The 114,422-nt window shown below is 70.8% G+C and carries 101 protein-coding genes (1 of these 101 cut by a window edge); 42 read left to right on the forward strand and 59 right to left on the reverse strand.

Annotated features, from left to right (window positions below):
* Window positions 1-657, reverse strand: the 5' end (the start) of a protein-coding gene (locus tag JOD54_RS32350; RefSeq protein ID WP_204455721.1) for an APC family permease. The gene continues 1,347 nt to the left of window position 1, outside the view; 657 of the gene's 2,004 nt are visible here — the first part of the coding sequence; its start codon is at window positions 655-657; its stop codon lies beyond the left edge, outside the window.
* Window positions 658-781: 124 nt separating this feature from the next.
* Here JOD54_RS32350 and JOD54_RS32355 point away from each other — a divergent pair, with 124 nt between their 5' ends.
* Window positions 782-1,444 carry a potassium channel family protein gene (locus JOD54_RS32355; protein WP_204456935.1) on the forward strand — a complete coding sequence of 221 codons (663 nt, stop codon included), beginning with the start codon at window positions 782-784 and terminating at the stop codon, window positions 1,442-1,444.
* Window positions 1,444-2,100 carry a potassium channel family protein gene (locus tag JOD54_RS32360; RefSeq protein WP_204455722.1) on the forward strand — a complete coding sequence of 219 codons (657 nt, stop codon included), beginning with the start codon at window positions 1,444-1,446 and terminating at the stop codon, window positions 2,098-2,100. Before JOD54_RS32355 ends, JOD54_RS32360 begins: the two co-directional genes overlap by 1 nt.
* A gap of 42 nt (window positions 2,101-2,142) precedes the next feature.
* On the opposite strand, the gene JOD54_RS32365 is transcribed toward JOD54_RS32360, so the two are convergent.
* A complete protein-coding gene (locus tag JOD54_RS32365; protein ID WP_204455723.1) occupies window positions 2,143-2,910 on the reverse strand; it encodes a DUF3159 domain-containing protein in 768 nt (255 codons plus the stop codon).
* 13 nt (window positions 2,911-2,923) lie between these two features.
* On the reverse strand, window positions 2,924-3,304 hold the full coding sequence (locus JOD54_RS32370; RefSeq protein ID WP_204455724.1) for an OB-fold nucleic acid binding domain-containing protein: 381 nt from the start codon (window positions 3,302-3,304) through the stop codon (window positions 2,924-2,926).
* Between the two features lie 98 nt (window positions 3,305-3,402).
* Here JOD54_RS32370 and JOD54_RS32375 point away from each other — a divergent pair, with 98 nt between their 5' ends.
* Window positions 3,403-4,107: an alpha/beta fold hydrolase gene (locus tag JOD54_RS32375; RefSeq protein WP_204455725.1), complete on the forward strand. Its 705-nt coding sequence runs from the start codon at window positions 3,403-3,405 to the stop codon at window positions 4,105-4,107.
* Between the two features lie 325 nt (window positions 4,108-4,432).
* On the opposite strand, the gene JOD54_RS32380 is transcribed toward JOD54_RS32375, so the two are convergent.
* Window positions 4,433-5,068, reverse strand: a complete 636-nt coding sequence (locus JOD54_RS32380; protein WP_204455726.1) for a DUF3710 domain-containing protein — start codon at window positions 5,066-5,068, stop codon at window positions 4,433-4,435.
* Window positions 5,068-5,556, reverse strand: coding sequence for a dUTP diphosphatase (gene dut, locus JOD54_RS32385; RefSeq protein ID WP_204455727.1), 489 nt, complete (start codon window positions 5,554-5,556; stop codon window positions 5,068-5,070). Before dut ends, JOD54_RS32380 begins: the two co-directional genes overlap by 1 nt.
* A 24-nt stretch (window positions 5,557-5,580) precedes the next feature.
* On the opposite strand from dut, the gene JOD54_RS32390 reads away from it, so the two are divergent.
* The gene (locus JOD54_RS32390) at window positions 5,581-6,102 is read left to right on the forward strand and encodes a DUF3093 domain-containing protein (RefSeq protein WP_204455728.1); all 522 of its coding nucleotides are present in this window, start codon (window positions 5,581-5,583) and stop codon (window positions 6,100-6,102) included.
* A gap of 108 nt (window positions 6,103-6,210) precedes the next feature.
* Here JOD54_RS32390 and JOD54_RS32395 read toward each other — a convergent pair whose 3' ends face one another.
* On the reverse strand, window positions 6,211-6,519 hold the full coding sequence (locus JOD54_RS32395; RefSeq protein WP_204455729.1) for a DUF4193 domain-containing protein: 309 nt from the start codon (window positions 6,517-6,519) through the stop codon (window positions 6,211-6,213).
* 486 nt (window positions 6,520-7,005) lie between these two features.
* Here JOD54_RS32395 and cei point away from each other — a divergent pair, with 486 nt between their 5' ends.
* Window positions 7,006-7,695 (forward strand): envelope integrity protein Cei, encoded by a 690-nt coding sequence (gene cei, locus JOD54_RS32400; protein WP_307860457.1) that lies wholly within the window; start codon window positions 7,006-7,008, stop codon window positions 7,693-7,695.
* Between the two features lie 495 nt (window positions 7,696-8,190).
* Here the strand turns inward: cei and JOD54_RS32405 are convergent, their stop codons facing one another.
* Complete coding sequence (locus JOD54_RS32405) at window positions 8,191-8,994, reverse strand: inositol monophosphatase family protein (RefSeq protein ID WP_204455730.1); 804 nt, start codon at window positions 8,992-8,994, stop codon at window positions 8,191-8,193.
* Between the two features lie 56 nt (window positions 8,995-9,050).
* On the opposite strand from JOD54_RS32405, the gene ppgK reads away from it, so the two are divergent.
* The 3 genes from ppgK (at window position 9,051) to JOD54_RS32420 (ending at window position 11,905) form a co-directional block, all read left to right on the forward strand.
* Complete coding sequence (ppgK, locus tag JOD54_RS32410; protein WP_204455731.1) at window positions 9,051-9,812, forward strand: polyphosphate--glucose phosphotransferase; 762 nt, start codon at window positions 9,051-9,053, stop codon at window positions 9,810-9,812.
* Window positions 9,813-9,971: 159 nt separating this feature from the next.
* A complete protein-coding gene (locus tag JOD54_RS32415; protein ID WP_204455732.1) occupies window positions 9,972-11,291 on the forward strand; it encodes an RNA polymerase sigma factor in 1,320 nt (439 codons plus the stop codon).
* Window positions 11,292-11,722: 431 nt separating this feature from the next.
* Complete coding sequence (locus JOD54_RS32420) at window positions 11,723-11,905, forward strand: DUF7455 domain-containing protein (RefSeq protein WP_204455733.1); 183 nt, start codon at window positions 11,723-11,725, stop codon at window positions 11,903-11,905.
* A gap of 78 nt (window positions 11,906-11,983) precedes the next feature.
* Here JOD54_RS32420 and JOD54_RS32425 read toward each other — a convergent pair whose 3' ends face one another.
* The 5 genes from JOD54_RS32425 to JOD54_RS32445 form a co-directional block, all read right to left on the reverse strand.
* Window positions 11,984-13,159, reverse strand: a complete 1,176-nt coding sequence (locus JOD54_RS32425) for an ROK family protein (protein WP_307860458.1) — start codon at window positions 13,157-13,159, stop codon at window positions 11,984-11,986.
* Window positions 13,160-13,172: 13 nt separating this feature from the next.
* Complete coding sequence (locus JOD54_RS32430) at window positions 13,173-14,588, reverse strand: sugar ABC transporter permease (protein ID WP_204455734.1); 1,416 nt, start codon at window positions 14,586-14,588, stop codon at window positions 13,173-13,175.
* Window positions 14,589-14,625: 37 nt separating this feature from the next.
* The gene (locus JOD54_RS32435) at window positions 14,626-15,399 is read right to left on the reverse strand and encodes an ATP-binding cassette domain-containing protein (protein ID WP_204455735.1); all 774 of its coding nucleotides are present in this window, start codon (window positions 15,397-15,399) and stop codon (window positions 14,626-14,628) included.
* 66 nt (window positions 15,400-15,465) lie between these two features.
* Window positions 15,466-16,587, reverse strand: a complete 1,122-nt coding sequence (locus JOD54_RS32440) for a sugar ABC transporter substrate-binding protein (protein ID WP_204455736.1) — start codon at window positions 16,585-16,587, stop codon at window positions 15,466-15,468.
* Window positions 16,588-16,864: 277 nt separating this feature from the next.
* A complete protein-coding gene (locus JOD54_RS32445) occupies window positions 16,865-17,644 on the reverse strand; it encodes a sporulation protein (RefSeq protein WP_204455737.1) in 780 nt (259 codons plus the stop codon).
* A gap of 71 nt (window positions 17,645-17,715) precedes the next feature.
* Here JOD54_RS32445 and JOD54_RS32450 point away from each other — a divergent pair, with 71 nt between their 5' ends.
* Window positions 17,716-17,958, forward strand: coding sequence for a DUF3039 domain-containing protein (locus JOD54_RS32450; protein WP_204455738.1), 243 nt, complete (start codon window positions 17,716-17,718; stop codon window positions 17,956-17,958).
* Between the two features lie 200 nt (window positions 17,959-18,158).
* On the opposite strand, the gene JOD54_RS32455 is transcribed toward JOD54_RS32450, so the two are convergent.
* Window positions 18,159-21,263 (reverse strand): efflux RND transporter permease subunit, encoded by a 3,105-nt coding sequence (locus JOD54_RS32455; RefSeq protein ID WP_204455739.1) that lies wholly within the window; start codon window positions 21,261-21,263, stop codon window positions 18,159-18,161.
* Between the two features lie 148 nt (window positions 21,264-21,411).
* Window positions 21,412-22,470, reverse strand: coding sequence for a YihY/virulence factor BrkB family protein (locus JOD54_RS32460; RefSeq protein ID WP_204455740.1), 1,059 nt, complete (start codon window positions 22,468-22,470; stop codon window positions 21,412-21,414).
* 193 nt (window positions 22,471-22,663) lie between these two features.
* Here JOD54_RS32460 and JOD54_RS32465 point away from each other — a divergent pair, with 193 nt between their 5' ends.
* Entirely contained in the window at window positions 22,664-24,400 is a 1,737-nt protein-coding gene (locus tag JOD54_RS32465; protein WP_204455741.1) for a DEAD/DEAH box helicase, read from the forward strand.
* 26 nt (window positions 24,401-24,426) lie between these two features.
* The gene (locus JOD54_RS32470) at window positions 24,427-25,335 is read left to right on the forward strand and encodes a pseudouridine-5'-phosphate glycosidase (protein WP_307860461.1); all 909 of its coding nucleotides are present in this window, start codon (window positions 24,427-24,429) and stop codon (window positions 25,333-25,335) included.
* On the opposite strand, the gene JOD54_RS32475 is transcribed toward JOD54_RS32470, so the two are convergent.
* From JOD54_RS32475 to JOD54_RS32485, 3 genes are read right to left on the reverse strand one after another with little or no spacing between them, the layout of a single operon-like run.
* Window positions 25,317-26,273 carry an ABC transporter ATP-binding protein gene (locus JOD54_RS32475; protein ID WP_204455742.1) on the reverse strand — a complete coding sequence of 319 codons (957 nt, stop codon included), beginning with the start codon at window positions 26,271-26,273 and terminating at the stop codon, window positions 25,317-25,319. The two genes, JOD54_RS32470 and JOD54_RS32475, sit on opposite strands and share 19 nt — an antisense overlap.
* Entirely contained in the window at window positions 26,270-27,082 is an 813-nt protein-coding gene (locus tag JOD54_RS32480; protein ID WP_307860462.1) for an ABC transporter permease, read from the reverse strand. Before JOD54_RS32480 ends, JOD54_RS32475 begins: the two co-directional genes overlap by 4 nt.
* The gene (locus tag JOD54_RS32485) at window positions 27,075-27,875 is read right to left on the reverse strand and encodes an ABC transporter permease (RefSeq protein ID WP_204455743.1); all 801 of its coding nucleotides are present in this window, start codon (window positions 27,873-27,875) and stop codon (window positions 27,075-27,077) included. The genes JOD54_RS32480 and JOD54_RS32485 overlap by 8 nt, the downstream gene beginning before the upstream one ends.
* 94 nt (window positions 27,876-27,969) lie before the next feature.
* Here JOD54_RS32485 and JOD54_RS32490 point away from each other — a divergent pair, with 94 nt between their 5' ends.
* A complete protein-coding gene (locus JOD54_RS32490) occupies window positions 27,970-28,815 on the forward strand; it encodes a carbohydrate kinase family protein (protein ID WP_204455744.1) in 846 nt (281 codons plus the stop codon).
* Here JOD54_RS32490 and JOD54_RS32495 read toward each other — a convergent pair.
* A complete protein-coding gene (locus JOD54_RS32495) occupies window positions 28,802-29,137 on the reverse strand; it encodes a DUF3099 domain-containing protein (protein ID WP_204455745.1) in 336 nt (111 codons plus the stop codon). The two genes, JOD54_RS32490 and JOD54_RS32495, sit on opposite strands and share 14 nt — an antisense overlap.
* Before the next feature lie 81 nt (window positions 29,138-29,218).
* Here JOD54_RS32495 and JOD54_RS32500 point away from each other — a divergent pair, with 81 nt between their 5' ends.
* The 4 genes from JOD54_RS32500 to JOD54_RS32515 all read left to right on the forward strand — a co-directional run bounded on the left by JOD54_RS32500 (window position 29,219) and on the right by JOD54_RS32515 (window position 33,459).
* Window positions 29,219-29,722, forward strand: a complete 504-nt coding sequence (locus JOD54_RS32500) for a class I SAM-dependent methyltransferase (protein WP_204455746.1) — start codon at window positions 29,219-29,221, stop codon at window positions 29,720-29,722.
* A gap of 531 nt (window positions 29,723-30,253) precedes the next feature.
* Complete coding sequence (locus tag JOD54_RS32505) at window positions 30,254-31,750, forward strand: DUF7782 domain-containing protein (protein ID WP_204455747.1); 1,497 nt, start codon at window positions 30,254-30,256, stop codon at window positions 31,748-31,750.
* 40 nt (window positions 31,751-31,790) lie between these two features.
* On the forward strand, window positions 31,791-32,216 hold the full coding sequence (gene dtd / locus JOD54_RS32510) for a D-aminoacyl-tRNA deacylase (protein ID WP_204455748.1): 426 nt from the start codon (window positions 31,791-31,793) through the stop codon (window positions 32,214-32,216).
* 268 nt (window positions 32,217-32,484) lie between these two features.
* A complete protein-coding gene (locus JOD54_RS32515) occupies window positions 32,485-33,459 on the forward strand; it encodes a sigma-70 family RNA polymerase sigma factor (protein ID WP_204455749.1) in 975 nt (324 codons plus the stop codon).
* Window positions 33,460-33,667: 208 nt separating this feature from the next.
* Here the strand turns inward: JOD54_RS32515 and JOD54_RS32520 are convergent, their stop codons facing one another.
* Window positions 33,668-34,081, reverse strand: coding sequence for a helix-turn-helix domain-containing protein (locus tag JOD54_RS32520; RefSeq protein WP_204455750.1), 414 nt, complete (start codon window positions 34,079-34,081; stop codon window positions 33,668-33,670).
* A gap of 270 nt (window positions 34,082-34,351) precedes the next feature.
* Between JOD54_RS32520 and JOD54_RS32525 the strand changes: the two genes are divergently transcribed.
* Window positions 34,352-36,013, forward strand: coding sequence for a fumarate hydratase (locus JOD54_RS32525; protein ID WP_204455751.1), 1,662 nt, complete (start codon window positions 34,352-34,354; stop codon window positions 36,011-36,013).
* A gap of 110 nt (window positions 36,014-36,123) precedes the next feature.
* Here JOD54_RS32525 and JOD54_RS32530 read toward each other — a convergent pair whose 3' ends face one another.
* From JOD54_RS32530 to JOD54_RS32540, 3 genes are all read right to left on the reverse strand, one after another.
* Window positions 36,124-36,675, reverse strand: a complete 552-nt coding sequence (locus tag JOD54_RS32530; RefSeq protein ID WP_204455752.1) for a hypothetical protein — start codon at window positions 36,673-36,675, stop codon at window positions 36,124-36,126.
* A gap of 128 nt (window positions 36,676-36,803) precedes the next feature.
* Window positions 36,804-37,310: a hypothetical protein gene (locus tag JOD54_RS32535; protein WP_204455753.1), complete on the reverse strand. Its 507-nt coding sequence runs from the start codon at window positions 37,308-37,310 to the stop codon at window positions 36,804-36,806.
* 47 nt (window positions 37,311-37,357) lie between these two features.
* Window positions 37,358-38,293 carry a winged helix-turn-helix transcriptional regulator gene (locus JOD54_RS32540; protein ID WP_204455754.1) on the reverse strand — a complete coding sequence of 312 codons (936 nt, stop codon included), beginning with the start codon at window positions 38,291-38,293 and terminating at the stop codon, window positions 37,358-37,360.
* A 250-nt stretch (window positions 38,294-38,543) separates the two neighbouring features.
* Here JOD54_RS32540 and JOD54_RS32545 point away from each other — a divergent pair, with 250 nt between their 5' ends.
* The 4 genes from JOD54_RS32545 (at window position 38,544) to JOD54_RS32560 (ending at window position 42,011) form a co-directional block, all read left to right on the forward strand.
* The gene (locus JOD54_RS32545) at window positions 38,544-39,728 is read left to right on the forward strand and encodes an acetyl-CoA C-acyltransferase (protein WP_204455755.1); all 1,185 of its coding nucleotides are present in this window, start codon (window positions 38,544-38,546) and stop codon (window positions 39,726-39,728) included.
* A gap of 115 nt (window positions 39,729-39,843) precedes the next feature.
* Window positions 39,844-40,680, forward strand: coding sequence for a DUF1996 domain-containing protein (locus JOD54_RS32550; protein ID WP_204455756.1), 837 nt, complete (start codon window positions 39,844-39,846; stop codon window positions 40,678-40,680).
* Window positions 40,681-40,764: 84 nt separating this feature from the next.
* The gene (locus JOD54_RS32555) at window positions 40,765-41,313 is read left to right on the forward strand and encodes a sigma-70 family RNA polymerase sigma factor (RefSeq protein WP_204455757.1); all 549 of its coding nucleotides are present in this window, start codon (window positions 40,765-40,767) and stop codon (window positions 41,311-41,313) included.
* Window positions 41,310-42,011, forward strand: coding sequence for an anti-sigma factor family protein (locus JOD54_RS32560; protein ID WP_204455758.1), 702 nt, complete (start codon window positions 41,310-41,312; stop codon window positions 42,009-42,011). The genes JOD54_RS32555 and JOD54_RS32560 overlap by 4 nt, the downstream gene beginning before the upstream one ends.
* 35 nt (window positions 42,012-42,046) lie before the next feature.
* On the opposite strand, the gene JOD54_RS32565 is transcribed toward JOD54_RS32560, so the two are convergent.
* The 3 genes from JOD54_RS32565 to JOD54_RS32575 all read right to left on the reverse strand — a co-directional run bounded on the left by JOD54_RS32565 (window position 42,047) and on the right by JOD54_RS32575 (window position 46,836).
* Entirely contained in the window at window positions 42,047-44,593 is a 2,547-nt protein-coding gene (locus JOD54_RS32565) for a bifunctional acetate--CoA ligase family protein/GNAT family N-acetyltransferase (RefSeq protein ID WP_239573580.1), read from the reverse strand.
* Window positions 44,577-45,758: an acetoin utilization protein AcuC gene (locus tag JOD54_RS32570; protein ID WP_204455759.1), complete on the reverse strand. Its 1,182-nt coding sequence runs from the start codon at window positions 45,756-45,758 to the stop codon at window positions 44,577-44,579. The genes JOD54_RS32565 and JOD54_RS32570 overlap by 17 nt, the downstream gene beginning before the upstream one ends.
* Before the next feature lie 223 nt (window positions 45,759-45,981).
* On the reverse strand, window positions 45,982-46,836 hold the full coding sequence (locus JOD54_RS32575) for a sulfurtransferase (RefSeq protein WP_307860463.1): 855 nt from the start codon (window positions 46,834-46,836) through the stop codon (window positions 45,982-45,984).
* Window positions 46,837-46,937: 101 nt separating this feature from the next.
* Between JOD54_RS32575 and JOD54_RS32580 the strand changes: the two genes are divergently transcribed.
* The 3 genes from JOD54_RS32580 to galE all read left to right on the forward strand — a co-directional run bounded on the left by JOD54_RS32580 (window position 46,938) and on the right by galE (window position 49,799).
* Window positions 46,938-47,633: an iron-dependent transcriptional repressor DtxR gene (locus tag JOD54_RS32580; protein ID WP_204455761.1), complete on the forward strand. Its 696-nt coding sequence runs from the start codon at window positions 46,938-46,940 to the stop codon at window positions 47,631-47,633.
* The gene (gene galK, locus JOD54_RS32585) at window positions 47,630-48,772 is read left to right on the forward strand and encodes a galactokinase (RefSeq protein WP_204455762.1); all 1,143 of its coding nucleotides are present in this window, start codon (window positions 47,630-47,632) and stop codon (window positions 48,770-48,772) included. The genes JOD54_RS32580 and galK overlap by 4 nt, the downstream gene beginning before the upstream one ends.
* Before the next feature lie 70 nt (window positions 48,773-48,842).
* A complete protein-coding gene (gene galE / locus JOD54_RS32590; RefSeq protein WP_204455763.1) occupies window positions 48,843-49,799 on the forward strand; it encodes a UDP-glucose 4-epimerase GalE in 957 nt (318 codons plus the stop codon).
* Between the two features lie 172 nt (window positions 49,800-49,971).
* Here galE and JOD54_RS32595 read toward each other — a convergent pair whose 3' ends face one another.
* Together JOD54_RS32595 and JOD54_RS32600 are read right to left on the reverse strand one after the other, a co-directional pair.
* Window positions 49,972-51,024, reverse strand: a complete 1,053-nt coding sequence (locus JOD54_RS32595; protein ID WP_204455764.1) for a DUF4192 domain-containing protein — start codon at window positions 51,022-51,024, stop codon at window positions 49,972-49,974.
* Between the two features lie 249 nt (window positions 51,025-51,273).
* Window positions 51,274-53,079, reverse strand: coding sequence for a Xaa-Pro dipeptidyl-peptidase (locus JOD54_RS32600; RefSeq protein WP_204455765.1), 1,806 nt, complete (start codon window positions 53,077-53,079; stop codon window positions 51,274-51,276).
* Between the two features lie 264 nt (window positions 53,080-53,343).
* Between JOD54_RS32600 and add the strand changes: the two genes are divergently transcribed.
* Together add and JOD54_RS32610 are read left to right on the forward strand one after the other, a co-directional pair.
* Window positions 53,344-54,354, forward strand: coding sequence for an adenosine deaminase (gene add, locus JOD54_RS32605; RefSeq protein ID WP_204455766.1), 1,011 nt, complete (start codon window positions 53,344-53,346; stop codon window positions 54,352-54,354).
* Window positions 54,355-54,363: 9 nt separating this feature from the next.
* Entirely contained in the window at window positions 54,364-55,959 is a 1,596-nt protein-coding gene (locus JOD54_RS32610; protein WP_204455767.1) for a mucoidy inhibitor MuiA family protein, read from the forward strand.
* On the opposite strand, the gene JOD54_RS32615 is transcribed toward JOD54_RS32610, so the two are convergent.
* Entirely contained in the window at window positions 55,956-56,864 is a 909-nt protein-coding gene (locus JOD54_RS32615) for a TIGR03619 family F420-dependent LLM class oxidoreductase (RefSeq protein WP_204455768.1), read from the reverse strand. The genes JOD54_RS32610 and JOD54_RS32615 overlap by 4 nt on opposite strands.
* A gap of 39 nt (window positions 56,865-56,903) precedes the next feature.
* On the opposite strand from JOD54_RS32615, the gene JOD54_RS32620 reads away from it, so the two are divergent.
* The 4 genes from JOD54_RS32620 to JOD54_RS32635 are packed head-to-tail and all read left to right on the forward strand — an operon-like array spanning window position 56,904 to window position 63,873.
* Entirely contained in the window at window positions 56,904-58,916 is a 2,013-nt protein-coding gene (locus JOD54_RS32620) for a prolyl oligopeptidase family serine peptidase (protein WP_204455769.1), read from the forward strand.
* A gap of 53 nt (window positions 58,917-58,969) precedes the next feature.
* On the forward strand, window positions 58,970-62,014 hold the full coding sequence (locus JOD54_RS32625) for an SNF2-related protein (protein WP_307860464.1): 3,045 nt from the start codon (window positions 58,970-58,972) through the stop codon (window positions 62,012-62,014).
* Entirely contained in the window at window positions 62,007-62,813 is an 807-nt protein-coding gene (locus JOD54_RS32630; protein WP_204455770.1) for an SWIM zinc finger family protein, read from the forward strand. Before JOD54_RS32625 ends, JOD54_RS32630 begins: the two co-directional genes overlap by 8 nt.
* A 13-nt stretch (window positions 62,814-62,826) precedes the next feature.
* Window positions 62,827-63,873 (forward strand): DUF2293 domain-containing protein, encoded by a 1,047-nt coding sequence (locus tag JOD54_RS32635; RefSeq protein ID WP_204455771.1) that lies wholly within the window; start codon window positions 62,827-62,829, stop codon window positions 63,871-63,873.
* A gap of 7 nt (window positions 63,874-63,880) precedes the next feature.
* Here the strand turns inward: JOD54_RS32635 and JOD54_RS32640 are convergent, their stop codons facing one another.
* The 4 genes from JOD54_RS32640 to JOD54_RS32655 all read right to left on the reverse strand — a co-directional run bounded on the left by JOD54_RS32640 (window position 63,881) and on the right by JOD54_RS32655 (window position 67,257).
* Window positions 63,881-64,783, reverse strand: a complete 903-nt coding sequence (locus JOD54_RS32640; RefSeq protein ID WP_204455772.1) for a neutral zinc metallopeptidase — start codon at window positions 64,781-64,783, stop codon at window positions 63,881-63,883.
* Window positions 64,784-64,862: 79 nt separating this feature from the next.
* Window positions 64,863-65,786, reverse strand: a complete 924-nt coding sequence (locus tag JOD54_RS32645) for an NADP-dependent oxidoreductase (protein WP_307860465.1) — start codon at window positions 65,784-65,786, stop codon at window positions 64,863-64,865.
* Between the two features lie 45 nt (window positions 65,787-65,831).
* Window positions 65,832-66,542 (reverse strand): SDR family oxidoreductase, encoded by a 711-nt coding sequence (locus JOD54_RS32650; protein ID WP_204455773.1) that lies wholly within the window; start codon window positions 66,540-66,542, stop codon window positions 65,832-65,834.
* Between the two features lie 25 nt (window positions 66,543-66,567).
* Window positions 66,568-67,257: a ferritin-like domain-containing protein gene (locus tag JOD54_RS32655; RefSeq protein WP_204455774.1), complete on the reverse strand. Its 690-nt coding sequence runs from the start codon at window positions 67,255-67,257 to the stop codon at window positions 66,568-66,570.
* 155 nt (window positions 67,258-67,412) lie between these two features.
* Between JOD54_RS32655 and JOD54_RS32660 the strand changes: the two genes are divergently transcribed.
* The gene (locus JOD54_RS32660; RefSeq protein WP_204455775.1) at window positions 67,413-69,371 is read left to right on the forward strand and encodes a Shedu anti-phage system protein SduA domain-containing protein; all 1,959 of its coding nucleotides are present in this window, start codon (window positions 67,413-67,415) and stop codon (window positions 69,369-69,371) included.
* A 29-nt stretch (window positions 69,372-69,400) separates the two neighbouring features.
* Here JOD54_RS32660 and JOD54_RS32665 read toward each other — a convergent pair whose 3' ends face one another.
* The 3 genes from JOD54_RS32665 to JOD54_RS34900 all read right to left on the reverse strand — a co-directional run bounded on the left by JOD54_RS32665 (window position 69,401) and on the right by JOD54_RS34900 (window position 73,756).
* Window positions 69,401-72,208 carry a vitamin B12-dependent ribonucleotide reductase gene (locus tag JOD54_RS32665; RefSeq protein ID WP_204455776.1) on the reverse strand — a complete coding sequence of 936 codons (2,808 nt, stop codon included), beginning with the start codon at window positions 72,206-72,208 and terminating at the stop codon, window positions 69,401-69,403.
* 124 nt (window positions 72,209-72,332) lie between these two features.
* Complete coding sequence (gene nrdR / locus JOD54_RS32670) at window positions 72,333-72,809, reverse strand: transcriptional regulator NrdR (protein WP_204455777.1); 477 nt, start codon at window positions 72,807-72,809, stop codon at window positions 72,333-72,335.
* A 446-nt stretch (window positions 72,810-73,255) separates the two neighbouring features.
* Window positions 73,256-73,756 (reverse strand): LysM peptidoglycan-binding domain-containing protein, encoded by a 501-nt coding sequence (locus JOD54_RS34900; RefSeq protein ID WP_239573582.1) that lies wholly within the window; start codon window positions 73,754-73,756, stop codon window positions 73,256-73,258.
* A 329-nt stretch (window positions 73,757-74,085) separates the two neighbouring features.
* Here JOD54_RS34900 and lexA point away from each other — a divergent pair, with 329 nt between their 5' ends.
* The gene (gene lexA, locus JOD54_RS32680) at window positions 74,086-74,772 is read left to right on the forward strand and encodes a transcriptional repressor LexA (RefSeq protein WP_307860571.1); all 687 of its coding nucleotides are present in this window, start codon (window positions 74,086-74,088) and stop codon (window positions 74,770-74,772) included.
* A gap of 4 nt (window positions 74,773-74,776) precedes the next feature.
* Here lexA and JOD54_RS32685 read toward each other — a convergent pair whose 3' ends face one another.
* From JOD54_RS32685 to JOD54_RS32695, 3 genes are all read right to left on the reverse strand, one after another.
* Window positions 74,777-75,829 (reverse strand): hypothetical protein, encoded by a 1,053-nt coding sequence (locus JOD54_RS32685; protein ID WP_239573583.1) that lies wholly within the window; start codon window positions 75,827-75,829, stop codon window positions 74,777-74,779.
* Between the two features lie 113 nt (window positions 75,830-75,942).
* On the reverse strand, window positions 75,943-77,388 hold the full coding sequence (gene hflX, locus JOD54_RS32690) for a GTPase HflX (protein WP_372440375.1): 1,446 nt from the start codon (window positions 77,386-77,388) through the stop codon (window positions 75,943-75,945).
* A gap of 97 nt (window positions 77,389-77,485) precedes the next feature.
* Window positions 77,486-77,956: an ArsR/SmtB family transcription factor gene (locus tag JOD54_RS32695; protein ID WP_204456962.1), complete on the reverse strand. Its 471-nt coding sequence runs from the start codon at window positions 77,954-77,956 to the stop codon at window positions 77,486-77,488.
* Window positions 77,957-78,071: 115 nt separating this feature from the next.
* Here JOD54_RS32695 and JOD54_RS32700 point away from each other — a divergent pair, with 115 nt between their 5' ends.
* Window positions 78,072-79,298 (forward strand): MFS transporter, encoded by a 1,227-nt coding sequence (locus JOD54_RS32700; RefSeq protein ID WP_204455779.1) that lies wholly within the window; start codon window positions 78,072-78,074, stop codon window positions 79,296-79,298.
* A gap of 429 nt (window positions 79,299-79,727) precedes the next feature.
* On the opposite strand, the gene dapF is transcribed toward JOD54_RS32700, so the two are convergent.
* Both dapF and JOD54_RS32710 read right to left on the reverse strand, forming a co-directional pair.
* Complete coding sequence (dapF, locus tag JOD54_RS32705; protein ID WP_204455780.1) at window positions 79,728-80,558, reverse strand: diaminopimelate epimerase; 831 nt, start codon at window positions 80,556-80,558, stop codon at window positions 79,728-79,730.
* Window positions 80,559-80,838: 280 nt separating this feature from the next.
* Window positions 80,839-82,395, reverse strand: coding sequence for a DUF349 domain-containing protein (locus JOD54_RS32710; protein ID WP_239573584.1), 1,557 nt, complete (start codon window positions 82,393-82,395; stop codon window positions 80,839-80,841).
* 239 nt (window positions 82,396-82,634) lie between these two features.
* On the opposite strand from JOD54_RS32710, the gene JOD54_RS32715 reads away from it, so the two are divergent.
* Window positions 82,635-83,357 carry a class III extradiol ring-cleavage dioxygenase family protein gene (locus tag JOD54_RS32715; RefSeq protein WP_204455781.1) on the forward strand — a complete coding sequence of 241 codons (723 nt, stop codon included), beginning with the start codon at window positions 82,635-82,637 and terminating at the stop codon, window positions 83,355-83,357.
* The gene (miaA, locus tag JOD54_RS32720; protein ID WP_204455782.1) at window positions 83,354-84,265 is read left to right on the forward strand and encodes a tRNA (adenosine(37)-N6)-dimethylallyltransferase MiaA; all 912 of its coding nucleotides are present in this window, start codon (window positions 83,354-83,356) and stop codon (window positions 84,263-84,265) included. Before JOD54_RS32715 ends, miaA begins: the two co-directional genes overlap by 4 nt.
* A gap of 725 nt (window positions 84,266-84,990) precedes the next feature.
* Here the strand turns inward: miaA and JOD54_RS32725 are convergent.
* Together JOD54_RS32725 and miaB are read right to left on the reverse strand one after the other, a co-directional pair.
* Entirely contained in the window at window positions 84,991-85,479 is a 489-nt protein-coding gene (locus JOD54_RS32725) for an Rv2732c family membrane protein (protein WP_204455783.1), read from the reverse strand.
* Window positions 85,476-86,939, reverse strand: coding sequence for a tRNA (N6-isopentenyl adenosine(37)-C2)-methylthiotransferase MiaB (gene miaB, locus JOD54_RS32730; RefSeq protein WP_204455784.1), 1,464 nt, complete (start codon window positions 86,937-86,939; stop codon window positions 85,476-85,478). The genes JOD54_RS32725 and miaB overlap by 4 nt, the downstream gene beginning before the upstream one ends.
* 95 nt (window positions 86,940-87,034) lie before the next feature.
* Here miaB and JOD54_RS32735 point away from each other — a divergent pair, with 95 nt between their 5' ends.
* Window positions 87,035-87,973, forward strand: coding sequence for a TAXI family TRAP transporter solute-binding subunit (locus JOD54_RS32735; protein ID WP_204455785.1), 939 nt, complete (start codon window positions 87,035-87,037; stop codon window positions 87,971-87,973).
* Here the strand turns inward: JOD54_RS32735 and JOD54_RS32740 are convergent.
* Window positions 87,970-89,370, reverse strand: a complete 1,401-nt coding sequence (locus tag JOD54_RS32740) for a sensor histidine kinase (RefSeq protein ID WP_204455786.1) — start codon at window positions 89,368-89,370, stop codon at window positions 87,970-87,972. The genes JOD54_RS32735 and JOD54_RS32740 overlap by 4 nt on opposite strands.
* Before the next feature lie 21 nt (window positions 89,371-89,391).
* Window positions 89,392-90,069 (reverse strand): response regulator transcription factor, encoded by a 678-nt coding sequence (locus JOD54_RS32745; RefSeq protein ID WP_204455787.1) that lies wholly within the window; start codon window positions 90,067-90,069, stop codon window positions 89,392-89,394.
* Between the two features lie 185 nt (window positions 90,070-90,254).
* Here JOD54_RS32745 and JOD54_RS32750 point away from each other — a divergent pair, with 185 nt between their 5' ends.
* The 4 genes from JOD54_RS32750 (at window position 90,255) to JOD54_RS32765 (ending at window position 93,537) form a co-directional block, all read left to right on the forward strand.
* Window positions 90,255-90,983 (forward strand): amino acid ABC transporter ATP-binding protein, encoded by a 729-nt coding sequence (locus JOD54_RS32750; RefSeq protein ID WP_204456966.1) that lies wholly within the window; start codon window positions 90,255-90,257, stop codon window positions 90,981-90,983.
* 69 nt (window positions 90,984-91,052) lie between these two features.
* A complete protein-coding gene (locus JOD54_RS32755; protein ID WP_204455788.1) occupies window positions 91,053-91,940 on the forward strand; it encodes a glutamate ABC transporter substrate-binding protein in 888 nt (295 codons plus the stop codon).
* A gap of 71 nt (window positions 91,941-92,011) precedes the next feature.
* Entirely contained in the window at window positions 92,012-92,662 is a 651-nt protein-coding gene (locus JOD54_RS32760; RefSeq protein ID WP_204455789.1) for an amino acid ABC transporter permease, read from the forward strand.
* A complete protein-coding gene (locus JOD54_RS32765) occupies window positions 92,659-93,537 on the forward strand; it encodes an amino acid ABC transporter permease (protein ID WP_204455790.1) in 879 nt (292 codons plus the stop codon). Before JOD54_RS32760 ends, JOD54_RS32765 begins: the two co-directional genes overlap by 4 nt.
* A gap of 54 nt (window positions 93,538-93,591) precedes the next feature.
* Here JOD54_RS32765 and JOD54_RS32770 read toward each other — a convergent pair whose 3' ends face one another.
* The 9 genes from JOD54_RS32770 to JOD54_RS32810 form a co-directional block, all read right to left on the reverse strand.
* A complete protein-coding gene (locus JOD54_RS32770; protein WP_204455791.1) occupies window positions 93,592-94,347 on the reverse strand; it encodes a succinate dehydrogenase/fumarate reductase iron-sulfur subunit in 756 nt (251 codons plus the stop codon).
* Between the two features lies 1 nt (window position 94,348).
* Complete coding sequence (locus JOD54_RS32775; protein WP_204455792.1) at window positions 94,349-96,259, reverse strand: fumarate reductase/succinate dehydrogenase flavoprotein subunit; 1,911 nt, start codon at window positions 96,257-96,259, stop codon at window positions 94,349-94,351.
* Window positions 96,260-96,293: 34 nt separating this feature from the next.
* Window positions 96,294-97,076 (reverse strand): succinate dehydrogenase subunit SdhC, encoded by a 783-nt coding sequence (sdhC, locus tag JOD54_RS32780; RefSeq protein ID WP_204455793.1) that lies wholly within the window; start codon window positions 97,074-97,076, stop codon window positions 96,294-96,296.
* 30 nt (window positions 97,077-97,106) lie between these two features.
* On the reverse strand, window positions 97,107-97,388 hold the full coding sequence (locus JOD54_RS32785) for an Rv0250c family protein (protein WP_204455794.1): 282 nt from the start codon (window positions 97,386-97,388) through the stop codon (window positions 97,107-97,109).
* A gap of 369 nt (window positions 97,389-97,757) precedes the next feature.
* Complete coding sequence (locus JOD54_RS34905; protein WP_307860572.1) at window positions 97,758-98,228, reverse strand: regulatory protein RecX; 471 nt, start codon at window positions 98,226-98,228, stop codon at window positions 97,758-97,760.
* Between the two features lie 689 nt (window positions 98,229-98,917).
* On the reverse strand, window positions 98,918-99,958 hold the full coding sequence (gene recA / locus JOD54_RS32795; protein WP_204455796.1) for a recombinase RecA: 1,041 nt from the start codon (window positions 99,956-99,958) through the stop codon (window positions 98,918-98,920).
* Between the two features lie 169 nt (window positions 99,959-100,127).
* The gene (locus JOD54_RS32800; RefSeq protein WP_204455797.1) at window positions 100,128-100,322 is read right to left on the reverse strand and encodes a DUF3046 domain-containing protein; all 195 of its coding nucleotides are present in this window, start codon (window positions 100,320-100,322) and stop codon (window positions 100,128-100,130) included.
* Between the two features lie 168 nt (window positions 100,323-100,490).
* Window positions 100,491-102,194, reverse strand: a complete 1,704-nt coding sequence (locus tag JOD54_RS32805) for an Hsp70 family protein (protein WP_204455798.1) — start codon at window positions 102,192-102,194, stop codon at window positions 100,491-100,493.
* A 6-nt stretch (window positions 102,195-102,200) separates the two neighbouring features.
* The gene (locus JOD54_RS32810; protein ID WP_204455799.1) at window positions 102,201-104,111 is read right to left on the reverse strand and encodes an Hsp70 family protein; all 1,911 of its coding nucleotides are present in this window, start codon (window positions 104,109-104,111) and stop codon (window positions 102,201-102,203) included.
* A 274-nt stretch (window positions 104,112-104,385) separates the two neighbouring features.
* On the opposite strand from JOD54_RS32810, the gene JOD54_RS32815 reads away from it, so the two are divergent.
* Both JOD54_RS32815 and JOD54_RS32820 read left to right on the forward strand, forming a co-directional pair.
* Window positions 104,386-109,023, forward strand: coding sequence for an ATP-dependent helicase (locus JOD54_RS32815; protein ID WP_204455800.1), 4,638 nt, complete (start codon window positions 104,386-104,388; stop codon window positions 109,021-109,023).
* Between the two features lie 163 nt (window positions 109,024-109,186).
* Window positions 109,187-110,302 (forward strand): MerR family transcriptional regulator, encoded by a 1,116-nt coding sequence (locus JOD54_RS32820; protein WP_204455801.1) that lies wholly within the window; start codon window positions 109,187-109,189, stop codon window positions 110,300-110,302.
* Between the two features lie 109 nt (window positions 110,303-110,411).
* On the opposite strand, the gene JOD54_RS32825 is transcribed toward JOD54_RS32820, so the two are convergent.
* The 6 genes from JOD54_RS32825 to JOD54_RS32850 all read right to left on the reverse strand — a co-directional run bounded on the left by JOD54_RS32825 (window position 110,412) and on the right by JOD54_RS32850 (window position 114,340).
* A complete protein-coding gene (locus JOD54_RS32825) occupies window positions 110,412-111,140 on the reverse strand; it encodes a VOC family protein (RefSeq protein ID WP_204455802.1) in 729 nt (242 codons plus the stop codon).
* Between the two features lie 49 nt (window positions 111,141-111,189).
* Entirely contained in the window at window positions 111,190-111,765 is a 576-nt protein-coding gene (locus tag JOD54_RS32830; RefSeq protein ID WP_204455803.1) for an META domain-containing protein, read from the reverse strand.
* Window positions 111,758-112,255, reverse strand: a complete 498-nt coding sequence (locus tag JOD54_RS32835) for a SigE family RNA polymerase sigma factor (RefSeq protein ID WP_204455804.1) — start codon at window positions 112,253-112,255, stop codon at window positions 111,758-111,760. The genes JOD54_RS32830 and JOD54_RS32835 overlap by 8 nt, the downstream gene beginning before the upstream one ends.
* Before the next feature lie 63 nt (window positions 112,256-112,318).
* Window positions 112,319-113,026: a VOC family protein gene (locus tag JOD54_RS32840; protein WP_204455805.1), complete on the reverse strand. Its 708-nt coding sequence runs from the start codon at window positions 113,024-113,026 to the stop codon at window positions 112,319-112,321.
* Window positions 113,027-113,168: 142 nt separating this feature from the next.
* Complete coding sequence (locus tag JOD54_RS32845; RefSeq protein WP_204455806.1) at window positions 113,169-113,933, reverse strand: maleylpyruvate isomerase family mycothiol-dependent enzyme; 765 nt, start codon at window positions 113,931-113,933, stop codon at window positions 113,169-113,171.
* On the reverse strand, window positions 113,930-114,340 hold the full coding sequence (locus tag JOD54_RS32850; RefSeq protein ID WP_204455807.1) for an SAV_6107 family HEPN domain-containing protein: 411 nt from the start codon (window positions 114,338-114,340) through the stop codon (window positions 113,930-113,932). Before JOD54_RS32850 ends, JOD54_RS32845 begins: the two co-directional genes overlap by 4 nt.
* Window positions 114,341-114,422: the final 82 nt, after the last annotated feature.

Genomic DNA, 114,422 nt, shown 5'->3' on the forward strand with positions numbered 1-114,422 from the left:
CGCGAGCTCGCCGTGCTCGGCGTTGATCTGCAGGTCGGCGCTCTCGGCGCGCATGTCGTCGCCCAGGATCAACCCGCGGAACAGGCCGAACCCGATCATCAGCACGATGCCGACCATGAACGCGTAGGTCGGGACGGCGAAGGCGGCACCGGACTCGCGGATGCCGCGCAGGTTGATCGCGGTGAGCACCACGATCGCCACCACCGAGAACTCCACCTTGTGGGTGGCCACGAACGGGATCGCCGACCCGATGTTGGCCGCGGCGGAGGCGATGGACACGGCCACGGTGAGCACGTAGTCCACCAGCAGGGCGCTGGCCACCGTCAGCCCGGCCTGCTTGCCCAGGTTGACCGTGGCGACCTCGTAGTCACCGCCGCCGGAGGGGTACGCGCGGACGTTCTGCCGGTAGCTGGCGACCACGGTGAGCATGACGATGACGACCACCACGCCCACCCACGGCGCGAAGGCGTAAGCCGACAGGCCTGCCACCGACAGCATCAGGAAGATCTCTTCTGGCGCGTAGGCCACCGACGACATGGCGTCAGAGGCGAAGACCGGGAGCGCGATGCGCTTGGGCAGCAGCGTGTGCGCCAGCCGGTCACTGCGGAACGGCCGCCCGACCACCAGTCGTTTCGCCGCCGTGGAGAACTTGGACACGGACGCACAGCGTAGGCGGTCACGTCCCCGATCCGGCGCGGCCACCGGTAGGTTCGTCCACGATCGGGCACCATCACCCGAGATGGGGCCGGTCGGCCCCGCCCGCAGCGAGGAGGCGTTTGGCGTGCACGTGGTGATCATGGGCTGCGGCCGCGTCGGGGCCATGATGGCCGCGGCGCTGGAGCGGCTCGACCACAGCGTCGCGGTGATCGACAAGGACGCCCAGGCCTTCCGCAGGCTCGGCTCGGACTTCCACGGCCAGCAGGTGGTGGGCACCGGGTTCGACCGGCAGGTGCTGATCGAGGCGGGCATCGAGCGGGCAGGCGCGTTCGCCGCGGTGTCCAGCGGCGACAACTCCAACATCATCTCCGCCAGGGTGGCCAGGGAGACCTTCGGCGTCGAGCACGTCGTGGCCCGCATCTACGACCCCAAGCGGGCCGAGGTCTACGAGCGGCTGGGCATCCCGACCGTGGCGACCGTGCCGTGGACCACCGACCGGCTGCTGCGCACGCTGCTGCCCGACGGGGTCGCCTCCGCATGGCGCGACCCCACCGGCCGGGTCGCGGTGCTGCAGGTGCCCTACCACGAGGGCTGGATCGGCCGCACCGTGAAGGAGTTCCAGGGCGCCACCGGCTGCCGGGTGGCGTTCGTGATGCGCTTCGGCACCGCGGTGCTGCCGCTGGCCAAGACCGTCATCCAGTCCGACGACCACGTCTACGTCGCCGCCCTCTCCGGCACCCTCAGCGACGTCACAGCGGCAGCCGCCCAGGCACCGGAGGAGAACTGATGCGCGTCGCCATCGCCGGAGCGGGCGCGGTGGGCCGCTCCATCGCCGCGGAGCTGGTGGGCGGTGACCACCAGGTCATGCTCATCGAGCGCGAGGCCGCGCAGTTCGAGCCGCACACCGTCGAGCAGGCCGAGTGGGTGCTGGCCGACGCCTGCGAGCTGGCCTCGCTGGAGGACGCGGGCCTGCAGCTGTGCGACTGCGTCATCGCCGCCACCGGCGACGACAAGGTCAACCTGGTGGTGTCGCTGCTGGCCAAGACGGTGTTCGCGGTCAAGCGGGTGGTGGCCAGGGTCAACGACCCCAGCAACGAGTGGCTGTTCACCGGTGCCTGGGGCGTCGACGTGGCCGTCTCCACGCCCCGGGTCCTGGCCGCGATGGTCGAGGAGGCCGTGAGCGTCGGCGGTCTCGTGCAGCTGCTGACCCTGCGCCAGGGTCAGGCCAACCTGGTGGAGATGACGCTGCCGGACGACACGCCGTGGGCCGGTAAGCCGGTGCGGAACGTGAAGCTGCCCCGCGACGCCGCCCTGGTGACCATCCTGCGGGGTGGCCGGGTGATCGTGCCGCAGCCGGACGACCCCCTGGAAGGCGGCGACGAGCTCCTCTTCGTCGCCTCCGCCAACGTCGAGGGCGAGATCCGCAAGGCCCTAGGGCACTAAACGTAAGAGGGCCCGACCATCCCGGTCGGGCCCTCTTAGGTCCTATTCGCCGCTATATTTCGCGCGCAGCGCGGCCTCTACGGCGTCGTCGTCGACTGTTTCGGCCTCTTCGAGCTCCTTCTGCCGGAGCTGGGCCTTGCGCACCGCCCACACCGTGACGACCAGGGCGATCGCGAACAGCGGGTAGCCCATGGCCAGGCGGGCGAAGGCGAGCCAGCCGGTGAGGTCCTCGTCGTAGAGCCACTTCTGGACGATGAACCGGGCCGCGAAGATCAGCACGAAGGTGGCCGTGGCCAGGTCGTAGGCGAAGACCGACTTCCTGTCCTTGCGCCAGCCCTGCCCGTGCCCGTTCAGCCCGGACCAGATGACGCCGACCAGCGGCCACCGGAACAGGATGGACAGCGCGAACACGCCGCCGTAGACCAGGCTGGTCCAGATCCCGAAGAGGAAGAAGCCCTTCGCGGAGCCGGTCTGGTAGGCGATGAACGCGGCGATGCCGACCCCGAAGAACCCGGAGATCGCGGGCTGCAGCGGCTCCTTGCGGACCACCCGGATGACGGTGATCAGCACGGCGCTGCCCAGCGCGCTCCAGATGCCGACGGTGAGCCCGCCCAGCGCGTTGGCCAGCACGAACACCAGGACCGGCACCGACGAGTAGATCAGGCCGCTGATGCCGCCCATCTGCTCCAGCAGCGTCTGCTCCTGGGGCTCGGGCTGCTGGGGGTCGGTGCCCGACGGGCCTGGCTCGGTGGTCTCGTCACGGCGGTCGGGGTCGCCCGACCCGTTGACATGCGCGGCCGGGTTGGTCATGGCACCGGTTTCGTCAGGGAGCCGTGGTCTGCAGCTCGTAGTACGGGTTGTAGAGCACCTTGCGCCCGTCCCTGACCGCGATCCTGCCCTGGGCCTTGACGGTCCGGCCAGGCTCGATGCCCGGGATACGGCGGCGCCCGAGCCACACTAGTGTCACGCCCTCGGTCCCGTCGAACAGCTCCGCCTCCAGCGTGGCGGCCGCGTCGCGCGGGCACAGCTCCACGGTGCGTAACCTGCCGAAGACCGTGACCTCTTCACCCGACCGGCAGTCACAGGCCCGCCGCGCGCCCTGGGCCTCGGCGTGCGTGGACAGGTCGTCCGCGTCGAGCTGGTCCACGTCGGTCGTGAGCCGCTTGACGAGACGGTGCCAGTAGCCGTCCCCCTTGGTGCCCATAGCGCAGTCTTCTCCCGTGAGGGGGCCGTCCCCGACGACAGCGGCCCATGCCGAATCAGCGTAACCGCGCCGGGTAGGCCCTGGACAAGGATCGAGGCGTGAGTGTGACCGAGCCGCCAACCGCGGTGCTGCTGCCCGGAACCGGGTCCGATGAGGTGTTCGTCCGGTCCGTTTTCGCCGGACCGCTGGCCGCCGTGGGCGTCGCGCTGCGCACCCCCCGCCCGCGACCGGGGAAAGACCTGGTCAAGGCCCACCTGGCGGCGTTGGACGCGACCGAGGGCCCGGTCCTCGTCGGCGGGATCTCGCTAGGCGCCCACCTGGGTGCCCTGTGGGCGGCGGCCAACCCCGACCGGTGCGCGGGCCTACTACTGGCCCTACCCGCCTGGACCGGCGACAGCGCGGGCGCGCCCGCCGCCCTTGCCGCCCGCCACAGCGCCGCTGACGTGCGCTCCAGGGGCCTGGAAGCGGCTTTGAGCACCGCAGTCACAGGCGTCGCGCCGTGGCTGGCCGCGGAACTGACCCGAGCCTGGCGCGGCTACGGCCCGGCTCTCGCCGACTCCCTGGAGGCCGCCGCCGACCACCCGGGACCGGCGCAGGCGGACCTGACCAGCCTCACCGTCCCCGCAGGCGTGGCGAGCTGCACCGACGACCCAATTCACCCGATCGAGACCGCCCAGGCGTGGGCGGAGGCCCTCCCCCGAGCACACCTGGGCACGACGTCCCTGTCCGCCATGAGCACGGACGTCGAGGCCCTTGGCCGGGCCACGGTCCTCGCCTGGCTGCGGGCCCGCTTCGAGCGCTGACCGCCCGAGGCCCGGTCAGACCGGGCCTCTGGGGCGGCTGACACACGCGGCCACGCACCGCCCGGGCGTTGCCAGGCTGTGAGCCCGCCTTGCGCGGTGCCCTGAGGTCGCCGGAGCCCGTGGCTCGCCATTCGGGCTGCTAGGCCGGGATACGGAACGCCGGGTGGCCAGCACGTCCGGCCACTCCGCACCCCGTGTTGAGCAGGCTGCGAGGGCAGCTTCAACGCCCTGCGGCTGGCCCGTCCCGCCCACGCCAGGCGTCCGGGCTGAAGGCCCGCGTCAAGTGGTGAACCCCGGTGGCCGCGCGGCCACCGGGGTTCACCACTCACTGCTCGGGCTGCTGCGAGGCGATGTGTTCGGCGATCGCCTTGGGGAGGTCGATCTGCAGGGGGGTCCGCACCGGCATCGGCTGCGGGCCGCGGACCACCACCGTGTTGCGGACCAGCTCGCGCAGCGCCTCCGCGCTCGTGTCGGCCAGTTCCGGGGGACCCGCCACGACGCCGCGGAGCATCCAGCGGGGGCCGTCGACGCCGACGAAGCGGAGGGTCATCTCGCCGAGGGAGGCGCTCAGTTCCTGGCCCCAGTCACCGGCGTGGCTGCGGACCGTGGCGCCGTCGCCGCGCAGTTGTTCGGCCAGTTCGCCGCACACCTCCCGCCACAGCCCGCCGGAGCGGGGGGCGGCGTAGGCGTTGAGGGTGACCTGGCCGACCGGGGTGAGCACGTGCACCGCGCGCACCGAGCCGGAGGGGTCCATCTCGACCTGCAGCTGGGCGCCGTCGGGCACCGGGATGCGCACCGACCCCAGGTCCAGCCTGGGGAAGTCGTCGTCAGCGGCGTCGGCCTCGTCGTAGGGGCCGTCCGGTGCGTCGACCGGGACCGGTAGGTCGTCGTCATCGCCGGTGATGGCGCCGACCTCGATGTCCTCGTCGCGCCCGCGTCTGCCGCGCCCGAACAGTGCCACTACTCCTCCGTCGCGTTTCCCGACCCCGCCGAACCGGTGAGCACCACGTGCCCCCCGGTCGACCCGTACCCGCCGTCACCGCGCTCGGACCCGCCGAGCTCGGCCACCTCGCGGAACACCGCGTGCTCGACCCGCTGGAGCACCAGCTGCGCGATCCGGTCGCCCCGGCGCAGCGCGATGGTCTCGCGCGGGTCGTGGTTGATCAAACAGACTTTGATCTCGCCGCGGTAGCCCGCGTCGATGGTGCCCGGCGTGTTGACCACGCTCAGCCCCAGCCGGGCGGCCAGGCCGGAGCGCGGGTGCACGAACCCGGCGTACCCGTCCGGGAGCGCGATCGCGATACCGGTCCCGACGAGCACCCGCTCGCCGGGCGGGATGACCACGTCGGACGTGGTCACCAGATCCGCCCCGGCGTCACCCGGCCTGGCGTAGGCCGGGATGGGGACGCCGGGGTCCAACCGGGTGAGCAGGACCTCCACGCTGGGCACGAGCGGCGAGACTACCCTGGGCCCGTGACCGACACCTCAGGCACGGCCGCGCGGGCGCGCGCCACCTACCGCGAGCGCCTGTACGTGACCTGGTACTGGTGGCCGCTGCCGCTGGTCGCGGCCGGGCTGCTGGCCGCGGAGATCCACATGGGGTACCCCGGGGTGCGGGCGTGGCTGCCGTACGTGGTGATCCTGCCGCTGACGCTGCTGCTGGTCCTGCGCGCGGGCGCGACCAGGGTCGCGGTGGTCGACGGGGAGCTGTGGGTGGCCGACGCGCACCTGCCGCTGGAGTTCGCGGGCGAGGTCGAGGTGTTCGGCGCCGACCCCGGCCAGTGGGGCGGGCAGGCCGCGGCCAAGCGCAAGGTGCTCGGCCCGAACCTGGACCCGGCCGCGTTCCTGCTGCACCGCGGCTGGGTGCGCCCGCTGGTGCGCGTCCAGGTGACCGATCCCGACGACCCGACGCCGTACTGGGTGTTCAGCACCCGGCACCCGCACCGGCTCGCCGAGGTCATCGAGAACGCGCGGACCACGGCGGAGCGCGGCTAGAACCGGCTGCGGGTACAGCAACAGCCGGGTGCCCTCGGTTGGGCTACCCGGCTGTTCCCCAGCCCTGGCTCCCCCGGCGTCGCGGCAGGCTCTGCCGGGGGTCGAGCCTCACGCGCAGTCGCGGCAGACGAACACGCCGTTGTTGGCCTCGGCCAACCTGCTGCGGTGGTGCACCAAGAAGCACTTGGAACAGGTGAACTCGTCAGCCTGCTTGGGCACAACGCGCACGGTGAGGTCCTCGCCGGACAGCGCCGAGAGGTCCGCACCGGGCAGTTCGAAGCTCTCCGCGGTGTCGGTCTCGTCGACGTCGACCACCCCGGACTGGTTCTCGTTGCGGCGCGCCTTGAGCTCCTCGAGGGAGTCCTCGGCCAGATCGTCGGCCTCGCTGCGCCGTGGTGCGTCGTAGTCGGTCGCCATCTATTTCACCCCTGCGGTCCTTCAGGATGTGGGTCGTGCCGCTGGACAACGTTCCAGCGCCCCGGTTTGTGCCCGCCACCCGAGTGACGGAGGTCTCGCAGGCCGCGTCAGGTCCGCGGGCCCGTCGGAATCGATTCCGCGGGGTGTCTTCAGCGACTGGAGCGGGCAGAGGGTAGCCCATGGCGCGCCGCGGTGCGCACAGCGTCACCCCCCCTGGGGGTGTCGCCGGAGGTGACGCGGTGCGCCCGGCGTGTCGCGGACCGGGCGAACCGCCTTGCCCAACGCCGTCACGCCGTGGTGCGATGCCCTCGGGTGACGAGGCGCCAGCGGGTGGTGGCGCCCGGTACACCGGCCGCACCGGCGGGTCCGTGCTGCGACCCGCGCCGAAACGAATAGGCTCACAGCGACGACTCACGGCCCAGGTGTGCGACCGGGGTCCGGTGTCCAGGGGGTGGGGGCCATGGGGTCCGTAGGGAGGGTCAGCGCGTGTCGACCGGCGGTCTGAGGACGCAGCGCTACCGCAGGCGGCGGCCACTGCCCGCCGTGGTCCTGATGGCCGTCCTCGGCCTCGTCGCGGGCATCGTGTGGCTCCGCGTCATCCAGACCGACGGCGCCGTCACCACGGCCAAGGCGTGCGACCCGCCACCGGCCACCGTGCCGGTCGAAGGCCAGCCGCAGCCCACCCTGGGCCAGCAGCTGCCCACCGACGCGCTCGACCGCACCGCACCGAGCCCCGCCGCGGGCGGCCTGGTCCGGGTCGTCAACGCCAGCGGCCAGAACCGGTTGGCGGGCGCGGTCACCGAGGCGCTGCGCGACCTGGGATTCACCCAGATCGGCGAACCCGGCAACGACCCGCTCTACCCCAACGGCTCCCTCGGCTGCCGCGCCCAGATCCGCTTCGGCCAACAGGGCATGGGCGTCGCCAGGACGCTGAGCCTGGTCGACCCCTGCGCCGAACTCGTCCGCGACGAACGCCAGGACGCGACGGTGGACCTGGCCCTGGGGAAGAAGTTCGACCACCTGCAGCCGACCCCTGCGGCGCGGCGGGTGTTGGAGGTGCTGGCGGAGTGGGCGCAGACCAACCCGGGCACGGAGGGCGGGCTGCAGAACGACGGGTCCAGCGCGGCGCCGGTGGACCAGTCGCTGGTGGACGCGGCTCGGTCTGAGGGCTGCTGACGCTCAAGCGTCCGGAATTGTCGGGGTGCCTCGATAGGCTTTGTATCGGGGGCTCTTGCGGCGGTTGATCATGCTGGGGCAAGGGACTAGGGCCTCCGCCTTCGGCTTCGGGGAGCGGCTCGCCTGCGGCATTGCACTGGATCCGCGATTTGAGTGCAGGCTCGATGTGGTGGACCTGTTTTGTGCGGGGCCCCTACGACGCCCGTGGCAGGACCGCAAAAGCCGGGGCCGAAAAGCGTGGCCCTGTCCGCGCTGAAACGCTACGGACGCCGCTCCCCCACACAAAACAGGTCCACCCCATCGAGCAGTTGGCACCAGCGACTCCGAGTGTCCAGTGGTCGGGCTGGCGGGGCTGACTCGGCGGGTTGGGTTGGCGGGGCTGACTCGGGTGGGCTGAGTTTGGGTGGGCTGGCTCGGTGGGTTGGGCTGGCACCGGCTGTTCCGAGTGTCCAGTGGTTGGTAGTGCGGCTGGGGCGGGCGGGGCTGGCCGGGGGGCTAGAAGGAACCCATGCCTGCGTCCATGAGGGCCACTCGGAGTGGGGCGGCGATGGTGGGGGTCACGGCGTAGATGGCGTCCACTCCCAGGCCGACGGCTTCGCCGGGCAGTTCGATGTGGGCGCCTGCTTCTGCTGCGATCAGGGCTCCTGCTGCCCAGTCCCAGCGGGATAGGCCGCGTTCGCAATAGGCGTCCACCCAGCCTGCTGCCACCGCGCAGAGGTCTAGGGCCGCTGAGCCGCTGCGGCGGATGTCTCGGACTTTGCCGAGGACTTTGGCTATGGCTGTTGCCTGGGCGCGGCGGCGGGGGGCTGAGTAGGAGAAGCCGGTGGCCAGTAGGGCTACCGAGAGGTCCGCGGGGGTGGAGACGCTGAGGCGGGTGTTGTTGAGCCAGGCTCCTTCGCCTTGGGCTGCCCACCAGGTTCGGCCGGATTCGGGTTCGACGACGGCGCCCGCTACGGACACTCCGTCCACCTGGGCGGCTATCGAGATCGCGTACCAGGGATAGCCGTAGAGGTAGTTCACGGTTCCGTCGATGGGGTCGACGACCCAGGTGATTCCGGGACCGGGGGTGCCGCCCGCTTCCTCGCCCAGTACCGCGTCGCCGGGGCGGAGTTCGGCGAGGCGGTCGCGGATCAGCTCCTCGGCGGCCTTGTCGGCGGCGGTGACCACGTCGGTGCTGGTGGTCTTGGTGTCGACGGCGGTGATGGCGGTGGGGCGGGTGGTGTGGACGAGGTGGGCGGCTTCGGTGGCGATGGACACCGCGATCTCGGCTAGGTCACGCACCCGGCTATCCGACCACATCAGCTGACCGGCGGCTAATGTCTGGGGCCACGGACTGAATCGAGGGAGGACCGGGGATGGGCGCAGCCCGCGGTTTCGGCGTGGACATCGGCGGATCGGGCATCAAGGGGTGCGAGGTCGACCTGGAGGCGGGCGCGCTGGCGGGCGAACGGCTGCGCATCCCCACGCCGTCGCCGTCGAGCCCGGAGGCGGTCGCCGACGTCGTGGCCGAGATCGTGGAGCGGTTCGGGTGGAGCGGGCCGCTGGGGGTGACGCTGCCCGCGGTGGTCAAGCGCGGGGTGGCGCACTCGGCGGCCAACATCGACAAGGCCTGGATCGGGACCGACGCCGCCGCGCTGTTCGCCAAGCGGCTGGGGCGGCCGCAGGGCGATGTCGTGGTCCTCAACGACGCCGATGCGGCCGGGATCGCCGAGATCAACTACGGCAGGACCGACGACCGCGAGGGGGTGGTCGTGCTGCTGACCTTCGGCACCGGGATCGGCAGCGCGCTGTTCCTCGACGGCCAGCTCGTGCCCAACACCGAGTTCGGGCACCTCGAGATCGACGGGCACGACGCCGAGACCAGGGCGGCGGCCTCGGTCAAGGAGGAAGAGGACCTGTCATGGGAGGACTGGGCGCGCCGGGTCAGCCGCTACATCACCGGCCTGGAGAACCTGATCTGGCCCGATCTGATCATCGCGGGTGGCGGGGTCAGCAAGAAGGCCGACAAGTGGCTGCCGCTGCTGGACGTGCGCACCAAGGTGGTGCCCGCGCAGCTGCGCAACGACGCCGGGATCGTGGGCGCCGCGGTGGCCGCGCGCCAGGTCACCGGGGCCTGAACGACCCCGGACGGGTCTGATCCACCCATCGCGACCTTGGCGTTTCCCGGGAACACGCCGTACGTCGCTACAATGGAACACGGCCCACGGCGGAACAAGCCCGAGGGCTCTCCCCCGAACTCCCGGCATCGGCCTGGTCGTACCCAGGCCGCGGCCGTGATGGACTGTTGTGAAAGGGCGTACGTGGCAGCCGCACGAACCGCAACCCGACGCTCCACGGCGTCGGCCAGCGCCGCCAAGACGACCAAGGGCGCCGAGGACGAAGACCTGACCGGCGAGGCGAAGACGACGGCGAAGAAGCCCGCCGCCCGCGCACCGAAGAAGGCCGCCGCGGGCAAGGCCGCGCCGAAGAAGGGCGACGGGCCCGAGGGCGAAGAGCCGGAGGACCTGGAGAACCCCGACCTGTCCGACCTCGAGGAGGTCGAGGTCGAGCCGGTCGAGGAACCGGTCGAGGAGCCCGAGGAGAAGGACCCCAAGGAGTCCAAGGACGGCGACTTCGTCTGGGACGAGGAGGAGTCCGAGGCGCTGCGGCAGGCCCGCAAGGACGCCGAGCTCACCGCCTCCGCCGACTCGGTCCGCGCCTACCTCAAGCAGATCGGCAAGGTCGCCCTGCTCAACGCCGAGGAGGAGGTCGAGCTCGCCAAGCGGATCGAGGCTGGCCTCTACGCCGCGGAGCGGGTGCGCAAGTCCGAGGACGAGAACGAGAAGCTGCAGCCGCAGATGCGCCGCGACCTGCGGTGGATCGTGCGCGACGGTGAGCGGGCCAAGAACCACCTGCTGGAGGCGAACCTGCGCCTGGTGGTGTCACTGGCCAAGCGCTACACCGGCCGCGGCATGGCCTTCCTCGACCTGATCCAGGAGGGGAACCTGGGTCTGATCCGCGCGGTGGAGAAGTTCGACTACACCAAGGGCTACAAGTTCTCCACCTACGCCACGTGGTGGATCCGCCAGGCGATCACCCGCGCGATGGCCGACCAGGCCCGCACCATCCGCATCCCGGTGCACATGGTCGAGGTCATCAACAAGCTGGGTCGCATCCAGCGCGAGCTGCTCCAGGACCTCGGCCGCGAGCCGACCCCGGAGGAGCTGGCCAAGGAGATGGACATCACCCCGGAGAAGGTGCTGGAGATCCAGCAGTACGCCAGGGAACCCATCTCGCTCGACCAGACCATCGGCGACGAGGGCGACAGCCAGCTCGGCGACTTCATCGAGGACTCCGAGGCCGTGGTCGCGGTCGACGCGGTGTCCTTCACGCTGCTGCAGGACCAGCTCCAGTCGGTGCTGGCGACCCTGTCCGAGCGCGAGGCGGGCGTGGTCCGGCTGCGCTTCGGCCTCACCGACGGCCAGCCGCGCACCCTCGACGAGATCGGCCAGGTCTACGGGGTCACCCGCGAGCGGATCCGCCAGATCGAGTCCAAGACCATGTCCAAGCTCCGCCACCCGTCCCGGTCGCAGGTCCTGCGCGACTACCTGGAATAGGCCGAACCACACGGACTCCCCGAGGGGCCGCCAGCACACCGGTGCGGGCGGCCCCTCGGTCTTTCGCGCACTGCGCACGGACCACCACGCGGTGTCGCCGGATCCGCGCAACCGTTCCGCTCCCGAGGCGCCTGCGGCTTTCCCTACGCCGGTCCCCGCGTTCGCCGATGGTGAACGACGTAGGGAACAACATCGGGTAACCACCACCCCACTGCCGGGAGAAGCCCAGCGTGGGGCCCGATTCGGCCAGAACTCTGGGCCATCCGGGTTAATCAGTGGCCACCCGCGCCGAGAACAGGCGCGGGAACACTGCCGGAGCCCCGAGCGTCTGTAAGAGTAGGAAGCGCGACCACGGCGGAGAGTTCGCCTCCGTGACCGCAGCCGATAAGGGCACCGGGAACACACCGGTGCCGGACGGAGGGAGAACTCCCATGACGACGACGACGCTCACCCGCCAGGAGCTGACCGCCGCCGACCGGTGCGACCGGTGTGGCGCGGCCGCCCAGGTTCGCGCCGTGCTTCCCTCCGGAGGCGAGCTGCTCTTCTGCGGCCACCACGCCAGGGCCCACGAGGACCGGCTGCGCGAGATGGCCGCCGAGCTGCAGAAGGGCTGATCTTCCCCAGCCACGGCCACCCCACTGACACCTACTACACGAACGGGCGGGACCCTCGGGTCCCGCCCGTTCGGCGTGTCAGACCATGTCCAGGACGGGCTCGAAGGCCAGTTCGGCGGCGCCGACCAGCTTGACGTCGACGCCCATGGTGGAGGTGATGATCCTGGTGCCGCCGATGGCCCTGCTGACCAGGCTGCGTTCGGCGATGGCGGCGGCGACCTCGGTGACGACGGTCGCGGGGAGCGCGGTGAACAGGTCGCCGAGCACGACGAGTTCGGGGCCGAAGACGTTGACGATGGTGATCAGGCCGGAGGTGAGCCAGCGGGTGAAGTCGCCGAGGGCGGCGCGGACCCGCTCGGGGTGCGCGGACAGGGCGCGCAGTTCGGCGACGACCATGCCGCGTGGGGAGTGTTCTGGCAGGTCGAGGGCGCGGCAGAGGGCGAGCTCGCCGACCTCGGTCTCCCAGCAGCCCCGGCTGCCGCAGTAGCAGGGGCGGCCGTCGGGGTTGACCACCATGTGGCCCAGTTCGCCGACGTAGCCCGCGGTGCCGCGCAGGGTCGCCCCGTCGGAGATCACCCCGCCGCCGACGCCGACGTCGGCCGAGACGTACACCGCGTCCAGGGAGCCTCGGGCGGCGCCGCGCAGGTGTTCGGCGAGGGCGGCGATCTCGGCGTCGTTGGCCACCCGGACCGGGACGCCGAAGGCCGCGGTGAGCCGGTCGCCCAACGGGACCCCGGTCCACTTCAGGTTCGGCGCCTCGTGCACGTACCCGTCGCCGCGGCGGACCACGCCGGGCACCGACACCCCGCCCGCGATCATCGCGACGCCGAGCTCCTCGGCGAGCAGCCGGGTGGACTCGATGATCCGGGTGATGATCTCCGCGGGTTCGGCGGCCCGGCCGCGCAGGTTCCAGCTGTCGCGGCCGAGCATCTGCCCGCCGAGGCCGACCAGGGCGATGGCGACCTGCTCGACCCGGATGTCCACCGCCAGCACCACCGCGGCCAGCGGCTGGGGCAGCACCAGCAGCGACGGGCGGCCTGCCCCCGACCGCGCGCGGGGGACGCGTTCCTCGACGATCCCGGATTCGGCGAGCCCGTCGACCAGGGCCTTGATGGTGCTGCGGTTGAGGCCGAGCTCGGTGGCGAGCGCGGCGCGCGTGCACGGACCGCCGACGTGCAGCCTGCGCAGCAGCGCGGTGCGGTTGTGCCTGCGCACCTCGTCGGGACGCGCGCCCGCCGTGGGTGTGCTGGTCACCTGCTCGCCCCTCCTACGCGCTCACCGCCGCCCGCCGCCGAGACAGCGCGTCGACGGTCGCCGCGAGCAACAGTACGAGGCCGGTGATGATGTTCACCACGGCGGCGGGCTGCTTGAGCAGGCCCAACCCGTTCTCCACGACGGCGAGCACCAGACCGCCGACCACCGCGTGGAAGACCTTGCCGCGCCCGCCGAACAGCGAGGTGCCGCCGATGACCGCCGCCCCCACGGCGAACAGCAGGGTATTGAGGCCACCGGCCTGCGGGTCGACCGACCCCACCTTGGAGGAGTAGACGATCGCGCCGAGGGCGGCGGTCGAGGAGGCCACGACGAACACGCTGGCCCGGATCCTGGCGACGTTGATGCCCGCGCGCCTGGCCGCCTCGGCGTTGCCGCCGACGGCGTAGATGTGCCTGCCGTAGCGGGTGCGGTTGAGCACGTAGGTGCCCGCGACCAGCAGCACCAGCACGATCGGCACCACGTAGGGCACGCCCTGGATGACGATGAAGTCGTTGGGCGAACGGTTGAGGGTGAGCGCGTAGGTGGCCGGGATGGCGAGGACCGCCACGGCGGCGATCTTGGCGACCACGATCGGTGTCGGCGCGGTGACCAGGCCCCGGTTGAGCCTGCTCAGGTGCTCGCCGAGCACGACGAGGGCGTACCCGCCGACCGCGACCCCGCACAGCACCCAGCTGCCCGCGACCGACATGTTGCCGTTGGCCACGGCGAACAGCACCGGCTGGGTGCCGATGCCGAACACGCCGCCGTCGCCGATGAACTGCAGGATCACACCCTGCCAGGTGATGAACAGCGCCAGCGTCACCACGAACGAGGGCATGCCGATCTTGGACACCAGGAAGCCGGTGATCACGCCGATCGCGGCGCCGACGCAGACCGCGAGCAGCATCTCCAGCCACGGGTTGGGGGCGGCCCCCGACAACGCGATGCCCACGGCCACCAGGGCCAGGACCGAGCCTGCCCAGATCCGCATGAGCAGGGCCAGCGCCGCGGCGACGACCAGGCCGCCGACGAAGACGTAGAAGACGGTGTTGCCCATGCCGCCGAGCAGGTTGCCCGCGCGGACGTAGTGCATGGCCATCACCGCCGCGCACACCCCGGAGGCGGTGCCCGCCGACAGGTCGATCTCGCCGAGCAGCAGGACGAACACCAGCCCCATGGCGATGATCATCTTGCCCGCGCCCTGCGCGAGCAGGTTGGCGGTGTTGTCCAGGGTCATGAACCCGTCCGACAGCGCCCAGAACACCACCACCAGGGCGGTGAGGCCGAGCACGGCGGGCAGCGACCCGAGGTCGCCGCCGCGCAGCCGGGCCGCGTAGTCGCGCACGGCCTCGCCGGTGGACTGCGCCGTGGTGTCGATGCCGAAGTCGGCGATGGCCCCCTCGGTTCGGGGGGAGGCGGTACCGGTCATGGTGTCCTCGCTCGGGCTCTGCGATCGGGTGGGGCGCTCAGACGGTGGCGCTCTCGGGGCGGGCCAGGCCGAGGTCGCCGGAGCGGCCCGCGGTGATGAGCTCGACGACCTGGGCGTGGGTGACGTCGCGGGTGGCGACCTCGGCGACCATCCGCCCCAGGTAGAGGGTGGCGATGCGGTCGGCGACGGAGAACACGTCGGCCATGTTGTGGCTGATCAGCACCACCCCGAGGCCCTGCTCGGCCAGCCTGCGCACCAGGTCGAGCACCTGCCTGGTCTGCGCGACGCCCAGCGCGGCGGTGGGTTCGTCGAGCAGCACGACCTTGCTCTCCCACAGCACCGCCTTGGCGATGGCCACGGTCTGCCGCTGCCCGCCCGAGAGCGACGAGACCGGGGTGCGCACCGACTTGACCGTGCGCACCGACAACGACGCCAGGGTTTCCCGCGCCGCCTGCTCCATCGCGGCCTCGTCGAGCAGCCAGCCGCTGCCGCGTTCGCGGCCGAGGAACATGTTCTGCACGATGTCGAGGTTGTCGGCCAGCGCGAGGTCCTGGTAGACGACCTCGATGCCCAGGTCGGCGGCGTCGCGCGGACCGGAGATGGTGACCCGTTCGCCGTTGAAGTGCACGGCTCCCGAGTCCATCGGGTGGATGCCCGCGACGCACTTGACCAAAGTGGACTTACCGGCGCCGTTGTCGCCCACCAGCGCGGTGACCTCGCCCGCGCGGACGGTGAAGTCGACGTCGTGCAACACGTGGACCGGGCCGAAGCTCTTGTTGAGCCCGGTCAGTTCCAGGATCGGTTCGCTCATGGCGGTTCTCCCAGGAGGGGGTCGCGCCCGCCCGCGGTGTCCGAGCCGCGGGCGGGCGGCGAGTCGTCAGCTGATGCCCAGTTGCGAGCAGACCGCGGCGAGGTCGCCCCCGCAGATCTCGCTCGCCTTGACGTAGCCCTGCTCCACCACGGTCTTGACGTTGTCCTTGGTGGTCAGCTGCGGTTCCAGCAGCAGCGACTTGACCTTGCGGTTGCCCTTGGGGTCGTCGCTGGTGCCGTTGGCGATCTGGTCCGCGGCGGCGGTGTCGCCCTTGGCCAGCGCGGCGGCGAGCTTGGCGGTCGCCTCCGCCTCGTCCTTGATCGGCTTGAACACGGTCATGTACTGGTCGCCGCGCAGCACGGCCATCAGCCCGTCGGGGGTGGCGTCCTGGCCGGTGACCGGGACCTTGCCGTTGAGCCCGTTCTTGCGCAGCACGGTGATCACCGCGCCCGCGAGGCCGTCGTTGGCGGCAACGACACCGTCGACCTTGCCGCCGTTGGCGGTGAGGATCTGCTCGAAGGTGACGCCGCCCTTCTGGTTGTCCCAGCCGTCGATCGCCTGGGAGCGCACCAGCTTGAGCGTGCCAGCGTCGTAGAGCGGCTTGAGCACGTTCTGCTGCCCGTTGTGGAACAGCGTGGCGTTGTTGTCGGTCGGCGCGCCCTCGATCTCGATGACCTGGGCGCCCGGCTTGGCCTTCAGCGCGTCGGCCAACCCCTGCCCCTGCAGTTCGCCGACCTTCACGTTGTCGAAGGAGACGTAGTAGTCGGAGCTGCCGCCGAGGTTGAGCCGGTCGTAGTCGATGGTCGGGATGCCGCGGGCCTTGGCCTTCGCCGCGACCGAGGAGCCGACCTCGCTGTTGATGGCGGCGATCACCAGGACCTTGACCCCCTGGCTGATCATGCCGTCGGCCAGGGTGGTGAACTTCTGCACGTCGCCCTGCGCGTTCTGCACGTCGGCGTCGAGGCCCTGGGCCTTCATCGCCGCCTCGATCATGGGCTTGTCGAAGCCCTCCCAGCGCGCCGAGGTGGCCGTCTCCGGGAGGATCACGCCGACCTTGACGCCGCCGCTGGGCGCCTCGGTGGTGGTGCCGGAGGAGCCCCCCGACGCCGGGGGCGTCGCCTGGTTGGCACCGCAGGCCACCAGCGAGAGCGCACAGACGGTAACCGTCGCCAGTTTTGTCAACCGCATCGAAGAGTCCCTTCCGCGATCGTGACGCACCACCTGGGCCCGGGCGGCTTTCGTCCAAGGGGAATGTTGTGCGGCACAACATATGCCCGCGCAGCAGTGAGCGAAAGCACACTGTTTCGATTCAGACCCGCTTGCCTGGACACGATCCGGTAACGGACGTAACCCCTGGGACACCCGTGGGCCATCTGCGGGGTGGGCAGACGCCATCGTCGAACCCGCGAGTAGCAGCGGTTCGACGCTCCAGCGCTCAGATCTCGATCATCACCCTGAGTGCTCGCTAGTCGAAGATCCCGCGCGGCGCGGCGACCTGGCGCAGCCAGCCCTCGAGCTGGCGCTCCCAGGGGGCGTTGATGTCGCGGACCGCGAACGAGCCGAGGAACGACTGGGCGCGGCCGCCGAGGCCGCCGCCCTTGGCGACGCGGACCTGCTTGACCACGTCCAGCACCACCCGCAGCTCCTGCGGTCCGGCGAGGAAGGTCAGCGCGACCGACTGGAGGCCGGAGGCGGCAGGCGCGTCGAAGGTGATCTCCTGGAAGAACGGGAGCTGCTGGTCGACGCCGTCGAGGCGGTCGCGCTCGAGGTTGGCCGAGCGGAAGGTGTAGCCGAGCCTGCTCATCGCGTCGAGCACGCGGTGCTGGGCGGGCAGCGGCTCGATCGCCACCGCGTCCACGTCCTGGGCGTCGACCACCGAGCCCGCCAGGTCCAGGGTGGTCTGCAGGCCGACCGCCATGCCGACCAGGTGCTTGCCCAGCACCGAGGTGATCGGGGTCTCCCACGGCATCCGCACCTCGAACGGCACGGTGACCCGGCTGCCCGCGCGGACCAGCTCCCGGCCCGCCAGGTGCACCTGCTGCACCGGCAGGTCCCGCGGCCCGTCGGGGGTGTCGACCCTGGCCAACAGCGCCACCCCGAGCGCCTCCACCTGCTGGTCGACGCTGCCGCCGAGCAGGTGGACCTCCCCGCGCAGCGCACCCCCCGGGCGAGTCGCCCGGTCGAGGATCTGGGCGTCGACCTTCGCGCCACCGGCGCCGAACCCCGCGAGGACCTTCTGGAACATGCGCGCATCCTGCCAGGACCGACCCGCCAGCGGCAGCGGTTCCCGCCCGCACCAGGTGTCAGAATGGAGCCGTGAGCGCACCCACCCAGACCCGCCCCGACGTCGACACCCGTCCCGAGGGCACCGAGACCACGGGCGACGACACGCCCAAGATGTTCCACTACGTCCGGAAGAACAAGATCGTCGAGAGCGCCGTCATGGGCAACATGGTCGTCGCCCTCTGCGGTGAGGTCTTCCCGGTCACCAAGTCCCCCAAGCCCGGCTCCCCGGTCTGCCCCGACTGCAAGAAGATCTACGACTCCATGAAGGACTGACTTCCCGGACTTGCCCACAACCCCCCAACCCATCCACAGCCCCGCCAAGCCCCCCTTGACAACCCCCTGCCCCCGATAGGCTCGAACGTGGGACCTCAGACCCCGGGTGGGTGGGCCCCACCACGCGAGTCGATCATGGAGCTGCGCGGACGCGAACAGGGCCCGCCTCGGGGTGAGGCGGGCCCTGTCGTCGTCGCGGGTCAGGCGTGTTGGAGTTCTGGTTCGGTGGCCGGGCGTGGGGCGTGCTTGGCCGCCTTCTTGGCGCGGCGGCGCTCCTTGAAGTTCTCGACCATCGTGTAGAGGGTCGGGACGAGCACCAGGGTCAGCAGCGTCGAGCTGATCAGGCCGCCGATCACCACGAGGGCCAGCGGTTTGCCGATGAAGCCGCCCTCCCCCGTGACGCCCGCCGCCATGGGGAGGAGGGCGAAGATGGTGGCCGCCGCGGTCATCAGGATGGGGCGCAGGCGCCTGCGGCCGCCTTCGATCACGGCGTCGCGGACGCTCATGCCGTCGGCCCGGTACTGGTTGATCAGGTCGATGAGCACGATGGCGTTGGTGACCACGATGCCGACCAGCATCAGCATGCCGATCAGCGACGGCAGGCCGAGCGGGGTCCCGGTGAGCAGCAGCAGGCCGATGGCGCCGGTCGCGGCGAACGGGATGGACACCAGCAGGATCAGCGGCTGCACCAGGCTGCGGAAGGTCGCCACCATGATCAGGAAGACGATCGCGATGGCGGCCAGCATGGCCAGCCCGAGGTCGGCGAAGGTGTCGGCCTGGTCGGCGCTGACGCCGCCGACGGTGTAGGCGGCGCCGCCGGCGAGCTGGAGCTTGCCGAGCCGGGCGGTCATGTCCTTGGTGACCGCGCCCAGGTCCGACGAGGTGGACTTGGCGGTGACGGTGGTGCTGCGGTCGCCGTCGGTGCGGGTGACCCGCACCGGGCCGTCGACCGTGGTCACCTGGGCGACCTGCCCCAGGGTGACCGGACCAGCGGGGCTGGGCAGCGGCAGCGCCTTAAGCGCGGCCACGTCCGCAGGGGCGGTGCCGGTGCGCAGCAGCACCTGCTGGCGGGAGTCGCCTATAGGCAGGTCTGCGACCGGGGTGCCGCGCAGCGCCTGGGCGGCGAGCTGGGTGATCGTCTGCGTGCTGAGCCCCTTGGCCGCGGCGGCGACCTGGTCGACGGCGATCTCCACCCGCGGTGAGCTGCGGGCCAGGTCGCTGGTCACCTCGCTGAGCCCGGAGGTGCCCGCGACCGCGTCCTGCACGGTCTTGGTCGCGGCGACGAGCCCGGCCGCGTCGGGCGCGGTGACCAGGACCTCGAGGGAGTTCGACGTGCCGGACCCGGTGTCGCTGCCGGTCTCCAGCTTGCCCGCCGAGGTGCCGAGGCGGTCCTTGATACCCGCGATCACGGCGGAGCGGTCCACATCGGCCTTGAGGGTGGCGAACACGGTGGTGTTGCCGCCGCTGCTGGCGCCGAAGCCCGCGAACAGGTCGTCGGTGCCGACGGTGACCTGGTAGACCTCGATCTCCGGGGTCGCGGCGAGCACGTCCTCGAGCTTCTTGGCCGCGGCGTCGCGGGCGTCGAGGCTGGTGCCGGGCGGCAGTTCCTGGGTGAGCTGGACCGAGGTGCCGCCGTTGTCGTCGATGAAGCTGGTCTCCAGGCGGCTGGCCAGTCCCATGGTGAGCACGAAGATGACGATCGCCACCAGGATCGTGGCCCACCGGCGCTTGGTGGCGAACCGCAGCACCGGGACGTAGGCGCGCTGCAGCGGGCTGCGCCGCTCCTTGTCCAGGGCCTCCTGCAGCGCGCGCTCGGCGGCGGCGGGGTCGGTGGGGACGGCGGGGCGCTTGAGGAACCAGTACGCCAGGACCGGGACGATCGTCAGCGACACCAGCAGCGACGCGACGAGCGCGACGGTGACGGTCAGCGAGAACGGCCCGAACAGCTCGCCCGCGATGCCACCGACGAACGCGATCGGGGCGAACACGGCCACCGTGGTCAGGGTGGAGGCGGTGACCGCGCCCGCGACCTCCTTGGTGCCGTCGAGGATCGCGCGGTGCTTCTCCTCGCCGTACTCCAGATGTCGTTTGATGTTCTCCAGCACGACGATCGAGTCGTCGACCACCCGGCCGATCGCGATGGTCAGCGCGCCGAGGGTGAGCATGTTCAGCGACAGGTCGCCCGTCCACATCACCAGCAGCGCCACCAGGACCGACAGCGGGATCGACACGGCGGTGACGACGGTGGAGCGGATGGACAGCAGGAACAGCAGGATCACCAGCACCGCGAAGGCGAGGCCGAGCATGCCCTCGGTGGTCAGCCCGCTGATCGCCTTCTCCACCTCGGGCCCCTGCGAGAACACGACGGTGAGGTCGGTCTGCGCGGTGCGCTCGAGGTCGGCGAGCTTGTCGTTGACCGCCTTGGAGATCTCGACCGCGTTGCCGTCGCGGGTCATGGTGACCACGACGCCCAGGGTCGCCTTGCCGTCGGTGCGGGTGATCACGGTGGGCGCGGCGAGTCCTGACTCGACGGTCGCGACCTGGCCGAGGGTCACCGGTTTGCCCTGCGCGGGCAGTTGCAGCGCGCGCAGATCGTCCACACTGGTCAGTGGGCCGCCGGTTTGGACGGTCAGCGTCTTGTCCGACTCGGTGATCGTTCCGGCCGGGACGGTGGCGCCCGCCGAGGCCAGCGTCGCGGCCAGCGCGGCCGGGTCGACGCCCGCGGCGCCGAGCTTGGCGTAGTCCACCCGGACGACGACCTGCTGCGTGCGGGCACCGTTGACGGTGGCCTCGCGCACGCCCTTGATCCCCTCCAGGGCGGGCACGACCTCGGAGCGCAACCGCTTCGCCGCGGCCACTTCGTCGTCACCGGTGGTCGCGGCGAGCATCACGACCGGGAAGTCGTCGGTGCTGCCCAGCAGCACGGTCGGCTCAACGCCCTGCGGCAGTTGCGGGCGCAGCCGGTTGACGGCCTGCTGCAACTGCCCGACCGCGGTGTTCATGTCGGTGCCGTAGACGAACTGGACCTGGATGGTCGCCGAGCTCTCCGCGGACTGGGTGGTGATCTTCTCCACACCCGCGATGCCCCTGGCACCGGCGGAGATCGGCTCGGCCACCTGGCTGTCGACCACGTCCGGCGACGCACCCGGGTAGGGCGCGAGCACGACCGCGGCGGGCAGCTGGATGGACGGCAGGAGTTGTTGCTTGAGCGACGGTAGTGCGATGGCGCCGAAGCCGATGATGAGCAGGCTGAGCAAGCCCACCAGGCCCCGATTGCCCAGGCTGAGTCGTGCCAGCACGGACATCTGCGTAGTTCCCCTCCCAGAGCGGACACCGGTGGCCCCAGGCGCGCTCGCGCGCCGTACACCGGTGGAATCGGGGGAAGCCTGGCACAGGATTGCTGAGGACCGACTCAGTCCACAGGGTTAACCAGTGGTCATACAAAAGTATGACTCAGCGGCCGACGTTGTCCTGGTCCCTGGACCGGGTGGCGTCGGGGAGCGGCTCTGGCTCGGCTTCCGCGGGTTCCTCCCGGGGCCGCCGGTTCTTGCCCGCGGCGCGCTCCATCTCCAAGCGCCGCCAGCGCCGCCGCTGCCTCTTGGTCATCTTGGCGGGCCACACCTCTTGGATCGCGGCGTTGAAGTAGGCGCCGATCACCACCGCTAGGCCGATGAAGAAAGCGAACAGCAGGAACGCGATAGGTGTCGCCAAAGCGCCATATGTGTAACCGGTTGTGGTGATCCAGCCTATGTAGAGCCGCAATCCGATGCTGGACAGGACGAACACCGCCATCGCCATGACAGCGCCGGGCAGCCCGCGGTGCCACGGCAATTTGCGCGGCAGGGCGAGCTTGTAGAGCGTTGCCAGGGCGAGCACGGTGAGGATGCCGATCACCGGGTAGTAGGCGATGTTCACCCACGTGGTGATGGTCGGGCGCCAGGACACCGGGAACAGGTTGGGCAGCAGGTCCGGTCCCAGCGCGAGCACCGGGAGGCCGATGATCAGCAGCACCAGGCTGGCCACGTAGAGCAACAACGCGAAGATCCGTTGCCACACCTCGTGCCGGACCCCGTACTGACCGTGTGCGACGGTGATCGCGTCGACGAACGAGGACATGGCCGACGAGCCCGCCCACAGCGAGATGAGGAAGCCGACCGAGACGATCTCGCCGCGCCCGACGGTGAGGATGTCGGCGACGGTCGGTTGGATGATCTGCGTCACCACGCTCTCGCTGAACGCCTTGCGCGAGATGTCGAGGATGTCGGCCTGCACCGCGAGCACCACGTCCGGGCCGAACCACTCGGCGACGAACCCGAGGCTGCCCAGCAGCCCCAGCAGCAGCGGCGGCAGCGACAGCACCTGCCAGAACGCCGCCTCCGCCGCCTCGGAGAAGATGTTGCCCTCCCAGGCCTTGGACAGGGTGCGCTTGAGCAACCGGGACGGGCCCCGCCGCGCGGGCGGGCCGCCGGGGGTGCCGTCGCGGCCGTCCTGGGGTCCGGGCTGCGCGGTCATACGGGGTCAAGCATGGTCCATGGGGGTGCGTTCGGCTTGATCGCGGTCCCCGGCGCTGCCCCGGCGTGTCGCGGGTGCGGGCGATCTTGGGCTGGCGGGCGGTATCCTCACGGACGCCCTCAACCCGGTCCCGTGCCGATCCGCTGAGGGCATCGCCGTGTCCGGAGCAGGTGGAGAGGAGCTGGGGCATCCCGTGACCCGGGCCGAGGTGGAACCGGAGACCCGTGCGCAGCCCCCCGCGGCGCGCCCGCTGCGGGACTGGCAGCGCCGCGCGCTGACGAAGTACCTGACGACCCGCCCGAAGGACTTCCTGGCGGTCGCCACGCCCGGCGCGGGCAAGACCGTGTTCGGCCTGCGGGTGGCCGCGGAGCTGCTGGCGGACCGGACCGTCGAGTCGTTGACCATCGTCGCGCCGACCGAGCACCTCAAGCACCAGTGGGCGGGCGCGGCGAGCGCTGCGGGCATCCCGATCGACCCGAACTTCACCAACTCGATGGGCGCCACCTCGCGCGACTTCCGCGGTGTCGCGGTGACCTACGCGCAGGTGGCCGCGCACCCGAGCCTGCACAGGGTGCGCACCGAGCAGCGCAAGACGCTGGTGATCCTCGACGAGATCCACCACGGCGGCGACGCCAAGAGCTGGGGCGACGCGGTCCGCGAGGCGTTCACCCCGGCGACCCGCAGGCTGGCGCTGACCGGCACCCCGTTCCGCAGCGACGACTCGCCGATCCCGTTCATCGACTACGAGCCGGACGGGCAGGGCTTCCAGCGCAGCCGCGCCGACCACACCTACGGCTACTCCGACGCGCTGCGCGACGGCGTGGTCCGGCCGGTGATCTTCCTGGCGTACTCGGGCGAGGCGAGCTGGCGGACCAGCGCGGGTGAGGAGTTCACCGCGCGCCTGGGCGAGCCGCTGACCGCCGAGCAGACCGCGCGGGCGTGGCGCACCGCGCTCGACCCGTCCGGCGAGTGGGTCCCCTCGGTGCTGGGGGCCGCCGACACCCGGTTGACGCAGGTCCGCCAGCACGTGCCGGACGCCGGTGGCCTGGTCATCGCCTCCGACCACGTCTCGGCCAAGGCGTACGCCCAGATCCTGGAGACCGCGACCGGGCAGGCCCCGACCCTGGTGCTCTCCGACGACCCGAAGGCCTCCGGGCGGATCCAGGAGTTCTCCGACTCGGACTCGCGGTGGCTGGTCGCGGTGCGGATGGTCAGCGAGGGCGTGGACGTGCCGCGGTTGGCGGTGGGGGTCTACGCGACCAGCGCCTCGACGCCGCTGTTCTTCGCGCAGGCGATCGGCCGGTACGTGCGGGTGCGGCGGCAGGGCGAGACGGCGAGCGTGTTCCTGCCGTCGGTGCCGGTGCTGCTGGACCTGGCCAGCCAGCTGGAGGCCGAGCGCGACCACGTCCTGGGCAAGCCGCACCGGGAGAAGGAGGGCTGGGACGACGAGCTCGTCGCCGACGCCAACCGGACCAAGGACGAGCTGGGCGAGGAGGAGAAGGCGTTCACCGCGCTGGGTGCCTCCGCCGAGCTCGACCAGGTGATCTTCGACGGGTCCTCGTTCGGGACCACGGCGATGGCGGGCACGGTCGAGGAGGAGGAGTACCTCGGCCTGCCGGGTCTGCTGGAGCCGGAGCAGGTCAAGGCCCTGTTGCGGCAGCGCCAGGAGCAGCAGCTGGCCGACCGCAGCAAGCGGGCGGCGGCGGTCAAACCCGCCGAGCCGGTGCAGGCGCGGTCGCAGTCGGTGCAGGAGCGGCTGGCCACGCTGCGCAAGGAGTTGAACGCGCTAGTGGGGATGGCCCACCACCGCACCGGCAAGCCGCACGGGATGATCCACGGTGAGCTGCGCCGCTCGTGCGGTGGTCCGCCGACCGCCATGGCCTCGATCGAGCAGCTCGAGGAGCGGATCGCCACATTGCGGTCGTGGTGACCCCGGCCGCTTGCCATGATGTCCGGGTGAGCCTGGTTATCGCTGATGAGGTCGTCGCCGCTCTGTCCGAGGGTCGCGGGGTGGTGGCGCTGGAGAGCACCCTGCTGGCGCACGGGCTGCCCCAGGGGCGCAACCTGGAGGTCGGGGCCCGTCTGGAGCGGATCGTGCGCGAGGCGGGCGCTGTGCCCGCCACGATCGCGGTGCTCGACGGTGTGGCGCACGTCGGGTTGACGCCCGAGCAGCTGGAGCGGGTGTGCTCCCCCGGTCTCGCGAAGCTGTCCCTGCGGGATCTGGGGCCCGCGTACGCCCTTAAGCGCGATGGCGCGACCACTGTGGCGAGCACGGCGGCGTTGGCACACCGCGCGGGTATTGGGGTGTTCGCGACGGGTGGGCTCGGTGGGGTTCACCTGTCGGTTCCCGCCGGTAGTGCCTCTTGGGACGTTTCGGCGGACTTGGACGTCTTGGCGAACACCCCGGTGACGGTTGTCTGTTCGGGGGTCAAGTCGATCCTCGACATCGCCGCGACCGTTGAGGTGCTGGAGACGAAGTCGGTTCCTGTCGTGGGTTACCGCACGGACTACTTCCCCGGCTTCTACCTGCGGGAGTCGGCGCACACCGTGCCGTGGCGGGTGGATGACCCCGCCGAGGCCGCCGCGGTGGTCGCGGCGCACCGCACCGTGACGTCGTCGGGGGTGTTGTTGGTCAACCCGGTTCCGGTCGAGCACGAGTTGGACCGCGACCTGCACGACCGTCTACTGAGCGACGGGATGGCGCTGCTGCAGGAGCGCGGCATCACCGGTAAAGACGTCACCCCGGCGCTGCTCGAGTTCTTCCACAACGGCAGCGGTGGGACGAGTCTTAGTGCCAACACTGAGCTTGTCGCCAACAACGCTCAACTGGCTGCAGAGGTCGCGGTTCAGCTTTCATCGCGGTAAAGCTTGGAGACGACGTCTTCGATGTTCGGCTCTTGCACAGACAAGTCTCGTAGTGACACAGCCTGCGCTAGTGCCGCGACCACTTCCCCTGCCGCGGTGCCATCGAGCGTGAGGGTGACCCGGCGAGCGTCGGCTTCCACTGCGGTAACAACGGCACCGGGCAGCGTAAGGCCGTCCGGCCAGGGGGAGTCCAAGTCGGCGACGATAGTGCGGCGTGACCTATAGCGGGCGTGGAGTTCGTCGAGTGTGCCGTCGTGCACTACGCGCCCGTGGTCGATCACAACAAGCCTGCGGCACAGCTTCTCTATGTCGGCGAGGTCGTGGGTCGTGAGGACAACTGTGGTGTCGCCGCGCCGGTCGAGGTCGGTGAGGAACGACCGCACCGCTTGTTTGCTGAGCACGTCGAGGCCGATGGTGGGTTCGTCGAGGAACAGCACCTCAGGGCCGTGCAAGAGCGCGGCGGTGAGTTCACCGCGCATGCGCTGGCCCAGCGAAAGCTGCCGTACCGGGGTGTGCCGGAACTCGTCGAGGCCAAGCAGGTCCGAACACTGCTTGAGCCGGGCCGCGTGGTCGCCTTCGGGGACGCGGTAGATGTGCCGCAGCAGGGAGAACGAATCCTCCAGCGGCAGGTCCCACCAGAGTTGCGAGCGCTGCCCGAAAACGACGCCGATGCGCCTCGCCAACGTCGTGCGTTTGGCGACGGGCTCCAGGCCGCAGACGCTGACCTCTCCCCCGCTCGGCGCGAGTACACCCGTGAGCATCTTGAGCGTAGTGGACTTGCCCGCGCCGTTGGGCCCGATGTAGCCGAGCAGCTCGCCGCGTTCCACGGTGAGGTCGACACCGTCCACAGCGGACACGACATGGCGTTCCCGACGGATCCGGCCGACTTTGCGGGTCACGGTGAAGTCCTTGCGCAGACCGCGCGCTGAAATGATCATGACCCCGTGCTCCGGTAGTGGCGGACGCCCACGCGCCAGAACACGGCTGCGACGCAAGCGGCGATGACGGCGACCAACGGCGACGCCCAGGCCACCGCGGTCGGTAGGCCAAGAGGATCGGGCTTGCCGAGTAGGACAAGGCCTGGGAAGTAGGCGACGAAACCGAACCCGAGGCCGAGGGTGAACAGGTCGCGGAACCAGCCGCCGTACATGGTGCTCGGGTACGAGGTGAAGTCCCGCCCGCCGTAGGTGAACGCGTTCGCGACCTCACCGGACTCGACCCACCAGAAGGCAACGGTGGCCCCCGCGATGAACAGGCTGGCGAAGAACACGGCTCCGGAGATCGGGACGATCGCGGCGAAGAAGGCGCGTTCCAACGTCCACGGGATGTCGGCCACGCACAAGGCGACGATGTAGAGCACCAGTCCCTGCGCTGCTCGACCGACACGGCGTAAGGCGAAGGTGATGACCGCGAGCTGCACCAGCGCGGACAGAGGACGCACGAGCAGCGAGTCGAACAACCCAGAGCGGACGTACTCGCGTAGTCGATCGGCGCTACCCGCGACCAGATCCCCCACGGTGAAACCGACAGCGGCTAGAGCGGTCATCAGGAGTACTTCAGTGCCGTTGAATCCGCCTAGCGCGCCGGTGACGCTGAACAACACGAAGACCGTGGCGATGTCCAGGCCGTTGACGACCATGCTGCCGAGGATCTCCAACAGCATCGAAGTCCGGTACTGCGCTTGGCTGCGGATCTGCGCGCGCAGCACCCGCCCGTACACCCGAGCCGTTCCGAGGATCTCAGCCACCTTGCACCACCAACTTCCGCACGGCACGCGACTGCGTCCAGTGACACGCGAGGAGCAAGAGCACTACCCAGACGACCTGGCTCAGGCACACCAAGAGCGCGTGCTCAGTGCCACCTCGCTCCACCGCGATGTCCAACGGAGCCTGGAGCAAAGACGGAAAGGGAGTAGCGACCCAGAGAATCGTGCTGAGCCACTCCGGCAGGACCGCCAAGGGGAAGTAGAGGCCGCTGGCGGCGCCGGAGACGAAGACCCAGAACATGGTCACCCCGCGGATGTCGAGCAACCAGAACGCCGACAGCCCGATCAAGTAGCGGCAGGCGAAGCAGACGACAACCGCGAGCACGGTGGAGAGCGCGAACAGGGGGTAGGTCGCGAAGCTCTGCGGGACGTAGAAGTCGAAAGCCACCGCGCCCACCACGAGCGGGACCGCGAACCTCGTCAGCAGGGCGAACCCGGCGCGGCCGATGTCGGTCCACAGGTAGGTCCACAGTGGATCCACGGGGCGCAGCAGATCGGCGACCACGTCACCGGTGCGGACCCGCTCGGCCAGGTCCAGCATGGTCCACGAGTTCACCACCGCGAGCAGCCCCTGCCCCAGCCAGACGTAGCTGACCAACTGCGGCCCGCTGTACCCGGCCATGGCGCCGCCCGCCGCGTCGGCGACGCTGAGCATGATGTAGCAGCGCAGGAACCCGAACACGGTGTTGGTGAACGCCCCGGCGAACGTGGCCTGCCTATAGGTCGCGTGCCTACGGAACCCAGCCGCGACCAGCGCGACTTGGACACGCGCCATCACGAGTCTCCTTAGAGGGCGATTACCGCAGAGTGGCGGGTGTGCTTCTTACCGTATCGTCCGATGGCGGCGCGACTCGGTTTCGGAGGTACCTGTGAGCGTGGTTGTCGTTGGGGACACAGCGCTGGATGTCGTAACCCGGCATTCCACCCCTATCGCCTGGGGAGACGACACCCTCGCCACCACCACGCTGCGCCCGGGAGGTGCGGGTGCCAACGCCGCCGCGTGGCTGGCGCACCTCGGAGAACCGGTGACCCTGGTGTCCCGTGTCGGTGAAGACGCCGCAGCGGCCCAAGTGCGCGACGACCTCACCCGAAGGGGCGTGCGGTGCGTGTTCGCGGTGGACCCGTCGGCAGCGACGGGATGCGTTGTCGTGCTCGTGGACAACACCGGCCAACGGACGATGTTCCCGGATAGAGGCGCGAACGCCCTTATCCGCCGGGCAGACCTGCCGCCGCTAGAGCAAGCGAAGCACCTGCACTTGTCCGGCTACGTGCTCTTGGACGCCGCTACCAGGCAAGCCGGTATCGACATCTTGGCCATAGCGCGCAAGACAGGCCTTACGACTTCGGTGGACCCACAATCGGCCGCGCTGATCGACGACACATTTGTGACAGCGCTTGAAGGAGTGGACGTACTTCTTCCGAACCACGACGAATACCTGGCTCTAGGCGGTCCCAAGGTTCTCGACTACGTAGGCGCCGCCGCGGTGACCCATGGCCAACACGGGGCGTACTGGGTCGACCGCGATGGGGTGGTCGAAGAACCCGCGCTGCCAACGGAGTGCGTCGACACCACCGGCGCCGGGGACGCGTTCAACGCGGGAGCACTACGCGCCTGGCTGGCGGGCGCGACGCCGCGTGATGTGCTGCGCGCCGGGGTGGCGGCAGGCGCGGCGGCGGTCAGCCAGGTGGGGGCACAGCCCGTCAGCCGTCGATGACCCCGCGGTCGGCGGACTCGATGGCCTTCGCGTCGCGCTGGTAGCGGTTGACCTTCTCCACCTTGCGCGGCGGCCGGTCGTTGGCGATGAGCACCGCCATCCACGGCAACGGGATCGACAGCGCCACGAACCCCAGCGCCAGCCACCAGACCTGGTAGGTGAGCCCGGCCAGCAGCAGGCACGGGATGCGCAGACCCATCATGATCATGTACTTGCGCTTGCGCGCGGCGAACTGGTCCTCGTACGACGGCGCGGCCTCGGTGATCAGAACCGGGGTGTCGTCCCGCTCGGAGCCCTTCACGACACCACCTCCGCACACCATCCTCTCACCTCCGACCGCCTGTTGCGCCATCTGGGTAGACCTGGATCGGGAAACCCCGGGTTGCCGGTAAGAAGATGGTTTATGACTGGATTCGCGGTCGAGGGATTCGGGGCGTCGACCCGACACCGCATGGCCGAGGCCAACCTGGTCCGCCACCTCACCGAACCGTGCAGGGTGTTGGACGTGGCTGGCGGCCGCGGCGAGGACGGCGTGCCAATGGCCGCGCTGGGCCACGAGGTGACCATCCTCGACCCGGCGGGCGCGATGCTCGCGGACGCGCTGGCGCACGCTTACGCGCGCGGGGTGACCGTGCGGGTAGCGCAGGCGGGCGCCGAGGACGCGCCAGACCTATTCCACGCGGGCGACTTCGACGTCGTGCTGTGCCACGAGTTGCTGCATTTCGCCGAGGACCCGGTCGCGCTGTTGCGCGCCGTGACCGCCCCACTGCGCCCTGGCGGCCTGCTATCGCTGCTGGGCCCACTGCCGACGGCCGGACAAGCCCGCGACGCGGCGACATCGCTCGGCGCCGAGATCATCGCCCGCTACCGCCTCCCCGGCCACTTCCACCTCATCACCCGCGTCTGAACCACTGATCCCTGTGGACAACTCCGCGCGCGGTGCCCACGAGATCTGAGACCCTGCAGGCAGCAGGTGCCGCTGAAGCGGCTGCGGCTGCGGCGCGCGAGGTGGCGGCGTCGAGCCACTTGACGGGTCTGGACAACGCCGCGCGGGCCGCCGACGCCGTGCTGGAGGGGCCGCGCGACCAACGCGGGTGCAGACCGCGCCGGTCATGCGGTAGGGGACGAGGTGCTGCGGGCCAAACTGCTGCGGACTGGCGCTGCGCTGGGCGAGGGGCACTCCGGTGGTCATCGGTTCGCGCGCGGCCGACCGGGCAGAAGCGGCCGCCGCAGAGCCGACGACCGTCGAGCACGTGGCGAGTCTGGACAACGCCAGGTGTGCCGCACACGCCGACGTCGCGCTGGGGGCTGCGCGACCAGCTCGCAGGCAGGGTCGTCATCGATTGCGCCAACCTGGCCCGGGTCGAGCCCCCTTGCCGGTCATGCGGTGGGGGACGGGGTACGGGGTGGCCGGGCGGTGGCGTGCGAGCATTCGGGGGTGCTTCCCCACTTCTCGGACGAGTTCTGCGCGCGCTTGGCTGAGGCGCTTCAGGCGGTCGGCTACGACGCGGACGGGGTGGTGGCGGCGCTGGGCGACCAGGCGCACGCCGCGCTCGGCCGGGGCGAGCCGGAGCCCGCGCGCCGCCGCGCCGCCGACGGCGGGCCGTTGGCCACGCTCATCCGGATGTTCCTGGTCGGCGACCAGGTCCCGGTCGCGGCGGTCCGGTCCGCGCTGGGCGGGGTCGACCTGGCCGACGCCGTGGCCGCCGGGTTGGTGGAGTGCTCCGGCGACACCGCGCGCGCCGGGCTCGACCTGCGCCCCTACGGCGACGACACCGGCTCGTGGTGGGTGGTGGCCGACCTCGACGCCGAGCAGGCGGGCCGCCCGGTGGGCACCGACCACGTCCTCGGCATCGGGCACGCGTCGCTCAGCCTGGCGCGGGCCACCGTGCGCAGGCCGGTCGGCTCGCTCCTCGACCTGGGCACCGGCTGCGGGGTGCAGGCGCTGCACGCGAGCAGGCACGCCCAGCGGATCACCGCGACCGACCTGTCCGCGCGTTGCCTGGCGCTGGCGTCGGCGACGTTCCGGCTCAACGGGTTGGACGTGGAGACCGCGCGCGGGTCCTGGTTCGAGCCGGTCGCCGGGCGGCGGTTCGACCAGGTGGTGTGCAACCCGCCGTTCGTGGTCGGCCCGCCGAGGGTGGACTACACCTACCGCGACTCGGGGCTCGCCGGTGACGACGCGAGCGCCCTCGTCGTGCGCGGGCTCCCGGACGTGCTCGCGCCCGGCGGCGTCGGGCAGCTGCTGGCGTCGTGGCTGCACCGGCGCGGCGAGGACTGGGCTGAGCGGGTCACCGGCTGGCTGCCCGACGAGGGAATCGACGCCTGGTTCGTCCAGCGGGACGTGGCCGAGCCCGCGATGTACGTGGGCACCTGGCTGCGCGACGCCGGGATCGATCCGCGCTCGGCGGAGGGCTCCGCGAAGGCGGCGGCCTGGCTGGATTGGTTCGAGGACAACGACGTGGTCGGCGTCGGGTTCGGTTTCGTCACGCTGCGCGCGACCGACACCGACACCGAGGTCGCCTGCGAGGACCTGCGGCACGCCTTCGACGACCCGCTGGGGCCGGAGGCAGGCGGCTGGCTGGACCGGGTCGCCTGGCTGCGGGCCAACGCCGACCCCGCGCGGCTGGTCGGCACCCGGTTCACCGTCTCCCCCACCGTCGTACTGGAGCGGGTCGCGGAACCGACCGGGGACGGGTGGCGGGAGCTGGTGCGCAGGCTGCACCGCACCGACGGCCCCGGGTGGCAGCAGGAAACCGACGAACTGGTCACCGCGCTGCTCGCGGGCTGCCAGGGCCACCTGCCGCTGGGGGACCTGCTGAGCCTGGTGGCAGCGGGCAACGGGTTGCCGGCGGACGCGGTCGTCCAGGCGGCGCTGCCCGTCGTGGCCGACCTCGTGACGCACGGAATGCTGCTGCCGGAGGGAATCGCGTGAGGCGACCGGACCGGAGTCCGCTCTCTGCGGGGGCGCGCGGGTGAGGGCCGTGGTCGCCAGGGTCAGCCGGGCGAGGGTGGTCGTCGAGCAGGAGACGGTCGGCGAGATCACCGAGCCCGGGTTGCTGGTGCTGCTCGGGGTGCACGTGGACGACACGGCCGACACCGCGGTGGCGATGGCCCGCAAACTGCACGAACTGCGGGTGCTGCGCGACGAGCAGTCCTGCGCGACCACCGGCTCACCACTACTCGTGGTGAGTCAGTTCACACTCTACGGCGACACCCGGAAGGGGCGACGACCGTCGTGGACCGCGGCCGCCCGACCGGAGCACGCACGACCGCTGGTGGACGCGACGATCGCCGAGTTGCGCGCGCGAGGTGCCGTGGTGGCCACCGGCAGGTTCGGCGCCACCATGGCGGTGGAGAGCGTCAACGAGGGGCCGTTCACCGTTCTGATTGACCTCTGACCCGGGACATACCGCACTGACCGTCGCCGTGAGACGGTCGCGCTAACCCAGACGGTTGACGCGACCTTCCGCCCAAAGGTTGATGTGACACCGGTTCCCGCACTGCCACCGTGGGCCGTGACCGGCACCCGACTTCTCAGCGAAACCTCAGGCAAACCTGAACAACGCGCGAGCACCCGGTGACGTCATCACAGTGGGAGGGCACGGGAACGAATCCACCCCCCGCCACGTTTGACAGGCAGAACCACCTACAGGGGGAGGGAGCACCATGACGGTCCCGCAGCAGCGTGAGCCGGGAGAGCTCACCTATGAGGCCGACCTCGACGCGCAGGGGCCCGCGGCCGACTTGGTGCGCGTCTACCTCAACGGGATCGGGCGCACCGCGCTGCTCACCGCGGCCCAGGAGGTGGAACTGGCCAAGCGCATCGAGGCGGGGGTCTTCGCGCAGCACATGCTGGAAACCTCCCCGGCGCTCTCGCCAGCGCGCCGCGCCGAGCTGCGCGCGCTGATCGCCGACGGGCACGTGGCCAAGAACCACCTGCTGGAGGCGAACCTGCGCCTGGTGGTGTCGCTGGCCAAGCGCTACACCGGCCGCGGCATGCCGCTGCTGGACCTGATCCAGGAGGGGAACCTGGGTCTGATCCGCGCGGTGGAGAAGTTCGACTACACCAAGGGTTTCAAGTTCTCCACGTACGCGACGTGGTGGATCCGCCAGGCGATCACCAGGGGCATGGCCGACCAGGGCCGCACCATCCGGCTGCCGGTCCACCTGGTGGAGCAGGTGAACAAGCTGGCCAGGATCAAGCGCGACCTGCACCAGCAGCTCGGCCGCGAGGCCACCAAGGACGAGCTGGCCAAGGAGGCGGGGCTGACCCCGCAGAAGGTCGCCGACCTGCTCGACCACGCCCGCGACCCGGTGAGCCTGGACATGCCGGTCGGCGCGGAGGAGGACGCCCCGCTCGGCGACTTCATCGAGGACGGCGAGGCCACCGACGCCGAGAGCGCGGTCATCTCCGGGCTGCTGCAGGACGACATGCGCCGCGTGCTGGCCACCCTCGACGAGCGCGAGCAGTCGGTCATCCGGCTGCGCTACGGCCTCGACGACGGGCAGCCGCGCACGCTGGACCAGATCGGCAAGCGCTTCGGCCTCTCCCGCGAGCGGGTCCGCCAGATCGAGCGCGAGGTCATGTCCAAGCTGCGCCAGGGCGAGCGGGCGGAGAAGCTGCGCGCGTACGCCAGCTGAACCCCGCGCGAACCCCGGACCGACCGGATCGAGACATCACACGGATAGCGGCGTTGACATGTGACGCGAGTCACGGCAGCGTTGTCAGCACGCACTCCGCACACCACGCGGCGCCGGAACTCGATACTGGAGTCCTCCGCCGCCCGCGACGGGAGGTCGGGACGGCCGGGGGCCGCCCCGGCCTTCCGGCGTGCGCGCGACCAGCCCGCTAGTCGCGGCCCTCGCGGCGGCGCACGTCCACGGTGGTCACCTCGGCGTCGCCGAGCAGCCCGTCGATGAGCTGGCCGAGCATCTGCTTGATCTCGGCCACCCGGTAGTCCAGCGCGTCGAGCCTGCCCGCGATGTCGGCGTCGGAGCGGATGGCGGGTTCGCCCAGCGGCTGCGGTTCGCGGTTCTGCGCGATGTGCCGCAGGTGTTCCGGGTGCAGCCCCAACGCCTCCGAGAGCGCGCGCAGGACGTGGTCGGACCGGGTGCGCCGCTTCGTGTTGTTCTGCAGTTCGGCGACGACCGCTTTCGAGATGCCGGATTTGTCGATGAGCGCGGCCTGGTTCATTTCCCGCTCGTCCATCCGCCGCTTGATCTCGCGCGACACGGCGTCCCAGTCACCAACAACGCCAGCCACGTGTCTCCTCCGCGCTCGGCACACCGAAAGCAAAGAATAGCCGCTCGGCATTTCCGACAAGCAGGGCAGCAGCGCTGGATAAAAGCATTCCGATCACTCGGATAAAAACATCCTATGAATGTCTGAAAATAGCCGACAACGAAGTCCGCGCCCGGTATCGCGCCGCACCGGGCGCGGCGTGGCCAGGACCACGCGCCGAGCACCCCGCCCGACCCCGCGCCGAGGGGTACGTTCTGCTGATCCGGACGCGTGCAAGGGAGCCCGCTCATCGTGACCACCACCACGAACTTCGACTACACCGACGTCCTGCCCCTCGGCCAGGACAACACCACCGAGTACCGGCTGGTCAGCCCGGACGGGGTGCGCGTCGTCGAGGCCGCCGGTCGGCGGTTCCTCGAGGTCGACCCGGCCGCGCTGACCGCGCTGGCCAAGGAGGCGATCAAGGACATCCAGCACCTGTTGCGGTCATCGCACCTGGCGCAGTTGCGGGCGATCGTCGACGACCCCGAGGCCAGCGGCAACGACCGGTTCGTGGCGATGGACCTGCTGCGCAACGCCTGCATCGCCGCGGGCGGCGTGCTGCCCATGTGCCAGGACACCGGCACCGCGATCGTGATGGGCAAGCGCACCGAGACCGTGCTCACCGGCGGCACCGACGAGCGGGCGCTGGCGCGCGGGATCTACGAGGCCTACCAGGAGCTCAACCTGCGGTACTCGCAGATGGCCCCGGTCACCTTCTGGGACGAGAAGAACACCGGCACCAACCTGCCCGCGCAGATCGACATCCACACCAAGCCGGGCACCGACCCGGTGTACGAGTTCCTGTTCATGGCCAAGGGCGGCGGGTCGGCCAACAAGACGTTCCTGTACCAGGAGACGAAGGCGGTGCTCAACCCCAAGCGGCTCGCCTCGTTCCTCGACGAGAAGCTGCGCTCGCTGGGCACCGCGGCCTGCCCGCCGTACCACCTGGCCGTCGTGGTCGGCGGCCTGTCGGCCGAGCAGAACCTCAAGGTCGCCAAGCTCGCCTCGGCGCGCTACCTCGACACCCTGCCCACCGAGGGCTCCCCGCTGGGCCACGCGTTCCGCGACGTCGACCTCGAGCAGCAGGTGCTGGCGCTGACCCGCGAGTTCGGCATCGGCGCCCAGTTCGGCGGCAAGTACTTCTGCCACGACGTGCGGGTGATCCGCCTGCCCAGGCACGGCGCGTCCTGCCCGGTGGGCATCGCGGTGTCCTGCTCGGCCGACCGGCAGGCCAAGGCCAAGATCACCCCGGACGGCCTGTTCCTGGAGCAGCTCGAGCGCGACCCCGCGCACTTCCTGCCCGAGGTGCACGGCGAGGAGCTCTCCGACGAGGTGGTGCGCATCGACCTGACCCGGCCGATGGCCGAGATCCGGGCGACGCTGGCCGCGCTGCCGGTCAAGACCCGGCTGTCGCTGACCGGCCCGCTGGTGGTGGCCCGCGACATCGCGCACGCCAAGATCAAGGAGCGGCTGGACGCGGGCGAGCCGATGCCCCAGTACCTGCGCGACCACCCGGTCTACTACGCGGGCCCGGCCAAGACCCCCGAGGGCTACGCCTCCGGCTCCTTCGGCCCGACCACCGCCGGTCGCATGGACTCCTACGTCGAGCAGTTCCAGGCGGCTGGCGGGTCGCTGGTGATGCTCGCCAAGGGCAACCGCTCCAAGCAGGTCACCGAGGCGTGCCGCGCGCACGGCGGGTTCTACCTCGGCTCCATCGGCGGCCCGGCGGCGCGCTTGGCGCAGGACTGCATCAAGAAGGTCGACGTGCTGGAGTACGCCGAGCTGGGCATGGAGGCGGTCTGGCGGATCGAGGTGGAGGACTTCCCCGCCTTCGTCGTCGTCGACGACAAGGGCAACGACTTCTTCGCCGGGACCACCACGCCGACGCTGCAGGTGACCTTCCGCAAGTGATCCGGTTCCTGCCGAGGAGCTAGCGGCTTTTGGGGTCGGGGCAGACGACAGGGTGACTGCCCCGACCTCGGGGACGTGCTGTGCGGTGGTGCCGGGACGGGTGGCCGGGGTCAGGGGCCGGTGACGACCTCGACGGTCCGCTCGCCGACGGGCTGGTCGAGCGGGACCTCGACCGGGCGCGGGGTGAGCACCATGGCGCACATCTTGCCGCCCTCGGTGCCGCCCTGCGGCGAGGTCATCGGGGTCAGCGACACCTTCACCACGGCCTCGGTGGACTCCAGGACCTGGGCGTCGACGCCTGCGCAGGAGTCGCTGGCCATGCCGACGAGCTGCAGGGACTTGCCGTCCTCGGAGGCCCACACGCGGCGTTCCTTGTAGTCGGCCGGGAGGGCCTTGGCGTTGACCTGCTTGGCGGGCAGTTCCTTGAAGCCCGCGGGAACGGCCACCTTGCCGTCCGGGGCGATGGTGACCTGCGGGACCTGCGGCTTGGTCGGCGCGGGGCCGGTCTGCGGGGGCTGCGAGCCCTCGGTGCTGGGTGCGGCCGAGGCGGGCTGGGTGGTACCCGACGCGGGCGCCTGGTCGGCCTGGTCGGCCGCGCCGCCGCAGCCCGCGAGCACGAGCAGGGCCAGGGCCGCGACAGCCGTGGACAGAGTGGTCTTCATAGTCCCAGGACGGTAGCGGACACCGTCGCGGTTGCACGCCACGCGCGGCGGCGCCCCGGTCGGCGGGGCAATGCCGACCGGGGCACCCGGGGGAGGATGTTCGGTGTATGTGGTCCGGGTAAAGGGGTTTACCCGACCCGCTGCTCGCTCTTGAGCACGACCTTGCGCTCCCCCAGCGGTTTCTCCAGGTCCACCGACAGCTTCGGGAACCGGAGGTCCATCGTGCACTGCACCGGCTTGGCCGGTTGCGTCTCCACCAGGGTGATCACCACCTGGGTGTCGTCCTGGGCCGCGACCTCGGCGCTGGCCTTGCCGCAGCCGCCTTCCTGGGCGACCACCCCGATGTCGGTGCCGCCGTTCTCGGTCCACACGACCGTCGGGTAGTCCTCGACCACCCCGGTCGCGTCGATCTGTCCGGCTGGGACCTCGGTGCCGCCCGAGGGCGGTGTCCGCGCGGGCTGGCGGTCCGGCTCGCTGGGCTCGGTCGGCGGGACACCCGGCGGCACCGGGGTCGCCGACGAGGTCGGCGGCGCGGGCGTGGTCTCCTGCGGCGGGCTGGCGGTCTCCTGTCCGGCACACGCGGCGAGCACCGTGAGCAGAACGCCTGCGCCAATGACGGTTCCTAGGCGTTTCATGCCTTGAGGACGGACCCCGGTCACGCTGGGGTTGCACGCGACCGCGATCAGTCGACGGGCACCTCCTCGATCGCCCGCCCGGCCAGGGCGTGGTCGCACCCCGAGCACACCAGCACCGGGTCGAACCGGTGCCCGCAGTGGTCGAGGACCACCGCGGGTCCCTCGGGTGCGACGAACCACCGCTGCCCCCAGTCGAGGGCGGTGATCACCACGGGGAACAGGGCGCGCCCCTTGTCGGTGAGGTAGTGGTCCGACCGGGCCGCCCCCTCCGGGCCGCCGGAGGGGGTCAGCACACCGAGCGCGGTGAAGGTGCGCAGCCGCTCGGCCACGACCGTCGCGGGTGCCCCCAGCCTGCGCTGGAAGTCGGCGAACCGCCGCGCGCCGAGGTAGGCGGCCCCGAGCATGGTCGCCGACCACCGGTCGCCCACCAGCGCCCGGCTCTGCGGGAAGATCCCCGGCCCCAGGCTCGTCGACCCGCTCGACCGCCGCCGCATCGTCGCCGTCGGCGTCGACCTGGGCCAGGACCCGCTCGGCCCGAACTCCGCGGCCACGTCCCGCGGCGCGACCGGCACACCGCAGGTGCGGCACACCAGCACCGGGGTGAACACCGCCGCGCAGGTCTTGTGCCGCATCAGGGGCAGGTCCGGCCGCGGCCCACCGGCCCAGGTCAGCTCCCAGGCCCACACCGACAGCAGGAACGGCCACAGCCCGGCCCCGCGCGGGCTCAGCGCGAACTCCCGCCGCCCCCGCTCCCCCTCCGGAACCAGGACGCCGAGGTCGCTCAGGTGCCGCAACCGCGACAGCAGCACGGCGTTGGAGATCGGCAACAACCTCTGCCACTGCGCCACCTGCCGCGTCCCGTCCCGCAGCGCGTACCGCAGCACCAGCAACGTCCACTCGTCCGCCACGGTCCCCACCGCGTAGGCGATGGCGTTGTCGCCGCCCGCCCCCAGCACGCTGGCCCGCTCAGGCGGATGGATCATGACCACCAGCACCCCCCTTCCCCACCGCGAAACCGCGCTCCACCGCCACGTGGCACGCCGCCCACCCCGCCCCGCCAGGCCCCTCGGTGGTGTCACCAGGCCCAGCACCGTATCGGTAGCGCTGGTGCCCCCCGGTGCGCAGGTCGTGTCGGTTGCGATGGCCGGGAATCCGGGACTACAACTGGCACGGTGACCAGGCCAGGCTCCGGGAAGGGGGTCCGGAGGAGGGGGTAGGCGATGGGTGAGCGCGATGGGTGAGCCCTACCTCCTGGACTACGTCCGCACGCCCCGTGGTCGGGGGTCGGCCCGGGGTGCACTGCACCACCTCACCGCTCTAGACCTGCTGGTTCCGCTGTTCAACGCCCTGGTCGCGCGGGGGTTGGACCCGACTGCGGTCGACGATGTGGTGCTGGGCTGCGCCTCGCAGGTCGGTGAGCAGGGCGGCAACCTGGCCCGCACGGCGACGCTGCTGGCCGACTGGGGGCACGGCGTGCCGGGGGTCGTGCTGAACCGCTTCTGCGCCGCCGGGATCGACGCCATCGCGTTGGCCGCGGCCAGGATCCGCTCTGGCGAGGTGGACCTGGTGGTCGCGGGCGGTGTGGAGAGCACCTCTCGGGTCCCACCGTTCACCGACCGCGCTCCACTGTGGACCGACGCGGAGGTGGTGCGGCGCACCGGGGCCGTGCACATGGGGGTCGCCGCCGACCTCAACGCCACCCTGGACGGCTTCTCCCGCGAGGACCTCGACGGCTACGCCCTGGAGTCCCAGCACAAGGCCGCCGCCGCGTGGCGGGCCGGTGCGTTCGCCCGCTCGCTGGTCGAGGTGGGTGGACTGGCGCACGACGAGCTCGTCCGCCCCGACAGCGGCCGCGACGCCTTGGCCGCGCTGCCGCCCGCCTTCGCGGGCTTGGGCGCCGACGGCCAGGACGAGTTGGCGCTGGCCAATCGCGGCCACCCGACCAGGATCGAGCACCGGCACACCGCCGCCACTTCTCCTTCGCTGGCCGACGGGGCGGCACTGGTGCTGATCGGCGACGTGCGGACCGCCCGCGGGCTGGGGCTGACCCCGAGGGCCAGGGTCGCCGCCTCGGCGGTGACCGCCAACGACCCGGTGACCATGCTCACCGCGGGCCAGGACGCGATGCAGCGGGCCATGCGCCGGGCCGCGGTGACCCCGGACGAGGTGGACGTGTTCGAGTTCGCCGAGTCCTTCGCCGCGCTGTGCCTGCGGTTGCGGCGGGCGTTCGACGCGGGCCCGGACCGGCTCAACCCCTCGGGCGGCACGATCGCGATGGGCCACGCCATCGGCGCGACCGGGGCGATCATGGTCGGTGGCTGCCTGGAGGAACTGGAGCGGCGGGCGGGCCGCTTCGGCGTCGCCGGGGTGAGCGCGGCGGCGGGTCTCGGGGTGGGGCTCGTCCTGGAGCGCGGCTGAGCCGCCGAGCCGTCCGTGTGTACTGGGACATTCGGTGCAGCCCATTCACTCGGCCGCCACCCGCAGGCACGATCGTGTTCACTGAGCGGTCGTGGCCCCGCCTCAAAGTGATCATGTGAATCGCCTCTGGGCGCTTGCCCTGGTCGGCGCGCTCGCCGCCGCGTGCGCCGCACCGCCCGACCGGATCGACATCAGGTCAGTGCCCCCGGCCGCCTCGACCGGGAGCTACACGGTCGACTGCGGCCGCAACGAGGAGGGGCACCGCAACTCCGACAACCTCGTGGCCTCGCCCGGGGTCCGCGACGGCGCCCACCACCTGCACGACTACGTCGGCAACCTGGCCACCGACGCGTTCAGCACCGACGAGGTCCTCTCCGCCGCGAAGACCACCTGCCGCGACGGCGACCTGTCGGCCTACTACTGGCCCGTGCTGCGCCTGGGCGGCCACCACAGCGAGGTGCTCCCGCCCGCGTCGGTGACGATCGCGTTCCTCGGCAGCCCGGTCAGCGAGGTGGTGGCCATGCCGCGCTTCCTCCGCACCGTCACCGGTGACGCCAAGGCGGCCTCAGCGGTGCGCGGCACGTGGACCTGCGCCGGGTTCACCGACCGCATCGCGTCCTCTTACCCCAACTGCCCGTCCGGTGCGCGCACCCTGCGCGTCTACGACTTCCCCAGCTGCTGGGACGGCAAGGGCACCGACAGCGCGGACCACAAGACCCACCTGCGCTTCCCCGCGGCCGACGGGTGGTGCCCCCGCGGAACCTTCCCGGTGCCGAAGCTGCGCATAGAGGTCGGCTACGACCTCCCCGAAGACAGCGAGTTCTCGATCGACAGCTTCCCGGAGGTGGTCGACCGCGCAGCCGCTTCCGACCACGCGCACTTCGTCAACGTGCGCTCGGACGAGGCCATGGCCGCGCTCGTGACCTGCGTGAACTCGGGCGAGCGCTGCTAGCCGGGAAATAGTTCGAACCGGCGCGCCCCGGCGGCCGTGTCTGCTGGGAAAGCGCAACCGGACGCCGTTGGACAGGGAGTCGGCATGGCGAGGCTGTTCGCCCGGGCACGGGCGACATCGAGGGACGAGGCGCTGGTCCGCTCGCTCTACGAGGAACACGGCAAGGCCCTGCTGGCCTACGCCGTGCGGCTCACCGGCGATCGGGCAGCGGCCGAGGACGTCGTCCAGGAGACACTGGTCCGCGCGTGGCGGCACGCGGACAACCTGATGAGCAAGGAGGGCTCGGTGCGGGCCTGGCTGTTCACCGTCGCCAGGAACCTCATCGTGGACAAGGTCAGGGCCAAGGCGGCCCGGCCTGCCGAGGTCGCCGAATCGCCGTCGACGGTGCCCGTGAGCCGGGACCACTCGCAGCAGGTGGCGGACTCGATGTCCGTGCTCGCCGCGATCGAGGGCCTGTCCGAGGAACACCGCAAGGTGCTGGTGGAGATCTACTTCCGCGACCGGAGCGTGGCCGAAACCGCCCAGGAGTTGGGCATCGCTCCCGGTACCGTGAAGTCCAGGTCGCACTACGCGCTGCGGGCGCTGCGCGCGGCGATGTCCGGACGAGCCGCGCTGGAAGGGACGCCCGCATGAGCACGCACGAGACCCCGTTGCTCGGCGCCTACGCGCTGGGCGTGCTCGACGATGACGAACGCGGTGAGGTTGAGCGGCACCTGACTGGCTGCCCGGACTGCCGCGCGGAACTACAAGCGCTAGAGGAGGTGCGGGACATGGCGGGTGAACTGCCGCCAGAGGCGTTGCTGGATGGGCCTCCGGATGACGGCGATCTGCTGCTGGCGCGTACCTTGCGCCAAGTCCGCACGGAGGCCAACGCCTCTCGGAACCGCTCTATCGCGATGGCGGGCGTCGCTGCCGCCGTCGTCATCGCCGCGGTGCTCGGGACCGGGATCGTCATCGGCCGGTCCTCGGGCACCCCGCAGGCGCAGACCACGGTGACGGTCAACCCCACCGAGCAGCAGATCGTGGGGACGCGGTTCCTCTCCGGGAGTGACCCGAACACGGGTACCCGGCTGACGGCGAAGGTCGTGCCCGCCACTGGGTGGGTGCGCCTGAACCTGGCGGTGACCGGCATCCCCGCCGGGGAGCGCTGCCGGGTGATCGTGGTCGGCAAGGACGGCTCGCGGGAAGAGGCCGGTAGTTGGCTGGTGTCGACGCGGGGAGCCCAGGAAGGCACCAGTCTGGACGGTGCCGCGCTGGTCGCGCCGGATGATGTCGCGGCCATCGAGATCGTCAACACCGAGGGCAAGCGGTTCGTGTCCGTCAAGGCCTGAGTCACCCGCCTGGCTCCTGGGGGCTGCCCCGGGAGTCAGGCGATCGGCCGCAGCCTGCGCGGCCCGCTGTCGTGCCTCGACGGGGGTGGGCCCACGGTGACCCGACCTCCGGTGACGAACGCGCCCGCGGCGGAGGCGAGGATCGGCTCGATGGCCAAGGCGCGGATCTCCGGCAAGTCTTCCGACATGGCGGAGACGCGGAGGACCAGGTGCTGGAGGGCAGCCAGGTCTGCCGGTTCGCCACCCGCGAAGCCAGCCAACAGCGGTGCGGCTCGAGGCGACCTCACAAGGCTTGCGGCTTCAGTGTCGGTCAGCGGAACAGCCCTATAGGCGCGGTCACCGAGCAGGGTGCTGACCACGCCTGCCAGCCCAAAGGACACGACCGTGCCGAAGGACGGGTCGTCCTGTAGGCCGATGCTGCAGGAGATGCCCTCTGGTGCCATACGCTGGATGTAGTCGGGGACATCCACTACGGCTTTCAGTTCGGCGTTGGCATCGCGCGTGACCTCGATGCCATAGCAGTCCAGGAGAGCGACTACCTCATCGTCAGTCAGCTCTACCTCGGCGCCTCCCGCGCGAGACAAGGCGGCGTCAACCACAGAGTTCGCCCGGTCTGGATCCATGCCTTCCGCGCGAACGAACGTTCCCGGAGGCGATGACCGCCAACGTGCGTAGGCGGTCGCTCTGGCAAGAGCAAGAGTTGCCCGTTCGGGACTCGGGTAAGACGGGATAGATCCGTGCGTAGGCGCCCCATCGGGGCCGAGTACGGCCAACTCTGCAGGGATCCCCTCCGCCGCAAGGAAAGTCGACACGATGGGTTTGCTGTCAGCCTCAGGTAGGCCTTCTGCGGCTTCGCGAAGCGCACGCGCATAGGCAGTGCCTGGGATCGCTATAGGCGGCACGAACACGACGATGAGCGAATCGACGTCGTCCCGTTGAAGCGCATCCGCAACAGCCGCAGCGAACTGGTCCGGCCCAGCCTGAGCACCGACGTCGACCGGGTCGCCCGCCAACACCAGCCCGTGCCCAATCGCCGCATCAGCGGCTAGAACGCCTATAGCAGAAGAATTCCCGACTACCGCAACACGCTCACCTGGCGGCAACGGCTGGTGAGCGAGCAGCAGCGCAGTGTCGAAGAGTTGTGCGATGGACTCGACCCGGATGACACCCGCTTGCTCGAAGAGGGCCTGGACACTGGCCTCGTCCACTGCGACCCCAGTTGCCGCCAACGCGGGCAAGACGGTGTTGCGGCCGGATTTGACCACCACCACCGGCTTGGTGCGCCCAAGCCTTCGCGCGAGTCGGGCGAACTTGCGCGGATTGCCGAAAGACTCCAGGTAGAGCAAGACGACATCGGTGGCAGGATCCGTCTCCCAGTACTGCAAGAGGTCGTTACCGGAGACATCAGCGCGGTTCCCGGCGGAGACGAACGTCGACAGACCCAACCCCCGCGCGGCGGCGTCCGCGAGGATCGCGGTGCCTAGAGCCCCCGACTGGCAGAAGAACCCCGTGCGGCCCGGACCTGGAAGGGTCGGCGCAAGAGTGGCGTTGAGCCGCACGGCAGGATCCAGGTTGACCACGCCGAGCGCGTTAGGCCCCACGACGCGCATCCCGTGCGCTCGCGCCTCGTCGACAAGTCGCCGTTCCGCCCCACGCCCATCAGGACCCGTCTCACCGAAGCCGGCACTAACGACGACGAGCGTCTTGACGCCCTTGACCAAGCACGCGTCCATGACCTCATCGACGCCTGCCGCAGGCACTGCCACAACGGCGAGGTCAACGGCGTCGGGGACGTCAAGCACCGTGGGGTACGCGCGAACCCCGCGAATGGAGCGGTGTTCCGGGTTCACCGGGAAGACCGGCCCCGCGAAGTTGGCCGCCAACAGGTTCCGCAGCACAGCGTTGCCGACTTTCGCCGGATCGGTGGAAGCACCGATCACGGCCACCGACCTCGGGTGTAGCAAGTTGTGCACACTACGCGCCTCAGCCGACTGCTCCCGCGCCCACGCGACAGCCACCGACGCCTCAGTGGGGTCAACAGCGAACTCCAAGTGCAGGACACCTTCGTCGAAGGCCCGGCTGACCTGGTAACCCGCGTCGCGGAACACGCGGACCATCTGGGCGTTCTCCGCCAAGACCTCCGCCTCGAACTGGCCGAGGCCGCGTTCCCTGGCAGCGGCCGCGAGGTGCTCGAGCAGGATCGACCCCAGACCGCGCCCCTGGTGGGCGTCCTCGACGACGAAGGCCACTTCGGCGGAGTCCGTCCCGGGAAGCCGCTCGTACCTGCCAACGGCGACGACGTCGTCCCCCAGCAGGGCGACGAACGCCACCCGGTCGTGGTGGTCGACGGTGCTGAACCGCGTGAGGTCCTTGTCCGGGATCGTCGGGTACGGCCCGAAGTAGCGGAAGTACCTGGTGCGCTCGGACAGCCTGCCGTGGAAGGCGCGGAGAGCAGCCGCGTCGGTGGGGACGATCGGGCGCAAGTGGACGGTGCCGCCGTCCGCGAGCACGACATCAGCCTCCCACCGCGGCGGGTAGGCGAAGGGGTCGCGCTCCTCGGGCATGTCAGTCCCTGGGGTCATCGGGATCCAAGCCGTGCAGCGGGAAGATGGCCCCGCGCACGTCCCGGATCACCGTGTCGACTGGTTGGTCCCGCCCGCCGCCCCACGGCTCGAAGGTGACGTCGGCGCCATCGCCCATCACCGAGGGCAGCACGGCGTTGGGCGCGATCTTCCGCACGCCCGCGGCCCACTCGACCGGGACCGACCGCTCGACGGGGATGTCGCGGTCGAGCACCGTGGCGAGCAGGTGCGTCCACGAACGCGGGACGACCCGCAGCAGTTCGTACCCGCCACCGCCGGTGACCAACCACTTGCCCCCGGTGTGGCGTTCGGCGAGCTCCCGCACGGCCTGGTAGATCCGCCGGTGGCCGTCCACCGACAGGGCCAGGTCCGCCAACGGGTCCTCGACGTGGGTGTCCACTCCGCACTGGGTGACCAGGACCTGGGGTCGGAAAGCGGCCACAAGGGACGGCACGGTCGCGTGGAAGGCGCGCAGCCAAGCGGAATCCCGGGTCCCCGGCGCCAACGGGATGTTGACCGAGGTGCCCTGCGCCCCGGGGCCGCCCAGCTCGCTGACCGCGCCGGTGCCCGGCCACAACGTCGCCGGGTGCTGGTGCAGGGAGATGGTCAGCACGCGGGGGTCGTCGTAGAACACCGCCTGCACGCCGTCACCGTGGTGGACGTCGACGTCGAGGTAGGCGATCCGGTCGAAGCCGTTGTCCAGCAGCCAGGAGATCGCCACCGCGCAGTCGTTGTAGACGCAGAACCCCGCCGCGCGGTCGGGCATCGCGTGGTGCAGCCCGCCCGCCAGGGAGATCGCCCTGTCTGCGCTGCCCTCGGCGATGCGCTTGGCCGCGGCCAGGGTGCCGCCGACCACCAACGCCGAGGCGGCGTGCATCTGGTCGAACACCGGGTTGTCCGAGGTGCCCAGGCCGTGCCCGACGTCCCAGGAGGCCATCGGCGCCTCGCGCACCGCGGCGACGTAGTCCGGCCGGTGCACCCGGCTGATCTCGCTGTCGTCCGCGGGCTCCGGCGCGATCAGGTCGACGCCGTCGAGCACCCCGAGTGCCCCGGCCAACCGCATGGTCAGCTCGAGGCGGATCGGGTTGAACGGGTGGTCGCCGCCGAGGTCGTAGCCCAGCAAGGCGGGGTCCCAGACCACGGCGGCGTCCACTCGATCACCCATGCCCGCACCTTAGTGGCCGTCGGCGGGTCCCGCCGTAACCCGTTGGTGGCCTGCGGGGCGGCTAGTGGTGCGACCCAGAATGTTGGCCGTGTATCGGCCTGTCCACGGTGTGGCTGGCAAGGCGCCGGAACGGCCTCGTACTGGGCGTACTCGGTCGTTTCGGCAACGCCGCCAGGCGCGTCGTGGGCGGGTCGAGACATGGTCGACATTCTGGGTCGTGCCACTAGTTCTCACCGGTCGCGACCGGCCGGGCCGGGTCCTGGCTCCAGTTCGACCACGATCCGGCATACAGCGCGGCGGGCCGCTCCGGCGTGGTGATCCCGGCGACCTCCAGTGCCAGCACCACCGACGACGCGGTGACACCCGAACCGCAGTAGGCGCCGATGGAGTCGCCCCCGACACCCAACTCGGCGAACCGGTCCGCCAGCGCGGCGGGCGCGAGCCAGCGCCCGTCCTGGCCGGTGTGCCCGGCGAACGGCGCGTTGACCGCGCCGGGCACGTGCCCGGCCCTCGGGTCGATCGGCTCGACGTCGCCGCGGTAGCGCTCCGGTGCCCGCGCGTCGAGGAGGACACCGCTCTCGGCGAGCGCGGCGGCCCCGTCCGCGTCGAGCACCGGCATAGCGCCGGGCCGCACCTCCACGTCACCCGGCTCGGGCGCGGGTTCCTCGGTGGTGGACGCACCGCCATCGGCGACCCACGCCGCGTAGCCGCCGTCGAGCACGGCGGCCTCGCTGTGCCCGGCCCACCGCAGCAGCCACCACGCCCGCGCGGCGACCGACCCGTTGTCCGCGTCGTAGACCACGACCGGAACCCCGGTGCGCACACCGGCGGCACGCAACACGGCCCGCAGGTCCGCCGCCTCGGGCAGCGGGTGCCGCCCACCCGCACCGGGCGGCGCGGCGAGATCCCGGTCCAGGTCCAGGAAAACGGCACCGGGGAGGTGCCCGGCCGCGTACTCCTCGCGACCGGGCGGGCCGCCGAGGCGCCAGCGGACATCCAGCAACACCAGGGGGTGGCCACTGTCGAGTAGCGACACCAGCTCGGCGGTTGACACCAGTGCGGAGGGCGATTCGCTCACCTGCCCATCCTGCCGGCCCGGGACTTCGGTCACTGCCCGCTACTACCCCGCTGCTCTGTCGGGGCGAGCGACTAACATGGAGGTGACGAAGGGGAACCGGCGTGAACGATCTCATCGACACCACCGAGATGTACCTCCGCACCATCTACGAACTCGAAGAGGAGGGCGTCGTACCCCTGCGCGCCCGCATCGCCGAACGGTTGGGCCAGAGCGGCCCCACGGTGAGCCAGACGGTGGGCCGGATGGAGCGCGACGGCCTGGTGGTCGTCGCGGGCGACCGGCACCTCGAGCTCACCGACCACGGCCGCTCCCTGGCCGTCGCGGTCATGCGCAAGCACCGGCTGGCCGAGCGGCTGCTGGTCGACGTGATCGGCCTGGAGTGGGAGCACGTGCACAGCGAGGCGTGCCGCTGGGAGCACGTCATGAGCGAGGCCGTCGAGCGCAAGCTGGTCACGCTGCTCGGGCACCCGACCACCTCCCCGTACGGCAACCCCATCCCCGGTCTGGACCAGCTCGGCGACGGCGAACCGGCCCCACCGGTCGAGGCCGGGCTGGTGCGGGTGGACGAGGTGGCCCGCCGCGGCGGCGGCCGGGTCGAGGTGCGCCGCATCGCCGAGCACATCCAGATGGACCCCGACCTGATGACCGAGCTGAAGTCGGTCGGCGCCCTGCCGGGCAACGTGATCGAGATCGGGTCGGTCACCCCGGACGGCAGTGGCATCGCGATCACCGGCGCGGGCACCACGGCCAACCTGAGCCCGACGATGCTGCACGCGGTGCTCGCCCGGCTGCTGTGACCCAGGCCGACCGGGCCGCGCAGCGATACCGGGAGTCGCACGGTCATGCCCCCGTCGGGGTGTGGTCGGCTCCCGGTCGGGTGAACTTGATCGGCGAGCACACCGACTACAACAACGGGCTGGTGCTGCCGTTCGCTCTTCCGCACCGGGTCGCGGTGGCCGCGGCGCCGCGCGCCGACGGCCGGATCTCGGCCACGACGGTCGGCGACGACGGACTGCCCCAACGCGCCCGAGCGGTGCCGATAGCCGAGCTGGCGCCGGGCCGCGTCACCGGGTGGGCCGCCTACGCCTACGGGGTGGCCTGGGTGCTGCGCGAAGCGGGCATCACCTCGGGCGCGGAACTGGTGATCACCGGCGACGTGCCGACCGGCGCGGGCCTGTCGTCCTCGCACGCCCTGCAGTGCGCGGTCGCGCTGGCGCTGCTCGGGCTTGCGGGCACCGTGCCCGGCGACGGCGGCCCGACCCTGGCCGAGATCGCGGAGTGGGTGCGGCGCAGCGAGAACGACTTCGTCGGCGCCCCCACCGGCCTGCTGGACCAGACGGCTTCCCTGCGCTGCGTCGAGGGCCACGCCCTGTTCCTGGACGTCCGATCCGGCGAAGCGGAGCAGATCCCGTTCGACGCGCCGGTGCTGGTGATCGACACCCGGGTGCGGCACGCGCTGGCCGACTCCGCCTACGGCGATCGGCGCCGCGGCTGCGAGCGGGCCGCCGAGCTGCTCGGCCTGCCGTCGCTGCGCGAAGTCGCCCCCGACACGGACCTGGGGCGGCTGCCCGCGGACCTGCTGCCACTGGTGCGGCACGTGGTCACCGAGAACGAGCGGGTCTTGGCGACCGTGGCCGCGCTGCGGGAGGGCACCGCCATCGGGCCGCTGCTGTCCGCCTCGCACGCGAGCCTGCGCGACGACTACCGGGTCTCCTGCCGCGAGCTGGACGTGGCCGTCGAGGCGGCCGAGAGCGCCGGGGCCCTGGGTGCCAGGATGACCGGCGGCGGCTTCGGCGGGTCCGCGATCGCGGTGGTGCCCCCGGCGGCCGAGCAGGCCGTGCGGGCCGCGGTACTGGCCGCGTTCGCCGAGCGGTCGCTCACCGCACCGAGGCTGTTCACCGCGGCGCCGTCGCCGGGCGCGGGCCGCGACCACTAGTACGCGAACCAATAGTGCGCGAACCAATAGTGCGCGAACCAATAGTGCGCGAACCAAGAGGAGGACCACGGTGAAGCTGCTCGTGACGGGCGGAGCGGGGTATGTCGGCAGCGTGTGCGCGGCCAGGCTGGTCGAGTCCGGGCACGAGGTCGTGGTGGTCGACGACCTGTCCACCGGCCACGCCGACGCGGTGCCCGACGGCGCCCGGTTCGTCGAGGCCGACATCGCCGACGCCGCCCCCGACCTGCTGACCGGCGGCTTCGACGGTGTGCTGCACTTCGCGGCGAAGTCACTGGTCGGCGAGTCCATGGTGGACCCGACCAAGTACTGGGCGGGCAACGTGCTCACCTCCCTGCGGTTGCTCGACGCCATGCGCGACAACGGCACGCCACGGCTGGTGTTCTCCTCCACCGCGGCCACCTACGGCGAGCCGGAGCAGGTCCCGATCCTGGAATCGGCACCGACCCGGCCCACCAACACCTACGGCGCGACCAAGCTCGCGATCGACCACGCCATCACCTCCTACGCCAAAGCCCACGGCCTGGCCGCAGTCAGCCTCCGGTACTTCAACGTCGCGGGCGCCTACGGCCGCTTCGGCGAGCGGCACACCACCGAGACGCACCTGATCCCGATCGTGCTGCAGGTGGCGCTGGGCACCCGAGCAGCCATCTCCATCTACGGCGACGACTACCCGACCCCGGACGGCACGTGCGTGCGCGACTACATCCACGTGCTCGACCTCGCCGAGGCGCACCTGCTCGCGCTCGAGCACACCCGGGAGGGCGAGCACCAGATCTACAACCTCGGCACCGGCACGGGGTTCTCCAACCGCGAGGTCGTGCAGACCTGCCGCGAGGTCACCGGCCACCCGATCCCGGCGGACTTCGCCGCCCGCCGCCCAGGCGACCCCGCAGTCCTCGTCGCCTCAGCCGCGGGCGCCGCGACCAACCTCGGCTGGACCCCCAAGCGCACCGACCTCCACACCATCGTCAGCGACGCCTGGGAGTTCACCCGCACCCGCGCCTGACCGCACCGCCCGCCGAGTTCGCGTGGGCCGAGCGGGTGCCACAACACAACCGCGAATCCCACCCGCGCCAGGCAACGGCCTCAACGCGGAAGCCCACCGGCTCCGCACCCGAAGTTCACTGATCCCAACCCGGACGAGCAAACCTGAGACCGGCCCGCCGAGTCCTGCTCGGTCACCCCGGGCTCGCCCGTGCGGACTTGGCCTGCACTTGGGCGATGAGGTCGCGCAGGTCGGTTGGCGGGATGCCGTGGTGGGCGGCGGAGTCGAGGAGGGCGGCGAGGCTGTGTCGGGGGTCGGCTTCGAGTGCGACGCCGAGGGCGACTCTGGCGTAGACGCCGTCGCCGTGGAGGTAGGCGGTTACGGCTAGGTGGAAGGCGGGTTCGGCTCGTTCCGGTGCCGGGAGGGCGCGGGTGAGCCTGGTCCACAGGCGGGCGGCTGGGCGGTCGCGGGCACCGAGCGGGATGGCCAGGCACGCCTCGCGGACCTCAGGGTCGGACAGGGCGATCGCCAGGTGCGCGAGTCGTGTGTCGTCGAGGTCGGGGTCGGTGGGTGCTGGGTCGGTCGGGTGTCCGCGGGGCGGGGGCGCCACTGTGGACATCAAGCGCGAGTCGCGCGTCGGCGGGCTGTCGAACTCCTCGATCACCTGGTGGATCAGGGCGAGCTTGTCGGCGACCGTGGCGTACTCGGTCGCCAGGTCGTCGATCAGCGCCGCGCGCCGGTCGAGGTCGGGTTCCGGGTCGGCGGCGAGGCTGTCGGCCATGGCCTCGCGGGACGGGTAGACCACTACGCCCTCGACGGTGAACTGCGCCGCCAGCGCGGTGGTGTCCGGGTCGGCGACCGTGCCGGTGAACTCGGGGTCGTCGTAGGACAGCCAGGGTTGGCCCGCCTCGACCGACCTGGTCCAGAACGCGTGCTCGACGGTGACACCGGACTCGACCAGGGTCTGCCTGACAGTGGTGACGAAGGGCTTGTCGTGCAGTGGTTCCCGGCCGCCCACCACGATGAGCAGCGCGTCCTCGACGCGGTGGGCGGCCAGGATCTCGGCCAGGTGTTCGGCCATCGGCAGGCGGTCGGGTGGGCGCGGCAGGTCGAGCCGGATGACCGGCCCGATCTCCCTCGTCTCCCGGATGGTCAGCGCGACCAGGGAGTCGGTCGGCGCGAACCCGATGAGGTACGGGAGCGCGGCGATGATCTGGTCGGCGTGGTGCAGGTTGGTGGTCGTCATGCGGCCACTGTGCGCGGATGTCGAGCCGCGGGACAGGGGTTCGGTTGGCCGGTGGATGAATCAGTGCGTTGTGGACAACTTGGCCGCGAGTTGTCCACTCGCGACACCCGACCCGCCGCGCACGCACCAGACCAATGGCCGGATCATTCGCTACCTCCACCAGGGATTCGCGAACGATCCGGCCATGGTCCTCGGGATCAGAGGAACACCCACCAACCCCTAGAGATGTGTGTCAACACCCCACCGCCATCAGCCGACAGCGGCCTTGAGCGCGTCCAGACCGCCGACGATCGGCAGGGTCAGGTTGCTGCCCTTGAGGTCGACCGAGAAGCCCGCCCCGGGGGCCGGGCGCAGGGTGTACTCGTTGTCGCTGGAGAGCACGACGAGGCCGAACTGGTGGCCCGCCTGGAGCACGTAGTCGTCCGGGACGAGGTCGACCCGCAGGTCGTAGGCCTTGCCGGGCTGGATCGCGTCCGTGCGGCTGATGTTCTTGCGGTTCTGCGGGTCGGTCCAGCCGCGGGTGACGACGGTGGACTTGCCGTCAGGGCCGCGGTCGACCAGCAGCGCGGTGACGTTGGCCGCGGGCCGGGTGAACGACAGCCGCAGGTAGACCTCGCCCTTGCCGCTGAAGCGCAGCGGCGTGCTCGACGGGCGGCTCAGGTAGACGAGCCGGTTGGGCGAGCTGGACGCGTTGGCGAGGGTGCTGGCGAGCTTGGTGGCGTCGTCGGTCAGCGACTCGACCACGCGGCGGTCCGGGCGCCAGATGGTCAGCGCACCGGACTCGGCGCCGCCCGCGCCCGGGTAGAGCGTGGCGAGCGAGGCGCTGGGGGCGGGCCACTCGGCCTCTTCGACCCAGGTCTTGTCCTCGCGCTGGATCGTGAGCTTCGGGCCGTTCTGCGCGCCGTTGTCGATGCCGTAGAGGTAGTGGGAGAACCACTGGTTCAGCGTGACCAGCCACGGGTCGCGGCGGAGGCTGTACGGGTCGGCGTGGCCGGACTGGTGCAGCCAGATCTTGTGCTCGACACCCTGCTTCTTGAGGGCCTCGTACCACTGGGCGACGTGCGTCATCTTCACGTTCCAGTCGTTGAGGCCGTGCACGGCGAGCACCGACGCGCGGACCTTGCGCACGTCGTTGAGGTAGTTGCGCTCGTCCCAGAAGTTGCTGTAGTCGCCGGTCACGCGGTCCTGCTCGGCGGTCAGTTCGTCGAGCACCTTCGCGCAGGCCGTGCGGTCGGCCCGCGTGTGGACGTACTTGGCGAGCACGTCGAGGTCTTCGCCCTGGAACGTGCCGGGAGCGACTACGGCACCGTCGGCGCGGTAGTAGTCGTACCAACTGGAGATGGCCGCGATCGGCACGATCGTCTCTAGGCCCTGGACGCCGGTAGTAGCGACGGCGTTGGGCAGGGTGCCGTTGTACGACACGCCCATCATGCCGACCTTGCCCGTAGTCCACCCGGCGGTGACCCGGGTGCCTGCGACGTCTTGCGCGGTGGCGCGGCCATTGAGCCAATCGATGACGGAGCGGGCACCGATGGTCTCGTTGCGGCCGCCGCTGGTGGGGCAGCCGGTGGACAACCCGGATCCGAGCGATTCCGCGTACACCACGGCGAACCCGCGCGCGGTGAAGTACTGCTCGTAACGCCACGTGATAGCGGGGTTGGGTCCGCTAAGACCCGTCGCGGCCGCCTTTGGCCCAGGACGGTTGTCGGGGACGTGCAGCTCGACGTCGACGTTGTGGTTGTCGATGTCGTTGCCACCGGCGTAGTACGGGCTCGCCTGGTAGACGACGGGGACCTTGAGGCCCTGTTCGGTCGCCCTCGGCCGGACGATCTCGACGTGGACCAGGTCGTCCTTGCCGTCGCTGTCGCTGTCGACCGGGGCGTTGACCCACAGCGACTCGCGCACGACGTCGGTCGGGCTGAACACGGGCTGCGCCTGGCCGTCGACGAACACGGGGGCGGGGGGTTCCGGTTGGGCGGACGCCGGGGTGACCACGAGCGGCACGGCCAACAGGGCGGTGATGGCACCGGCGACGGCGGATCTCGCACGTCTCATAGGGTTCTCCAGATCTTCGGCAGGGGACCTGCCCGCACCCTTGCCCGCCACCGGGCGGGTGTCAAGGGGGTTGCTCTCTGTCTACAAGGGATGGTCGCCTTGACGACCCAGAGCGCCTGGGCCAGACTCGGGGGGTGTCCGTGATCCTTGGCTGGCTGGTGCCGCTGCCCCTCTACGGGGAGGATCACGAGCGCGGCGATCTCGCCTGGTGACGCGCGTGCCCCTTACCGCCACGCATCGATCCCACATCCCGAGAGGCCCGCTATGCGCGCGTACGTCCACGCCCTGCCCAAGGTCGAACTGCACCTGCACCTGGTCGGCTCCGCACCGCTGGATTCCGTGCTCGAACTCGCCCGCCGGCACCCCGACGGCGGTGTCCCCGTCGACCGCGACGACCTGGTGCGGTTCTACGAGTTCACGGACTTCACCCACTTCATCACCGTGTACGGCAACGTTTCGGGCCTTGTCCGCACAGGCGCGGACATCACCACGCTGCTCGTAGGCATCGCCCGAGATCTAGCGGCGTCCAACGCGCACTACGCCGAGGTGACCGTCACGGCGTTCGATCACCTCAAGAACGGCATGGACCCCGCGGAGTTGGCCGAAGCTCTGACGCTTGGCCGTAAGAGGGCTCTCGCGGAGCACGGCGTAATTCTGGCCTGGGTGTTCGACATCCCGGCGGGCCTAGAGCGCGCGAGCGACGAGACAAGCATCGATTGGGTTCTTACCTACATGCCTGAGGGTACGGTCGGCTTCGGCGTAGGCGGCCAGGAAGCCGGGATGCCCCGTAGCTCGTTTCGCCGTTCGTTCGACCGTGCACGCGAAGCGGGCCTGCGCTCTGTGCCCCACGCGGGTGAAACCGTAGGGCCGGAAGAGATCTGGGCAGCGATCCGCGACCTGGGCGCCGAACGCATCGGTCACGGGGTGAGCGCGGTGCGCGATCAGAACCTCTTGCGCCATCTGGCCCACGAGGGGATTCCACTCGAGGTGTGCCCGACGTCGAACCTGTGCACCCGCGCGGTCGCTGACATCAACAGTCATCCGCTGCCCCGGCTGCTGGAGGCCGGTGTGCCGGTCACGTTGGCGACCGACGATCCCGGCATGTTCCACACCGACCTCAACCGGGAGTACCTGCTGTGCCACGAGCACTTGGGCCTGACCCGGGGCGAGCTGGCCGACATCGCGCGAACCGGAGTGCGGTCCGCGTTCTGCGCGCCGGAGCTGCGGGACGAGCTGATCGCCAGGATTGATGCCGTCGAGCGTTCCGGTGGGTAGCCTCGCGGCGTGACCAGTCGAGTTGACGCCAGCATCGTGGCCGTGACCGTCTACCCGGGACAGGCGCGGATCACCCGCCGCGGGCGGGTGGACCTTGCCGCGGGTGAGCAGCGGGTGGCCGTAGGCGGCCTACCGCAGTACTTGCACGCGGATTCGGTGCGGGTGGCCGGGCGCGGTCCAGCGACGGTGCTCGGCGTCGACGTGCGCGCCGAACGCAACCCGCGCACCCAGGACGCCGCGTTGGGCGATCTGGAGAGTCGTAGGGACGCGTTGGTGGCGCAGCTGCGTGAGCTGGCCGACCACAACAGCGTGCTCGACGCGCGCGCGGAGCTGATCACCGCGTTGGCCCGGCGCGCGGGTAGCACCTTCGCGCAGGCGCTGGCCAAGGACGAGACCGACACGACCCGCGTGGCCCAGGTGGGGGACGCGCTCGCCGATCAGCTCGCGGGGGTCTACGCGCAGCGGCGGGAGCTGACCGAGTCGATCCAGACCACGCAGGAAGAGTTGGACGAGGTGCACCGGCGCATCGCCGACCGGGACGGCTACCGGCCGCCGGACAGCACGGCGATCGAGGTCGAGCTGGCGGTGTCGGAGCCGGGCGAGGTCGAGCTGGAGGTCTCCTACCTGGTCGACTCCGCCAACTGGGAGTCCCGCTACGACGTCCGGCTGGTGTCCTCGACGCTGCATCTGACGTGGTACGGGCTGGTCACCCAGCACACGGGCGAGGACTGGCCGGAGTGCGACCTGCGCCTGTCCACCGCCCGGCCCGCGACCAGCGTCGACGTGCCGGAGCTGGACCCGTGGTACCTCGACGTCCTGCGGCCGATGCCCCGTGCGTACGGGGGTGGTGGCCCCGGCGAGGACCAGGCGCAGATGCGCGTAGGCGCTCAGGCCATGAGCAGCGCGCCCATGATGCCCGCCGCGGCCGCGCCTGCCGGGTACTCACCGGCACCCATCGCCGAGTCCGTTGCCACCGTGGAGCACGGCGAAGCGGCGACCGTGTACCGGCCCGCCCGCCCGGTGGCCGTGCCCTCGGACGGGAGTGCCCACCGGACAACGGTCGCGAGCATCGAACTGGCCGCCGAGGTCGACCACATCACGGTTCCCCTGGTGGGCCCAGAGGCGTACTTGCGCGCCACTGCGACCAACTCGTCCGAGCACACGCTCCGCCCTGGCCGGGCGTCCCTGTTCCACGATGACGAGTTCGTCGGGGTGACGAACCTGGCGGCGTGGGCGCCGGGCGAAGAGGTCGAGCTCACCCTGGGTATCGATGACCGCATCCGCGTCGAGCGCGACTTGGTCAAGCGTTCGGCGAGCAAGGCGGTGCTGGGCAGCACGCGCCGCCAAGAGGCGACGTGGCGGATCAAGGTGGGTAACTTCGGCCCGCGGCCCGCACAGATCACCGTGGTCGATCAGGTGCCTGTGTCGCGCAGCGAGTCGGTAGTGGTGCGAGACCTGGCTCTTAAGCCGCAGCCCGCCGAGCAGACGGAGATCGGCGAGGTCACCTGGAAGCTGGCGGTGCCGCCGGGGCAGACCAGCGAGATCACCATCGGCTTCCGGGTGGACGTCGCCAAGGGCGTGACTCTGACGGGCTGGCGCGACTAGGGCGACCCGGGCGCGAAATCGGCCAGGACCGACTCGGCGTGTGCCATGGACGCCGCCGGGTCGGCGTCCGGGGTGCCGATGGCCGGGTCGAAGTTGAGGTCGATGAACAGCTCGGTGATGCCCTGTTCGGCGAGGCCGCCGAGGTCGTCGCGGATCTTCTCGACGCTGCCGGTCAGCGGGCGGGTGCCCTGGTCGGGGCGGGCGAGGACGACGCCCCGGCAGATCATGCGCAGCTGCTGCGGGTCCCGTCCCGCCTCGGCGGCGGCGTCGCGGACGAGGCGGACGGAGGCACCGATCGTGGTCAGGTCGGCACGGCTGCTGCTGATCCAACCGTCGGCCAGGCGACCCGCGCGGCGCAGAGCGGGCTCAGCGGCGCCACCGAGCAAGATGGGGGGACCTCCGGCCTGCACCGGCTTGGGGTCCATCCGGCTGGCAGGCACCTCATAGAGCGCGCCTGCGTGCTCAACGACCTCCTCGGTCCAGAGCTTGCGCAGCAGGGGGATGTACTCCTCGGCCCTCTTACCCCGCCCGGCGATGTCAACGCCAACGGCGGCGAACTCCTCGGACGACCAGCCGACGCCTAGGCCCGCGTCGAGCCTGCCGCCGGACAGCACGTCGAGGGTGCCCAACTGCTTCGCGAGGAGCGCGGGTGCGGAGAACGGCATGTTGAGGACCGCTACACCCAACCGTGCGCGGCTGGTGCGGGCGGCCACGTACGACAGGGTCGTGATCGGGTCCAAGACGCTGCGGTAGGCATCGCCCCACGCGCCGTCCGGTGGGGACAAGAGGCGTTGCATCGTCCACAAGGACCGGTAGCCCAGGTCCTCCGCGCGGGTCGCCACGCGCACGAGGTTGTCGACGGTGGCCCACGAGCCCGACACGGGCAAAGCGAATCCCAGCTCCACAACCCCCACGCTAGCCCACCCGCCGGCAGACTGGCGCGCATGACCGACGACGCCGACCCGTACCTCTGGCTCGAAGACGTGACCGGTGAGCGGGCCCTGGACTGGGTCCGGGCCCGCAACGCAGAGACCACCGCGGTGCTCACCGGTGGCGAGCGGTTCGAGACCACCAAGAGCAGGCTGCTGGAGGTGCTCGACGCGGACGACCGCATCCCGTACCCGAGGCGGCGCGGTGCGTACCTCTACAACTTCTGGCAGGACTCGGCCCACCCGCGCGGGTTGTGGCGGCGGACCACGCTCGAGCAGTACCGCACGGCGTCGCCGGAGTGGACCGTGCTGCTGGACGTGGACGCGCTGGCCGAGGCCGAGGGGGAGAACTGGGTCTGGAAGAGCGCGTCGGTGCTCAAGCCCGGTTATGACCTGGCGCTGGTGGAGCTCTCGCGGGGTGGCGCCGACGCGACCGTGGTGCGCGAGTTCGACCTGCGCACCGCCGAGTTCGTCGCAGGCGGGTTCTCCCTCCCAGAGGCGAAGTCCCGGGTGAGTTGGATCGATGAGGACACCGTCTACGTCGGTACCGATTTCGGGGAGGGCTCCCTCACCACGTCCGGCTACGCGCGCGTCGTCAAGAGGTGGCGTCGGGGGACGCCGCTGGAGGACGCCGTCACGGTCTACGAGGGCAAGCCCGAGGACGTGACCGCCTACGCCTACCGCGATCACACGCCTGGCTTCGAGCGCGACCTGGTGGGCCGGTTCCCGGACTTCTTCACCTCGGAGGAGTTCCTGCTCAACGCGGACGGCAGCCTCACCAAGATCGATGTGCCCGAGGACGCGAACGTCGACGTGCACCGTGAATGGCTGCTGGTCACCCTCCGGTCGGACTGGGCCACCGGTGGCACCACCTATAGGACGGGTTCGCTGCTGGCGGCCAACTTCGACAGCTTCTTGGCCGGTGAGCGCGACCTGACCCCGTTGTTCGTGCCGGACGAGCACACCTCGCTCAGTGGCGTCGCGTGGACGCGCAACCACTTGATCCTCATCAAGCTCGCGGACGTGAAGACCCGTCTTGAGGTCCTGACGCCTGGCGCGGACGGGTGGAGCCGGGCGGAGCTACCGGGTGCACCTGAGGTGGGCTCGGCCGACGTGATCGACACCGACCCGGACCACAGCGACGAGTACCTGCTCAACGTGAGTGGTTACTTGCAACCCGCGACGCTCCTGCGTGGAGAGATCGGCGGTGGCTTGGAGGAACTGCGGCAAGCCCCCGCGTTCTTCGACGCCGCCGGACTAACGGTGGAGCAGCACTTCGCGACGTCGGACGACGGCACTAAGGTGCCGTACTTCGTCGTGCGCGGCGAGAATGCCAATGGCCCGACCCTGCTCTATGGCTACGGCGGGTTTGAGGTGTCTCTTACCCCCGGCTACAGCGGTGGACTCGGGCGTGGCTGGCTGGAGCACGGCGGTACCTACGTTGTCGCCAACATCCGGGGTGGCGGCGAGTACGGGCCCGCATGGCACCGGGCAGCCCTGCGGGAGAACCGGCCTCGCGCCTACGAGGACTTCGCTGCGGTCGCCAAGGATCTTGTGGCAAGAGGCATCACGACGCCTGAGCGGCTGGGTATGCAGGGGGGCAGCAACGGCGGCCTCTTGGCGGGTGTGATGTTGACCCGCTACCCGGAGTTGTTTGGCGCTGTCGTGAGCCAGGTGCCGTTGTTGGACCTGAGCCGCTACCACCTGCTACTCGCGGGGGCCTCCTGGATGGCCGAGTGGGGCGACCCCGACAACCCCGACGACTGGTCTTACCTCAAGACCTTCTCGCCGTACCACAACGTCCACAGTGGAACGAAGTACCCGCCGGTCTTCTTCGTGACCTCCACCCGCGACGACCGGGTGCACCCCGGTCACGCGCGGAAGATGGCGGCTCGGATGGTCGAGCTGGGTCACTCGCCGTACTACTACGAGAACATCGAGGGTGGGCACGGCGCGGCGGCGGACAACGCACAACGGGCGTACATGTCGGCGATCGTCTACGAGTTCCTGCTGCGCACGCTCAGCTAGCGACCTAGTGGTCTAGCGGCCTAGTGGCTCCCCCACTGGGATCGTCGGTCCCGGTGGGTAGTGTCTACGGGGTGTTGGCGCTGCACTGTCTGGTCACGGCCGCCGGAGAGGTAGCGCTCTGGGCGGAGGACTCGACGCTGCCCAGCCGCCGCCCCGGCAGGGCGACCAAGGCGGTCGTCGCGCACCCGTTCGCGGTACCGGCTCGGACGTTGACGGCGCTGGTCGCGGGGCTGTCCGACGAGGTACCTGTCCTACTGCCGTCCTACCCGTCCGGCCCAGTCGCGTCCCCTGAACTGGTGCTCGACCCGCTGGCGAACCGGGCGACCCCACGCGGGCAGGTCCGCCTGACGCCCTGGCGGGTGCCGGTGGCGAAGATGTCACCGGCCGTGTTCGCCCGCCATGGCGTCCCCCGGCTCGGTGATGTCCGCACGGGAGCCAGCGTGCGGTTCCTGAGCACCGTGGTCGCCTTCGCCGAGGACTTGGTCGACCGCGGTCGGGTGCTGCCCACGATCGTGAGCGAGGAAGACGGCCTGGTGGCCCGGTGGCGCCCAGCGCTGTCGGGCACCGACTCGGCGCGGTACGCGCGCCTGCGCGACGCGGTGCCGCCGGTCCTGCGCGCAGCCCAGGTCGAGGGTTCGACGGGCAGGCGGGCCGAGGACGTACTGCGGCCCGCACTGGACGCGTTCGTGGATTCGCTGACCCGCGCCCGGTTGGCCGGGATCCGGCTGGGGCCTGTCGGCTCCGCCACCACCTCGGTGTCCAGGGCACTGCTGGTGGCGCTGACCGGGGACCCCTTGTTGGACGCCGCCCCGGACGAGGCCGCTCGGCTGGCGGACACCCTGCGCACATGGCGGTCCGCGGTCGAGTTCGATGGCCCCGTCCGCGCCTGCTTCCGGCTGCGCGCGCCCGAAGACGACGCGGATAGCAGCGCCGACCCTACGTGGACGGTGGAGTTGCTGCTGCGCGCCGTAGACGATCCGAGCGTGATGGTGGCCGCCGACCAGGTGTGGCGCGGGGATGGCGGGACGGTGTTGCGCCGCTGGGTGAGCCGCCCCGACGAGTTGCTGCTGGCCGAGCTGGGGCGCGCGACGCGGCTGTTCTCAGACTTGGATCGCTGCCTACACGAACGCGCCCCAGTAGGGCTGAGTTTGGACACTGAGGGAGCCCACCGGTTCCTGACCGCGGCAGCAGCGCTCGATCAGGCCGGTTTCGGGGTCTTACTGCCATCGGGCTGGCGTCCGTCTTCTGGTGTTGGGCTGCGGCTGACAACTACGAGTCGCGGCACGGCAGGCACGGTTAGTCGTAACTCGGTGCTGGGTAAGAACGAACTGGTCGACTACCGCTGGGATCTCGCGGTTGGAGACCTAACGCTCACCGAGCACGAGTTGAGCGAACTGGCAGCGGCGAAGGTGCCTCTGGTCCGTGTCCGCGGCCGGTGGGTGCAGATCGACCAGCGCGGGTTGGCTGAAGGCCTGGCGTTCTTGGAACGCGCGCGGGCAGGGCAGATGTCCGTCGGTGAAGTCCTCGACCTGGCGGGGATGCCCCCGGACGAGAACAACTTGCCGATCCCGGTGGTCGGCATGAGCGGATCGGGATGGTTGGCCGACCTCTTGAGCGGCACCGTCGAGGCCCACCTAGAGCCAGTCGTGACCCCTGAGGGCTTCACCGCGGAACTACGGCCATACCAACAGCGTGGTGTGGCGTGGCTGGCCTTCCTCGACAGCGTCGGCTTGGGCGCGTGTCTCGCCGACGACATGGGCCTGGGCAAGACCGTTCAACTCTTGGCCCTAGAGGCGGTTTCTCGGCAAGCGGAGAAGAAGCCGCCGACGTTGTTGGTGTGCCCGATGTCGTTGGTCGGCAACTGGCAGCGAGAAGCCGAGCGCTTCACGCCAGGGCTGCGCGTCCACGTCCACCACGGCGCGGACCGGCTCGCCGGAGCGGATCTGGCCGATGCCCTCGACGGCGCCGACCTGGTCCTCACCACCTACGCCCTAGCGGCCCGTGATGCCGACCTGCTGGCAACCCTGCAGTGGGACCGCATCGTGCTCGACGAGGCCCAGAACATCAAGAACAGCGCGGCGAAGCAGTCGCAGGCCGTGCGGTCCTTGCCCGCCCGCCACCGGGTTGCGCTGACGGGCACCCCGGTCGAAAACCGGCTGGCCGAACTGTGGTCGGTGATGGACTTCGCCAACCCCGGCCTGCTCGGCCCGCTGTCCCGCTTCCGCGCGCGGTTCGCGGTTCCCGTGGAGCGGCACGGGGACGAAGAGGCGGCGACCCGGCTGCGCCGGATCACCGCGCCGTTCGTGCTGCGGCGGGTCAAGACCGACCCGGCGATCGTCGACGACCTGCCGGACAAGCTGGAGATGCGCCAGCTGTGCACCCTCACCGCCGAGCAGGCTTCGCTCTACCGCGCGGTGGTCGACGACATGATCGTCAAGGTCGAGGAGGCGGAGGGGGTTCAGCGCAAGGGGCTGGTGCTGGCCACGATGACGAAGCTGAAGCAGGTGTGCAACCACCCCGCGCACCTGCTCGGCGACGGCTCGCCGATCGCGGGGCGCTCCGGCAAGCTCGCCCGGCTGGAGGAGACGCTGGAGCAGGTCCTCGCCGAGGGTGAGCGGGCCCTGTGCTTCACCCAGTACGCCGAGTTCGGCGCGATGCTGGTGCCCTACCTGGCCGCGCGCTTCGACACCGAGGTGCTGTTCCTGCACGGTGGAACGCCCCGGGCGCAGCGCGATGCCATGGTCAGCCGGTTCCAGTCCGGCGCGGGTCCGGCGATCTTCCTGCTGTCGCTCAAGGCGGGCGGCACCGGGCTCACCTTGACCGAGGCCAACCACGTGATCCACCTGGACCGCTGGTGGAACCCGGCGGTGGAGGACCAGGCGACCGACCGGGCGTTCCGCATCGGGCAGCGCAAGGACGTGCAGGTGCGCAAGTTCGTCTGCATCGGCACGCTCGAGGAGCGGATCGACAAGATGATCGAGGACAAGCGGGCGCTGTCGAAGCTGGTGGTGGGCACCGGGGAGAGCTGGCTGACCGAGTTGTCCAACGGCGAACTGCGCGAGCTGGTCGCGCTGTCCGGGGAGGCCGTCGGTGAGTGACGACGAGTGGTGGCGCTCATCGGGCCCACCGATCCCGGTGGCGGACGGCCTGCGCATCACCGGTGACCGCAAGAACATCGGCAGGACGTGGTGGTCTCGGCGGTTCGTGGAGTCGTTGGAGGCGCTCGGGCTCGGTGGCCGGTTCGAGCGTGGTCGGCGTTATGCGCGTGCGGGCCAGGTGTTGAGCATGTCGTTGTCCACGAGCATTGTGGTCGCGCAGGTGCAGGGGTCGCGGCCAGAGCCCTATAGGGTGCGGATCGGGATCAAGGCGTTCACCGATGCCGAGTGGGCCGACGTGGAGAAAGCGCTTGCGGGACAGGCGCTGTTCCTCGCTAAGCTGCTCGCGGGTGAACTACCGCACGAGATCGAGGCAGTGTTCGAGACCGTGGGCCTACAGTTGTTTCCCGTTAGCGCAAGAGAGCTGTCGATGGACTGCTCTTGCCCGGACTGGGAAGTGCCGTGCAAGCACCTAGCCGCCATCAGCTACCTCTTGGCGGAGTCCTTCGATTCCGACCCCTTCGAGTACCTCGCTTGGCGCGGGCGCAGCAGACAGCAGTTGCTCGACGGCCTACGCGGACCTCGTGAGCAGCCCGCCGAAGCCGGTGACGAAGCACTAGTAGACGTGCTGGACAACTTCTGGGGTGCCCCGGTGACGGTGCCCGCGGTCGCCGCGGTGCGGGCAGCGCCAGACGCGGTACTGGACCAGGTTGGCCCGTTACCGCTGACGGTCGGCGGACGGCCTCTGGTGGAATGGCTCCGGCCCGCGTACCGAGCGCTGGCCGAGGCTGACGACCAGTGAGCGGAGGACCCCGGTGAGCGGACGACTCGACCGCAGGGTGACGGCCGTGGCGGAAGAGCTGCTGCAGCGCAAGAAGGTCGTGGCGCCGCTGGAAGTGCTGTCCGGCCTCGGGTGGCTCGGCAGCCGGTCGGTGCAGTCCTGGGAGCTGGGACGCGAACCGCACCTGGACAGCCTCGCGTCGGTGGCGCCGGACCGCCTGGCCGAAGCCGTGGCGTTCCTGCACCAGTGGGCGGCGGGCAAGGGGTTGCGCAAGTCCGAAGTGGACTACGTCGCGGCCACCAGGGATCGCAGGCCGCTGCGGTTCAGCCGGGCAGGCGACGCCGAGGTCGAGCAGGCTTTCCGAACCCAGTGGACCGATCCGGGGCTGTCGGGGGCACGGCTGGCCAAGGTCACGCAGCGGCAGACCAAGGCGCCGGACCTGGTCGTGATCAGCCCGGACAAGCGGTGGCACTGCGCGCAGTGCGGCGAGACCGGGGAGTTCCACTTCCTGGAGGACGAGAAGCCGCTGTGCCTCGACTGCGCCGACATGGGCCACCTGGTGTTCCTGCCCTCCGGTGACGCGGCGCTGACGAGACGGGCCCGCAAGGCCAGCGGGCTCGCCGCCGTGGTCGTCCGGTGGAGCAAGTCGCGCAAGCGCTTCGACCGCCGGGGAATCCTGGTGGAGCGCGCGGCCCTCGACAGCGCCGAAGAGCAGTGCTTGGCCGACGAAGACCTGCGCGAGCGGCGCAAGGCCCGTGACCGGTCCCGCCGGGCAGCCCAAGACCTGGTGTTCCAGGCCGCCTTCGCCGAACGCATCAGCGAGTTGTTCCCCGGTCTCGCGGCTGATCGCGCGCAGGCCATAGCCGAGCACGCCGGTACGCGCAGCAGCGGGCGGGTCGGCCGATCGGCGGCAGGCCAAGCACTCGACGAACACGCCGTGACACTCGCCGTCGTCGCTGCCATCCGGCACGAGGAAACCGACTACGACGCGATGCTCATGGCGGGTGTGCCTAGAGCGACCGCACGCGAACGCATCCGGGACGACATAGAGCGCTTCCTGGAACTTTGGCGGCGGGTGTAAACCCGACCTACTCGACGTCGAGGTCCGTTGCCGACCAGGTATCACACGACGCCGTACTACCACCGTTCTTGCCACGCTCGGCCCAGGCGGCTTGATTGCGCTGCGAGCCGTGCGAGTCCGAGTTCAAGGTGTCGCCGAAGCTCTCGACAGCTTCAGCGACGAACTCCGCCTTAAGCGATCCGCCACGCGCTGCCGCGTCGAGGAACAAGCCACCGAAGCAGTTGGCTTGCAGCTCTGTGCGCCGCGACACCTTCATGGCCTCAGCGTCCTCCGCGGCGTTCTCCTGCATAGAGGACGCCGACAGGATGCCCGCCAGTGCCTGCATGTGGTGGCCGTACTCGTGCGAGAGCACTGCGAGGTGGAACGGCGCGGAGTCCCCAGCGGAATCCATCAGCCGTTGCCGGGGCATGTAGATGGTCCGGTCCCGGTTGCAGTAGAAGGCGAGCGCCTCGTCCGCGGAGGGCACGAACCCGCACTTGGACTTGGGGTTGTCGGCGATAGAGAGCTTGGCGGTGACTACGGGCTTCCCCGCTGCCTCTAGTGCCGGTTTCCACGCCCTGTCCAGGCAGGCCAGCCCCTCCTTGTAGAACACCTCAAGCTCGGCCGCGGTAGTTCCCAGTGCCGGGAGGGGACAAGGGGTGGCGGCGAGTTCACGCCCTGGGACGAGCAGCGGGTTCTGCGAGATCGCGCCAGGGGTGCCCGGTTCCGAGAGCTCTTGCTGCTCGCCGACCGCGTAGGCGGTCCCCGCGATCTCGCGGGAGCCGCTCGAGGTCACCTTGCCGATGATCGCGATCCACAGGACTCCGACGAGGAGGCCACCGAGCACGGTGAACAGCACCAGCGGCCGGTTGCGTGGAGGGACCCCGGTGTCGTCCACCGGGGTCCCGAAGTACGGCTGTTGCCCGACCACACATCCCCCATAACCCACGATGACCACAGCAGGGCGAACGGCTCCCCCCGAGCCCGCGTGTACGGCCATCATAGAGCGGCTAGGGGATGACCAGCACCACCCTTCCCCTGCCGTGACCGGTCTCTACGTCTCGGTGCGCGTCAGCGGCCTCCGCCAGCGGGTAGTGCGAGCGGACGTGGGCGCGCAGCAGACCCCGGTCATAGAGGTCGACCAACGCGGCAAGCCGCGCCGCCGAGCGAGTCCCGCTCACCCTGCGCACCCCGAACTCGGCGAACCGGTCCCAGACGACCAGGGTGACTATGCGGTCCCGGTCGACCCCCAGCTCTATAGACGCGGTCAGCGCCTCTATGCCCGCACCGTCAAGAGCAGCATCAACCCCACCTGGCGCTAGTGCCCTCACCCGTTCGACCAACCCCTCGCCGTACTCGACCGGGATGGCACCTAGGTCCCGCAGGTAGTCGTGGTTGGCCTGCCGAGCCGTCGCGATGACGGTCGCTCCGCGCAGCCGGGCCAACTGGACAGCCATCGTGCCCACCGCCCCGGCCCCCGCGTGCACCAGCAGCGTCTCCCCGGCGCGGACCCCCAGGTCCTCGATGGCCATAGCCGCCGTCTGCGCCCCCGCGGTGAACGAACCCGCGACCTCCCAGGGCATGCCCGCAGGCTTGCGGACCAGGTTCTCTACGGGCGCGATCCGGTACTCCGCGTAACTGCCGTACACGGCGAACCCGAGAACCTCGTCACCCACCGCGACCGAGTCGACACCCCCGCCCACGGCGTCCACCACACCGGCGTACTCGTTGCCGATCACCTGGGGCAACACCGCCGCCCGGGCCGGTGGGCCCGTCCCCTGGCGAACGGCGATGTCGAAGGGCTGCACCCCGGCCGCGCGCACCCGGAGCCGGACCTCGCCGGGCCCCGGGTCTGGCAGGGGCAGGGTGATCGGGCGCAGCACGTCGGCCGCGCCGAACTGGGTGACCGCCACCGCGGTCATCGTCTCGGTCATGCCACCAGCTTCGAACCTCCAGCAATGTGGAGGTCAAGGCTCGTGTCAGAGATCACCGGCGAGGAAGTCGGCGAACTCGACCGTGCCCTCCGCGTTACGAGGAGCCAGGTGGTGCCCCGCGCGGTACGCGGCGAACGTCCGACCCGGCAGCCGCACCGGCACCCGGGCGGCCTTGCGCCCCTTCGCCGCCAGGTACTGCCCCGCGAGATCGCGGGCCGTCCACACGGTGGGCCCGCCCAGGTCGGTGGTGCGGCCTTGAGCGGGTCCGGCCGCCAACTCGGCGAGCCGGGCCGCCACCGTGCCCGTGTCGACCGGCTGGAACGACAACGCCGGGTAGAACAGCAGGAGGCGCTGCGGGGCGAACAGCTTGGCGATCAGGTCGTGGAACTGGGTGGCGCGCAAGATCGAGTACGGCAGGCCCGAGTCCTCGACCAACCGCTCGGCGGCGAGCTTGGCCCGGTAGTACGGCAACGGCACCCGGTCCACCCCGACGATGGAGATGTAGACCAGGTGCGGATTCCCGGCCTGCTTGGCGGCGGCGATCAGGTTGGCCGTGATGTCCACGTCCTTGCGTCCCAGTGTCGTCGCGCAGTGCACCACCGCGGTCACCCCCGCGAGGGCGTCGGCCACGCCCGCACCCGTGAGCAGATCACCGCGGTGACCGTCACCCGAGCGGGTCAGCACCCGGGCACCGGGCACCGCCCGCACGACACGCCGCCCCAACACCCCGGTACCACCGGTGACGAGGATGGACATGGAACCTCCCTGGTCGTCGATCACGTCACGCGGTAGACCCCGCGGCCACCCGGTTCGTGACAGCCCCCGCCGCGGTGGCCACTGTGAACTCCGTCATGGCCTCGCGCACGAACCCCCACCGCGTGACCCCCAACACGCGCAACGCCGACCCGTGGTCAACCGCCACGACGAGTACAGCACCGAGGAACAACACCCGCCACGCCGCCCCGGCGAACCGCGAAAGACCACCCAACCGGGACATGTGGAACGGCACGTGCCTGCGCTCATCGGCCAACAACCGCGCCGCGACCTCACTGGTCACCCGATCCGCCGACCCGTCCCGCAAGATCCGGTAATACGCCAACGCGACCACCTCGGCCACCATGAGCACCATCAACTCCAGCGTGAGCCCCAGCGCCCTGCGCAACCACGCGAACACCGAATCACTCCAGTGCGACTCGATGGTGTCCGCTCCCGCGGCCTTCAGCAGTCGCGCCAACATCCGCGCGTGGTTCTGCTCCTCAGCGATGAACAACGCCACCGCGGCCCCGTACGCCCCCTCCCCCGCCTTCTCGATGAGATTCGCCCCATCGCCGTCCTCCCCCACCTGGAACCGCTGAACACTCCGAACGACAAGCGGGTGCATCACGACACCCTCATCCCAATCGGGCTCCTGCCTCAGCATCCGCCGCGCGGCCTCTTCGGTGAACTCTTCCAACCACTCATCATCCGTCATGCCCCCGACAATGCCTTGGCGGACAACAGGAAGGTGCGATCTTCACCGCACCCTCACCAACCCCGGCCCACGCCTCCACCCTTGCCGCCAAACAGGCACCTCTCGCACAAGTGGACGTGTAGAACGGGAGGTGCTCCCCCCGATTGCGAGGCAAAGTGACGCTGACCATCCCGCTAGGACCACTGGCAGGAACCGAACTGACCCTCTGGTGCACCAAACACGGCCGCGTCTGGCACGGCGACTACGACTGCCCCGGCTTAAAGCGCCGGGACCGCGAGACCGTCCAGGTCCAGCCCCGCCGAGGGTCAACCGCAGACTTGCGCTCACCCGGCCCACTGCACTGCCTCCCGCCAGGTCCGCTCGCAAACCATCTGGCCGCAGGTCAGGCACTGATCCAGTTCGACGCCCGCACCGAATCCCTCACCCGGGAACTGGCGAAGGGAAAGGTTGACCTCGCCGCGTTCGATCTCGCCACCATTCGACTGCAGCACCCGAGCGTCACCAAGGCGCCACTGGCCACGGTGTGGCGGCAATGCCACGAGCGCAGAGAAGACCTCCTCGCCGCACTTTCCGCTGAACTCAAGACTCGGTTGCCGATCATCGTGGCCGCCGCGTGGCTGCGGACCAACAAGCAGTCACACCAACACATCAAGGCCGAGAAGTACGCCGCGTTCGAAGGCATCGCCGTCCGCGAGTTCGCGGCAGTAGACCACCTCACCGAGTGGGATGTCACCAGCTTGACTCGACGGCATGTGCTCCCCGCGTTCCTCGACCTCGTCAGAGCAGGCGAACATCCGGATTCCGCCGCCACCTCGGTGGCAGCCGAGCAAGCGGGTTGGGCGCGTCAAGCGGTCCAGCGGCACATGGCCGAGTTCCCGAACCAGTTCGACGCGGACCTGCTGCCTGCCCCCGACCAGGTCCACGAAGCTTGGCGACGGGTGACACGACTGTGGACCGGAGCCCTCAACGGGATCTGCACCGCCCACCACGGCGAGACCTTTGCCCTGTTCCACGAGGACCAAGTGCCCGTACCCCCGTCTGCTGTTCATCACCTCTTCCCTTGTGCGCGGATCAGGACAACCAAGTTCACCTGGATCGCGGGACGAGTTCCAGCGATCTTCCGGTTGGCGCTCCAGCAGCGCGTCCACGGACTGGTCGGGCTGGAGATCGACTCCGCGCACGCGCGCGTGTATGACGAGAACAACGCCGGGTTGTTCCTCAAGAACCTGCTCACCCTGCACGACTTCCCAGCGCTGGCCAAGCACGTCGAGCCAGCACCGTCGGATCCACCCCGTCGCCCCCCGGTGGACACGAGCGACATGGACGACTACTTCACCGGATTCAGCAACGGGCTATTCGGCCGTGGCCTCAACCAGCCGCAGTGCATTTACGCGGCGGAACTGGCGTGGCGTGGCCAACGCCTGCGCCCTGGTAAACGGGTCGAGCCCGATCGCGAGCCAGAGGAGCCCACGATCCCCGTCCGGAACATCCCAACCGAGGTTGTGCGGCTGTTGAAACAGGGGAATCCGGTCGAACTTCTCTCCGCGGTCCAGTTGCACGTCCGGCGCGAGCAGTTGTCCGCAGTGCGCGAAGTCGTTCGCACAGCCGGAAGACTCGAAAGGGACATCCAGACAGCGCTGGGCAACGCGTGGTGGATGTTCGGCGGCGAGTTCGCGGGTGAAGCGGTGCGCCGTCGGATGGTGGACACGATCGAACTCGACATTCCGCTGCTTCGACCCGATGGTGTGCTCCACGTCGTGGAGTTGAAGCGGGCGGATGTGCTGACCGTGCGACGCCACCGCAACGGGCTCATCGTCGCGTCCGCGGTGCATGAGGCAGTCGGTCAGGTGATGAACTACTTGACCCTGCTGGACGAGCAGCGCGGTGCCGTCTTTGAGGAGTTCAGCATCGATACGCGGCGGGCGAGCGCGACCATCGTGGTCGGGCACCCCGACTTCCAGGACGACCTCACCGCTGCGGAGATCCACGAGACTTTGCGGATCTTCAACAGCCATCTCAGCCGGGTTGAGGTCATCAGCTACCAGCAACTGGTCGACCGCGCGGAACGGGTGCTCGACCTGGTGGCGAAGCCGGACGGGGTGCCCACCGCGTAGGTGGGCACCCCGTCCGGATCTTCAGTTAGTCAGCTGCAGCCGGAAGTGGAGCCGCAGCCCTCGCAGACGTAGCAGGAGCCTGCGGGGCGCATCTTCGTGCCGCAGGTCATGCAGAGCGGGGCGTCGGCGGCCTTGCCGAGGTGGAGTTCGAGCAGTTCGGTCGAGCTGTGCGCCTCGACCGGGGTCGCGGGCTCCACCGCGGGCCTCGGGGTGGCCTCGACCGACGACCTCATGCCCTCCAGGTCCACATCCGACTGTCCGCTGTAGTCGGCGTTGACCTGGGCGGTGCGCTCGTCGGCGGTGAAGATGCCGAGCTGGGCGCGCTTGTCGTAGGACAGGTAGTCCAGGGCGAGCCTGCGGAACAGGTAGTCCAGGACGCTGGTGGCGATGCGGACGTCCGGGTCGTCGGTCATGCCCGCGGGTTCGAAGCGTAGGTTCTGGAACTTGGAGACGTAGAACTCCAGGGGGATGCCGTACTGGAGTCCGACCGAGATGGACATGGAGAACGCGTCCATCACGCCCGCGAGCGTCGAGCCCTGCTTGCCCAGCTTGACGAAGATCTCGCCTAGGCCGTCGTCGGGGTAAGAGCCCGCGTGCAGGTACCCCTCCGCGCCGCCGACGGTGAAGGACACCGTCTGCGAGGGGCGCTTCTTGGGCAGGCGCTTGCGCACCGGGCGGTACTCGACGACCTTCTCCGGCTCGGCCTTGGTGTCCACCTTGGCGCTCTTACCGGCCGACAGCGGCTGGCCGACCTTGCAGTTGTCGCGGTAGATCGCCAGCGCCTTGAGGCCCAGCTTCCAGCCCTGGAAGTAGATCTCCTGCACCTCGTCGACGGTCGCCGCCTCGGGCATGTTCACCGTCTTGGAGATGGCGCCGGAGATGAACGGCTGCACCGCGGCCATCATCCGCACGTGGCCCATGGGCGCGATCGAGCGCTCACCCATCGCGCAGTCGAACACCTCGTAGTGCTCGGGGCGCAGGCCGGGGGCGTCCACGACGTGGCCGTGCTCGGCGATGTACTCGACGATCGCCTCGACCTGCTCGGTCGGGTAGCCCAGCGAGGACAGCGCGCGCGGCACGGTCTGGTTGACGATCTGCATGGAGCCGCCGCCGACGAGCTTCTTGAACTTGACCAGCGCCAGGTCCGGCTCGATGCCGGTGGTGTCGCAGTCCATCATCAGGCCGATGGTGCCGGTCGGGGCGAGCACGCTGGCCTGGGCGTTGCGCCAGCCGTTGCGGCCGCCGATCTCCAGCGCGGCCTGCCACTCGCGGGTCGCCACGCGCTGCACGGCGGCGTCGTTGGGGTGGTAGGTGCGCACGAGGTCGTTGGCGGCGGCGTGCTTGCGCATGACCCGCTGGTGCGCCTCGGCGTTGCGCGCGTAGCCCTCGAAGGCGCCGACGATGCCCGCGAGCTCGGCGGAGCGGCGGTAGGCGGTGCCGGTCATCAGCGAGGTGATGGCCGCGGCCAGCGCCCGGCCGCCCTCGGAGTCGTAGGCGTGGCCGGTGGCCATCAGCAGCGCGCCGATGTTGGCGTAGCCGATGCCCAGCTGGCGGAACTTGCGGGTGGTGTCGGCGATCGGCTCGGTCGGGAAGTCGGCGAAGCAGATGGAGATGTCCATCGCGGTGATGACCAGCTCGACGGCCTTGACGAAGGTCTCGGCGGAGAAGGTGCCGTCCGCGGCGAGGAACTTCATCAGGTTCAGCGACGCCAGGTTGCAGCTGGAGTTGTCCAGGTGCATGTACTCGCTGCACGGGTTGGACGCGGTGATCCGGCCCGACTCCGGGCAGGTGTGCCAGGCGTTGATCGTGTCGTCGTACTGGATGCCGGGGTCGGCGCACTCCCAGGCGGCCTTGGCGAGCTTGCCGAACAGCGACTTGGCGTCGACCCGCTCGATGACCTCGCCGGTGGTCCGCGAGCGCAGCCCGAACTGGCCGCCGGACTCGACCGCGTGCATGAACTCGTCGGAGACGCGCACCGAGTTGTTGGCGTTCTGGTACTGCACCGAGGTGATGTCGGACCCGCCGAGGTCCATGTCGAAGCCCGCGTCGCGCAGGACGCGGATCTTCGCCTCCTCGCGCGCCTTGGTCTCGATGAACTCCTCGACGTCGGGGTGGTCGACGTCGAGGACGACCATCTTCGCCGCGCGGCGGGTGGCGCCGCCGGACTTGATGGTGCCCGCGGAGGCGTCGGCGCCGCGCATGAACGACACCGGGCCGGAGGCGGTGCCGCCGGAGGAGAGCAGTTCCTTCGAGGACCGGATGCGGGAGAGGTTGAGGCCCGCCCCGGAGCCGCCCTTGAAGATCAGCCCCTCTTCCTTGTACCAGTTGAGGATCGAGTCCATCGTGTCGTCGACGGCGAGGATGAAGCAGGCGCTGACCTGCTGCGGGGAGGTGGTGCCGACGTTGAACCAGACCGGGGAGTTGAAGCTGAACACCTGGTGCATGAGCATCCAGGTGAGCTCGTGCTCGAAGACGAGGGCGTCGGCGTCGGTGGCGAAGTAGCCGTGCTCGATCCCCGCGGCGACGTAGGAGCGGACCACGCGGTCGATGAGCTGCCGCAGCGAGCTCTCCCGGACTGCGGTGCCCACGGCGCCGCGGAAGTACTTGCTGGTGACGATGTTGGTGGCGTTGACCGACCAGAAGTCGGGGAACTCGACGCCGCGCTGCTCGAAGTTCACCGAGCCGTCGCGCCAGTTGGTCATCACCACGTCGCGGTGCTCCCAGGTGACCTCGTCGTAGGGGTGCACCCCCTCGGTGGTGTAGACGCGCTCCACCCGCAGCCCCCGCCGCGGTGTGCCCGCGACCTGGTCAACCGCGGTCTCGACGGTCTCGGTCATGCCCGGTCCCTCTCCCTCGTCACTAACGCCGTGTGCTGGTCTGGCCACGTCCGGGCTCCCCGTCCGATGCGGCCGAAGTCGTCCTCGGCGCTCCCCACCCCGGGGGCGCCTGCTCTTCTGACGCCTATTGCTCATCCTCTTGCGCCGCCTCCTTGGCGATGGCCGCCCGGAGATCGGCTATCTCCTTCTCGAAGTCCTCGACCGAGGAGAACGACCGGTACACGCTGGCGAACCGCAGGTAGGCGACCCCGTCGAGCTCGCGCAGCGGGCCGAGGATGGCCAGGCCCACCTCGTGGCTGGGCACCTCGGCGCTGCCGGTGGCCCGGATCGCCTCCTCCACCTTCTGCGCCAGCTGCTGCAGCTGGTCCTCGGCGACCGGCCTGCCCTGGCAGGCCCGCCGCACGCCGCGCACGACCTTGTCGCGGCTGAACGGCTCGGTGACCCCGGAGCGCTTGACCACCGCGAGGACCGCCTCCTCGACCGTGGTGAACCGGCGGCTGCACTGCGCGCACGAGCGCCTGCGGCGGATGACCTGCCCGTCGTCGACCTCCCGCGAGTCGACGACCCGCGAGTCGGAGTTCCGGCAGAACGGACAGCGCATGACCTCTCCCCCGCGGCGCGTGCCCACCCCTCCGGCGGAGCGCGACCGGACACGCTTGGTGATCAAACTGTGGATAACGCGTGGATGGACGGTGGACAACCCACCCCGACCTGTGGATTAACTACACCGGTGCAACCACTAGATATTGGGGTCGACCGTATGCCGAGACCCTACATGGGTGCAACTCAGACACGCCCGGCCGGCTCGACAACCACTTGACGACCACGCTGCGCGGTCATCGCCGCACCCAGCGGTTGCGTCAACCAGGTGAACAGCGCACATCACTCGTCCGGCGGAAGCGGTCGGCGCGGTGGCCACGGATCGGGAGTCCCCACGGGCGCGGTCCGGCACACCCGCCCGCGCGCTCCCCCGTCGGATCTCACCCGCCAGAGTGATCATGAACACGACCGGCCCGCCGTCCACGCGGGACGCGGGCCGGGAAGGGGTCAGCCCGAGACCGGGACGGTGAGCGGCTGTCCCGGTCGGACGGTCACCCCGGTCAGGCCGTTGAGCTCGATGATGCGCTCCACCACGGCGGCGGTGTCGCTGCCGGGCGCCGTCCTGGCGGCCACATCGGAGAGCGACTCACCAGCGGCGACGCGCACGACGGTGGTGGTCGAGGGCACCTGGGGCTCGCCAGCGACGGAGTTCGCGGCCACCCCGATCCCGTACACCACGGCGGCGGCCAGCGCGGCGAGGCCCAGCACGACCGCCATCGGCATGGGCGCGCGGCGCGGTCCGCACCCGGGCTCGGCGACCACGTGCGGCGCGCCCGGCGAGCGCCGCCGGGTGGGCGGCCGGAGCCTGCCCCGGCCGACCGACCGGCCGGACCTGCCCGGCGCGGGCACCCGGACCGGCGGGCTGGGCACGAGGGCGAGCCCGGGCCCGCCACCAGCCAGAACGCCGGTCTCCGCTGCTTCCGCCACCGATGTCGCCAGTGCCGCCATCGCTACCTCCCGCGAACCGCGTTCGAACTGCCGTTCGATCGAACGCCCGTGCGAGTGTCTACCACCTGGCACCGACAAAATCGAGACCCGATCGGCGTGTCGCTCGAACAGGTGTTTGATCTGCGCAGGTCGGCGGGCTAACGTCGATCCAGGAGAAGATCGAAGTGGATTCCGCCGTCCCGGCGCGAGTCGGACGTGGTCAGGACGAGGACGAGTTGGGGTAGCGCCGGTGCCGCCGGCGGTAGCCGCAGGGAGGCAGCGCAGTGTCTGGCACGAGTGGTCGCAAGCCCGCGGGGGCGCCGAAGAAGAAGCCCGGGCAGGGGGACAACGTGCGCAGCTTCCCGGAGCAGGTCGACGCGGCGGACCTGCCGCAGCGGCAGCGCCAGGTGCTCGAGGTGATCCGGTCCTGGGTGCAGCGCAACGGGTACCCGCCCAGCGTGCGCGAGATCGGCGAGGCCGTGGGCCTCACCTCGACGTCCTCGGTGGCCTACCAGCTGCGCGCGCTGGAGGAGAAGGGCTACCTGCGGCGAGATCCCAACCGGCCGCGCGCGATCGGCGTGCTGTCCGCGGACGCCTCGGCGGCGCAGCTGCGCGGGGAGCGGGTCAGCCCGGTGCTCATCGAGCAGTCCGACGCGGGCCCGACGCCGACGTACGTGCCCGTGGTGGGTCGGATCGCCGCCGGTGGGCCCATCCTGGCCGAGCAGGCCGTTGAGGACGTGTTCCCGCTGCCGAAGGAACTGGTCGGCGAGGGCGCGCTGTTCATGCTGAAGGTCGCCGGTGACTCGATGATCGACGCGGCGATCGCCAACGACGACTGGGTCGTGGTGCGCCAGCAGCCCACCGCGGACAACGGCGACATCGTCGCGGCGATGATCGACGGCGAGGCGACGGTGAAGACGTTCAAGCGCCGGGACGACCACGTGTGGCTGATGCCGCACAACGACGCCTACGAACCCATCCCGGGTGATGAGGCGACCATCCTGGGCAAGGTCGTCGCGGTACTGCGACGGCTCTGAGGGCCTAACCGCGTTTGGCCGCTCGGCGGTGCATGAGGAAGAGCGTGCCGCCGACGGCCACCGCGGCGATACCGAGCGCGGGCACCGTCGACATCCCGTCGTCAGAGGCCTCGGTGGACCCACCCGCCCCACTGCCGGGCGCGTCGCTCGACGTGCCCGGGGCCGCGGTGGTCGGGGTGGGCAGGAGCCCTGCGGCCCCCTTCACCACGCGAATGGGCGTACCCACGCCTTCGGAACCGGACACCAGCGTGCCGTCCGGTTCGATGGTGATGGCCTCACCCTGCTTCTCGTTGGGCAGCGGCACCCGAGCCGGGGTGCGTTTCAGCGCGGCGACGACGTCCCCGTCCGGCGCCGCGTAGAGGTAGGCGTCGGTGTAGGTGCGCAGCACGACGATCATGCCGTCGAGGCTGACGGACCCGCCGGTGACGACCATGGAGCCGATCGCCGGGTTGACCGGTCCGCCCTTGGTGTCGGTGCTGCTGATCTGGACGTCGCCGACCTTCTCCAACGCCGTCGGTCCCGGCGCGGCCAACTTCCCCTTGGGCCGGTAGATCTCGGACACCCCGAACGGGCTCTTGGTCACCAGGTGGGGGATTCCGCTCTTGTCGAGCAGCAACGCCTCTGTGTCGTGTGGACCGTCCGGATAGGTCAGGCGGTACAACGTCGTCTTACCCGCGGGCGTCAGCTCTATCAACGCGACGGTCTCGCGCTTCTTGTCGTTGTCACCTGTGTCTGCCAACCAGAAGTTGCCATTGGCCGCGCGCGCGAGGTCTTCGACGTCGAACGGATCGGTGGGGCCGTTGATGACTTTTTGAATCTTGCAGTCATGGCCGAGTACGTAGACGGTCGACTTGGTGCCACCGTCGTTGATCGCGTACCAACGCTCCCCGTCCGTGGCCAAGCCCGACAGCTCGCTGAGCCTCTTGTCGGACTGCACGCAGGCATCCGTGGGTGCCGCTGGTTGCGCTAACGCAGCCGATGCCCCAGTCACGCAGAACCACACGACCAGTGCCGCGGTCGCCAATGCCCGCACCCAGCCACCTCCCCTGTTCACCATCCACCGTAGCGGCGTCACGGCTATAGAGGCGCAGACGCGCGTAGGAGGCACAGCGTTCACACGAAGGGCCCCCGGTGAGACGTCCGTCTCCCCGGGGGCCCTTACCGCGTGTGTCAGACCGTAGTGCGCGCGAACTGCTCCAACGCACCCGCCAGGTCCGGCTTGACCTTGGCGTGCAGGTGCGTCCCTGCCGCCGTGTGCTCCTCCGAGAGGATCTCCCCCTCGCGGTGCACCCGCGCCACGAGCTCCCCGCGCGAGTACGGCACGAGCACGTCGATCTCCTGGTCCGGCCGCGGCAGCAGATCGGCGATCCGCTCGCGCAGCGCTTCGATGCCGGTACCGGCGTGCGCGGAGACGAACACCGCACCGGGCAGCAGGTGGCGCAGCCTGGCGAGACCGAACTCGGTCGCCGCGTCGACCTTGTTCACCACGATGAGCTCCGGCGGCATGGGCCGCCCGCGCCGTTCGCCGATCTCGTGCAGCACCTCGTGCACCGCGTTGACCTGCCACTCCGGCATCGGGTCGGCACCGTCGACGACGTGCAGCACGAGGTCGGCGTCGGCCACCTCGTCCAACGTCGACCGGAACGCCTCCACCAGCTGGTGCGGCAGGTGCCGGACGAAACCGACCGTGTCGGTCAGCGTGTACGTGTGCCCCTCCGGTGTCTGCGTGCGGCGGGTGGTGGCGTCGAGGGTCGCGAACAACGCGTCCTCCACCAGCACCCCCGCACCCGTGAGGGCGTTGAGCAGGCTGGACTTGCCCGCGTTGGTGTACCCGGCGATGGCGACGCTGGGGACGGCGTTGGCGGTGCGCTGCCCGCGCTTGGTGTCGCGGACCGTGGCCATGCCGGTGATCTCCTTGCGCAGCTTGGAGATCTTCGCCCGGATGCGCCTGCGGTCGGTCTCCAGCTTCGTCTCACCGGGACCGCGCAGACCCACACCGCCGTTGGCGCCACCCGCGCGACCACCGGCCTGCCGGGACAGCGTTTGACCCCAGCCCCGCAGCCGCGGCAGCAGGTACTGCAGCTGCGCCAGCTCCACCTGGGACTTGCCCTCCCGGGACCGGGCGTGCTGGGCGAAGATGTCCAGGATGAGCGCGGTCCGGTCGATGACCTTGACCTTCAACCGGGCTTCCAGCTGCTGCAGCTGCGACGGGGACAGCTCACCGTCGCAGATGACCGTGTCCGCACCGGTGGCGCGGACGACGTCGGCGATCTCCTGGACCTTGCCCGAGCCGACGTAGGTGGCCGGGTCCGGGCGGTCGCGGCGCTGCACGAGGCCCTCCAGGACCTCGGAACCCGCCGTTTCGGCCAACCTGGCCAGCTCCGCCAGCGAGGCGTCCGACTCCAGTGCTGTGCCCTCGGTCCAGACCCCCACCAGCACCACGCGCTCGAGGCGCAGCTGCCGGTATTCGACCTCGGTGACGTCCTGCAGCTCCGTCGACAGGCCCGCGACCCGTCGCAGCGAAGACCGCTCCTCGAGTTCGAGTTCGCCCAGGGAGAGATCAGCCGGGTCGGACAACGCGCCGTCAAATCCGTGCTGAGTGCTTTCCTCTGTCACCTGGTGAACCCATCCTTCGTTTTGTTGCGAAATACGGCACCCCTCCGGCGTCGTGGTGTCCCCATCGTCTCACGGGGGAGCGCCGGATTCGACCCACTTATTCCCCCGGATACCACGCGACGTAGATGGCCGTGCGCTCGGCCCCCGGTTCCAACGGCCTGACGCTGAACTCGTCGAGCAGCGCACCCAGCCGTTCCACGAACTCGGTCCGCCCGGCCGCGTCGACCTGCACGACCAGCCGGGCCTGGTTGAGTTCACCCAGGTCGGTGCCCGCGACCTCGGCCAAGTAGGCCTGCAGCATCGCCTCGGCGAGGTCGACGCGCTCCTCCTGCTCGTAGCGCAGGCGCCAGGACAGGCCGGTGGACAGGTACGGGATCTCCTTGGCGCCCCGGTTGCCCCGGCGCGCGGGCTGCGGCTCCAGGAACCCCGCGGTGACCAGCTTGCGGACGTGGTGCAGCGTGGTCGCCGGGTCCTTGCCCAACCGCTCGGCGATCTCCTTGTTGGTCAGGGGGCGCTGGTAGGCCAACCGGATGATCCTCAGCCGGACGGCCGAGCCGAGCGCCTCCAGCTCGACGGGGGTCGCGGCGCGGCGCGGAGGTCGCGGGTCATCGCTCACCGGCAGAGCGTAACGCCACCGGTCCGAGTGATTGACGCTTTCCAATCACTGGCGGCATCATGGTCACATGACCTCGACCCTGCGCTCCCACAGTGGCTTCCGGGGCTTCCAGCTGCTGTGGGCGGGCGACACGATCGCCCAGTTCGGCTCCGCCGTCGGCCACGTGGTGCTCCCGCTGCTGGCCGTCGGCGTGCTGCACGCGACGCCGGGTCAGATGGGGGTGCTCACGGCGGCGGAAACAGTCGCCTTCCTGCTGATCGGCCTGCCCGCGGGCGCCTGGGTGGACCGGGTGCGCCGCAGGCCGCTGATGATCAGGATGGACCTGGCGCGGGCCGCCCTGCTGCTGAGCATCCCGGCGGCGGCCTGGCTCGGGGTGCTGTCGTTCCCGCAGTTGATCGTGGTGGCGCTGCTGGCGGGCGTCTGCACGGTGTTCTTCGACGTCGCCTACCAGTCGTACTTGCCCGCTTTGGTGGGTCGAGATCACCTGATGGAGGGAAACGCGAAGCTCCAGGCGAGCCAATCGGTGGCCACCTTCACCGGTCCCGCCGTCGGCGGCGGCCTGACCAGCCTGATCGGCGCGGCGACCACACTGGCCGCGACCGGTCTCGGCTACCTGGCCTCGGCCCTGTGCCTGTCGCGGATCACGACGACGGAGCCGAGGCCGCAGCGATTACCGGACCGGAACCTGCGGACGGAGGTCGCCGAGGGACTGCGGTTCGTCCTGACCGACCGACGACTGCGAGCGATCGCGGGCTGCACGGCGTCGTGGAACCTGTTCTTCGGCATGGAGTCCGCGGTGCGGGTGCTGTTCATGGCGGGGGTACTCGGCCTGAACGAGGCGGTCATCGGCGTACTGCTGGGGTTGTCCGGCATCGGCGGGATCCTCGCCGCGGTCCTCTCGGCCCGGATCGTCCGGTCGCTGGGCCAGACCCGGACCATCTGGCTGGTGCCGGTGCTCGGCTCACTCTTCGGCCCGCTGATCCCCCTGGCGGGCGCGGACTGGCGCATCGGCCTCATGGTCGCGGGCCAGTGCGCCGTCTCCTTCTCAGCGGTGGTCTACAACGTGGCCCAGGTGAGCTACCGCCAGGCCATCTGCCCAGACCACCTCCTAGGCCGCATGAACGCCAGCATCCGCTTCCTGGTCTGGGGCACCCTCCCCCTGGGCGCCCTGGCAGGCGGAGCCTTGGGCGGCTGGATCGGCATCCGCGAAACCCTCTGGGTGGTAGCAGCAGGCTGGATGCTGTCCTGCCTCTGGATGGTGTTCTCCCCACTACGCAACGACCGCGACCACTAGCCCTCCGACCCCGAGTTCACCCCCGCGCGCTGCACCCGAGTCGACGGCCCCACCAGCCGCGCTCCCCAGTAGACGACACCGCCAATCCACACCGAGACGTCGCCACCCGCGACCTCTCCACCACTGCGGCATGGCAGTCCCCAGTCACTGCACACCGCACCCCAGCAGTCAGACCGACGCCGAACTACAGCCACCCGAGAACTGGCCACCGCCGCAGGCAAACCAGTCGAGCACTCCCGACCCCGCCCCGGTGACATCCCCCAGACTCCCCTCGCGGTCCAGCCGCGCGGCGGATCTGATGACCACCGGGTCCAACAGTCGGTCACGTCACCACCCAGCAACGGCGGCTGTCCAGGTGCCCTGGACACCTCCAACCCGACCGCTGCCGCGCGGTCGGAGTCGTCAGCGCTCACCGGGGAGGTGAGGAGATCAGGCGTAGGTGTTCCACCAGGCTTCGGTGAGGGTTCCCTCGGCGACGAAGAAGGCTGGGCCGGTCAGGGTGCTGGAGGTGTCGTCGATGGTGACGTGGACCGTGCCGCCGGGGATGTGGACGGTGACGGCGCCGGTGGAGCGGTTCTGGGTGGCCAGGGCGGCCGCTGCGGCGGCGACGGTGCCGGTACCGCAGGAGCGGGTCTCGCCGACCCCTCGTTCGTGCACTCGCATCCGGATCTCGGCGGGGCCGGTGGTCTCGATGAACTCGAGGTTCACCCCGTGCGGGAAGAACTCCCGGTCGAACCCGGGCTGCGCGGTCAGGTCCAGGTCGGCCACCGACTCGACCACGCTCACCAGGTGCGGGTTGCCGACGTCCACGCCGAGGCCGGTGTGGGTGGTGCCGCCGACCGTGGTGGTGGAGGCGCCGAGCAGCCGGACCCGGCCCATGCCGACGGTGACCGTGCCGTCGGGGTGGACGGTGGTCGGCCGGATCCCGGCCCGTGACCCCACGGGGAACTCGGGCCCGTCGACCAGGCCGTGGTCGCTGAGGTAGCGGGCGAACACCCGGACGCCGTTGCCGCACATCTCGACCACGGACCCGTCGGCGTTGCGGTAGTCCATGAACCAGACATCCCCGTCCACCCCCGCCGGGGCGTCGGGCAGCGCCTTGGCCCGAACGACCCGCAGCACGCCGTCCGCGCCCAGGCCGCGCTGCCGGTCGCACAACGCCTGGACCCGGGACGCGGTCAGGTCGAGGTCGCCATCGGGGTCGGGCAGCAGCACGAAGTCGTTCTCCGTGCCGTGCCCCTTGAGGAACGGAATCGCCACACCACCAGGCTACGACCAACGCACCACGCAGCGGGACCCGACCGGGCACTCACCCGACCACGCCGACCACCCGGCTGTCGGGCACTAGGGCTCGATTCACCGAGGCCGGGGCGGACAAGCGCACCGCAGAAGATCACCGACGCCGCTGAACCAGCGACCATCAACACGCGGCTCGGGTGCGCGGCCTGGCTGGCCGCGCCTTGCCTCGCGACGGCCGCGATGAGGCCCCGGACGCCAGACGGCCCCAGGCGGGGCGCCTGGGGCCGTCTGGGGGGTGTTTCTAGCGGGTCGCGACCGCCTGTTCGGCGGCGGCGAGCCACTCGCGCCACTGGGCGGCCTGGGCCTCGGCCTGCTCGGCTCGGCGCTTGTCGCCTGCCGCTCGGGCCTTGGCGGCCTGGGTCTCGAACTGCTGGACCCGCTCGCGGAACTGGGCGGCCCTGGCCTCGGCCTCGGGGTCGGTGCGGCGCCACTGGGCGTCGGCGGCGGTGCGGACCTTCTCCTCGACCGCGCGGAGCCTGCCCTCGAGCTCGCGGATCCGCTCGCGCGGCACCTTGCCGACGGCCTCCCAGCGCTCCTGCACCTTGTGCAGCGCGGCGCGGGCGCCGTCGAGGTCGGCGGTGGTGATCTTCTCCGCCTCGGCGAGCAGCTCCTCCTTGAGCCGCGCGTTCTCGGCGAACTCGGCGTCGCGCTCGTCGAAGACGGCGGAGCGGCGGGCGAAGAACGCGTCCTGCGCGGCCCGGAACCGCTGCCACAGGGTGTCGTCGGCGTCCTTGGGCGCGCGCCCGGCCGCCTTCCACTCCAGCATCAGTTCCTTGTACCGACCCGCCGTGGCGCCCCAGTCGTCGGACTCCGAGATCCGCTCGGCCTCCTCGACCAGTTCCTGCTTGCGGGACTTGGCGGTGGCCCGCTGGCGGTCGAGGTCGGCGAAGTGCGAGCCGCGCCTGCGGTTGAAGGTGTCGCGGGCCTTGGAGAAGCGCCGCCACAGCTGCTCGTCGGTCTTGCGGTCGACGCCCTTGATCGTCTTCCACTCGTCGAGGATGGTGCGCAGCCGGTCGCCGGACACCTTCCACTGGGTGGACTCCTCGGCGAGCTTCTCCGCCTCCTCCACCAGCTCCTGCTTGCGCGCGACCGACCCGGCCCTGGCCTCCTCGCGGGCGTGCTTGGCCGCCTCGACCGCGACCGAGGCGTTGGCCAGCACGTAGTCGATCCTGGCGGCCAAGCCGACCAGGTCGCCGACCACGTGCGCCTCGTCGAGGCCGTCCTTGATGTGCTTGGCGTTGGTCGCCGCCTGCTTCGGGTCGCCGGATCCCGACGCCAGCCGCGAGGCGAGCAGCTCGACCTCGGTCCGGATGTCGTCGAAGCGGCGGGCGAAGTGCGCGAGGCCCTCCTCGGGCTCACCGGCCTGCCACGACCCGACGGCGCGCTCACCGTCTGCGGTGCGCACGTACACGGTGCCCTCGGCGTCCACCCGGCCCCACTTGCCAGGGTCGGCCGAGGCGACCGACACCTGCGGTCCGCCGTCGGTGGCCGGGGCGCTCGCCGCCGGGGCGCGGGTGACCGCGACCTGGCTGGGCGGCGGTACGTCGGCAGGCGTGGCGTCCACCAGCGCGGGCGCCTGCTCGGCGGGCGACTCGTCTCCGGTCGTTGACGGTGCGGCCGCCTGGTCCTGGCCGGGTGTCGGCGCGGCGGGCTCCTGCTCCCCGGTGGGGGCGGACTCGGTGGGTGACGGCGGCCCGGCCTGCTCGGGCTGCACCGGCGCGGCCACCGCGGCCTGGTCCGGCTCGCCGCCGCTGTCCTGCTCCGCCACTGCCCCGACGCTGTGGTCCCTGTCCGTCATGGCCGACTCCTCCTGCCTGCGTGCCCGCGTCCACGCGCGGACGCCCCGCTCACGCGGGGCCCAGCACTGTGCGAACGGCCCCTCGGGCCGTGCGGCTTGCTCCTACCCGCGCGCATTCAAACAGGTCAAGAGGCGCCTGGGTACTCCGGAGGGCCGCAATGGTCATCATGGTGCCGCAAAAGGTGCTGTCCGTGGGCCGTCGGCGCCAACTTTGTTCGACGGACAGTAATCTCTGGCCCGTGATCCGCCGAGTCGCCGTGGTGCCCCACCCACCCCTGATCGTGCCGGAACTGACCGGTGGTGGCGACCGGGACGCCGACGCCGTGCGCGCCGACTGCCTCGCCGTGGTCAGCGCGTTCGCCTCCGCGGTACCCAGTTGGGTCGCTGTGGGCGCGGGCGACCGACCCGGCCGCTACGGCCCTGAGGTGGCGGGCACGTTCCGCGGGTACGGCGTGGACGTTCGTGTCGGCCTAGGCGCCCAGGCCGACTTGGCCTTCGCGGATCCGCTGCTCCCGCTGCCCGCTCTGGTCGCGGGCTGGCTGCGCGGCGAGGTCGGTACACCCGAGGTCACCGTGCACGTAGTGCAGCCGGACCTGTCCCCCGCGGAGTGCGCTGCAGAGGGCGCGCGGATTGCCGAGGAACTGGCCGGGCCGGACCCGGTCGGCCTCTTGGTGCTCGGAGACGGGGCCCACCGCCACGGTGAGCGGTCCGTGGGCAGGCCCGACGACCGCAGCGCCGCCTTCGACGACGCCGCCGCCGCCGCCATGGCGACCGTGGACCTCGACGCCCTCGACCGCGTCGACCCGACCCTGGCCGCGGAGCTGGGGGCAATCGGCCGGGTCCCGTGGCAGGTCCTCGCGGGCGCCCTCCGCACCGACGGTCGACCCTGGCGGGCCGTCGAGTCCCGGCTGACCATCCCCCTGGGCGTCGCCTACCACTTCGCCACCTGGGAACCCGCGTGAAGCGTGCCGTCGCCGTCGTCGGCCCCACCGCGACCGGCAAGTCCGACCTCGGCGTCGCCCTCGCCGAACACCTCGGCGGCGAGGTCGTCAACGCCGACGCGATGCAGCTGTACCAGGGCATGGACATCGGCACCGCCAAGATCACCCCCACCGAACGCCGCGGCATCCCCCACCACCAACTCGACGTGCTCAAGGTGACCGAACCCGCCTCCGTCGCCGCCTACCAGCGCCACGCCAGAGCCGCGGTCGAGGACATCCTGACCCGCGACCACGTCCCGATCCTGGTCGGCGGCTCCGGCCTCTACGTCCAGGCCATCCTCGACGACCTGCAGTTCCCCGGCACCGACCCTGCCATCCGCGACCGCCTCGAAACCGAACTGGCGGAGGTCGGCCCCGCCACCCTGCACGCCCGGCTGGCCACCCTCGACCCCACCGCCGCCGAGGCGGTCCTGCCCTCCAACGGCCGCCGCGTCATCCGGGCCCTGGAGGTCATCGAACTCACCGGCCGCCCCTTCTCAGCCACGATGCCCCGCCCCGGCCCCGCCCGCTACGGCACAGTCATCATCGGCCTGGACCGCGACCCCGCCGCCCTCGACGCCCGAGTAGACCTCCGCGTCGACCACATGTTCGCCAACGGCCTGGTCGACGAGGTCCGCGCCCTCGAAGCCGAGGGTCTTCGGGAGGGCAGGACCGCGGCAAGGGCCCTGGGCTACCAGCAGGTCCTCACAGCCTTCGACACCACCGGCGACCTCACCGAGGCCGCCACCGAGACCGCCAGGGCCACCCGCCGCTTCATCCGCCGCCAACGCTCCTGGTTCCGCCGAGACCCCCGAACAACCTGGCTAGACGCCGCCCGCCCAGACCTCGTGGACGCCGCCCTAACCCTGATCGCCTCCCACCAGCCCTGACGGCCCCGAGGCTGGTGGGGGCCGGTTCCAGGGCGGAACCAGCAGCCGCACCGCCGGGACCAGCGGCCACGATCAGGCGGCCTCAACCAGAAGCAGCGGTGCCAACCCAGCCCACCGAGTCAGCCCCGCCAGCCCCACCACCCGACTCCGACAGCATTGCCGACCACTGGACACTCGGACCTTCCGGTGCCAACTGCTCGATGGGGCGGACTTGTTTTGTGTGGGGTGGCGGCAGTCGTAGCCTTGCCTCGCTGCAGGGCCATGCTTTTCGGCCCCGGCTTTTGCGGTCCTGCCACGGCTGGTGCAGGGGCCCCGCGCAAAACAAGTTCGCCCCATCGAGCACACCGGACCACCCAGGGATCCAGCGCAATGCCGAAGGCGAGCCGACCCCGAAGCCGCCGGTGCCAACCCAGCCCACCGAGCCAGCCCACCCAGCCCGACCACCGCTCCCAGGAAGCCGCCCACCCAATGCTCGATGGGGCGGACTTGGTTTGTGTGGGGGAGCGGTGCCCGTAGCCTTGCCTCGCTGCAGGGCCATGCTCTTCGGCCCCGGCTTTTGCGGTCCTGCCACGGGTGGCGCAGGGGCCCCGCGCAAACCAAGTTCGCCCCATCGAGCACACCGCACCACCACGGATCCAGCGCAATGCCGAAGGCGAGCCGAGCCCACCGCACCACCACAGGTCCAGGTCGCGAGGTCGCCGCCAGGCGACGAGCCGACCGCCGCCCTATCGAGACTGGTGCGGCCGCGACCACGCAGTCTTCAACCACAAAGCAGCCAACACGATCACCGCCACCTCACTGATGATCAAGCCAACCCCCGGCCCCGGCGAGTTCAGCCCCGCCGTCGACTGGCGCGTCCAAATAGCCAGCAGACCATCCACCGCAGCGAACCAGCCCCCAAGGGCAGCTATCCAAGTCAGAGTCCAGCGACGGAGAGAAAGAGCCAGGGCCGAAGCCAGAATGCCGAACCCCAGCGCCGTCGCGGCGAAGAGCCGCGGCACCGCACCCGCTTTCCCTGTGGCGTCACCCGTGGCCAGGAGGACTTGCCAGCCCGCAGCACTGCCCATCCACGGCAGCACGTACCCGATGATCAAAGCGAACACGGCTACAGCGAGGAGGATGGCCCGGAAGCCGAGGTCGACCGGGGCGGCTCGTTCGACCGCGTCGATTTCGGCGCGCAGTGAGGCCAGTTCCTCTTCGTTCGCGGCGGTCATCCGCAGCCACCCGTCGCGGCCAGGGGGGCGGGGGCACCGAAGCCGGGGAGGCCGAGGGTGACGCCGGGGGTCTTGGGGCGTAGGCCTGCCTCGTGGTTGTCGCCCGCTCGGGTGCGGCGGTGCGACAGGAGGGGGCCGTCGGCGACGAGGTGGTGGGGGGCCGCGTAGGTGACCACGGTCTCGACCACGTCACCCGGGCGGATCGCCGCCGTGCCGGGGGCGAAGTGGACCAGGCGGTTGTCGCGGGCGCGGCCGCTCATCCGGTGCGTGTCGGCGTCCTTGCGGCCCTCGCCGGTGGCCACCACGACCTCGACGACCCGGCCGACCTGTTCCTTGTTCAGCTGCCAGGCGATGTCGTTCTGCAGCTCGACCAGCCGGTCGTAGCGCTCGCGCACGACCTCCTTGGGCAGCTGGTCGGGCATCGACGCGGCGGGGGTGCCCGGGCGCTTGGAGTACTGGAAGGTGAAGGCGCTGGCGAACCGGGACTGGGCGACGACGTCCAGGGTGGCCTGGAAGTCCGCCTCGGTCTCGCCGGGGAAGCCGACGATGATGTCGGTGGTGATCGCCGCGTCCGGCATCGCCGCGCGGACCTTGTCGATGATCGACAGGTAGCGGGCGGACCGGTACGAGCGGCGCATCTCGCGCAGCAGCCGGTCCGAGCCGGACTGCAGCGGCATGTGCAGCTGGTGGCAGACCGCCGGGGTCTCGGCCATGGCGGCGATGACGTCGTCGGTGAAGTCCTTGGGGTGCGGGGAGGTGAACCGGACCCGCTCCAGGCCGTCGACGTCCCCGCAGGCGCGCAGCAGCTTGCCGAAGGCGTACCGGTCGCCGAACTCCACGCCGTAGGAGTTGACGTTCTGGCCGAGCAGGGTCACCTCGAGGACCCCCTCGGCGACCAGCGCGGACACCTCGGCGAGGACGTCGCCGGGGCGGCGGTCGCGTTCGCGGCCGCGCAGCGCGGGGACGATGCAGAAGGTGCAGGTGTTGTTGCAGCCGACCGAGATGGACACCCAGCCCGAGTGCGCGGAGTCGCGGCGGGCGGGCAGCGTGGAGGGGAAGACCTCCAGCGACTCCAGGATCTCGACCTCGGCCTGGCGGTTGTGCCTGGCGCGGTCGAGCAGCGTGGGCAGCGAGCCGATGTTGTGCGTGCCGAACACGACGTCCACCCAGGGGGCCCGGCGGACGATCTCGCCGCGGTCCTTCTGCGCCAGGCAGCCGCCGACGGCGATCTGCATGTCGGGGTTGGCGGTCTTGGCGGGCGCGAGGTGCCCGAGGTTGCCGTAGAGCTTGTTGTCGGCGTTCTCCCGCACCGCGCAGGTGTTGAACACGACGACGTCGGCCTGCGCGCCCTCGGGCGCGGCGACGTAGCCCGCGTCCTCCAGCAGGCCGGACAGCCGCTCGGAGTCGTGGACGTTCATCTGGCACCCGTAGGTGCGGACTTGGTAGGTGCGCGCGCTCATCTCGGTGTCCGAGGGTACGCCGGGCCGTTCGGGCGTCGAGCACCCGCCGACCGATTCCCGGTGAACGGGCCGGGTGCCTCTGGCACGATCGTGCCATGGCGCGCGGCGGTGGGAGACGCAGGACGATCGCGGTCCTGCTCGTGGCGCTCACCCTGCTCGCGGCGTGCGACACCCAGTTCCCGTCGGTGCGGCTGCGGGTCGCCGCGGGCAACAAGTCGGGTGTCTACAACACGATCTCGCAGTTCATGGCGGGGGTGTGGCAGGCGCGGCTGGGCATGGACCGGCCGGAGGTGCTGGCCACCGGCGGGTCGCCGGACAACGTCAACAAGCTGCTCGCGGGCGAGGTCGACATCGCCTTCAGCGCCGCTGACGTGGCCTCGAAGCCGACCACGGGGCCGAGGTCGCCGCGCGCGCTGGCCCGCATCCACGACGACTACCTGCACGTGGTGGTGCGCGACGACGGCCGCATCCAGGAGCTGTCGGACCTGCGCGGGATGCGGGTGGGCATCGGCGCGAAGGACTCCGGGGTGGAGTTCATCGCCAAGCGGGTGCTGGCGCTGACCGGCCTGGACTCCCCCGGGGTGCTCACCCAGGAGTCGCTGGACCTGGCGTCGTCGGTGGAGGCGCTCAAGGACCAGCGGATCGACGCCTTCTTCTGGTCCGGCGGGCTGCCGACCCCGTCGATCTCCAGCCTGGGTGACGTGCTGGCGATCCGGCTGCTGGACCTGGCCGACGACATCCCCGCGCTGCTCAAGCAGTACCCGGTCTACAACTCCGCCTCGATCCCGGCGTCGACCTACCGCCTGGCGGGTAGGCCGGTGAACACGCTGGCGGTGCCGAACTTCCTGCTCGTCACCGACCAGATGTCCGATGACCTGGCCGAGGGCCTGGTGCGGGAGTTCTTCGACGCCCTGCCGGAGTTGGCCAAGCAGACCCCGGCGGCGCTCTCGATCGACCTCCAGTCGGCGATCGAGACCGATCCGGTGCGCCTGCACCCGGGGGCCGAGCGGTTCTACCGGGGCGAGAAGGTCTAGACGCGAGCCGGTAGCTCCACCGTCACGCGCAGGCCGCCGCCTTCCGGCAGGTCGAGCCGCAGGTCCCCACCGGCTCTGGCCACGATCCGGCTGACGATCGCCAGCCCCAGTCCCGAACCGGGCACGTTCTGGTGGGTGGAGCTGCGCCAGAACCGGTCGGTCGCCCGCTCCAGTTCGTCCGCGCGCAGCCCCGGTCCGTGGTCGCGGACCCCGACCAGGATCCGCGCCGGGGACAGAGCGACCGACACGACCACCGCGCTGCCGGTCCCGGTGAACTTGAGTGCGTTGTCCAGCAGCGCGTCGAGGATCCCGTCGAGGCCACGAGCGGGTGCCATGGCCTTGGTCGACCCGGCGGATCCGGTGATCTCCAGCGAGATGTCGCGCGAGTCGGCGACCACCCGCCAGTCCGCGACCCGTTCGGCCACGACCGCGTCGACGTCGACCGGCACGAGGTCGCCGCCGGTGTTCTCGGCGCGGGCCATGGCCAGCAGTTCGTCGAGGATCCGGTTGAGCCGGTCGGCCTCGGCGGCGGCGGCCACCCGGTGGTCGTCGGCGTCGAGGTCGACGTGCCCCTCCAGGTTCACCAGCCGCAGCTTGAGCGCGGTCAGCGGGTTGCGCAGCTGGTGCGATGCGTCGGCGACGAAGGCCCGCTGCGCGGCGAGCGCGTCGCCGACGCTGGCCGCCATCTGGTCGAACGAGCGGACCAGTTTGCGCAGCTCCGGCGGTCCTTGCTCGTCCCCGACCCCCTCGGTGTCGCGGCCGCTGACCACCGCGGCCACCAGCGATCCGGTCGCCTCGTCGAGCCTGCGCACCGGCCGCAGGATCCACTGGATGACCGGCACCGCCAGCATCAGCGCCAACGCGAAGGACAGCACCCCGCCCGCGGCGATCAGCACCCACCACCAGACGACCCGGGTGCGGATGCTGTCGGTCGGCGAGACCGTGATGACCGCGCCGCGCACCTCCCCGTCGACCAGCACCGGTCCGGCGAGCACCAGCGGGGTGTCGTCCCAGGGCAGCAGCAGCGCGCCCGCCACCGGCCTGCGCCCGGCCAGTGCCCGCTGCACCTGCTGGCGCACGGCTTCGGAGCTGAGGTCGACCCGGACCGACTCGCCCGCGCGCGCGGAGCCGACCTTCGAGTTGCCGTCCTGGTCGACCACCAGCACGGCCACGCCGTAGAGCTCGGTGTAGCGCTGCAGTTCCTCCACCATCGAGTCGGTGTTGTCGTCGGTGAGCGGGCGCTGGGCCATCGAGGCGAACCGGTTGGTGTCGGTGAGCCGGTCCAGGAACAGCTTCTGCTGCTCGGACCCCGCGACCGACAGCGCGAGCGGCACACCGAGGCCGAAGACCAGCAGGGCGACCAGGAACCACACCATGCCGAGCAGCCGTGTCCGCATCGCGCCTCCCCCGAGTACGTCTCAGGCGAGTCTGCCCGGTTGACCCGACAAGCGGTACCCGACCCCCCGAACGGTCTCGATCAGCGCCGGGCGGCCCAGCTTGGTGCGCAGCGTGGCCACGTGCACGTCCAGCGACCGGTTCTCCGCGGCACCGGCCCTGCCCCACACCTCGGCGAGGATCTGCTCGCGCCCGCACACCGCGCCCTGGGCGTCGACGACGAGCGCGAAAACCTGGAACTCCTTGCGCGACAGGGAAACCGGCGCACTGTCCACAGTGACCTCGTGGCGGTCGAAGTCGACCCGCACCCCGTCGAGCTCGACGACACCGGTCGGTCCGCCGCCGCGGTCGGAGCGGCGGCGGCGCACGGCGTGCACCCTGGCCACCAGCTCGTCGACGTCGTAGGGCTTGACCAGGTAGTCGTCGGCCCCGGCGCGCAGGCCCAGGATCCGGTCGTCGACCTCGCCGCGGGCCGAGACCACGATGATCGCCACATCGCTGACCGTGCGGATCTGTCGACACAGGACGATCCCGTCCACGTCCGGCAGCCCCAGGTCCAGCAGCACCACGTCGACCTCGGCGACCAGGTCGAGCACCCCGGCCCCCGAGGCGAGCCTGCGCACCGCCAGACCGCGGCGCACCAGGGCGGGGGTCAGCGCGTCGGCGACCCGGTCGTCGTCCTCCACGAGCAGCACGCGCAACCCGCACCTCCACGGTTCCCGATCGGCTGTGTGACAGAGTTGAGACCCTAAGTGTTGCTCAAGGCCCATGGGAGTGGCGGTCGAGTCGGAGTAGGTTGCCCGAACACCCAACCCCAGACCCCTGACGCCACCCGGTACGCCAGCGCTCGGAGGACGCCATGACCGAACCGAACACCGCAGCGCCGATGATCCGGTTGGCCGCGGTGGACAAGTTCTTCGGTCCACTGCACGTGCTCAAGGACATCACCCTCGAGGTGCCCCGCGGCCAGGTGGTGGTCGTGCTCGGCCCGTCCGGGTCCGGCAAGTCCACGCTGTGCCGGGCGATCAACCGGCTGGAGCCGATCGATTCCGGCCGCATCGAGGTCGACGGCCGCCCGCTGCCCGCGGAGGGCAAGGACCTGGCCCGGTTGCGCGCCGAGGTGGGCATGGTGTTCCAGTCGTTCAACCTGTTCGCGCACAAGACGATCCTGGAGAACGTGACCCTGGCCCCGGTGAAGGTGCGCAAGCGGCCGGTGGCCGAGGCGCGCGCGACCGGGCTGGAGTTGCTGGAGCGGGTGGGGATCGCCAACCAGGCGGACAAGTACCCGGCGCAGTTGTCCGGCGGTCAGCAGCAGCGCGCGGCGATCGCGCGGGCGCTGGCCATGCGGCCCAAGGTGATGCTCTTCGACGAGCCGACCTCGGCGCTGGACCCGGAGATGGTCCAGGAGGTGCTCGACGTGATGACCTCGCTGGCCGCCGACGGCATGACGATGCTGGTGGTGACGCACGAGATGGGCTTCGCGCGCAAGGCGGCCCATCGGGTGATCTTCATGTCCGACGGCGAGGTCGTCGAGGACAGCGTCCCCACCGAGTTCTTCACCGCGCCGAAGTCCGCGCGGGCCAAGGACTTCCTTGGCAAGATCCTGACCCACTGAGCTTCCCGGGGCTTCCCCGGGGGGAGGTAGACCCGGCTGGACCGCAGCCGACGACACGAAGGAGCAGACATGCGACTCCGGGGCCTGATGATCGGCACCGCGACCGCCGCACTCGCCATCGCGGTGACCGCCTGCGGGCAGTCGAGCAACTCCGGCTCGGGTGCCAACCCGTCGGTCGACGCGCAGGCGAAGTTCGAGGCGGGCACCACCATGGCCAAGCTCAACGAGTCGGGCAAGATCCGCATCGGCACCAAGTTCGACCAGCCGCTGTTCGGCCTCAAGGGCCTGGACAACAAGCCGACCGGCTTCGACGTGGAGATCGCCAAGCTGGTCGCGGCCAAGCTCGGCCTCTCCGCCGACAAGATCGAGTGGGTGGAGACCCCGTCGAAGGTGCGCGAGGAGGTCATCGAGCAGGGCAAGGTCGACCTGGTCGTGGCCACCTACACCATCAACGACAAGCGCAAGGAGCGGATCTCCTTCGCGGGCCCGTACTACGAGGCCGGTCAGGACCTGATGGTCAAGAAGGACAACAACGACATCACCGGGCCGGACGCGCTCAAGTCCAGCGGTGCCAAGGTCTGCTCGGTCACCGGCTCCACCCCGGCCGAGACGATCAAGAAGTACGTCGACGAGAGCAACATCGTGCTCTTCGACGTGTACTCCAAGTGCGCCGACGCGCTGAAGAACAACCAGGTGCAGGCGGTCACCACGGACAACGTGATCCTGCTCGGCCTTGTCGACAAGTCCGGCGGCGAGTACAAGCTGGTCGGCAAGCCCTTCACCACCGAGCCCTACGGCATCGGCATCAAGAAGGGCGACACCAAGTTCTGCCAGTTCATCAACGACACCCTCAAGGCCGCCTCGGGCGACGGCAGCTACGAGAAGGCGTGGAAGGACACCGCGGGCAAGGTCGCGCCCAACACCCCGAAGCTGCCCGAGACCGCGGCGTGCAGCTGATCTGCTGACCCGTGCTCGGGGCGCCCGCCTGCCGGTGGGCGCCCCGAGCCTTACCGGGCTCGGAGCCACCCGTGAACGTGATCATCGACAACTTCCCGCTCTACCTCAACGGTTTCCTGCAAACGCTGCGGATCTGCGCGTTCGCCGCGGTCGGCTCGCTGGTGCTGGGCACCGTCGTCGCCGGGTTCCGGGTCTCGCCGGTCCCGCCGCTGCGCTGGGTCGGCACCGCGTGGGTCACCGTGTTCCGCAACTGCCCGCTGACCGTGGTGCTGTTCTTCTGCGCCTTCGGCCTGCCCGAGATCGGCGTCAACGGGGCGTACTTCTGGTTCGGGGTCACCGGCCTGGTGCTCTACACCTCGGCGTTCGTCTGTGAGGCGGTGCGCAGCGGCATCAACTCGGTGCCCGCGGGTCAGGCGGAGGCCGCGCGCGCGGTCGGGTTGACCTTCAGCCAGTCGCTCTCGTCGGTGGTGCTGCCGCAGGCGCTGCGCACGGTGGTGCCGCCGCTGGGCAGCGTGATCATCGCGATGATCAAGAACTCGGCGATCGCTGGCGCCTTCGGCATCGGCGGCGACCTGTTCGCCGTCGGTGACACGCTGACCTCGGCCAGGGGCGAGGCCGCGCTGCCGGTGCTGCTCGGCGTCGTCATCGGCTACTTGGTGATCACCATCCCGAGCGGGCTGCTGCTGGGTTGGGTGGAGCGGAAGGTGGCGATCGCCCGATGACCGCGTCCGTGCTCTACGACGCCCCCGGGCCGCGCGCCCGCCGCCGCACGCTGCTGGGCAGCGTCGTGGCCGGTGTGCTGGTGGCCGGGCTGCTGGCGCTGGTGGGCAACCGGCTCGCCGACAAGGGCCAGTTCGAGGCCGACAAGTGGGCCCCGCTGACCGACCCGGCCGACGACAACTTCACCCTCGTCTGGAACCTGCTCGGCGACGCACTGGTCAACACCCTCATCGCCGCGGTGCTGGCGATGGCGTTCTCACTGGTGATCGGCACCGGGCTCGCGGTGCTGCGGATCGTCGCGGGCCGCTCGTGGCGCTGGCTGGTGGTCGGCTTCATCGAGCTCTTCCGCGGCATCCCCGTGGTCATCCTGATCTTCTTCGCCGCCCGCGTGCTGCCCGGGTTCGGCATCGACCTGTCGAACCTGTGGTTCCTGGTGATCGGGCTGACCGCGTACAACTCGGTGATCATCGCCGAGATCGTGCGGGCCGGGGTGAACTCGCTGCCCAAGGGCCAGCGCGAGGCCGCCGAGTCGCTGGGGCTGCGCCGCGGTCAGGTGCTCGGCCTGGTCCTGCTGCCGCAGGCGTTCCGGGCGATGCTGCCCGCGCTGATCAGCCAACTGGTGGTGGTGCTCAAGGACACCTCGCTCGGCTTCATCATCAGCTACGAGGAAACCGTGCGCACCGCCGGGATCATCATCCAGAACCTGGACAACCCGATCCAGGTGTACTTCACCATCGCGGTGATCTTCATCGCCGTCAACTACGCCGTCAGCCGCCTGGCCATCTGGGTGGAACGGCGGCTCAGCCGCGGCAGCAAGACCGCCGCCACCCTCTCGGCCACCGACCCGGCAGCCGCCGGGGCAGGCGGCGGGGGCTGAACGCACCGGTGCCCGCGACCTCGGGGGGCCGCGGGCACCGGTGTCAGCACGGGCTCAGGAGCCGCTGCGACGGAAGATCTTGGAGCCGAGCCAGACCAGGGGGTCGTACTTGCGGTCGGCCACCCGCTCCTTCATCGGGATCAGGGCGTTGTCGGTGATCGCGATGTGCTCCGGGCACACCTCGGTGCAGCACTTGGTGATGTTGCACAGGCCGAGGCCGTGCGCCTCCTGGGCGGCCGGGACCCGGTCGGCGGTGTCGAGCGGGTGGAACTCCAACTCGGCGGCGCGCATGAGGAAGCGGGGGCCGGAGAAGGCCTCCTTGTTGTCCTCGTGGTCGCGCACCACGTGGCAGGTGTTCTGGCACAGGAAGCACTCGATGCACTTGCGGAACTCCTGCGAGCGCTCCACATCGATCTGCTGCATCCGGTACTCACCGGGGGCGAGGTCCGCCGGTGGCGTGAACGACGGGATCTCCCTGGCCTTCTGGTAGTTGAAGGACACGTCGGTGACCAGGTCGCGGATCACCGGGAAGGTGCGCATCGGGGTGACCGTCACCGTCTCGTCCTCGGTGAAGGTCGACATCCGGGTCATGCACAGCAACCGGGGCCTGCCGTTGATCTCCGCGGAGCACGAGCCGCACTTGCCCGCCTTGCAGTTCCACCGCACCGCCAGGTCCGGCGCCTGGGTGGCCTGCAGCCGGTGGATGATGTCGAGGACGACCTCGCCCTCGTGCACCTCCACCAGGAAGTCCCGCAGCTCACCGGATTCGGCGTCGCCGCGCCACACCTTGAACTTCGCCTTGTAGGGCACCTCAGTCCTTTCGTCCCGGGTGGGAGCCGAGCTCACCGTCGGTGTAGTACTTCTCCAGCTCGGTGAGCTCGAACAGCTCCACCAGGTCCTGGCGCATGGCTTCCTGCTCCTTGCGGGTGATCACCACGTCCGGGACGAGCGCGTCACCGGCGGTGGAGCAGACCAGCAGCGTGTTGCGCCACTGGGCGTCCATCATCGGGTAGTCGTCGCGGGTGTGACCGCCGCGGCTCTCGGTGCGGGTCAGCGCCGCCTTGGCCACGCACTCGCTGACCAGCAGCATGTTGCGCAGGTCGATCGCCAGGTGCCAGCCGGGGTTGTACTGCCGGTGGCCCTCGACGGTGACCTTGGGGACCCGGGCCTTGATCTCGGCGAGCTTGGCCAGCGCCGCCTCGACCTCCTCGGCCTTGCGGATGATGCCGACCAGGTCGTTCATCGACTGCTGCAACTCGTTCTGCAGCGTGTACGGGTTCTCCTCCACGCCGTTGGCTGGCGGGTCGAACGGGGCGAGCGCGAACCGGGCCGCGTCGTCCACATCGGACTGGACGACGGCGGGCCTCGTGCTCAGCGACTCGACGTAGTCCGCGGCGCCGAGGCCCGCGCGGCGGCCGAACACCAGCAGGTCCGACAGCGAGTTGCCGCCGAGCCGGTTGGAGCCGTGCATGCCACCGGAGCACTCACCGGCGGCGAACAGGCCGGGCACGCCGGCCGCGGCGGTGTCCGGGTCGACCTCGACGCCACCCATGACGTAGTGGCAGGTCGGCCCGACCTCCATCGGCTCCGCGGTGATGTCGACGTCGGCCAGTTCCTTGAACTGGTGGTACATCGAGGGCAGCCTGCGCCGGATCTCCTCGGCGGGCAGGCGGCTGGCGATGTCGAGGAACACCCCGCCGTGCGGTGACCCGCGACCGGCCTTGACCTCGGAGTTGATCGCGCGGGCCACCTCGTCGCGGGGCAGCAGGTCCGGGGTGCGGCGGTTGTTCTCCTGGTCGGTGTACCAGCGGTCGGCCTCCTGCTCGCCGTCGGCGTACTGGCCCTTGAACACGTCCGGGATGTAGTTGAACATGAACCGCTTGTCGTCGGAGTTCTTCAGCACCCCGCCGTCGCCGCGCACGCCCTCGGTGACCAGGATGCCCTTCACGCTGGGCGGCCACACCATGCCGGTCGGGTGGAACTGCACGAACTCCATGTTGATCAGCGTGGCGCCCGCCCGCAGCGCGAGCGCGTGCCCGTCACCGGTGTACTCCCAGGAGTTGGAGGTCACCTTGAAGCTCTTGCCGATGCCGCCGGTGGCCAGCACGACCGCCGGGGCCTCGAACAGGATGAACCGACCGGACTCGCGCCAGTACCCGAAGGCACCCGCGATCGCGTCGCCGTCCTTGAGCAGCTCGGTGACCGTGCACTCGGCGAAGACCTTGATCCTGGCCTCGTAGTCGCCGGACTCGCGGAAGTCCTCCTGCTGCAGCGACACGATCTTCTGCTGCATGGTGCGGATCAGCTCGAGGCCGGTGCGGTCGCCGACGTGGGCGAGCCGGGGGTAGGTGTGGCCGCCGAAGTTGCGCTGGCTGATCCGGCCGTCGGTGGTCCGGTCGAACAGGGCGCCGTAGGTCTCCAGCTCCCAGACCCGGTCCGGGGCCTCCTTGGCGTGCAACTCGGCCATCCGCCAGTTGTTCAGGAACTTGCCGCCGCGCATCGTGTCGCGGAAGTGGACCTGCCAGTTGTCGTTGGAGTTCGCGTTGCCCATTGACGCGGCACAGCCGCCCTCGGCCATCACCGTGTGGGCCTTGCCGAACAGCGACTTGCACACCACGGCGACGCGCAGCCCCCGCTGCCGCGCCTCGATCACCGCGCGCAGTCCCGCGCCACCGGCTCCGATGACCACCACGTCGTAGGAGTGGCGCTCGACCTCGGTCATGTGTTCCTCTCGAGAATGTCTAGCCGCTTCAGGTTCAGAAGAAGCGCAGATCGGAGATGGCACCGCTGGCGACGAGCATCACGTAGAGGTCCGTCAGCACCAGCGTGCCGAGGGTCGTCCAAGCCAGCCGCATGTGCCGGACGTTGAGCTTGGAGACCAGGGTCCAGGCGCGGTAGCGCACGGGGTGCTTGGAGAAGTGCTTGAGCCTGCCGCCCGCGATGTGCCTGCAGGAGTGGCACGAGAGCGTGTAGGCCCAGAGCAGGACCACGTTGACCAGCAGGACCAGGTTGCCCAGGCCGAGGCCGTGGGTGAGGGCCACGACGGCGTCGTAAGTATTGATCACCGAGACGAGCAGCGCCACGTAGAAGAAGTAGCGGTGCGCGTTCTGCACGACCAGCGGGAGCTTGGTCTCCCCCGAGTACGACGCGTGCGGCTCGGCCACGGCGCAGGCGGGCGGCGACTGCCACACCGACCGGTAGTAGGCCTTGCGGTAGTAGTAGCAGGTCAGCCGGAAGCCGAGCAGGAACGGCAGGGCGATGAAGCCGAGCGGGATCCAGCCCGGCAGCTCCGGCAGCGGGGTGCCGAAGTGGCTGGATCCCGGCAGGCACGACTCGCTCAGGCACGGCGAGTAGAACGGTGTCAGGTAGCCGTACTGCTCGACCACGTACCACTTGCCCATGAACGAGCGGACCGTCGCGTAGCCGATGAAGGTCAGCAGGCCGAGGTTGGTGAGCAGGGGCGGGAGCCACCACCGGTCGGTCCGCAGGGTGCGCGCGGAGATACTCGCCCGGGTGGGGGCGCCAACACCTGACGTCATCGTGTCCTCGTTGTTGAGCTGTGTGGTGGTCTAGCGCTGGTGGCCGCCGACTCCCTCGTCGTCGGCGCCGTGCCACAGCGCTGGGTCGTACGGGGTGTCCGGCACGACGACGACGTCAGCCGGTTCCGGCCGCCTCGGGATGGGGGCGGTCGGGGTGGTGGTGAAGTCGGCGGCGTCGATATCGATGCGCTCGATGTCGTTGACGAGCCTGCGGACGGCGGGCACGTCGCCGTACCTGGCCCGCAGGGCACCGACGCACTGCCGCAGTTGACCGATGGTCCGCTGCAGCTCGCTGATCTCCGTACTCGACATGTCGCACCTCCGTACCTGCGTCCGGTCGCGGCGTGGGTCCGTTGCCGTCGGGGGACCCGGTCACCGCTCGTCGCCGACTGTGCCTTGCGACGGCAGATGTGACAAGTACCACAAGCGGCGCGTCGATGGGTGATCGACCCCGTGCCGGGGGTGGTCAAGACCTGTGATCTCGCGCACACGCGAAGGTCGACCGTACAGTGTTAGGGCAGGTGAAACCGTTGCCCGGCAAGGAAAGCGGGCCGCAACTGTCCCGTGTGACACTGCCCACTGTGGCCGACCCTCAAGGTCATCGCCCGGCGGCGTCCCGGCGCCCGAAAATCTCCGCCCGCGGGGAGTGGATCATCACCCGGCGTGACGGCGCGGTTGCTTCTAGTCGTGCGCGGTGTCGGCGTCGAGGGCGGCGCGGACGACCCGGTAGGCCATCCCCTCGCCGTAGCCGCGGCGGGCGAGCATCGCGACGAGGCGGCGGACCTTGGTCTGCTCGTCGAGGCCGCGCATGCCGCCCAGCTTCTTGTCGACCAGCTCCGCGGCGCGCTCCTGCTCGGCGTCGGTGTCCACCGCCGCGACCGCCTCGGCCACGATCTCGTCGTCGACCCCCTTGCGGCGCAGCTCCGTCGCCAGCGCCCGCCGCCCCAGCCCGCGGTGGGTGTGCCGCGACCGCACCCAACTCTCGGCGAACGCGGCGTCGTTGATCAGCCCGGCCCGGTCGAACTTCCCGAGCACCACCTCGGCGACGTCATCGGGGATCTCCTTGCGCCGCAGCGCTTGCGCGAGCTCAACCCTGGTCCGGTCGCGGGCGGCCAGCAGCCGGTAGCAGATGTCCCGAGCCTTGGCGGCCACCTCATCCGGCGTGAGCTCCCGCTCCCGGCGACCCCGCCGACCAGCCCCCGCCTCCCCGTCCCCGGTGTCAGGCTCCGGCTCAGGACGGGGCACGGCCGACAACTCGGCCAGCTTCCGCCGCACCCGCTCCACTTCCCCGCCGGACTCCCGACGAGCGGCACCGGTGGGACCCTGGGTTTCTGGCGGCGCCTCAACGAGCTCCCTGGCGCCAGACGCGCCGGATCGGCCCCGCTCGGGGCGGGGTGCGGCTGGCAACTCGGCCAACTTCTGACGCACCCGCCCCACTTCCCCGCCAGACTCCCGAAGGGCGGCACCGGTGGGGTCCTGGGTTTCCGGCGGCGCCTCAACAGACTCCCCAGCGCCAGCTCGCCCCCGCTCGGGGCGAGCGGCTGGTTTCTGCCGCGCTCGCCCCACTTTTCCGGTGGAACCGCTGGGGTCCTGGTCCTCCGGCGACACCTCGGCGGGGGGATTCCTCTTGCGCCGCACGGGCTCGGACCCGGTGTCCTCAGTGGACCTCCGGGCCTTCGGGCGCGCAGCAGGCTGCTCCGCCCACCACTGCCCGTCCGCGACGGGCTCGGGTGGCTCGGTCGTGTCCGACCACCAGGTCCCCGGGGCGGTCTCGGCCGCCGCCCCGGGGTCGGGGTCGTGCCACCACCCGGTCCCCTCGGTCCGGGGGGTGTGCTCCGGCATCAGAACTCGACGGGGGCCGGGGCGGTCTCGTCGGCGTCGAGCTTGGCACCGATGCCGAGCTTCTCCTTGATCCGCTTCTCGATCTCGTCGGCCACGTCCGGGTTGTCCAGCAGGAACTTGCGGGCGTTCTCCTTGCCCTGGCCCAGCTGGTCGCCCTCGTAGGTGTACCAGGCGCCGGACTTGCGCAGGATGGCCTGGTCGACGCCCATGTCGATGAGCGAGCCCTCGCGGCTGACGCCCTTGCCGTAGAGGATGTCGAACTCGGCCTGCTTGAACGGCGGGGCGACCTTGTTCTTGACGACCTTGACCCTGGTGCGGTTGCCGACCGGCTCGCCGCCGTCCTTGAGGGTCTCGATCCGCCGGACGTCGAGGCGGACCGAGGCGTAGAACTTCAGCGCCTTGCCGCCGGTCGTGGTCTCCGGGGACCCGAACATCACGCCGATCTTCTCGCGCAGCTGGTTGATGAAGATCGCGGTGGTGCCGGAGTTGTTCATCGCGCCGGTCATCTTGCGCAGCGCCTGGCTCATCAGCCTGGCCTGCAGGCCGACGTGGTTGTCGCCCATCTCGCCCTCGATCTCGGCGCGCGGCACCAGGGCGGCGACCGAGTCGATGACGATGATGTCGAGCGCACCGGAGCGGATCAGCATGTCCGCGATCTCCAGCGCCTGCTCACCGGTGTCTGGCTGCGACACCAGCAGCGCGTCGGTGTCGACGCCGAGCGCCTTGGCGTACTCGGGGTCGAGCGCGTGCTCGGCGTCGATGAACGCCGCGATGCCGCCCGCGCGCTGGGCGTTGGCCACCGCGTGCAGTGCGACGGTGGTCTTACCGGACGATTCCGGGCCGTAGATCTCCACGACCCTGCCGCGCGGCAGGCCACCGATGCCGAGGGCGACGTCGAGGGCGATGGCGCCGGTCGGGATGACGGCGATCGGGGCGCGGCCCTCCTCGCCGAGGCGCATCACCGATCCCTTGCCGAAGTTCTTGTCGATCTGGGCCAGGGCGAGCTCAAGCGCCTTGTCCCGGTCGGGTGCTGCTGGCATCTTCGATCCACCTCGGGTCTGTTTCGTGCTCACGCCGAGCACGCTACGGGCAGGGACCGACGATTGTCGGCGGGCACCGCCGGTCTGTGGACAAACGGGGCCGTTGTGGATGGGAGAGTAGCGAACACCTGTTCGACCCCGCGGACCGACACGCCGGAGCCCCGGCCGCTCAGCGCCGTTCGGGTGGTACCTCGAAGACCTCGCAGACGACCCGCCAGATCTCCTTCGCCGGGATCCCGGCGTCAAGCGCCTGCTCGACGGTGCGGCCGCCGAGGGCGCCGAAAACGTGGTCGTGGGCGATGGTCTCGGCCAGCGGGGCGCCGAACTCGTCGGCGAGCAGGGCACGGAAAGCGGTGATGCGCATCGCCACGCAGTCTAGGCGCAGGGCACAATCGGGGGTGTGGCCATCGAACCGCCGTCCGCGCTGGAGAGCACGCTGATCGACATCGCCGTCATCGGCGGGCTGGTCGCGGCGATCGTCTTCGGGATACTGGCGCTGCGCAACCGGCGGCGCTAGCACTGGGTCGGGCCACTAGGTACCCGGCTGGACCTCGGCGGTGAAGAAGTCGGCGAGGGTGTCCGGCGTGAGGTCGCGGGCCCCGGTGCGCGAGACCCATCCGACGAGCGGACGATCGGCGACGGTGAAGACGAGGACCCCGGCACCGTCCTTGACCCCTGCGCGGTAGCTGCCGCCGAGTCCGTTGCCGCGCCAGTCCGCGACGACGTGATCACTGCCGGTCATCGCGTTGAGCTCGGTGGTGAACAGCTCCTGGACCTCTTCACGCGAACCGAGTTGGGCGTAGTTGACGGTGTAGGACCGCGGCAGGGTGCAGGTGACGTCCGCGGGTGACTCCGCCGTCTTGCACTGCCCGTCCGCGACGTCACCGGCGAGTTGGCGCAGGCAGGCGGTGAAGCCCTGGGAGTCCTTGGCGCCCTTGGTCTGGCACGAGTCCGCGCTCGGCAGGTCGTCGCGCGGCAGCAGGAAGAACACCCCGGCGGCGACGGCGAGCGCGACGACCACGGCGGCGGAGATCAGCAGCGGCAGCCTGGACCGCTTCGGCGGCGGTGGCGCCACCGGTCGCTGCGGGACCGGGAAGTTGACCTGGAGCGGTCCCGTGTAGGTCGGCTGGTGCTGGCCCGGGTCGACCGTGGTGGTGCGCATGCTGATGCCCTCGCGGCTCACCAGGTGCGCGCCGAGGGCAACAGCCGTCTCGGGCTGGTCGAGGCTGGTGGGCACGACCCGGAGCTGCTCGGCGATCAGCGTCGCCACCAGCGGGATCCGGCTGGCCCCGCCGACGAGGTAGATGCCCACCAGCCGGTCAGGGGTGAGGCCGGTGGCCCGGGTGGTCGCGGCGAGGACCTCGACGCTGCGCAGCAGGCTCGGCCGGATCAGGGCTTCCAACTCGACGCGCGTCAGCAGGACGTCGTGGAAGGGCGCCGGCATGGGCACCTCGGTTTGCGGATGGCGCGATAGAGCTTCCTTGGCTGCCTTAATGTCTTCTTGCAGCGCCCTACGAGCCCGGCGGTCCGTAGTGGACTCTGGCCGCAGTAGGCGCTGCCACCCCACGGGATCGCGGTGGGAAACTTGGCGACCAACGTGCTCTAGTAAGAACTGGTCCACATCAACGCCGCCGAGATCCGCCAAGCCGTTCTCGGCCAAGACCGCGAACCCTTGCTGCGTCGCGGCGACGACGGCGACATCGAAGGTCCCTGCGCCTAGGTCGTAGACAGCCAGCGCCTGCCCTGGCGGTAGCGGGTGCCCTAGCGAAGTGAAGTGCGCTGCGGCGGCGACCGGTTCGGGGACCATGACCAGGTTCGTGCCCATGCCCGCTTGCCTGGCCGCCGACAAGAGGACGTTGCGCCGCACGGGGCCCCACTGCGCGGGGTGGGTCAACCGGACCTCATCCGGCCGGGCACCACCCAACTGCCTAGAGACCTCGTCGATCACATGCCGCAAGACCGCCGCGAGCGCATCCACCACCGGGACGACGACATCGCCTAAGAGCAAGGTCCCCTCGTCCACCCGCCGCTTCGGATTCGGCTCGAACCGCGCCGGATCCAGCCGCGCCCGCCGCTCAGCGTCCCGTCCGACAACCAGCCCACCGTCCTCGCTGGCATAGACCGCCGACGGCATGGTCGCCGCTCCGTCGACCTCGATCACCCGCGGTGGACGGCCGTGCGCGGACAGCACCGCCACGGTGTTGGAGGTGCCGAGGTCGACGGACAGGACGCGCATGGAGGATCAGGTACCGGTACCGGGCTTGACGTGCTCGTTGAAGAACGAGAGCACGTCATCGGAACCGGGCAGGGCCATCACGGTGCCCATGACCGGGGTGTCCGCGACGGAGAACATGAGCAGGCTCGCGCCGCCGGTGATCTCCGCGTACTGGTACTTGCCGCTCTTGCCGCCACCGTCCCAGTCGCCGGACTGCGACTGCTCTCCGAGCGCGGAGAAGGCGGCGTCGATGTTGGTGTCGACCAGCCCCTCGGACGGGAACTGGTAGTAGAGGACGTAGTACCCGTTGCCCGGCTTGCAGGTCACCGCGACCGCGCCCGCGCTGTCCAGGTCACCCGCGCCCGGGATGTTCGTACCGGTGTCGCAGTTGTGGTCGGCGACCGGGCCGGCGATCTCTCGGATGCAGGGGGTGAACCCCTGCTCGTCGGTGGTCGTGTCACCGCAGTCCGCGGTCACCGTGGAGCCGCCGGAGGTGGCGATGATGACGCTGACGATGCCGATCACCAGGACGGCGACGACCGCGGCGGCGACGTACCAGGTCTTGTTCGAGTTCCGCTGCGGCTGTGGGGGCAGCGGTAACGGCTGGTGCTGGACCGGCGTCGGGATCGACGGGGGGCTCTGCACCGGGATGGGGTTCGACGGCGGCGCCTGGACCGGGATCGGCCGTGACGGCGGGCCTTGGACGCGCTGGGGACCCGACTGCGGGAACTGCTGGGCCGGGGTGGCGCCGGTCTGCGGGGCCTGCGGCGCTTGCGCGTTGAAGCCGCTGGTGCGCGGCGGGACGGTCGCGCGGGAGCGGCGGACGGCGTCGATGGTGCTGGACATGTCGCCGGTGCGCATCGTGATGCCCTCTTGCGGCACGTGGTGCGCGCCGAGGGCCACGGCCGTCTCGGGCTGGTCGAGGCTGGTGGGCACGACCCGCAGCTGCTCGGCGATCAGGGTCGCCACCAGCGGGATGCGGCTCGACCCGCCGACCAGGTAGATGCCGACGAGCCGGTCGGGGGTCATGCCGGTGGAGCGGATCGTGGCGGCGAGCAGTTCGACGCTGCGGAGCATGCCGGGGCGGATCAGGGCCTCGAGCTCGACGCGGGTGACGAGGACGTCGTCGAACGGCTCCGGCAGCGGGACCTCGGTCTGCGGGTGCCGCGACAGGGCCTCCTTGGACGCCTTCACGTCCTCGCGCAGCGCGCGCTGGGCCCGCCGGTCGCCGGTGGACTCGGGGCGCAGCAGCCGCTGCCAACCCGCCGGGTCGCGGTGCGAGACCTGGCGGCCCACGTGTTCCAGAAGGGCCTGGTCGACGTCGAGACCGCCGAGGTCGGGCAGGCCCGCCTCGGCCAGAACCACGAAACCGTTTTGCGTTGCGCCAACGATGGCCACGTCGAAGGTGCCCGCGCCGAGGTCGTAGACGGCGAGCGCTTGCCCGGAAGCCAGGGTCTGGCCGGGGAAGGAGGCGAAGTGCGCGGCGGCGGCCACGGGTTCGGGGACCAGGACCAGGTTCGACCCCATGCCCGCCTGGCGGGCGGCCGACAGCAGCACGTTGCGCCGCACCGGACCCCACTGCGCGGGGTGGGTCAGCCGGACCTCGTCGGGCTTCTTGTTGCCGAGCTGGCGGGAGGTCTCGTCGGCGACCCGGCGCAGGACACCGGCCAGCGCGTCGGTGACCGGGACGACGGTGTCGCCGAGCAGGAGGGTGCCCTCGTCGACGCGGCGCTTGGGGTTGGGCTCGAACCGGGAGGGGTCGAGCCGGGCGCGCCGCTCGGCGTCGCGGCCGACGACCAGCCCGCCGTCCTCGCCCGCGAACACCGCCGAGGGCATCATCGAGGCGCCGTCGACGTCGACCACCCGTGGCGGGCGGCCGTGCGCGGACAGCACGGCGACGGTGTTCGACGTGCCGAGATCGACCGACAGGACGTTCACTGCTCTCCCCTCAACGCAACCCCGATCGTGCTTCCCCCCAGGTTGTCGTCGCAGATGCTCCCATGCGTGACACGCCGTGCGGGCCCGGTCTCCCAGATCTCCGCGTGCGCGAGGTCACGCGGGGTGGGGCCTTACCGTACCCAGGTCCGGGCCCGGCTCCCACGGCCAACACGGCGAGGTCCCGGGTGGACACTCACAGTCCACAACCACCCGAACCATCCACAGCCCGGATCGGGTCGTGGCGCTGTCGGTCCGCTGGGGTAACCATGGGACTGTGACCACCGAAGCGCTCGACCTGTTCACCGCCCCGACCCGGCACTGGTTCGGCGGTGCGTTCGCCGCGCCCACCGACGCCCAGGCCGGGGCGTGGCGGGCGGCCGCGGCGGGCGAGCACGCGCTCGTGGTCGCGCCGACCGGGTCGGGCAAGACGCTGGCCGCGTTCCTGTGGGCGCTCGACCGGCTCGCGCACGAGGGGGTGCCGAGCGACCCCAAGAAGCGGTGCCGGGTGCTGTACGTGTCCCCGCTCAAGGCGCTGGCGGTGGACGTCCAGCGCAACCTGCGGGCCCCGCTGGCCGGGATCAGGCAGGCAGCGCACCGGCTCGACCTGCCGGAACCGGACATCACCGTCGGCACCCGCACCGGCGACACCCCGGCCGACGAGCGCCGCTCGTTCGCCAGGACGCCGCCGGACGTGCTGGTCACCACGCCCGAGTCGCTGTTCCTGCTGCTGACCTCGGCGGCACGGGAGTCGCTGCGCGGGGTGGGCACGGTGATCGTCGACGAGGTGCACGCGGTGGCCGGGACCAAGCGCGGCTCGCACCTGGCGGTGTCGCTGGAGCGGCTGGACGCGCTGCTGGAGCGGCCCGCGCAGCGCATCGGGCTGTCGGCGACGGTGCGGCCGGTGGAGGAGATCAGCGGGTACCTCGGCGGCGGCCGCCCGGTCACCCTGGTCCGGCCGAAGATCGCGAAAACGGTTCAGGTCAGCGTCGAGGTGCCGGTGTCGGACATGGCCGCCCTCGGCGAGGGCCCCGCGGCGCCGGTCGACCCGGACGCGCCGGAGGCCCCGCAGCGGCCGTCGATCTGGCCGGTGGTGGAGCAGCGGGTGCTGGAGTTGGTGCGCCAGCACCGGTCGACCATCGTGTTCGCCAACTCGCGGCGGCTGGCCGAGCGGATGACCGCGCGGCTCAACGAGTTGGCGACCGAGGAGTCCGAGGCGATCGCCCGGTTCCCGGCGGAGGCGATCGGGCAGTCCGGGTTGACCACGATGACCGAGCCGGTGGTGGCCAGGGCGCACCACGGGTCGATGTCGCGCGAGCAGCGGACGCTGGTGGAGGAGGACCTGAAGTCCGGGCGGCTGCCGTGCGTGGTGGCCACCTCCTCGCTGGAACTGGGCATCGACATGGGCGCGGTCGACCTGGTGGTGCAGATCGAGGCGCCGCCGACGGTCGCGGCCGGGATGCAGCGGGTGGGGCGCGCGGGCCACCAGGTGGGGGCGGTCTCGCGCGGGGTGATGTTCCCGAAGTTCCGCGGCGACCTGGTGTCCTGCGCGGTGGTCGCCGAGCGGATGGCGGGCGGCGCGATCGAGGCGGTCCGCTACCCGCGCAACCCGCTGGACGTGCTGGCGCAGCAGGTCGTGGCGATGGTGGCGCTGGAGCCGTGGACGGTGACCGATCTGGCGGCCCTGGTGCGGCGGGCGGCGCCGTACGCGTCGCTGCCGGATTCGGCGCTGTACTCGGTGCTGGACATGTTGGCGGGCCGGTACCCGAGCGAGGAGTTCGGCGAACTGCGGCCGCGGATCACCTGGGACCGGGTCAGCGGTGAGCTGCGCGGGCGGCCGGGGTCGCAGCGGTTGGCGGTCACCTCGGGCGGCACGATCCCGGACCGGGGCCTGTTCACCGTGATGACCCCGCCGGACGAGCGCGGCGCCGGGTCGCGGGTCGGTGAGCTGGACGAGGAGATGGTCTACGAGTCCCGGGTCGGCGACACGTTCCTGCTGGGCACCTCGGCCTGGCGGGTGCAGGACATCACCCATGACCGGGTGATCGTCACGCCAGCGCCGGGCGAGCCCGCGCGGATGCCGTTCTGGAAGGGCGACGCGCCGGGGCGGCCGCTGGAGCTGGGGCGGGCACTGGGCGCGTTCGTCCGCGAACTGTCCGCTGTGGACGAACCGGCGGCGCGGGAGCGGGCCGCGGTGGCCGGGCTGGACGAGTGGGCGACCGACAACCTGCTGGCGTACCTGGGTGAGCAGCGCGAGGCGACCAGGCACATCCCCGACGACCGGACCGTGCTGGTGGAGCGGTTCCGCGACGAGCTGGGCGACTGGCGGCTGGTGGTGCACTCGCCTTTCGGAGCGCAGGTGAACGCCCCGTGGGCGTTGGCGATCGGAGCGCGGCTGCGCGAGCGGCGCGGGGTGGACGCGCAGATCGCGCACTCCGACGACGGGATCGTGGTGCGGCTGCCGGACGCGGTCGACGACAGCGGGCAGGAAGTGGTGGCGGGCGTCGAGGACGTGCTGCTCGACCCAGAGGAGGTCGAGCAGGTGGTGGTGGCCGAGGTGGGCGGGTCCGCGCTGTTCGCGTCCCGGTTCCGCGAGTGCGCGGCGCGGTCGTTGCTGCTGCCCCGGCGCGATCCCCGACGGCGGACCCCGCTGTGGCAGCAGCGGCAGCGGTCGGCGCAACTGCTGTCGGTCGCGGCGAAGTACGAGCAGTTCCCGGTGGTGCTGGAGGCCATGCGGGAGTGCCTGCAGGACGTCTACGACGTGGCCGGTCTGCGCGAGCTGATGTCGGACGTGCGGGCTCGGCGGGTGCGGGTGGTCGAGGTGGAGACCCCGTCGGCGTCGCCGTTCGCGCGCAGCCTGCTGTTCGGGTACGTGGGCATGTTCCTCTACGGGGTCGACGTTCCGCTGGCGGAGCGGCGGGCTGCGGCGCTGTCGCTCGACAGCGCGCTGCTGGCGGAGCTGCTGGGGTCGGAGGCGATCCGGGAGCTGCTCGACCCCGAGGTGCTGGCCGAGGTGGAGCGGTCGCTGCAGCGGCTCGACCCGAAGCGGCACGCCAGGCACGCCGAGGACGCGGCGGACCTGCTGCGGTTCTTGGGAGACCTGTCCGAGGCGGAGGCGGCCGAGCGCGGCGTGCTGCCCGAGTGGCTGACGGAGTTGGTCGCCGCGCGGCGGGTACTGCGGGTGCGGATCGCGGGCGAAGAGCGGTTCATCTCGATCGAGGACGCCGGACGGGTTCGCGACGCGCTGGGCACGGCGCTGCCGGTGGGGGTACCGGAGGCGTTCACCGAGCCGGTGGCGGACCCGGTCGGCGACCTGCTGGCCCGGTACGCCCGCACGCACGGCCCGTTCCCGGCGGCGGAGGCGGCGACCCGGTTCGGGTTGGGCGTGTCGGTGGTGACGGGGGTGTTGGAGCGGCTCGCGGGGTCAGGTCGGTTGGTGCGCGGCGAGTTGCGGCCGGGCGGCACGCACACCGAGTACTGCGACGCCGACGTGCTGCGCCGGTTGCGCCGGGCGTCGCTGGCGCGGTTGCGGGCCGAGGTGGAGCCGGTCGAGCCCGCCGCGCTGGGCCGGTTCTTGCCCAGTTGGCACGGGATCGGCCGCAGACTGCGATCGGCCCCGAAGGCCGACGACGTGCTGTCGGTGGTGGAGCAGCTGGCCGGGGCGCCGCTGCCCGCGAGCGCCGTCGAGTCATTGATCCTGCCCGCGCGGTTGCCCGGGTACACGCCCGCGCTGCTCGACGAACTGACCACGGCGGGCGAGGTCACCTGGTGCGGCAGCGGTTCCCTCGCCGGTGGCGACGGCTGGATCGCTCTGGCGCCAACGGATGTGGCGGACCTGCTGCTGCCGGAGGTGGAGGAGGCGGTACCGGACACCCCGCTGCACACCGCCGTTCTGTCTTCTTTGGACAGCGGGGCGCTCTTCTTCCGCCAGATCGTGGACCGGACCAGCGCCGTCCTGCTCGACGGCGGAGCCGAGGCGCCGGGTGATCAAGACGTGGTCACCGCCCTGTGGGACCTGGTGTGGGGCGGCCTGGTCACCAACGACACGATCGCGCCGCTACGGATGCTCGTGGCGGGCAAGGGCGCCGCCCACAAACCACGGCGCACCCCGCCCCGCGGCCGGTACGCCCGCCTGCGCACGGCACGTCCCGTGATGCCCAGCCGCACCGGACCGCCGACCGTCGGCGGGCGGTGGTCGTTGGTCGTGCCGCGCGAGGAGGATCCGACCCGCCGGGCGCACGCGCGCGCCGAGGCTTTCCTGGAGCGGCACGGGGTCCTGACCCGCGGCGCCTTGGACACCGAGCGCGTGGTCGGCGGGTTCAGCGGGGTCTACAAGGTGCTGCGCGCGATGGAGGACTCCGGTCAGATCGTGCGGGGGTACGTCGTCGAAGGCCTCGGCGCGGCCCAGTTCGCCGCTCGCGGAGCCGTCGACCGCCTCCGCGCCCTCTCCCGCCCGGACTCAGCACCGCCCGAGCCGGACGTGGTGGTCGGTGCGGGCTGGCCGGTCCCGGCGAGCATGCAACTCCCCACCGCCCCTCAGTCCACACTGGACGCCGTGGTCCTCGCCGCCGCCGACCCAGCCCAGCCCTACGGCGCCGCCCTGGACTGGCCCACCCCCGTCGGCGAAGGCAAACACCGCCCCGCCCGCAAAGCAGGCGCCCTGGCCGTCCTGGTAGACGGCGTCCCCGCCCTCTACGTAGAACGCGGCGGCAGAACCCTCCTCTCCTTCACCGACAACGACCCGTCCCTCCGAGCCGCAGCCGAAGCCCTGTCCAAAGCCGTCCGCGAAGGCTGGCTCGGCAGCCTCTCCGTAGAAAAAGCCGACGGCGAAATAGCCCTGACCTCAACCCTGGCCACCGTCCTGCGCGACGCCGGCTTCCGCGCAACCCCCAAAGGCCTCCGCCTCCGCGCCTGACCCGACCACGATCGTCACCCGGCCCCGAACACAGGAGGGACATCAAGGACAACGTTGGTGATGGCCCGGGACTGTGCAAGCCGGTTGGCGCGGCGTTCCCTGACGTTGCGCCGCCTAGCGAACCGTTGACCCTCACGTGGCGTGATGGCGCATAGTCGGTCGCGTGGGGGAACACCTGACCGTGGGCCGCGTGGCCGAGTTGGCGAGCGTGAGTGTGCGGACGCTGCACCACTACGACGAGATCGGACTTGTACGGCCGTCCGCGCGGACGACCGCCGGGTACCGGGCCTACTCGTCGGCGGACGTGGAGCGGCTGCGCGAGGTCCTCGCGTACCGGCGGTTGGGGTTCGGGTTGCGGGAGATCGCCGATCTGGTCGATGACCCCGCCACCGACGCGGTCGCGCACCTGCACCGCCTGCGGGAACTGCTGGTGGAGCAACGCGACCGCGCCGCCGCCATGGTGATGGCAATCGACAGGGAACTGGAGGCGCGGGCGATGGGGATCAGGAACACGCCGGAGGAGCAGCTGAAGATGTTCGGCGCGCAGCTGTACGACGTCATCGGGTCCGCGTACCCGGCGACGCGGACCACCGAGCCGCGGATAGCCGCCCAGATCTGGGACGCGCTCGGCGACGCGCGGACGGTACTGAACGTCGGTGCGGGCACCGGCTCCTACGAGCCGCCGGACCGCGACGTCACGGCGGTGGAACCATCCTCGGTCATGCGGGCGCAGCGCCCCGCGGACGCGGCACCGTGCATAGCCGCTACTGCGGAGAACCTTCCGTTCGAGGACCAGTCTTTCGACGCTGCCATGGCCTTCAGCACCGTGCACCACTGGCAGGACCCGATAGCCGGTCTGCGCGAGATGCGCCGCGTGGCCCGACGCGTGGTGGTGTTCACCCACGACGCCAGCCACACCGGCTGGCTCCAACGGTTCTGGCTCACCCGCGACTACCTGCCCGAGGTCGCCAACCTGGTGATAGGCAGGCCATCGGTGGACCAGTTGGCCCACGCGATCGGCGCTCGCAGGGAACCGGTCCTCATCCCGTGGGACTGCGCCGACGGCTTCTTCGAGGCCCACTGGCGCCGCCCCGAGGCCTACCTCGACGAACACGTCCGCCGCGCGGTCTCCGTGTGGACCAGGGTCGGCCCCGAGGCCGAACACCGCGCGGTGAGCCGACTCCGCGCCGACCTCGCCGCGAACCGGTGGTCCGAGCGCAACCCCGACCTCACCGCCCTCGACGCCGCCGAGCTCGGCCTCCGCCTGCTCATCACCTGACGCGGAATCCACCAACGAACCCGACGGACGTTCCCGCCTGACGGTTCCGTCGTCGAGACACCGGCGCTCGGCAAAGCCGTTCCCGTCGAGCGGCGTTACCCGAAATGCGTCAGCGGGAAGTCAAGACGCAGAACTCGTTGTCCTCGGGGTCGGTGAGGACGACCCAGGGGGACTCGCCTTGGCCGACGTTGGCGGGTTTGGCGCCCAGGCTGCGTAAGCGGGCGACTTCCTGGTGCTGGTCCTCGCCGGGGTGGGCGGCTACGTCCAGGTGGACTCGGTTCTTGGTGATCTTGGGGTCTTCGGTGCGGAGGAACTCGAGCCAGGGGCCGTGGTGGTCGATGGCGTGCAGGGAGGCGAAGGCCGGTTCGTCGCGGACTATGCGCAGGGATGTTGCGGCGGCCCAGAAGGTGGCTTGGGCGGCGGGGTCGATGGCGTCGACGACTATGGCGGCTATGGCGCCGGTGTCGGCGTATTCGGGGCGGGGTTCCAGGACGCAGAACTCGTTGCCTTCGGGGTCGGCCAGGACCACCCAGGGGACTGCGCCCTGGCCGAGTTCGACCGGGACCGCGCCCAGGCCCAGTGCGCGGCGGACGGTGGCGTCCTGGTCGGTCGGGGAGAGACTGGACAGGTCCAGGTGGATCCGGTTCTTGGTGCGCTTGGGATCGCGCACCGGCACGAACACCAGGTCCATCCACCACCCGTCCTCCGGTGGCGCGCTGACGTCGACCTCGCCGGTGTCGGCCTGTTCCGCCCGCCAGCCGAGCAGGTCGGCCCAGAAGCGGGCTAAGGCGGGCGGGTCCGCGGCGTCCACCACGACGTTCACCAAGCGGGTCGGCATGCCTGGACGCTAGTGCAGATGACCGTTTCCCGCCGAAATCCGCCCGCGCCTAACTGCCGGTGCGCCGGTAGGTGCCCAACTCTTGGCCCGCGGCGTCGTAGAAGGTCAGCTGGTCGCCGCGGAGGGTGAACGTGGTGGCTTTGGTCAGCACGGCCTGGTTGGGGACGTTGTCGCAGGCGATGTAGGTCGTGCCGCCTTCGGGTGTGGCTGTGAACGAGGGGCCGCCGGTCGTGTAGCGGCCTTGGGAGTCGTTGCAGCCGTCGGAGGCCGTCCAGCGGCCGTCGGGGCCGAAGTGGATCAGGGGCGGTTTCGGGCGGAGCGCCTGGGAGTCGCCGACCACGAACAGCGGCTCCCAGGTGCCGGTCACCCCGGCCGCGGGCATCGGCGCACCGCCCGCGGCCGTGCTGGACGTGGTGCCTGCGGTGTCCCGCAAGGCGATCACCCCGCCGACCAGGGCGACGGCGACCACGACGGCGGCGGTGGTAAGCCGGGCGGTCCGGCGCCTGCGCAACCGCCGGTGGACCGCGAGGAGCAGGTCCTCGCCCCCCACCCCGTCGGCCCGCTCGGCGAAAGTCGCGCGCAACCGCTGCTCGGTCTCGTCCACCGCGCCCTCCCCGCTACTCATCGGCGGACTCCTTCGTCCCCCACGCCGCCCGCAGGCTGCTCAACGCGCGCGACGCCTGCGAGCGCACGGTGCTCTCCGCGCACCCGAGCAGCTCGGCGATCGTCCGGTCGTCGCGGTCCTCGTAGAAGCGCAGCACCAGCACCGCCCGCTGCCGGGGCGGCAAAGCGGCCAACGCGCCCCAGGTCTGCTCCCGCGCGGCTACCCCGTCCGCGTGGTCGGCGGCGCGGGCCGACTCGAACCACGCGTCGCCGGGGTGCAGCGGGACCTCCGTACTCGAGCGCCTTCGCCGCCAGTCCAGGTGGGCGTTGACCACGATCCGGCGCAGGTAGGCGTCCGGGTGGTCAGCCGCGACGACCCGGCGCCAGCGGCTGTGCGCCTTGAGCAGGGCGGTCTGCACCAGGTCCTCGGCGAGGTGCCGGTCGCCGGTGAGCAGGTACGCGAACCGCAGCAGCGCCTGGCCGCGGTCTCGCACGTACTCGTCGAACCCCATCCCCACCCCTTCGGCCGCTGCTCCCCAGACGAGGTGGGCGGTCGGTTCCGCTGCACGCCCGGCTCAGGTCGGCACGCGCGCGGGCACCACCCGGAACTCGTTGCCCTCCGGGTCGTGGAAGACGCCGTCGTGGTGGGAGGCGCCCTGGGTGATCAGGGTGCTGGTGTCGGCCTCGTCGTCGGTGGCGGCGAGGGTGAGCCGGATCCGGTGGGGACCGCGGCGCGGGTCGGGCACCCGCAGGAACTCGATCCAGGGCCCGGACCGCTCGCTGGCCCGCAGCGCCGCCGAGTTCTCCTCGGTGTGCAGCAGCGGCCACCCGGTCGCCGCGGACCAGAACGTCGCCAGCCGGGTCGGGTCCTCGGCGTCGACGACGAGCGCGGCCAGCGGTCCGGTGTGGTGGTAGAGGTCCCCCGGTTCCAGGATGCAGAACTCGTTGCCCGCCGGGTCGCGGAACACCGTCCACGGCACCCCCGGCCCCTGCCCGACGTTCACCTCGACCGCCCCGACGTCGGCGGCCAGGGAGGTCAGCACCTGGTACTCGTGCGGGCTCTCGGTGGCCAGGTCCAGGTGGATCCGGTTCTTCACCGCCTTGTCCCACCGCTGCGGCACGAACACCAGGTCCAGCCCGCATCCGCCCAGGTCGGGAGCCACGAGGCGGTGGCAACCACCGCGGCCGGGGGTGGCGGTGCCGCCGAGCATGATGTACCAGAACTGGGCAGCGGCCGCCGGGTCGGTCGCATCGATCACGAGGCTCGCCAGGCGGGTGGGCATGACCGACACCGTAGTCCTCCCGCCGCGCCCGCAGCGGCGCGCGCTTTTCCCACCACCCACTCAGGTCCTTTGTGGACGAACTGGTGGAACCCGCCACCGCGCCGCGGGCAGGGGTTCGCGACGCGGCGGCGGGGGCTGGTGGCTAGCGGGTGGCCAGGCGCAGCAGGGCCCAGAGCTGGGTCAGGGCGTCGAGGTCGCCTTCCCGCTCCACCTCGGAGCTGAAGACGGCACTGCGGCCCCACAGCCAGAGGTAGAGCTCCTGGGGCGGCCCGGTCACCGTGGCGGCCGCGGATTCAGCGGACAGCAGGGGTGCCGGGGCGGCGGTTGTCCTGTCCGTGGTCACCTCGGCCAGCCAGGCGTGGCCCGCGGTGCGCACCGCCACCGTCGTCGCGCGGGTGCCCGACACGCCCAGCACGGCGAGGCGGTGGGTGAACCAGAGGGTGAGGACCTCGTCCACCCCGTCCACCGCGACGTCCTCGGGCACCGGGGTGATCGGCTCACCGGCGGCGCCCTGCACGTCCACCCGGTGCACCGTCGCCTCGTGGGCCATGCGGCGGCGCCAGAAGCCGTAGGTCTGGTCTTCGGGGTGCCAGGTGGGGCACGGGGCGTCCGGCGGGTGCGATTCCAGCTCGCCGAGCAGGGCGCGCAGGCCGTCGCGCAGGTAGTGCTCCGCGGACTGGCCGTCGTGCGGTTGGCGCTGCCAGCGGGTGGGGCGGTCGCCGGTGCGAATCCAGGTGAGCACCATCCGGTAGACGCTGCCGAGGTGGCGGGTGGTTTCCCCGGCGGTCAGGCCGGGGCAGCCGGGGACGGGGCGGTCCGGGTCGGTGCCCGTGGCGGCCGCGGCGAGCAGGGTGGTCTCGTCCTCCAGGACGTCGAGCAGCCGGTCGGCATCGATCAGCGCGGTCACCGCCGGGTGCCGTGCACGGCGCGGTGGACCAGGCCGATGAACTCGGCCGCCTGCCGGTGCAGGTCCTCGGCGGCGCGGGGGCCGACCCGGCTGGTGATGCCCGCCTGCACCGCGGCGCGGGTGGCCGAGCAGGAGGCGAAGTGCGCCGCCCACTCGCGCATCTCCGGGGCCACCGCGGCCAGCAGCGTCCACACGCTGGTGGGCTTGGCGCGGCCCCGGTGCGGGCGCCCGCGCGCGGCCAGCAGCGCCGCGGCGGCGCGCAGCGCGCACAGGTACGACTCGGTGAACAGGTGCGCGGGTGTCGCCCGCTCCGACACCGCGGCGAACCCGCGCTCGGCCTGCCCGAGCAGGGCCACCGCGGCGGCCGGTGGTGCCTGGGTGACGGGGAAGTCCAGTGTGCTGGTCATCAGGGCCTCCTTCCCGATCGAGACGTCACGCACGACAGCGACGAACCCGCCGAGGGGAAGCCGGCGGTGCCCGGCGGTGAGG

Origin of the sequence: Actinokineospora baliensis (genome assembly GCF_016907695.1) — a bacterium.
Lineage (GTDB): Bacteria > Actinomycetota > Actinomycetes > Mycobacteriales > Pseudonocardiaceae > Actinokineospora > Actinokineospora baliensis.

What these genes read in the sequence shown, in the direction of transcription:
- JOD54_RS32360 (WP_204455722.1), top strand. Translation starts at nt 1,444, where the DNA reads ATGCGCGTCGCCATCGCCGGAGCGGGCGCGGTGGGCCGCTCCATCGCC.
- JOD54_RS32365 (WP_204455723.1), bottom strand. Translation starts at nt 2,910, where the DNA reads ATGACCAACCCGGCCGCGCATGTCAACGGGTCGGGCGACCCCGACCGC.
- JOD54_RS32370 (WP_204455724.1), bottom strand. Translation starts at nt 3,304, where the DNA reads ATGGGCACCAAGGGGGACGGCTACTGGCACCGTCTCGTCAAGCGGCTC.
- JOD54_RS32395 (WP_204455729.1), bottom strand. Translation starts at nt 6,519, where the DNA reads ATGGCGACCGACTACGACGCACCACGGCGCAGCGAGGCCGACGATCTG.
- JOD54_RS32405 (WP_204455730.1), bottom strand. Translation starts at nt 8,994, where the DNA reads ATGTGGTCGGATAGCCGGGTGCGTGACCTAGCCGAGATCGCGGTGTCC.
- ppgK (WP_204455731.1), top strand. Translation starts at nt 9,051, where the DNA reads ATGGGCGCAGCCCGCGGTTTCGGCGTGGACATCGGCGGATCGGGCATC.
- JOD54_RS32415 (WP_204455732.1), top strand. Translation starts at nt 9,972, where the DNA reads ATGGACTGTTGTGAAAGGGCGTACGTGGCAGCCGCACGAACCGCAACC.
- JOD54_RS32420 (WP_204455733.1), top strand. Translation starts at nt 11,723, where the DNA reads ATGACGACGACGACGCTCACCCGCCAGGAGCTGACCGCCGCCGACCGG.
- JOD54_RS32430 (WP_204455734.1), bottom strand. Translation starts at nt 14,588, where the DNA reads ATGACCGGTACCGCCTCCCCCCGAACCGAGGGGGCCATCGCCGACTTC.
- JOD54_RS32435 (WP_204455735.1), bottom strand. Translation starts at nt 15,399, where the DNA reads ATGAGCGAACCGATCCTGGAACTGACCGGGCTCAACAAGAGCTTCGGC.
- JOD54_RS32440 (WP_204455736.1), bottom strand. Translation starts at nt 16,587, where the DNA reads ATGCGGTTGACAAAACTGGCGACGGTTACCGTCTGTGCGCTCTCGCTG.
- JOD54_RS32445 (WP_204455737.1), bottom strand. Translation starts at nt 17,644, where the DNA reads ATGTTCCAGAAGGTCCTCGCGGGGTTCGGCGCCGGTGGCGCGAAGGTC.
- JOD54_RS32455 (WP_204455739.1), bottom strand. Translation starts at nt 21,263, where the DNA reads ATGTCCGTGCTGGCACGACTCAGCCTGGGCAATCGGGGCCTGGTGGGC.
- JOD54_RS32460 (WP_204455740.1), bottom strand. Translation starts at nt 22,470, where the DNA reads ATGACCGCGCAGCCCGGACCCCAGGACGGCCGCGACGGCACCCCCGGC.
- JOD54_RS32475 (WP_204455742.1), bottom strand. Translation starts at nt 26,273, where the DNA reads ATGATCATTTCAGCGCGCGGTCTGCGCAAGGACTTCACCGTGACCCGC.
- JOD54_RS32485 (WP_204455743.1), bottom strand. Translation starts at nt 27,875, where the DNA reads ATGGCGCGTGTCCAAGTCGCGCTGGTCGCGGCTGGGTTCCGTAGGCAC.
- JOD54_RS32495 (WP_204455745.1), bottom strand. Translation starts at nt 29,137, where the DNA reads ATGGTGTGCGGAGGTGGTGTCGTGAAGGGCTCCGAGCGGGACGACACC.
- JOD54_RS32500 (WP_204455746.1), top strand. Translation starts at nt 29,219, where the DNA reads ATGACTGGATTCGCGGTCGAGGGATTCGGGGCGTCGACCCGACACCGC.
- JOD54_RS32515 (WP_204455749.1), top strand. Translation starts at nt 32,485, where the DNA reads ATGACGGTCCCGCAGCAGCGTGAGCCGGGAGAGCTCACCTATGAGGCC.
- JOD54_RS32530 (WP_204455752.1), bottom strand. Translation starts at nt 36,675, where the DNA reads ATGAAGACCACTCTGTCCACGGCTGTCGCGGCCCTGGCCCTGCTCGTG.
- JOD54_RS32535 (WP_204455753.1), bottom strand. Translation starts at nt 37,310, where the DNA reads ATGAAACGCCTAGGAACCGTCATTGGCGCAGGCGTTCTGCTCACGGTG.
- JOD54_RS32540 (WP_204455754.1), bottom strand. Translation starts at nt 38,293, where the DNA reads ATGATCCATCCGCCTGAGCGGGCCAGCGTGCTGGGGGCGGGCGGCGAC.
- JOD54_RS32545 (WP_204455755.1), top strand. Translation starts at nt 38,544, where the DNA reads ATGGGTGAGCCCTACCTCCTGGACTACGTCCGCACGCCCCGTGGTCGG.
- JOD54_RS32555 (WP_204455757.1), top strand. Translation starts at nt 40,765, where the DNA reads ATGGCGAGGCTGTTCGCCCGGGCACGGGCGACATCGAGGGACGAGGCG.
- JOD54_RS32560 (WP_204455758.1), top strand. Translation starts at nt 41,310, where the DNA reads ATGAGCACGCACGAGACCCCGTTGCTCGGCGCCTACGCGCTGGGCGTG.
- JOD54_RS32565 (WP_239573580.1), bottom strand. Translation starts at nt 44,593, where the DNA reads ATGACCCCAGGGACTGACATGCCCGAGGAGCGCGACCCCTTCGCCTAC.
- JOD54_RS32570 (WP_204455759.1), bottom strand. Translation starts at nt 45,758, where the DNA reads ATGGGTGATCGAGTGGACGCCGCCGTGGTCTGGGACCCCGCCTTGCTG.
- JOD54_RS32595 (WP_204455764.1), bottom strand. Translation starts at nt 51,024, where the DNA reads ATGACGACCACCAACCTGCACCACGCCGACCAGATCATCGCCGCGCTC.
- JOD54_RS32600 (WP_204455765.1), bottom strand. Translation starts at nt 53,079, where the DNA reads ATGAGACGTGCGAGATCCGCCGTCGCCGGTGCCATCACCGCCCTGTTG.
- add (WP_204455766.1), top strand. Translation starts at nt 53,344, where the DNA reads ATGCGCGCGTACGTCCACGCCCTGCCCAAGGTCGAACTGCACCTGCAC.
- JOD54_RS32620 (WP_204455769.1), top strand. Translation starts at nt 56,904, where the DNA reads ATGACCGACGACGCCGACCCGTACCTCTGGCTCGAAGACGTGACCGGT.
- JOD54_RS32645 (WP_307860465.1), bottom strand. Translation starts at nt 65,786, where the DNA reads ATGACCGAGACGATGACCGCGGTGGCGGTCACCCAGTTCGGCGCGGCC.
- JOD54_RS32650 (WP_204455773.1), bottom strand. Translation starts at nt 66,542, where the DNA reads ATGTCCATCCTCGTCACCGGTGGTACCGGGGTGTTGGGGCGGCGTGTC.
- JOD54_RS32655 (WP_204455774.1), bottom strand. Translation starts at nt 67,257, where the DNA reads ATGACGGATGATGAGTGGTTGGAAGAGTTCACCGAAGAGGCCGCGCGG.
- JOD54_RS32665 (WP_204455776.1), bottom strand. Translation starts at nt 72,208, where the DNA reads ATGACCGAGACCGTCGAGACCGCGGTTGACCAGGTCGCGGGCACACCG.
- nrdR (WP_204455777.1), bottom strand. Translation starts at nt 72,809, where the DNA reads ATGCGCTGTCCGTTCTGCCGGAACTCCGACTCGCGGGTCGTCGACTCG.
- JOD54_RS34900 (WP_239573582.1), bottom strand. Translation starts at nt 73,756, where the DNA reads ATGGCGGCACTGGCGACATCGGTGGCGGAAGCAGCGGAGACCGGCGTT.
- JOD54_RS32685 (WP_239573583.1), bottom strand. Translation starts at nt 75,829, where the DNA reads ATGGTGAACAGGGGAGGTGGCTGGGTGCGGGCATTGGCGACCGCGGCA.
- JOD54_RS32700 (WP_204455779.1), top strand. Translation starts at nt 78,072, where the DNA reads ATGACCTCGACCCTGCGCTCCCACAGTGGCTTCCGGGGCTTCCAGCTG.
- JOD54_RS32710 (WP_239573584.1), bottom strand. Translation starts at nt 82,395, where the DNA reads ATGACGGACAGGGACCACAGCGTCGGGGCAGTGGCGGAGCAGGACAGC.
- JOD54_RS32725 (WP_204455783.1), bottom strand. Translation starts at nt 85,479, where the DNA reads ATGACCGCCGCGAACGAAGAGGAACTGGCCTCACTGCGCGCCGAAATC.
- miaB (WP_204455784.1), bottom strand. Translation starts at nt 86,939, where the DNA reads ATGAGCGCGCGCACCTACCAAGTCCGCACCTACGGGTGCCAGATGAAC.
- JOD54_RS32735 (WP_204455785.1), top strand. Translation starts at nt 87,035, where the DNA reads ATGGCGCGCGGCGGTGGGAGACGCAGGACGATCGCGGTCCTGCTCGTG.
- JOD54_RS32740 (WP_204455786.1), bottom strand. Translation starts at nt 89,370, where the DNA reads ATGCGGACACGGCTGCTCGGCATGGTGTGGTTCCTGGTCGCCCTGCTG.
- JOD54_RS32750 (WP_204456966.1), top strand. Translation starts at nt 90,255, where the DNA reads ATGATCCGGTTGGCCGCGGTGGACAAGTTCTTCGGTCCACTGCACGTG.
- JOD54_RS32755 (WP_204455788.1), top strand. Translation starts at nt 91,053, where the DNA reads ATGCGACTCCGGGGCCTGATGATCGGCACCGCGACCGCCGCACTCGCC.
- JOD54_RS32765 (WP_204455790.1), top strand. Translation starts at nt 92,659, where the DNA reads ATGACCGCGTCCGTGCTCTACGACGCCCCCGGGCCGCGCGCCCGCCGC.
- JOD54_RS32775 (WP_204455792.1), bottom strand. Translation starts at nt 96,259, where the DNA reads ATGACCGAGGTCGAGCGCCACTCCTACGACGTGGTGGTCATCGGAGCC.
- sdhC (WP_204455793.1), bottom strand. Translation starts at nt 97,076, where the DNA reads ATGACGTCAGGTGTTGGCGCCCCCACCCGGGCGAGTATCTCCGCGCGC.
- JOD54_RS32785 (WP_204455794.1), bottom strand. Translation starts at nt 97,388, where the DNA reads ATGTCGAGTACGGAGATCAGCGAGCTGCAGCGGACCATCGGTCAACTG.
- recA (WP_204455796.1), bottom strand. Translation starts at nt 99,958, where the DNA reads ATGCCAGCAGCACCCGACCGGGACAAGGCGCTTGAGCTCGCCCTGGCC.
- JOD54_RS32800 (WP_204455797.1), bottom strand. Translation starts at nt 100,322, where the DNA reads ATGCGCATCACCGCTTTCCGTGCCCTGCTCGCCGACGAGTTCGGCGCC.
- JOD54_RS32805 (WP_204455798.1), bottom strand. Translation starts at nt 102,194, where the DNA reads ATGCGCGTCCTGTCCGTCGACCTCGGCACCTCCAACACCGTGGCGGTG.
- JOD54_RS32825 (WP_204455802.1), bottom strand. Translation starts at nt 111,140, where the DNA reads ATGCCGACCCGCTTGGTGAACGTCGTGGTGGACGCCGCGGACCCGCCC.
- JOD54_RS32830 (WP_204455803.1), bottom strand. Translation starts at nt 111,765, where the DNA reads ATGAGTAGCGGGGAGGGCGCGGTGGACGAGACCGAGCAGCGGTTGCGC.
- JOD54_RS32835 (WP_204455804.1), bottom strand. Translation starts at nt 112,255, where the DNA reads ATGGGGTTCGACGAGTACGTGCGAGACCGCGGCCAGGCGCTGCTGCGG.
- JOD54_RS32840 (WP_204455805.1), bottom strand. Translation starts at nt 113,026, where the DNA reads ATGCCCACCCGCCTGGCGAGCCTCGTGATCGATGCGACCGACCCGGCG.
- JOD54_RS32850 (WP_204455807.1), bottom strand. Translation starts at nt 114,340, where the DNA reads ATGACCAGCACACTGGACTTCCCCGTCACCCAGGCACCACCGGCCGCC.